The sequence below is a fragment of the Eubacterium sp. AM05-23 genome, from assembly GCF_003477535.1.
GTDB classification, from domain to species: domain Bacteria; phylum Bacillota; class Clostridia; order Eubacteriales; family Eubacteriaceae; genus Eubacterium; species Eubacterium maltosivorans.
The window spans coordinates 115,344-230,686 of record NZ_QUDF01000003.1; the positions used below are offsets into that span (position 1 = coordinate 115,344).

101 protein-coding genes and 1 riboswitch (2 of these 102 cut by a window edge) are annotated in these 115,343 nt (G+C 46.3%); of the genes, 77 read left to right on the forward strand and 24 right to left on the reverse strand.

The window, feature by feature from the left end; genetic code table 11:
• On the forward strand, positions 1–1,043 hold the 3' portion of the coding sequence (locus DW091_RS04525; RefSeq protein WP_147365273.1) for a DASS family sodium-coupled anion symporter. The gene continues 340 nt to the left of window position 1, outside the view; the window shows 1,043 of its 1,383 coding nt (coding positions 341–1,383); the start codon falls outside the window, past its left edge; the stop codon is at positions 1,041–1,043.
• Positions 1,044–1,135: 92 nt separating this feature from the next.
• Here the strand turns inward: DW091_RS04525 and DW091_RS04530 are convergent, their stop codons facing one another.
• Genes DW091_RS04530 through thrC form a run of 4 tightly spaced genes read right to left on the reverse strand, consistent with a single transcriptional unit; the run spans position 1,136 to position 4,363 of the window.
• Complete coding sequence (locus tag DW091_RS04530; protein WP_058693795.1) at positions 1,136–1,504, reverse strand: DUF1622 domain-containing protein; 369 nt, start codon at positions 1,502–1,504, stop codon at positions 1,136–1,138.
• Between the two features lie 2 nt (positions 1,505–1,506).
• On the reverse strand, positions 1,507–1,941 hold the full coding sequence (locus DW091_RS04535) for an ACT domain-containing protein (RefSeq protein ID WP_013381444.1): 435 nt from the start codon (positions 1,939–1,941) through the stop codon (positions 1,507–1,509).
• A gap of 10 nt (positions 1,942–1,951) precedes the next feature.
• Positions 1,952–2,845 (reverse strand): homoserine kinase, encoded by an 894-nt coding sequence (gene thrB / locus DW091_RS04540; RefSeq protein WP_118517517.1) that lies wholly within the window; start codon positions 2,843–2,845, stop codon positions 1,952–1,954.
• A 15-nt stretch (positions 2,846–2,860) separates the two neighbouring features.
• Positions 2,861–4,363, reverse strand: coding sequence for a threonine synthase (thrC, locus tag DW091_RS04545; RefSeq protein WP_118517518.1), 1,503 nt, complete (start codon positions 4,361–4,363; stop codon positions 2,861–2,863).
• Positions 4,364–4,470: 107 nt separating this feature from the next.
• On the opposite strand from thrC, the gene DW091_RS04550 reads away from it, so the two are divergent.
• The 9 genes from DW091_RS04550 to DW091_RS04590 all read left to right on the forward strand — a co-directional run bounded on the left by DW091_RS04550 (position 4,471) and on the right by DW091_RS04590 (position 13,564).
• The gene (locus DW091_RS04550; protein ID WP_058693799.1) at positions 4,471–5,715 is read left to right on the forward strand and encodes a homoserine dehydrogenase; all 1,245 of its coding nucleotides are present in this window, start codon (positions 4,471–4,473) and stop codon (positions 5,713–5,715) included.
• A 36-nt stretch (positions 5,716–5,751) separates the two neighbouring features.
• On the forward strand, positions 5,752–6,960 hold the full coding sequence (locus DW091_RS04555; protein WP_118517519.1) for an aspartate kinase: 1,209 nt from the start codon (positions 5,752–5,754) through the stop codon (positions 6,958–6,960).
• A 116-nt stretch (positions 6,961–7,076) separates the two neighbouring features.
• Complete coding sequence (locus DW091_RS04560; protein WP_118517520.1) at positions 7,077–7,490, forward strand: hypothetical protein; 414 nt, start codon at positions 7,077–7,079, stop codon at positions 7,488–7,490.
• Between the two features lie 109 nt (positions 7,491–7,599).
• Complete coding sequence (locus tag DW091_RS04565; RefSeq protein WP_118517521.1) at positions 7,600–9,024, forward strand: hypothetical protein; 1,425 nt, start codon at positions 7,600–7,602, stop codon at positions 9,022–9,024.
• Positions 9,025–9,185: 161 nt separating this feature from the next.
• On the forward strand, positions 9,186–10,094 hold the full coding sequence (gene nadA / locus DW091_RS04570; RefSeq protein ID WP_118517522.1) for a quinolinate synthase NadA: 909 nt from the start codon (positions 9,186–9,188) through the stop codon (positions 10,092–10,094).
• Between the two features lie 14 nt (positions 10,095–10,108).
• Entirely contained in the window at positions 10,109–11,407 is a 1,299-nt protein-coding gene (locus DW091_RS04575; protein ID WP_118517523.1) for an L-aspartate oxidase, read from the forward strand.
• A complete protein-coding gene (nadC, locus tag DW091_RS04580) occupies positions 11,385–12,245 on the forward strand; it encodes a carboxylating nicotinate-nucleotide diphosphorylase (protein WP_096920429.1) in 861 nt (286 codons plus the stop codon). Before DW091_RS04575 ends, nadC begins: the two co-directional genes overlap by 23 nt.
• A gap of 29 nt (positions 12,246–12,274) precedes the next feature.
• Entirely contained in the window at positions 12,275–12,787 is a 513-nt protein-coding gene (locus DW091_RS04585; protein WP_096920430.1) for a transcription repressor NadR, read from the forward strand.
• A gap of 141 nt (positions 12,788–12,928) precedes the next feature.
• Entirely contained in the window at positions 12,929–13,564 is a 636-nt protein-coding gene (locus DW091_RS04590) for a chitobiase/beta-hexosaminidase C-terminal domain-containing protein (RefSeq protein ID WP_058693806.1), read from the forward strand.
• Between the two features lie 84 nt (positions 13,565–13,648).
• Here the strand turns inward: DW091_RS04590 and DW091_RS04595 are convergent, their stop codons facing one another.
• From DW091_RS04595 to glpK, 5 genes are all read right to left on the reverse strand, one after another.
• Positions 13,649–14,008, reverse strand: a complete 360-nt coding sequence (locus DW091_RS04595) for a DUF1667 domain-containing protein (RefSeq protein ID WP_013381377.1) — start codon at positions 14,006–14,008, stop codon at positions 13,649–13,651.
• Positions 14,005–15,279: an FAD-dependent oxidoreductase gene (locus DW091_RS04600; protein ID WP_118517524.1), complete on the reverse strand. Its 1,275-nt coding sequence runs from the start codon at positions 15,277–15,279 to the stop codon at positions 14,005–14,007. The genes DW091_RS04595 and DW091_RS04600 overlap by 4 nt, the downstream gene beginning before the upstream one ends.
• 3 nt (positions 15,280–15,282) lie before the next feature.
• Entirely contained in the window at positions 15,283–16,770 is a 1,488-nt protein-coding gene (locus DW091_RS04605; RefSeq protein ID WP_118517525.1) for an NAD(P)/FAD-dependent oxidoreductase, read from the reverse strand.
• A gap of 140 nt (positions 16,771–16,910) precedes the next feature.
• A complete protein-coding gene (locus DW091_RS04610) occupies positions 16,911–17,543 on the reverse strand; it encodes a glycerol-3-phosphate responsive antiterminator (protein WP_058693809.1) in 633 nt (210 codons plus the stop codon).
• A 162-nt stretch (positions 17,544–17,705) separates the two neighbouring features.
• Positions 17,706–19,202, reverse strand: coding sequence for a glycerol kinase GlpK (gene glpK, locus DW091_RS04615; RefSeq protein WP_013381373.1), 1,497 nt, complete (start codon positions 19,200–19,202; stop codon positions 17,706–17,708).
• 554 nt (positions 19,203–19,756) lie between these two features.
• On the opposite strand from glpK, the gene dhaK reads away from it, so the two are divergent.
• From dhaK to DW091_RS04660, 9 genes are all read left to right on the forward strand, one after another.
• Entirely contained in the window at positions 19,757–20,749 is a 993-nt protein-coding gene (gene dhaK, locus DW091_RS04620) for a dihydroxyacetone kinase subunit DhaK (RefSeq protein WP_074617615.1), read from the forward strand.
• 167 nt (positions 20,750–20,916) lie between these two features.
• A complete protein-coding gene (gene dhaL / locus DW091_RS04625; RefSeq protein WP_058693810.1) occupies positions 20,917–21,558 on the forward strand; it encodes a dihydroxyacetone kinase subunit DhaL in 642 nt (213 codons plus the stop codon).
• A gap of 3 nt (positions 21,559–21,561) precedes the next feature.
• A complete protein-coding gene (gene dhaM, locus DW091_RS04630; protein ID WP_013381369.1) occupies positions 21,562–21,945 on the forward strand; it encodes a dihydroxyacetone kinase phosphoryl donor subunit DhaM in 384 nt (127 codons plus the stop codon).
• A 169-nt stretch (positions 21,946–22,114) separates the two neighbouring features.
• Entirely contained in the window at positions 22,115–23,506 is a 1,392-nt protein-coding gene (locus DW091_RS04635) for a VanZ family protein (RefSeq protein ID WP_158577825.1), read from the forward strand.
• Positions 23,507–23,690: 184 nt separating this feature from the next.
• Positions 23,691–25,565: a nucleoside-diphosphate sugar epimerase/dehydratase gene (locus DW091_RS04640; RefSeq protein WP_224168742.1), complete on the forward strand. Its 1,875-nt coding sequence runs from the start codon at positions 23,691–23,693 to the stop codon at positions 25,563–25,565.
• 120 nt (positions 25,566–25,685) lie between these two features.
• Positions 25,686–26,396: a Wzz/FepE/Etk N-terminal domain-containing protein gene (locus DW091_RS04645; protein ID WP_058693812.1), complete on the forward strand. Its 711-nt coding sequence runs from the start codon at positions 25,686–25,688 to the stop codon at positions 26,394–26,396.
• On the forward strand, positions 26,396–27,130 hold the full coding sequence (locus DW091_RS04650) for a CpsD/CapB family tyrosine-protein kinase (RefSeq protein WP_074617614.1): 735 nt from the start codon (positions 26,396–26,398) through the stop codon (positions 27,128–27,130). Before DW091_RS04645 ends, DW091_RS04650 begins: the two co-directional genes overlap by 1 nt.
• A gap of 12 nt (positions 27,131–27,142) precedes the next feature.
• Entirely contained in the window at positions 27,143–27,964 is an 822-nt protein-coding gene (locus DW091_RS04655; protein WP_096920433.1) for a CpsB/CapC family capsule biosynthesis tyrosine phosphatase, read from the forward strand.
• Positions 27,965–28,684, forward strand: coding sequence for a hypothetical protein (locus DW091_RS04660; protein WP_096920434.1), 720 nt, complete (start codon positions 27,965–27,967; stop codon positions 28,682–28,684).
• Positions 28,685–28,743: 59 nt separating this feature from the next.
• Here DW091_RS04660 and DW091_RS04665 read toward each other — a convergent pair whose 3' ends face one another.
• The gene (locus DW091_RS04665) at positions 28,744–29,685 is read right to left on the reverse strand and encodes an LCP family protein (RefSeq protein ID WP_118517527.1); all 942 of its coding nucleotides are present in this window, start codon (positions 29,683–29,685) and stop codon (positions 28,744–28,746) included.
• 220 nt (positions 29,686–29,905) lie between these two features.
• Here DW091_RS04665 and DW091_RS04670 point away from each other — a divergent pair, with 220 nt between their 5' ends.
• Genes DW091_RS04670 through pyk form a run of 3 tightly spaced genes read left to right on the forward strand, consistent with a single transcriptional unit; the run spans position 29,906 to position 36,171 of the window.
• On the forward strand, positions 29,906–33,424 hold the full coding sequence (locus tag DW091_RS04670) for a DNA polymerase III subunit alpha (RefSeq protein WP_118517528.1): 3,519 nt from the start codon (positions 29,906–29,908) through the stop codon (positions 33,422–33,424).
• On the forward strand, positions 33,421–34,377 hold the full coding sequence (gene pfkA, locus DW091_RS04675; protein ID WP_058693818.1) for a 6-phosphofructokinase: 957 nt from the start codon (positions 33,421–33,423) through the stop codon (positions 34,375–34,377). The genes DW091_RS04670 and pfkA overlap by 4 nt, the downstream gene beginning before the upstream one ends.
• A 51-nt stretch (positions 34,378–34,428) precedes the next feature.
• Positions 34,429–36,171, forward strand: coding sequence for a pyruvate kinase (gene pyk / locus DW091_RS04680; RefSeq protein ID WP_058693819.1), 1,743 nt, complete (start codon positions 34,429–34,431; stop codon positions 36,169–36,171).
• A 54-nt stretch (positions 36,172–36,225) separates the two neighbouring features.
• On the opposite strand, the gene DW091_RS04685 is transcribed toward pyk, so the two are convergent.
• The 5 genes from DW091_RS04685 to DW091_RS04705 all read right to left on the reverse strand — a co-directional run bounded on the left by DW091_RS04685 (position 36,226) and on the right by DW091_RS04705 (position 42,010).
• Complete coding sequence (locus tag DW091_RS04685; protein ID WP_118517529.1) at positions 36,226–37,488, reverse strand: hemolysin family protein; 1,263 nt, start codon at positions 37,486–37,488, stop codon at positions 36,226–36,228.
• A gap of 135 nt (positions 37,489–37,623) precedes the next feature.
• Complete coding sequence (locus DW091_RS04690) at positions 37,624–38,772, reverse strand: hypothetical protein (RefSeq protein WP_118517530.1); 1,149 nt, start codon at positions 38,770–38,772, stop codon at positions 37,624–37,626.
• On the reverse strand, positions 38,759–40,561 hold the full coding sequence (locus tag DW091_RS04695) for an ATP-binding protein (RefSeq protein ID WP_118517531.1): 1,803 nt from the start codon (positions 40,559–40,561) through the stop codon (positions 38,759–38,761). Before DW091_RS04695 ends, DW091_RS04690 begins: the two co-directional genes overlap by 14 nt.
• Positions 40,561–41,247, reverse strand: a complete 687-nt coding sequence (locus DW091_RS04700; RefSeq protein ID WP_058693823.1) for a response regulator transcription factor — start codon at positions 41,245–41,247, stop codon at positions 40,561–40,563. Before DW091_RS04700 ends, DW091_RS04695 begins: the two co-directional genes overlap by 1 nt.
• A gap of 52 nt (positions 41,248–41,299) precedes the next feature.
• The gene (locus tag DW091_RS04705) at positions 41,300–42,010 is read right to left on the reverse strand and encodes a tRNA 2-thiocytidine biosynthesis TtcA family protein (protein ID WP_074617609.1); all 711 of its coding nucleotides are present in this window, start codon (positions 42,008–42,010) and stop codon (positions 41,300–41,302) included.
• Between the two features lie 223 nt (positions 42,011–42,233).
• Here DW091_RS04705 and DW091_RS04710 point away from each other — a divergent pair, with 223 nt between their 5' ends.
• From DW091_RS04710 to DW091_RS20020, 16 genes are all read left to right on the forward strand, one after another.
• On the forward strand, positions 42,234–42,725 hold the full coding sequence (locus tag DW091_RS04710; protein ID WP_058693825.1) for a small multi-drug export protein: 492 nt from the start codon (positions 42,234–42,236) through the stop codon (positions 42,723–42,725).
• 4 nt (positions 42,726–42,729) lie between these two features.
• Positions 42,730–43,530, forward strand: a complete 801-nt coding sequence (locus DW091_RS04715; RefSeq protein WP_058693826.1) for an HAD family hydrolase — start codon at positions 42,730–42,732, stop codon at positions 43,528–43,530.
• A 121-nt stretch (positions 43,531–43,651) separates the two neighbouring features.
• Positions 43,652–44,884: an aminopeptidase P N-terminal domain-containing protein gene (locus DW091_RS04720; RefSeq protein ID WP_074617607.1), complete on the forward strand. Its 1,233-nt coding sequence runs from the start codon at positions 43,652–43,654 to the stop codon at positions 44,882–44,884.
• 77 nt (positions 44,885–44,961) lie between these two features.
• A riboswitch (SAM riboswitch) is annotated at positions 44,962–45,057 on the forward strand.
• A gap of 118 nt (positions 45,058–45,175) precedes the next feature.
• Positions 45,176–46,357, forward strand: a complete 1,182-nt coding sequence (gene metK, locus DW091_RS04725; RefSeq protein ID WP_058693828.1) for a methionine adenosyltransferase — start codon at positions 45,176–45,178, stop codon at positions 46,355–46,357.
• A 250-nt stretch (positions 46,358–46,607) separates the two neighbouring features.
• Positions 46,608–47,297: a cell division ATP-binding protein FtsE gene (gene ftsE, locus DW091_RS04730; RefSeq protein ID WP_013381348.1), complete on the forward strand. Its 690-nt coding sequence runs from the start codon at positions 46,608–46,610 to the stop codon at positions 47,295–47,297.
• On the forward strand, positions 47,287–48,204 hold the full coding sequence (ftsX, locus tag DW091_RS04735; RefSeq protein WP_074617606.1) for a permease-like cell division protein FtsX: 918 nt from the start codon (positions 47,287–47,289) through the stop codon (positions 48,202–48,204). Before ftsE ends, ftsX begins: the two co-directional genes overlap by 11 nt.
• 23 nt (positions 48,205–48,227) lie before the next feature.
• Positions 48,228–49,493, forward strand: a complete 1,266-nt coding sequence (locus DW091_RS04740) for a M23 family metallopeptidase (RefSeq protein WP_058693830.1) — start codon at positions 48,228–48,230, stop codon at positions 49,491–49,493.
• Between the two features lie 89 nt (positions 49,494–49,582).
• Positions 49,583–50,812 carry a S41 family peptidase gene (locus DW091_RS04745; protein WP_224168743.1) on the forward strand — a complete coding sequence of 410 codons (1,230 nt, stop codon included), beginning with the start codon at positions 49,583–49,585 and terminating at the stop codon, positions 50,810–50,812.
• A gap of 140 nt (positions 50,813–50,952) precedes the next feature.
• Positions 50,953–52,914, forward strand: a complete 1,962-nt coding sequence (uvrB, locus tag DW091_RS04750; RefSeq protein ID WP_118517533.1) for an excinuclease ABC subunit UvrB — start codon at positions 50,953–50,955, stop codon at positions 52,912–52,914.
• A complete protein-coding gene (gene uvrA / locus DW091_RS04755; RefSeq protein WP_058693833.1) occupies positions 52,911–55,736 on the forward strand; it encodes an excinuclease ABC subunit UvrA in 2,826 nt (941 codons plus the stop codon). The genes uvrB and uvrA overlap by 4 nt, the downstream gene beginning before the upstream one ends.
• Before the next feature lie 120 nt (positions 55,737–55,856).
• Positions 55,857–56,723, forward strand: coding sequence for a LytTR family transcriptional regulator (locus tag DW091_RS04760; RefSeq protein ID WP_074617603.1), 867 nt, complete (start codon positions 55,857–55,859; stop codon positions 56,721–56,723).
• A 147-nt stretch (positions 56,724–56,870) separates the two neighbouring features.
• The gene (locus DW091_RS04765) at positions 56,871–59,252 is read left to right on the forward strand and encodes a hypothetical protein (protein WP_118517534.1); all 2,382 of its coding nucleotides are present in this window, start codon (positions 56,871–56,873) and stop codon (positions 59,250–59,252) included.
• Positions 59,253–59,391: 139 nt separating this feature from the next.
• On the forward strand, positions 59,392–59,616 hold the full coding sequence (locus tag DW091_RS04770; RefSeq protein WP_013381339.1) for a FeoA family protein: 225 nt from the start codon (positions 59,392–59,394) through the stop codon (positions 59,614–59,616).
• Between the two features lie 116 nt (positions 59,617–59,732).
• The gene (feoB, locus tag DW091_RS04775; protein ID WP_118517535.1) at positions 59,733–61,763 is read left to right on the forward strand and encodes a ferrous iron transport protein B; all 2,031 of its coding nucleotides are present in this window, start codon (positions 59,733–59,735) and stop codon (positions 61,761–61,763) included.
• A gap of 93 nt (positions 61,764–61,856) precedes the next feature.
• Positions 61,857–62,537 (forward strand): putative ABC transporter permease, encoded by a 681-nt coding sequence (locus tag DW091_RS04780; protein WP_224168744.1) that lies wholly within the window; start codon positions 61,857–61,859, stop codon positions 62,535–62,537.
• 4 nt (positions 62,538–62,541) lie between these two features.
• Positions 62,542–62,748 (forward strand): hypothetical protein, encoded by a 207-nt coding sequence (locus tag DW091_RS20020; RefSeq protein ID WP_118517536.1) that lies wholly within the window; start codon positions 62,542–62,544, stop codon positions 62,746–62,748.
• A gap of 4 nt (positions 62,749–62,752) precedes the next feature.
• Here DW091_RS20020 and DW091_RS04790 read toward each other — a convergent pair whose 3' ends face one another.
• Both DW091_RS04790 and DW091_RS04795 read right to left on the reverse strand, forming a co-directional pair.
• A complete protein-coding gene (locus tag DW091_RS04790) occupies positions 62,753–63,679 on the reverse strand; it encodes a DMT family transporter (protein WP_118517537.1) in 927 nt (308 codons plus the stop codon).
• Between the two features lie 297 nt (positions 63,680–63,976).
• On the reverse strand, positions 63,977–65,038 hold the full coding sequence (locus DW091_RS04795; protein WP_118517538.1) for an alanine/ornithine racemase family PLP-dependent enzyme: 1,062 nt from the start codon (positions 65,036–65,038) through the stop codon (positions 63,977–63,979).
• Positions 65,039–65,214: 176 nt separating this feature from the next.
• Here DW091_RS04795 and leuS point away from each other — a divergent pair, with 176 nt between their 5' ends.
• From leuS to DW091_RS04915, 24 genes are all read left to right on the forward strand, one after another.
• Positions 65,215–67,626 (forward strand): leucine--tRNA ligase, encoded by a 2,412-nt coding sequence (leuS, locus tag DW091_RS04800; protein ID WP_096920449.1) that lies wholly within the window; start codon positions 65,215–65,217, stop codon positions 67,624–67,626.
• 2 nt (positions 67,627–67,628) lie between these two features.
• Positions 67,629–68,087, forward strand: a complete 459-nt coding sequence (locus tag DW091_RS04805; protein ID WP_058693842.1) for a ribonuclease H — start codon at positions 67,629–67,631, stop codon at positions 68,085–68,087.
• 530 nt (positions 68,088–68,617) lie between these two features.
• Positions 68,618–69,982: a hypothetical protein gene (locus DW091_RS04810; RefSeq protein ID WP_118517539.1), complete on the forward strand. Its 1,365-nt coding sequence runs from the start codon at positions 68,618–68,620 to the stop codon at positions 69,980–69,982.
• Positions 69,983–70,241: 259 nt separating this feature from the next.
• On the forward strand, positions 70,242–71,471 hold the full coding sequence (locus DW091_RS04815) for a DegT/DnrJ/EryC1/StrS family aminotransferase (protein ID WP_118517540.1): 1,230 nt from the start codon (positions 70,242–70,244) through the stop codon (positions 71,469–71,471).
• The gene (locus tag DW091_RS04820) at positions 71,446–72,195 is read left to right on the forward strand and encodes a sugar transferase (RefSeq protein WP_199678132.1); all 750 of its coding nucleotides are present in this window, start codon (positions 71,446–71,448) and stop codon (positions 72,193–72,195) included. The genes DW091_RS04815 and DW091_RS04820 overlap by 26 nt, the downstream gene beginning before the upstream one ends.
• Positions 72,188–72,952, forward strand: a complete 765-nt coding sequence (locus tag DW091_RS04825) for a glycosyltransferase family 2 protein (RefSeq protein ID WP_096920452.1) — start codon at positions 72,188–72,190, stop codon at positions 72,950–72,952. Before DW091_RS04820 ends, DW091_RS04825 begins: the two co-directional genes overlap by 8 nt.
• Positions 72,953–73,035: 83 nt before the next feature.
• Positions 73,036–73,944, forward strand: a complete 909-nt coding sequence (locus tag DW091_RS04830) for an ATP-grasp fold amidoligase family protein (RefSeq protein WP_096920453.1) — start codon at positions 73,036–73,038, stop codon at positions 73,942–73,944.
• On the forward strand, positions 73,931–75,046 hold the full coding sequence (locus tag DW091_RS04835) for a glycosyltransferase (RefSeq protein ID WP_096920454.1): 1,116 nt from the start codon (positions 73,931–73,933) through the stop codon (positions 75,044–75,046). Before DW091_RS04830 ends, DW091_RS04835 begins: the two co-directional genes overlap by 14 nt.
• A 4-nt stretch (positions 75,047–75,050) precedes the next feature.
• Positions 75,051–76,127 (forward strand): EpsG family protein, encoded by a 1,077-nt coding sequence (locus DW091_RS04840; protein WP_096920455.1) that lies wholly within the window; start codon positions 75,051–75,053, stop codon positions 76,125–76,127.
• A 17-nt stretch (positions 76,128–76,144) separates the two neighbouring features.
• The gene (locus DW091_RS20665) at positions 76,145–76,579 is read left to right on the forward strand and encodes a serine O-acetyltransferase (protein WP_096920456.1); all 435 of its coding nucleotides are present in this window, start codon (positions 76,145–76,147) and stop codon (positions 76,577–76,579) included.
• Positions 76,576–77,562: a polysaccharide pyruvyl transferase family protein gene (locus DW091_RS04850; RefSeq protein ID WP_096920457.1), complete on the forward strand. Its 987-nt coding sequence runs from the start codon at positions 76,576–76,578 to the stop codon at positions 77,560–77,562. Before DW091_RS20665 ends, DW091_RS04850 begins: the two co-directional genes overlap by 4 nt.
• A complete protein-coding gene (locus DW091_RS04855; protein WP_096920458.1) occupies positions 77,552–78,958 on the forward strand; it encodes a polysaccharide biosynthesis C-terminal domain-containing protein in 1,407 nt (468 codons plus the stop codon). Before DW091_RS04850 ends, DW091_RS04855 begins: the two co-directional genes overlap by 11 nt.
• Before the next feature lie 97 nt (positions 78,959–79,055).
• Complete coding sequence (locus DW091_RS04860) at positions 79,056–80,312, forward strand: nucleotide sugar dehydrogenase (RefSeq protein ID WP_096920459.1); 1,257 nt, start codon at positions 79,056–79,058, stop codon at positions 80,310–80,312.
• A 156-nt stretch (positions 80,313–80,468) separates the two neighbouring features.
• Positions 80,469–81,119: a hypothetical protein gene (locus DW091_RS04865; RefSeq protein ID WP_096920460.1), complete on the forward strand. Its 651-nt coding sequence runs from the start codon at positions 80,469–80,471 to the stop codon at positions 81,117–81,119.
• A 230-nt stretch (positions 81,120–81,349) separates the two neighbouring features.
• Positions 81,350–81,925, forward strand: coding sequence for a hypothetical protein (locus DW091_RS04870; RefSeq protein WP_096920461.1), 576 nt, complete (start codon positions 81,350–81,352; stop codon positions 81,923–81,925).
• Positions 81,918–82,490, forward strand: coding sequence for a BRO family protein (locus DW091_RS04875; protein ID WP_096920462.1), 573 nt, complete (start codon positions 81,918–81,920; stop codon positions 82,488–82,490). Before DW091_RS04870 ends, DW091_RS04875 begins: the two co-directional genes overlap by 8 nt.
• Positions 82,474–83,097, forward strand: coding sequence for a restriction endonuclease subunit S (locus tag DW091_RS04880; RefSeq protein ID WP_096920463.1), 624 nt, complete (start codon positions 82,474–82,476; stop codon positions 83,095–83,097). The genes DW091_RS04875 and DW091_RS04880 overlap by 17 nt, the downstream gene beginning before the upstream one ends.
• A 4-nt stretch (positions 83,098–83,101) precedes the next feature.
• Positions 83,102–83,302 (forward strand): hypothetical protein, encoded by a 201-nt coding sequence (locus tag DW091_RS04885; RefSeq protein WP_074617577.1) that lies wholly within the window; start codon positions 83,102–83,104, stop codon positions 83,300–83,302.
• A gap of 9 nt (positions 83,303–83,311) precedes the next feature.
• On the forward strand, positions 83,312–83,944 hold the full coding sequence (locus DW091_RS04890; protein ID WP_096920464.1) for a sigma-70 family RNA polymerase sigma factor: 633 nt from the start codon (positions 83,312–83,314) through the stop codon (positions 83,942–83,944).
• 87 nt (positions 83,945–84,031) lie between these two features.
• A complete protein-coding gene (locus DW091_RS04895; protein WP_058693857.1) occupies positions 84,032–84,256 on the forward strand; it encodes a hypothetical protein in 225 nt (74 codons plus the stop codon).
• Positions 84,257–84,468: 212 nt separating this feature from the next.
• Positions 84,469–84,696, forward strand: a complete 228-nt coding sequence (locus DW091_RS04900) for a DUF2922 domain-containing protein (RefSeq protein WP_096920634.1) — start codon at positions 84,469–84,471, stop codon at positions 84,694–84,696.
• Positions 84,697–84,945: 249 nt separating this feature from the next.
• Positions 84,946–85,482 (forward strand): D-Ala-D-Ala carboxypeptidase family metallohydrolase, encoded by a 537-nt coding sequence (locus DW091_RS04905; RefSeq protein WP_096920635.1) that lies wholly within the window; start codon positions 84,946–84,948, stop codon positions 85,480–85,482.
• A gap of 272 nt (positions 85,483–85,754) precedes the next feature.
• Positions 85,755–88,241 carry a ferrous iron transporter B gene (locus DW091_RS04910; RefSeq protein WP_118517541.1) on the forward strand — a complete coding sequence of 829 codons (2,487 nt, stop codon included), beginning with the start codon at positions 85,755–85,757 and terminating at the stop codon, positions 88,239–88,241.
• Positions 88,238–88,609, forward strand: coding sequence for a heavy metal-associated domain-containing protein (locus DW091_RS04915; RefSeq protein ID WP_074617175.1), 372 nt, complete (start codon positions 88,238–88,240; stop codon positions 88,607–88,609). Before DW091_RS04910 ends, DW091_RS04915 begins: the two co-directional genes overlap by 4 nt.
• 47 nt (positions 88,610–88,656) lie before the next feature.
• Here the strand turns inward: DW091_RS04915 and DW091_RS04920 are convergent, their stop codons facing one another.
• The 3 genes from DW091_RS04920 to DW091_RS04930 form a co-directional block, all read right to left on the reverse strand.
• Positions 88,657–89,208 carry a flavodoxin family protein gene (locus DW091_RS04920; RefSeq protein ID WP_158501304.1) on the reverse strand — a complete coding sequence of 184 codons (552 nt, stop codon included), beginning with the start codon at positions 89,206–89,208 and terminating at the stop codon, positions 88,657–88,659.
• 61 nt (positions 89,209–89,269) lie between these two features.
• Positions 89,270–89,773 (reverse strand): GNAT family N-acetyltransferase, encoded by a 504-nt coding sequence (locus DW091_RS04925; RefSeq protein WP_118517542.1) that lies wholly within the window; start codon positions 89,771–89,773, stop codon positions 89,270–89,272.
• An 11-nt stretch (positions 89,774–89,784) separates the two neighbouring features.
• Positions 89,785–90,750, reverse strand: coding sequence for a sugar-binding domain-containing protein (locus tag DW091_RS04930; protein WP_058693863.1), 966 nt, complete (start codon positions 90,748–90,750; stop codon positions 89,785–89,787).
• 270 nt (positions 90,751–91,020) lie between these two features.
• Here DW091_RS04930 and DW091_RS04935 point away from each other — a divergent pair, with 270 nt between their 5' ends.
• From DW091_RS04935 to DW091_RS04945, 3 genes are all read left to right on the forward strand, one after another.
• Positions 91,021–92,061 (forward strand): NAD(P)-binding domain-containing protein, encoded by a 1,041-nt coding sequence (locus DW091_RS04935; protein WP_058693864.1) that lies wholly within the window; start codon positions 91,021–91,023, stop codon positions 92,059–92,061.
• Positions 92,062–92,231: 170 nt separating this feature from the next.
• Positions 92,232–93,737: a xylulokinase gene (gene xylB, locus DW091_RS04940; protein WP_118517543.1), complete on the forward strand. Its 1,506-nt coding sequence runs from the start codon at positions 92,232–92,234 to the stop codon at positions 93,735–93,737.
• 151 nt (positions 93,738–93,888) lie between these two features.
• The gene (locus tag DW091_RS04945) at positions 93,889–95,253 is read left to right on the forward strand and encodes a radical SAM protein (RefSeq protein WP_096920638.1); all 1,365 of its coding nucleotides are present in this window, start codon (positions 93,889–93,891) and stop codon (positions 95,251–95,253) included.
• A gap of 46 nt (positions 95,254–95,299) precedes the next feature.
• On the opposite strand, the gene DW091_RS04950 is transcribed toward DW091_RS04945, so the two are convergent.
• On the reverse strand, positions 95,300–95,716 hold the full coding sequence (locus tag DW091_RS04950; RefSeq protein ID WP_118517544.1) for a YjdF family protein: 417 nt from the start codon (positions 95,714–95,716) through the stop codon (positions 95,300–95,302).
• 409 nt (positions 95,717–96,125) lie between these two features.
• On the opposite strand from DW091_RS04950, the gene DW091_RS20280 reads away from it, so the two are divergent.
• From DW091_RS20280 to DW091_RS04965, 3 genes are all read left to right on the forward strand, one after another.
• Positions 96,126–96,308, forward strand: coding sequence for a hypothetical protein (locus DW091_RS20280; RefSeq protein ID WP_187368454.1), 183 nt, complete (start codon positions 96,126–96,128; stop codon positions 96,306–96,308).
• A gap of 62 nt (positions 96,309–96,370) precedes the next feature.
• Complete coding sequence (locus DW091_RS04960; RefSeq protein WP_158577826.1) at positions 96,371–96,979, forward strand: DUF3786 domain-containing protein; 609 nt, start codon at positions 96,371–96,373, stop codon at positions 96,977–96,979.
• 35 nt (positions 96,980–97,014) lie between these two features.
• A complete protein-coding gene (locus DW091_RS04965; RefSeq protein ID WP_118517546.1) occupies positions 97,015–97,386 on the forward strand; it encodes an MmcQ/YjbR family DNA-binding protein in 372 nt (123 codons plus the stop codon).
• 250 nt (positions 97,387–97,636) lie between these two features.
• Here DW091_RS04965 and DW091_RS04970 read toward each other — a convergent pair whose 3' ends face one another.
• Together DW091_RS04970 and DW091_RS04975 are read right to left on the reverse strand one after the other, a co-directional pair.
• On the reverse strand, positions 97,637–98,014 hold the full coding sequence (locus DW091_RS04970; protein WP_074617182.1) for a type II toxin-antitoxin system death-on-curing family toxin: 378 nt from the start codon (positions 98,012–98,014) through the stop codon (positions 97,637–97,639).
• A complete protein-coding gene (locus tag DW091_RS04975; RefSeq protein WP_118517547.1) occupies positions 98,011–98,253 on the reverse strand; it encodes a type II toxin-antitoxin system Phd/YefM family antitoxin in 243 nt (80 codons plus the stop codon). Before DW091_RS04975 ends, DW091_RS04970 begins: the two co-directional genes overlap by 4 nt.
• Before the next feature lie 225 nt (positions 98,254–98,478).
• Between DW091_RS04975 and DW091_RS04980 the strand changes: the two genes are divergently transcribed.
• From DW091_RS04980 to DW091_RS04995, 4 genes are all read left to right on the forward strand, one after another.
• Positions 98,479–98,760, forward strand: coding sequence for a hypothetical protein (locus tag DW091_RS04980; RefSeq protein ID WP_224168745.1), 282 nt, complete (start codon positions 98,479–98,481; stop codon positions 98,758–98,760).
• Positions 98,761–99,125: 365 nt separating this feature from the next.
• The gene (locus DW091_RS04985; protein ID WP_118517548.1) at positions 99,126–99,629 is read left to right on the forward strand and encodes a hypothetical protein; all 504 of its coding nucleotides are present in this window, start codon (positions 99,126–99,128) and stop codon (positions 99,627–99,629) included.
• 251 nt (positions 99,630–99,880) lie between these two features.
• Positions 99,881–102,019 (forward strand): ATP-binding protein, encoded by a 2,139-nt coding sequence (locus DW091_RS04990; protein ID WP_118517549.1) that lies wholly within the window; start codon positions 99,881–99,883, stop codon positions 102,017–102,019.
• Positions 102,020–102,041: 22 nt separating this feature from the next.
• A complete protein-coding gene (locus DW091_RS04995) occupies positions 102,042–104,039 on the forward strand; it encodes an extracellular solute-binding protein (RefSeq protein ID WP_118517550.1) in 1,998 nt (665 codons plus the stop codon).
• Positions 104,040–104,184: 145 nt separating this feature from the next.
• Here DW091_RS04995 and DW091_RS05000 read toward each other — a convergent pair whose 3' ends face one another.
• Complete coding sequence (locus tag DW091_RS05000) at positions 104,185–105,600, reverse strand: GntR family transcriptional regulator (protein ID WP_118517551.1); 1,416 nt, start codon at positions 105,598–105,600, stop codon at positions 104,185–104,187.
• Between the two features lie 283 nt (positions 105,601–105,883).
• On the opposite strand from DW091_RS05000, the gene DW091_RS05005 reads away from it, so the two are divergent.
• The 5 genes from DW091_RS05005 to DW091_RS05025 form a co-directional block, all read left to right on the forward strand.
• Positions 105,884–108,112, forward strand: a complete 2,229-nt coding sequence (locus DW091_RS05005; RefSeq protein ID WP_118517552.1) for a response regulator — start codon at positions 105,884–105,886, stop codon at positions 108,110–108,112.
• 62 nt (positions 108,113–108,174) lie between these two features.
• On the forward strand, positions 108,175–110,763 hold the full coding sequence (locus tag DW091_RS05010; RefSeq protein WP_118517553.1) for an EAL domain-containing protein: 2,589 nt from the start codon (positions 108,175–108,177) through the stop codon (positions 110,761–110,763).
• A gap of 56 nt (positions 110,764–110,819) precedes the next feature.
• The gene (locus DW091_RS05015) at positions 110,820–111,182 is read left to right on the forward strand and encodes an Hpt domain-containing protein (RefSeq protein ID WP_118517554.1); all 363 of its coding nucleotides are present in this window, start codon (positions 110,820–110,822) and stop codon (positions 111,180–111,182) included.
• A gap of 109 nt (positions 111,183–111,291) precedes the next feature.
• Positions 111,292–114,132, forward strand: coding sequence for an ATP-binding protein (locus tag DW091_RS05020; protein WP_118517555.1), 2,841 nt, complete (start codon positions 111,292–111,294; stop codon positions 114,130–114,132).
• Positions 114,129–115,343, forward strand: the 5' end (the start) of a protein-coding gene (locus tag DW091_RS05025; RefSeq protein WP_224168746.1) for an ATP-binding protein. The gene runs 1,626 nt beyond the window's last position; the window shows 1,215 of its 2,841 coding nt (coding positions 1–1,215); its start codon is at positions 114,129–114,131; its stop codon lies beyond the right edge, outside the window. The genes DW091_RS05020 and DW091_RS05025 overlap by 4 nt, the downstream gene beginning before the upstream one ends.

The following is a 115,343-nucleotide window of genomic DNA, read 5'->3' on the forward strand; positions in this document are numbered from 1 at the left end:
GCAGTAAGGTTCACCTGTTTATTCTGGCCATGATGCTGGCTACAGCGCTCATTTCCTCCATCATGTCCAACATACCGGCAACGGTGATGTTCATGGGCTTGGCCATCAGCTTTCTGGAGCTTTACGATTCGGAGGAGGAGCGCAGGTGCACCGGCAGAGCCATCATGATCGCCCTGCCCATCGCGGGCATGATCGGCGGGACCATCACGCCAGCTGGCAGCTCCAACAATATTTTAGCCCTTGGCCTGCTGGAAGAGTACGCAGGGGTGACGGTGCGATTTGTGGACTGGATGGCGATCTGCATTCCAGTAGTCCTCATCATGCTGCCCCTGGCATGGCTGCTGATCATTAAAATTTTCAGACCGGTGCCGGTTCATCCAGATAAAATCAGGCAGTTCATTCTGGAGCTCAAGACCTTAGACAAGCCAGGCAGGGAAGAAAAAATGGTGGTGGCCATTCTGGTGGTAATGATCCTTCTCTGGGTTCTGAGCTCATGGATTCCGGCGCTCAATGTCACCCTGGTTTCCATCTGTGGGCTGGCGCTTATGTTTTTGCCGGGAATTGATATTTTGCACTGGAGGGATTTCAAGGATGAGGTGAGCTGGGATGTTATTCTGATGATCGGCTCTGTCCTCTGTATCGGAAATCTGATTCTGGAAAACGGTGTGGCGTTCTGGCTGGCGGACACCTTTTTCAGGGTGGGCGACGGCACGAGCGTTATATTGCTCATTCTCCAGCTGGCTGCTTTTATGTATGTTATGCAGCTGGTGCTGCCCAATGCCCCGGCGGTCATCACCTCCACCACACTGCCAGTCACCATCGTAGCGGAGGCACTGGGGATAAATGCAGCGGTTCTGGTCATTCCACTCTGCATTTTTTCAAGCTGGACCATGATTCTGCCTTTGTCAGCAGTCCCGATGATGACCTATTCCAAGGGCTATTACAGTATGACGGATATCGGCAGGGCAGGCATTCCCATTCTGGTGATTCTCGCCATTGTGCTGGCGCTTTGGATTCCTTTTATCTGCGGTGTGCTCCTTTAATTTTATGAAAGGAAGTACAATTTTTGAGAAGCCAAAAACATCAGGGCATGAGAAAAGCCTTTCAGGATCAATCAGACCTGAAAGGCTTTTGTTTATTGGGGAGTGTCTCTGTTTTCTTTGCTTTCCTGAATGAGATTGTCCTTACGGACCTCCGATTCCTCGTTTTTAATTTCCCAGTGGATCAGAGCGGTCAGGGCAGCGCGCAGCAGGATGATCCCGCCGACAATGATAAGCTCGCTGGGCTGGCGGACAATGACAGTCCGCAGAATTTCACTGCCAAGCTTGAACTCAAGCGCCATGGCCATACCCTTAGCCAGATCCAGACGGGTGGAGGGCCTGCGGCGGACATAACCCCAGATACCCTTGATGCCGGACCAGATTAATACGCCCACGCCAACGTACTCAAAGAACAGGATCGCGTACTGGACAATGGTGTTCAGTACTTCTTCCAGAATTTCCATGGCTATTCCATTGCCACCAGATTAACGTTATGGACACCGCGCAGCACCACCAGGTCACCGACAAGATCCTCAATGCTTCCCAGAAGGTCCTTTCCATCCAGGGTCAGGATGACAACGGCAGCGTGGTTGATGGGAATGTCCTGGTGGATGGTGATGATGCTGGTCTTGTGCTCCCGCAGAATGTTGAGCACATTGGACAGGATACCGGGTTCGTCGTCAAGGATCATGGAAATCGTGAATTTTCGTCCAAAATCCTCAGAAGGCTTAAAAATATAATCCTTGTATTTGTAGTAGGTGCTCCGGCTGATGCCGACGCGCTTCACCGCGTCACTGACCGACTTGCATTGGGAAGATTCCAGCAGAATGCGGGCTTCCACCACCTTGCTGTAATACTCCGGCAGTATTTTCTTGCTGACAATCAGATAATCACGTATCATAAGCTCCTCCTTACGAGTGCTGATCGGTACAAACGCCTGTGTTGTCCGGCTCCAGCTTGAGCAGGGTCCATCCCGGCAGCTTTTCTTTTAAATACTTACCCATTTTCATATAAAACTGATCATTGTCTCTGGTGGTAATGGCCAGAATAGTAGGACCGGCGCCGCTGATACAGGTGTTAAGCGCGCCCAGCTCCCTGGCTTTTTTGCTAACCTCACCGTAGTGGGCGATGAGGCCTTCGCGGTAGGGCTGGTGCAGCTTGTCCTCAACGCTGACCTTAAGGATATCCGGCCGCCCTTCAGTCAGGGCGAGGTAGGTCATAGTTGCGCGGGACACATTAAACACTGCATCCTTGTGGAATACTTTTTTCGGCAGCGCTTTGCGGGCCTCCATGGTGGACAGGGTAAAGTCCGGGATAAGGCCGTAAAATTCAAAACACTGTGAAACCTCTTTCTTGATATAATGGTTGTCTTCCTTGAGTCCAAGGGAAACCACCAGGCCGCCGAACATGGCCGGTGCTACATTGTCGGGGTGGCCCTCCATTTCAACGGCCATGTCAAAGAGCTCCTTACCCGTCAGGGGAGCGTTGCAGAGAGTATTGGCCCCCACCAGGCCGCCGACAATACAGGCGGCAGAGCTGCCCAGACCGCGGCTTACAGGAATGTTGACGTCGGTGTAAATGTAAATGCCCTTTGGCCGGTAGTGGACACGGTTAAAGACCTTGAGCATGGCCTTGTAGACCAGGTTGGATTTACCCTGGTAGCGCCGTTCGACGCCTCGGATGGTAAGCTTGCCGTTGTCCCTTTCCTCAAAGCTGAAGATGTTATATAACTGAAAAGCCATACCGAAGGCATCAAAGCCAGGTCCGATATTGGCTGTTGTTGCGGGTACGCGTACTTTTATCATGAATGGTTCACTCTCCTATTTGTCTAAAAATGCTGTGATGCAGCCGGCCATTTCCTCCGGCGTGCAGACTTTGTCGTGACGGTTTTCTTTCTGATCCAGATCTCTCAGCGGAACGGGGATTTCCGTTTCGGTCCGGGCGGCCAGCTCCTTGAGGACTGCGTAATCGTCCATGCCCTCAGGTACTTCGCCGAAAATGCTCTCATAGACACTGCGGCCAAATTTGTAAGGGCTGGCAGTGGACAGGATAATGGTTGGGGTCTCAACATCGCCAGTATCCGCGCGGTAGTCGCTGTAGACCTTGCTGGCAACAGCGGTGTGCGGGTCCATGAGGTAGTGGTTGTACTCAAACATGTGCTTAATGGCTCCGGCGGTTTCTTCCTCGTTGGCGCAGCCAGCGTAGAAAAGGTGGTCATCGCCAAGGAAGAGCAGCTCGCGGTCCAGTGCGTAGGTGCCGTCTGCGTTCAGCTGGCTCATCAGGCCTGCGATCATCTCGCTGTTGCCGCCTGTAATGTCATAGAGCAGACGTTCCAGGTTACTGGAAATCAGAATATCCATGGACGGGGACATGGTCTTATAAAAATCGCGGTTGCGGTCATATTTGCCAGTGTTAAAAAAGTCGGTCAGGATGTTGTTTTTATTGGACGCGCAGATGAGCCGGCTGACGGGCAGGCCAATGGCGCGGGCATAGTAGCCAGCCAGAATGTTTCCGAAGTTACCAGTCGGTACCACAAAGTTGACGGCTTCGCCAAGGTCGATGACCGCTTTTTTGTAAAGCTGTATATAGCTGTAAAAATAGTACACGATCTGAGGCAGCAGGCGGCCAATGTTGATGGAGTTGGCTGAGGAAAAAACGTAGCCCTGCCCGCGCAGCTCTTCGATCAGGCCGCTGTTATTCAGAATTTCCTTGACGCCGTTCTGGGTATCGTCAAAATTGCCGGCCACACCGATGACACAGGTGTTGTCGCCGTCCTGGGTCAGCATCTGTTTTTCCTGGATGGTGCTGACGCCGTCCTTTGGATAGTAGACTACAATGTTGATGTGGGGCACCTTGGCAAAGCCCTCGAGAGCCGCCTTTCCAGTATCGCCGGAGGTTGCGGTCAGTATAACGATATCCTTGCTGATATCGGCGTTTTTCATGGCTGTTGTCATCAGGTAAGGGAGAATGGTCAGGGCCATATCCTTGAACGCACAGGTAGGGCCGTGATAAAGCTCAAGAAAATAACGATCATCTACTTTTTTAAGGGAAACGGGTTCCTCATTCTCAAATTTTCCGGTATAATAGGCATTGTGGACACAGTCTTTGATCTGTTCTTCACTGAAGTCGTCCAAAAAGTATTTGAAAATCTCAAAAGCCAACTCTCCGTAGGTTGCATTCTTCAAGGCTGTCAGGTCAATTTTTATGTCATGGATGAATGAAGGGACGAATAAGCCGCCATCCTTGGCGATTCCTTTGATAATTCCTTCTGACGCGGACACGTTTGCTTCGCCTCCGCGTGTGCTGACATATTTTTCTTTCATAGTTCCTCCAAAATTTTTATTGAATATCCTTAATATATATGATAAAATGTTTTCGAAATAAAAACAAGTGTTTTTTTCATGAATACATTTACAGAGGTGAAAATCATTTGAATATTGGATTATTGGGGTTTGGAACTATCGGAACCGGTGTGTACGAGCTCATCAATTTAAACAAGGGACGGTTCGCCAAGAACCTGGACGAAAAAGTTGTGATCACCAAAATTCTGGATAAAGATCCCAACAAGAAGGTAGCTGAGGAAGACAAGGTGGCGCGTGTGGTTACCAACCCGGATGACATTATGGACGATCCGGATATTGAGATTGTCATTGCGCTTCTCGGCGGTATGGATTTTGAGTATGGCCTGATCAAGCGGGCGCTTCAGAGCGGCAAGCATGTGGTAACCGCCAACAAGGCCGTTATATCAGAGTATTTTGAAGAGCTGCTGACCATCGCGGCGGAAAACAATGTTATTCTGCGCTATGAGGCCAGCGTCGGCGGCGGGATTCCTATTATCGGCTCTTTAAAGGAAGAATTAAAGATTAACCGCGTCAATGAAATCAAGGGAATTCTCAACGGGACCACCAATTTCATTCTGTCTAAGATGACCGAGGAGGGCGCTGATTTTGCAGATACCCTGAAGCTGGCCCAGAGCATTGGCTTTGCAGAGGCAGACCCGACAGCCGATATTGAGGGCTATGATGTTTCCAGAAAACTGGCGATTTTATCCTCGCTGGCCTACGGCGGTATCATCAAGGATGAGGATGTGCGCAAGCGCGGCCTGTCTGATGTACGCGCAGTGGATATCGAGATGGCCGGCGATTACGGCTATATCATCAAGTATCTGGGCCATTCCGTACTAAAAGAAGGTAACCAGGTTTACACAACAGTGGAACCGGTTATGTTCAAGGAAGCCTCCATCATGAGTAATGTCAATTCCGAATTTAACATTATCTCCATTGTGGGCGATATTATCGGTGAGCTTCAGTTTTACGGCAAGGGCGCAGGCAAGGACGCTACCGCCAATGCTGTGGTGGGGGATGCCCTTTACATCATCAATTGCATAAAAGACAACAATTTCCCGAAACCGCTGGTCTTCAGGAAACAGCTGGATAAAAAAGGTGTGGGCGCCTTTAAGGGCAAGTATTACCTGCGTGTGGACATTGACAGCCACGAGACCTTCGAGCACGCCTTAAACGCTGTGGATGAGGTCTGCGCGCGCAAAAATATTATCGTCAGCGACAACCGGGTCTTCTTTATGACAGAGCCGGTGGAGGCAGATGTCTTTGACGCCATGGTTGCCAAAATCAAGGAAAAACAAAGCGAGTGCTTCTACGCGCGCATTTATGAATAAATAATATAAAGAGAACATTGTAAAAGAGGAGTATGTATGGAAGATTTAATTGTGCAGAAGTACGGCGGCACCAGCGTCGGCACGGTTGAAAAAATTAAGCGAGTCGCGAGGCGGATCGTGGAGACCAAAAATGCCGGCAACAAGGTTGTCGTGGTTGTTTCCGCCATGGGAAAGACCACCGACGAGCTGGTGGATCTGGCCCTGGCCATCAATCCGAATCCGCCGAGCCGCGAGATGGATGTGTTGCTGGCCACAGGTGAGCAGGTATCCATTTCCCTTTTAGCTATGGCCATTCAGACCATCGGCCATGATGTGGTGTCCCTGACAGGCGCTCAGTGCGGCATCCAGACATCGGACGTGCACAAGCGCGCCCGTATCAGCGGTATTGATACGGGCCGTATCGAGAGAGAACTCGCCGATGAAAAAATTGTCATTGTGGCTGGTTTTCAGGGAGTGGACGAAAACCGCGATATCACGACCTTGGGCCGGGGCGGCTCTGATACCAGTGCAGTAGCTATTGCAGCGGCTTTAGAGGCAAAATGCTGCGAAATTTACACGGATGTGGACGGAGTCTACAATGCCGACCCGCGCGTTGTGCCTACAGCCACCAAAATGGACGAGGTTTCCTATCAGGAGGTCCTTGAAATGGCCAGCCTTGGCGCCGGTGTTCTGCACCCGCGTTCTGTGGAGCTTGCCGAAAAATTTAAAATGCCGCTCATCGTGAGATCGAGCTATAATAATAACGAAGGAACGATTATCAAGGAGGATGTTAAAATGGAAAAAGTGTTAGTTAGAGGAATTGCGTTAGACGAAAATATCGCTAAAATATCGATTTTTGAAGTACCGGACCAGCCGGGGATTGCCTTCAAGCTTTTCAGTATGCTGGCCTCTGCCAATATTCATGTCGACATGATCGTACAGAATGTCAACCGCACCGCGGTCAACGATATCTCATTCACTGTCGACGCCGATGAGCTTCAGGAAGCCGTAGAAGTATCCCAGAAGTTCGCCTTTGAGGTCGAAGCCCAGAAGGTTGCTTTTGACAAGGGCGTTGCCAAACTGTCCGTTGTGGGAACTGGCATTGTCGCCAATGCGGAGATTGCCTCCAAATTCTTTGAATCCCTCTTTGAGCTTGGCATCAATATCCAGACCATCAGCACCTCTGAAATCAAAATTTCCTGCCTCATTGATAAGGAACGGGCCAAGGAAGCCATGATCCATATTCATAAAAAATTCGATATGTAATATAGAATATCCCCCCGGATTGCGTAAGGCAGTCCGGATTTTTTTATCCCCGGCTTTTCATCAGGGAAAATCTGCGCTATAATATAAAGTAAGAAATCGATCTGAGGAGGGAAAGTATGAAAACAATTCAGGATTTTGCGGCACTGTTAGACGGCAGAGAATATAAAAAGGAAATGACAGAGGATGAAATCATACAGGCCAGAGAACTTGGCTTTGTCATTGTCTTTGGCTGCTCCGACGACCGGACGGTTTTTCATGGCGCCATCGAGGAGGAACGCCAGACCGTAGACGGCGGCACCCTTTATATCACGGAAAAGGGACTGTTCGAGGACTGTCCCTGTAACTGTATCTACTCACAGGAGGCAAAGGCAAAGGCCAGCCCCATCGAGGTAAGATGGTGTAAGGGCCCCTATGTCTGGTCCTACAAAACTCAGATCCCCCACGAAAGCTTTGAGATCATCGACAATCAGCCCGCAGAAAACCTTAAATTCTGCCAGGGGATGGTGTTCAAACTGAAAGAAATAGAATAAAAATAAGCCTTTGCGCAGCGTGCATAGAAGACACGCTGCCTTTTTATTTGTTTCATTTCAGACTCCTTTGGGTAATCAAAGAATATGATGAAAAAAGGAGAAATTTGAAATGGAAAAAACCATTGGTGACAATCGAAGGCTCAGAAATGGCTTTATTACTTATTTTATTGTTTTGATCGTCCTGGGAGCGGTTTTAATTCCTGTGCTGCCGGGCGGGCCGCTGCCTCTTGAAATTGCATTCTTAATTTTATTTCCAGGTATTCCCGGTACGGTGGTGTGGTACATTACCAATAACGGCCCCCAAAAGACACCGAAGGAGTGGCTGCAATACAACTGGTACGGTGTTGTGCTTTCCGTTATCATTATCCTAACCGCTTTGCTGCTGCTTTTGCCGCAGTTCCGTTACCCGACAGATTACCTGTTCTTTACCCAGACATTTGATGAGAATATTCCCCGGGCAATCGAGAATGGACGGGCCTTTGAGGGAATTCTTCAAAATCTTTTTTCAGGCCTGACACCAGAAAGTGCCTGGATGCTCAGAGCCTTTAACGTGGCCTTTCTTGTACTTTTTGGACTGCTGCTGGACCAGTGGCGCCGGAGCAAATCACACAATGACCTGGTGGCCTTTCTGGTAACCACAGTTCTTATGGCCTTTTCAGTGATCACAGATTTTACCGCCTATGCGAGTCTGGTTTCCTTTATTCCAGCCGTCTGCTGTGCCGGCGTCTGTGTTATTCTGTATGACCGGTTTGATAGCGCCCTGGCAGACCGTGACCTTAAAACCGCTTATATTGCTCTGCTGCTGTCACTGGTCTTTTTGCTTGTAACCTTTCTGCTGGCTCAAGTACCTACCATGGTGACCTTTGTTCTGCTGACTGGCTACGTTTATTTTAACCGGGCAGAGCATTCCTCAGTGAAATATGTAGGCTTTTTCGCCTTGCTCTTTGTGTGGGGAACTGCCATTTATTTTGGCATCGCCCAGGCCCTTGCAGGCTCGGCCCAGCGGGTACTTAACCTTGGGCTGGACCCGGCAGGCTCACTCGGAGCTTTTGGCGGCCGCCTGCTGTGGTTCTTCGGTACCGTAGTGCCAGGCTGTCTGAATAAGATCGTTGAGGCCTTTTTCGGCTCAGCCGTCTACTACAAAGACCCCATCAATCTGGCGGTGACGCCCTATAACCAAATAGTGGCCGGTATTTTTGTACTCTGCGTCCTGTTTTTCTTTATCCTGTCGCTGGTTACTTATTATAAAACCAGACATAAGGTGGCGGATGTTATTCTGCTGTTGATCTTTGTGCCACTGGCTTTTATGTATTATCTGGTGCTTTTGCCAACGACATTTGCTTCCTATGATACCCTTGGCGTCAATGCTGTTATTGTGTTTATCATGATTTTTGGCATCCGGGATCTGGTGCTTATGGGGCGGGAGACGCCCGGCAAGCTTCAGAAACGGGTTTATGTTTCCATCATCAGCGTTCTTATTTTTCTGCTGATCTTAAACAGCAATCTCTTTACTGCGCAGTTTATTACAGGCTGAGAATAAATCAGTCCAAGGCCTCTTTGTCAGGGATTTTTAGTGGCAAAGGGGTTTTTTTATGGGCTTTTCAGCAAAAACTTTGATAAATTTACATCGATACTTGTTATGTGACAAGACAGATGCTATAATAATTGGAAAGACTGTATACACGGAGGAGAATTATGAACGAAATGGTTGAGCGGATTTTAGAGCTCAAAAAAGAAAAGGATGTTGTGATTCTGGCCCATTACTACGTGACCGGAGACATCCAGGATATAGCTGATTATGTGGGAGACTCCTACCTGCTCAGCAAAAAAGCAGCAGAGGCCAGTGAAAAGGTCATCCTGTTCTGCGGCGTTGAATTTATGGGAGAGAGTGCGAAGATCCTGAGTCCGGACAAAACCGTGCTCCTGCCGGATCTGGAGGCCGACTGCCCAATGGCCCACATGGTAACGCCTGAGGATATCCGAAAGCTCAAAAAAGAGTGCCCTGACGCGGCTGTGGTCTGCTATATCAACTCAACCGCCGAAACCAAAGCCTGGGCCGATGTCTGCGTCACTTCGTCCAACGCTGAGCGCGTCGTGGCCGCCATGCCCCAGAGGGAAATCTACTTCGTACCGGATTCCAATCTTGGCCGCCACATCGCTGAAAAGCTGCCGGAAAAAACCTTCTATTTCCACAATGGCTTCTGTCCAACACATGCTCGTATCAGCGAAGCCCTTGTCAGAAAAGCAAAGGAAGACCATCCCGGAGCCAAGGTGCTCATGCACCCCGAATGCATCCCAGATGCACTGGCGCTGGCCGATTATATCGGAAGCACCTCAGGTATCATCGACTTCCCCGGAAAGGATGACGGCGACAGCTACATCATCGCTACCGAGGAGGGCGTCATGCACCAGATGAAAAAGCAGTACCCGGACAAGGCCTTTTATATGGTCGATGACCTCTGTATCTGCGAGAATATGAAAAAAAATACCCTGGAAAAAATTCTGTATACCCTGGAAACCTTTGACAATACAATGGAGATGGATGAGGAACTGCGTGTGCAGGCGTCCCGTTCCCTTAAAAAAATGCACGAGTTAGCACAGTAAGGAAGTGTGTGAAAATGAAGAATCATGCCGATGTTATTATCGTCGGAACCGGAGCGGCAGGCCTGTTTTGCGCCCTTAAGCTGCCCCAGCATTTGAGAATTATCATGATTACCAAGGATGAGGCTGAAAACAGCGATTCCTTTTTGGCTCAGGGCGGTATCTGTATGCTAAAGAGCCCTGAAGACTATAAAAGTTATTATGAGGATACCATGAAAGCCGGCCATTACCAGAATGACCCACAGGCTGTATCAGTGATGATCAACAGCTCACCTCACATCATTGACGAGCTGGTTCACTACGGTGTGGATTTTAGGCGGGAGGGCAGCGCATTTGCCTTTACCCGTGAGGGAGCCCACTCTACCCCCAGAATCCTGTTTCACGATGATGTGACCGGCAGGGAAATCACCAGCAAGCTGTTGGAACAGGTAAAAACTCGGAAAAACATTGAATTTCATGAGTTTACCACCATGATCGATCTGATCTGCGAAAACAACCGATGCTCTGGTATTATAGCCAGGAGCAAAACAGGTGACACCTTTCCGCTTTATGCGGAAAACATTGTACTGGCCACAGGGGGCCTTGGCGGTCTGTTCCGCTATTCCACCAACTATCCCCACATTACCGGGGACGCTCTGGGCATTGCCATCCGTCATGGCATTGCGGTAAAAAACATCAATTATATCCAGATTCACCCTACTACTCTGTATTCCCAGAAGCCGGGTCGTTCCTTCCTGATTTCCGAATCCGTCAGGGGAGAGGGCGGTATCCTGTTAAACGCCAAGGGCGAGCGCTTTGTCAATGAGCTGCTTCCCAGAGATCTGTTGACTGAGGCTATCGAGAAGCAAAAAGCCATCGATCACAAGGAGTATGTGCGTTTATCCGTGGTCCATCTTGGGGCAGAGACCATTAAGGGACGCTTCCCCAATATTTACAGGCATTGTCTGGAGGAGGGCTACGATATGACAAGGGAACCTATCCCGGTCACACCGGCACAGCATTACTTTATGGGCGGTATTGAGGTCGACCTGGACAGCCGCACCTCCTTTAAAAATCTGTACGCAGTGGGGGAAACCAGCTGCAACGGCGTTCACGGGGCCAATCGGCTCGCCAGCAATTCTCTGCTGGAGAGCCTGGTTTTTGCAGAAAGGGCAGCCCGGCATATTGCGGCAGAGCCGCGGCGCAGCATGGCCTTTGGGCTGCGGGCGCCCTCGACCCTGCCAGCGCCTGAAGTGGTTTTCGACTACAAATCATTGATATTAGAAGAAATTAAGAGAGAGGACACACATTTTTATGAACAATGGTGCAACAATTAAAATAAATGTTGACGAGGCAATAATGAGTGCCCTGCGGGAGGATGTGACCAGTGAGGACATTACCACAAACGCGGTCATGCGTGAGCCCCGGCAGGGCAGGGCAGAGCTCATCTGTAAGCAGGATGGTGTGCTGGCCGGAATCGGTGTTTTCAGGCGGGTGTTTGAGCTTTTAGACGATACCGCTGCCTTTGAGCTTTACTATGAGGATGGCGATAAGGTATCAGAGGGCGCCGTTATCGGCATTGTCACCGGTGATATCCGCTGTCTGCTCACCGGCGAACGGACTGCTCTGAATTTTCTCCAGCGTATGAGCGGCATCGCTTCCTATACCAGAGGTCTGGCCGACGTGCTGGAGGGCAGCCAGACAAAGCTGTTGGATACGCGTAAAACTACGCCAAATATGCGTGTTTTTGAAAAGTACGCTGTCAAGGTTGGCGGCGGCCATAACCACCGCTATAACCTGTCAGATGGTATTCTGTTGAAGGATAACCATATCGGTGCTGCGGGAAGTGTGAAAAAGGCAGTGGCTATGGCAAAGGAGTATGCCTCTTTTGTACGCAAAATTGAGGTAGAGGTTGAAAATCTTGAAATGCTGGAGGAAGCCCTCGAGGCCGGAGCGGATATTATTATGCTGGATAACATGGACAGTGAGACCATGAGAAAAGCAGTGGCGATGGTTGACGGCCGTGCCGAGACGGAGTGTTCAGGTAATGTTACCCTTGAACGTCTGAGTGAGATTGCTGAGATTGGCGTCGATTATGTCTCCTGCGGTGCGCTGACGCATTCTGCACCCATTCTGGACTTTTCACTCAAGAATCTCAGGCCTATTGAAGCGTAGAATACAGAAAAAGAAAGGTTGGTGATTATTTGGACGGAGAACAGCGGCGCAAAGAGATTATAGATGTGCTCAAAGCGACTAAAATCCCTGTATCCGGCACCTTTCTGGGGAAAAAATTTCATGTCAGCCGGCAGGTTATCGTTCAGGATATCGCCTTGATCCGGGCCAGCTGCCCGGGCATTATCTCCACACACCGCGGTTATATTATGACCCAGCCTGCTTATGTCAGCCGGGTTTTTAAAGTCAGCCACGGGCCTGAACAGATCGAGGATGAGCTTAACCGTATCGTGGATGCAGGCGCAAGGGCTGTGGATGTTTTTGTCAGACATGCCATTTACGGCAAAATTGAAGCAGAGCTCAATGTGTTTTCCAGACGGGATGTGCGCCTTTTTGTGGACAAGGTCAAAAACCATGGTGTAAAGCCCTTGACCGATATTACAGGAGGCGAGCATTATCACACCGTGGAAGCAGATTCCGAGAACATTCTGGATGAGGTGGAAGAGGCTCTTTGGAGTGCAGGTATTCTGATAGGCGTTGAATAAGCATAAAGCAGAAGCAGTTAAATGCTTCTGCTTTTTTCATTGTTCGCAAAAGGACTGAATGGGTATAAATGACAATAAATAAGGGTTTCTTTTTTGATGAAACCGTTATATAATAGATTTATCAAGGAAAAGAGGTAAGAAATGAAAAAGAGACATTTAATCGCACTTTTTATGATTCTTTTGCTCCTGATCCCGTCGCTCAGTGGCTGCGGAAAGGATCTGACCACAAAAATATCTCTGGAATCAGGAGAATACTATGGCGAACAGGAAATCACCCTTTCAAATGCCGGAACCGGGACGATTTATTATACCCTTGACGGCTCCGACCCCAGGGACGGCGGCAATGAATATAATCCTGAAATGCCACTGAAGATCAATTATGACTCAACCCTGAAGGCTTACACAAAAGAGGGTAGCAGCAAGGGTAAGGTGGTCGAGGCTACCTACACCATTAAAAATATGGAACAGACCGATCAAAGCTCAGGCGCGCTGATGTTTACAGCCTATATCCGCGGCACCTATCAGAGCGGCGATTCCAGGATCATCTTTAACCAGGATCGTTCTCTTGAATGGCAGAACGGCTCAGATACAGGCAGCTCACCTTATACCATTACCATGTCCAGCGATGAGGACCCATTAAAGGCGACCCTTACTTACATCAATAATGATGGCAAGGAGGCTAAATACGAAATTGACGCCAATGCCATCTGGCAAGACGGCTCGCTGGTTATCAACGGAACCACTTATCAGCCTGTGGATGATGAAGAAGAGGAATAAAAGACTGATACAGCCAATAAAAAGAACCGCCCAACTGAGCGGTTCTTTTTATGTATAAGAGATTAGTAGGTAAAGAACGAGGATTTATACGCGTGGCATGGTTTTAGTCGCAACAACATCCACGCCGGTGCCTAAAACGTCTTTGATGATGACATCGCCCATTTTGACAGGAGCGTCGACAACGATTTTATCAATTTCTTTCATGACATCAAAGATTTTTCCTTTTGGCACAGCGTCGGCTGTTTTGACAGGCAGACGGGCCATTAAAGCGCCGTTGATCACAACAGTGGTCGGAATTACGCGTTTAGGGTTGGTGACTTCTTCAATCCCATATTTTTCACCATTTTTACAGGTGTTGCCCGTTACAGTGTATTTGCCGTCTTTTTCTTCAACGACCATTTGGCATCCTAAAGGGCATGAAATACATGTTACATTAGTTTTCATTTTTTTGTCTCCTTCGGTTCGACAATAAATTCTATTTTACCATTTGGGTATTTTTCCAGTACTTCTTTTTTAATATTGAAGTTTACCATTTCAGCAGGCAGGAATTTTCTGGCTTTTTTGGTAGCGATCTTTTCGCCGTTTATATAAGCATTGACAACACTGTCGGCATAAACATTGCGGACGCGCATGTAGAAGGTAAGAGCATCGTCCATGTTCGCTAAAGAAACGTGCTGTGGTACAACATAGGAGATACCTTCGCCGTTGACGGTGTCAAAGTTTGTTTCGGTGGATAATTCACCTTTGATATATTTGGCAGCGCCTTTACCAGCCAGTACAGATTCTTCAGATACAAAGTCAACCAGGTCATGCACATGAACAACATTACCGCAGGCAAATACGCCAGGCATGCTGGTTTCACGAAGCTCACCCACAACCGGACCACTGGTGCGGCCATCAATATCAACGCCTGCATTGCGTGAGATTTCATTTTCAGGGATCAAACCAACGGATAAGAGCAGGGTATCACATGGAATGAATTCCTCTGTTCCGGGAATTGGTTTGCGGTCATCACCGACCTGCATCACAGTAACGCCTTCAATGCGGTCCTTGCCGTGGATAAAGGTGATGGTGTGGGATAATTTAAGCGGAATATCATAGTCATCCAGACACTGTACAATGTTACGAACCAAACCGTTGGAGTAAGGCATTAATTCACAGACAGCCTGTACGTGAGCGCCTTCCAGTGTCATACGGCGAGCCATGATAAGTCCGATATCGCCGGAGCCCAAGATTACAACTTCCTTACCAGCCATGTAGCCTTCCATGTTGATAAAGCGCTGTGCGGTACCGGCGGTGAAAACGCCAGCGGGACGGTAGCCCGGGATACCAATGGCGCCCGCAGTACGTTCGCGGCAGCCCATGGTCAGGATAACGGATTTTGTTTCAATGGCAGTATAACCGTCTTCTTCGTTGATGGCATGGACGATTTTTGTATCGCCTTTGTCTTCCATGTCGAGGACCATGGTGTTTAGCTCATAGGGAATTCCCAGCTCAACAACCTGGTCAATATAACGTTCTGCGTATTCAGGACCTGTCAATTGTTCTTTAAATGTATGTAAGCCGAATCCATTATGGATACACTGGTTCAGGATACCGCCGAGTTCACGGTCACGTTCCAGAATCAGCACATTTTCAGCACCGTCTTTTTTTGCTTCTACAGCCGCAGCAAGGCCAGCAGGGCCGCCGCCTAAAATAACTACATCATAAATCATTGCTTATGCTTCCTCCCCGTTAGATTTTGTTTTTCCGCACAGGATGTATGCCTTGTCTTTGGAGTCGTACATAACATCATCCATTTCACAGCCCAGTTCTCTCGCTAAGATTTCAACAACTCTTGGAGAACAGAAACCACCCTGGCAGCGTCCCATACCGGCACGGCAGCGTTTTTTAACACTTTTAACAGTGGTTGCACCAGCGCTACGGTGAATAACGTCAAGGATTTCGCCTTCTGTGATGGTTTCGCAACGGCAGATGACCTTACCGTATTTAGGATCTTTAGCGATCAGTTCACGTTTTTCTTCTTCAGACAGTTCGTTGAAGTAGACGTGTTTTCTGTTTTTAGGATTAAAGTTTTCATTTTCCTTTACGTCGATGCCCTGGCGCTCGAGCATTGGGATAATGATTTCTTCAACAACATACCAGCCGGCAGCCGGAATAGAGGTCAGGCCCGGAGATTCGTAACCAGCAAAGTTGACGAAATTCTTAACCGGAGATTCTTCGATGATGAAGTCGCCGTCAGTGGTAGTGTAGGTATCCGCAACAGGCGTGTTTCTTGTTCCTGCGTAAGAGCGGATAATTTTGTTGAAGCTGTTCTTTAAGGTCGGGCAGTTTTTCAATGCGTTTTCCTTAATGTAGTCGAGCCTATCCTGTGTGGTGGAGATATCACCCTTTTCAACAGGGGAGGCGTCTGGTCCGATTAACAGGTTGCCGTGTACGGTTGGGGCAACGAGGATACCTTTACCGTTTTTGGTTGGGCAGGGGAAGATAACGTTGTTAACCAGCCCGCCAACTTCTTTGTCAAAGATGAAGTAGTTACCCTTACGCGCTAAAAGCTTGAAGTAAGGCTCTCCAACCATCTTATAGATGTCATCAGCATAAACGCCGGCAGCGTTGACAACAATTTTGGCTTCGATGTCTTCGCCGGTGGTCTTGATTAAGAAGGAACCGTTTTTATTCTGGATATTGGTTACCAGATGGTTCAATTTAAGTGTAACACCATTGTCAACTGCATTTTCAGCAACCTTGGCGCATAATTCGAAAGGTGAAACCAGGCCGGCAGTACCAGCGTATAAAGCACCGCAAATATCAGGATTCAAGTTTGGTTCCATTTCATGGACTTCGTCCTTGAACAGGATACGCATATTCGGAACGCCATTAACCAAACCATTCTGATAGAGTTCGTGGAGTTTCATCATTTCGTGTTCAGTATGGGCAACGACCAGGGAACCAGTGCGTTTGTACGGCACATCCAGATCAGCACATACTTTTTCATACATGATGTTTCCAGGTGCATTAAATTTACCCTTTAATTTATAGGAAGGTGCGTCGAAACCAGCATGAACGATAGCTGAATTTGCCATGGTGATCTGATTTCCCACATCATTTTCTCCATCCAACAGAACCACATCCAACTGAAAGCGGGATAACTCCCGGGCTATGTAGGAACCGGCAATACCAGCGCCTATAATAGCGATATCATACATAATAAATCCTCCTTGATTTGTTATAATATATTTAAAATATAGACAAAGTTAGTTGTTCAATAAAAAAACCACACAATTTTCTCAGAAATTTTAAATACTAAGAAAATTAGTGCGGCTCTCCATTGCCATTGATTTAGTTTTTATTCTCCCTCAGGTTTAAGGGGGTCATCTTCTCTATTTTTTTGCTCACTTTTTATGCTTGAAAAGGCGTCCCATAAAGGCTTGTATGAGGTACTGGCAGAGATCGCACCAGCGTCGATGCAAGAACGAACCTCTTCTTCTGTCTCGATAAATCCGCCAGTGATAATCGGAACCGTCAGTTCCTTTTTTACACTGTGGATAATCTTGGGAACGAGTCCGGGCAAAATCTCAACGGCATCAGGCCGGATCTTTTTTGCCGAGTTGATCGAAACGTCCATGGCGGACGAGTCCAATAAAAACAAACGCTGTATAGTCATCAGACCTTCCTGCTTGGCGCGGGCGACGAGAGAATTCTTCGTCGAGATAATGCCAGTTGGGGTAATCTCTTCCTTTAGATATTTGATGAAATAATTATCCTGCGCATATCCTTTGATAAGATCAAGATGAACAAAGGCATATTTACCGGCATGGTTCACATACTCAACCATTTTTTTGAGGTTGTAGATATTCCCGCCAAGTAAAAAAATAATCTGTGTGTCCGACGCGATGGCGTCGTGGATATCCTTAGGATTTCTGACAGCGGCGATGATCGGATTCGCTTGAAACATAAGAAAACATTTTCTTGTCGACATTAGGTCCTCCTTAAACTCATCTATGCCTGTATTCTAGCATAAAGGCATTCGGAGGTAAATAGTTTTTTTAGACTTTTTATACTTTTGTTAAAGTTTTTGTCGGGAAAGTCCAAAAACTCCCCGACAAAAACCATTCATTTTTACTTTTGACAATAAAGAGACTTATTCAGCTTCTTCCCATCCTTTTGCACATTCTACGGCTTTTACCCAGCCTTTGTACAGTTTAGCGCGAACTTCGGAATCCATCATTGGTTCGAAGGTTCTGTCGATCTTCCATGCGTCGGTAACTTCTTCTTTACCATGCCAGAAGTCTACAGCTAAACCAGCTAAGTAGGAAGCACCCATAGCGGTGGTTTCAACGATAGACGGTCTGTCTACTGGAACACCGAGGATGTCAGCCTGGAACTGCATTAAGAAATCATTGTTACATGCGCCGCCGTCAACTTTGAGAGATTTCAGAGATACGCCGGAGTCTTTTTCCATAGCATCCAGAATGTCTTTTGTCTGATAAGCTAAAGATTCAAGAGTTGCACGGATTAAGTGGCATTTGTTTGCGCCACGGGTTAAACCAACAATCGCGCCACGAGCGTAAGCATCCCAATGCGGAGCACCCAAGCCAGTGAAAGCAGGTACCATGTATACGCCATTTGTATCTGGAACTTTCTTAGCGAAATGTTCGGAGTCTGGGGAGGTATCGATGATCTTTAATTCATCTCTCAGCCACTGGATAGCAGCGCCAGCTACGAAGATAGAACCTTCAAGAGCATAGTCAACCTGTCCGTCAAGGCCCCATGCGATGGTTGTTAATAAGCCGTTTGTAGATTTAACGAATTTTTCGCCTGTGTTCATTAACAGGAAGCAGCCTGTACCGTAGGTGTTTTTAGCCATACCAGGTTCGAAGCAAGCCTGTCCAAACAGAGCAGCCTGCTGGTCACCAGCGATACCAGCAATTGGAATTTCGCCGCCGAATAAGGTAGTGGTTCCGAAAACACCGGAGGAAGGTTTAACTTCTGGTAATAAGGACATTGGGCATTTGAATTCAGAACATAATTTTTCATCCCATTTGAGTGATTTGATATTGAAAAGCATGGTTCTGGAAGCGTTAGAGTAATCTGTTGCGTGAACTCTACCTTCAGTTAATTTCCAGAGCAGCCATGTGTCGATGGTACCAAATGCTAATTCGCCTTTTTCAGCTCTTTCACGAACGCCTTCAACGTGGTCTAAGATCCATAATAATTTAGTAGAAGAGAAGTATGGGTCAAGAATAAGACCAGTATTGTCCTGAACATAATCAGCGAAGCCAGGAATGGCATTAAAGTCATCAGCATAGCTGGCGGTACGGCGGCACTGCCAAACAATTGCGTTATAGACAGGTTCGCCTGTTTTTCTATCCCAAACAACGGTGGTTTCACGCTGGTTTGTAATACCGATCGCAGCGATATCATCAGCGGTTGCGCCAACTTTTGCCATTGCTTCACTTACAACACCACTCTGAGTAGCCCAAATTTCCATCGGATCATGTTCAACCCAACCTGGCTTTGGATAAATCTGAGTAAATTCTTTCTGTGCAACGCTTACAATTTCGCTTTCGTGATTGAATAAAATCGCTCTTGAACTTGTGGTTCCGGCATCCAGTGCTAATACATACTTTTTAGACATAAGTATAACCCCCTAAAATAAATTAAAATATATTTATTTAATTATGCTTCTGAAGATACTATCAGCATAAATAAATCAAGTGTTGATAAATGGTACAGTTCTCATTAAAAAAAGGCACAGACTAACAACATTAACATATTCTTTTTATGCAATGCGAAAGTATGGCCCTCCTAGACTCCTGCCCAATATTTAGATAACAACAATTCTACTGACATGTCTGCGATTACATCACCTTTACATAAGGTATGTCGCACTCAGTTCGATTTAATGATATTATAGCACAATCTGGATATTGTGTAAAGGATTTACAACCTAAAAAAAAAGTTAATTTTTTAACAAATCCGAAAGCCGCCTGTTTAAGCGGCTTCAGACAGATTCTGAAATTTTTTTCAGAAATAATGCTAAATCCCCCAAAAATCATTTTACAGACGAAAAGAGTGTTTTTTTGTTCAACAAACATAAAATTTTGCCAATTGAAAAATTAACTTATCAATTGGGTAAAACTGTGATATAGTATAAAACAAATAAGCAAAGTTCATTAGGAGGGAATTCTTATGAAAAAATTTATCAATGATGTTGAAAACGTTGAAAACGAGATGCTTGAAGGGATCGTCGATGCCCACCCGGATTATGTTAAACGCCTTGAAGGCCTAGACGTACTGGTAAGAGCAGATAAAAAAGAAGGGAAAGTAGCGCTTGTCAGCGGCGGCGGCAGCGGTCATGAACCAGCTCACGGCGGTTTTGTCGGCAGAGGGATGCTGGATGCTGCGGTAGCCGGCGCTGTATACACCTCTCCAACACCAGACCAGGTTTACGAAGCCATTAAAGCAGTTGACGCTGGAAACGGAGTATTATTAGTCATCAAGAATTATACCGGTGATGTTATGAATTTTGAAATGGCTGCCGAAATGGCAGAAGGTGACGGCATTGAAGTGGCTTCTGTTGTTACGAACGATGACGTTGCAGTACAGGACAGCCTTTATACAACCGGACGCCGTGGTGTTGCCGGAACAATTTTTGTTCATAAAATTGCCGGAGCCAAGGCAGAAGCAGGCGCTCCTTTAGCAGATGTTAAAGCTGTTGCTGAAAAAGTTATTGCCAATGTACGTACCATGGGCGTTGCCATTAAACCATCAACCGTTCCTGCGGCAGGAAAACCAGGCTTTGAACTGGCAGAGGATGAAATGGAAATCGGTATTGGTATCCATGGCGAACCGGGAACCCACCGCGAAGCTTTAAGACCAGCGAACGAAATCGTAGACCATCTGCTTGAAAAGATTTTAGCAGATATTGACTACTCAGGCTCCGATGTTGCTGTTATGGTTAACGGCGGCGGTGCAACACCTGCGATGGAACTTTACATTCTCAACAAACGCGTTCACGACGTATTAACCGAAAAGGGCATTAAGATCGCTAAAACCTTTGTTGGCAACTATATGACCTCCATTGATATGGCTGGAGCTTCCATCAGTCTGTTAAAACTGGATGATGAAATGAAGGAACTGCTGAACGCACCGGCAGATACTATTGCATTAACTCAGTTTTAAGTAATTCTTTAAATTAGATATGATATCATAATGACAGGCCGATTCGGCCTGTCATTTTAGAGCATATTAAAAATAACACAGAGACATGGAGAAGGTATGGAGAAGACAGCACGGAACCTCCGGCTCTGTGTCTTTGTGTTTCTTTTAATAGTAGAAAGGAATTAATTATGGCAGCAACAAAAGAAAATGTATTAACTTTTATTCACCTGTTTAATGATAAAATGCAGGAACACCGTCAGGCTTTGACCGATATGGATCAGGCCATCGGTGATGGCGACCACGGTATTAACATGAGCCGCGGCATGAAAGCCGTTGAAGAAAAATTACCGACTTTTGAAGAAAAAAATATTGACGATATCTTAAAGGGTGTTGGCATGACATTGGTTTCCACTGTCGGCGGAGCTTCTGGCCCGTTATACGGCACTGCTTTCATGAAAGCTGGAATGACTTCCAAGGGAAAAGATGAACTGACCGCCGAGGATATCAGCGCAGCTCTGGAAGCCGCCATTGAGGGAATTAAGCAGCGCGGTAAGTCCACCACTGGTGAAAAAACCATGCTCGACGCCATTGTGCCGGCTAAAGAAGCCTATGACAAAGCGGTTGGGGAAGGAAAAAGCATCGCCGCCGCACTGGCGGACGCTGAAGCCGCTGCGTGGGACGGCGTTGAATACACCAAGACAATTATTGCGACTAAAGGCCGCGCAAGCTATCTGGGTGAACGCAGCATCGGACATCAGGACCCTGGAGCAACCTCCATTACCTATTTAATTCAGGCAGCGAAAGAAGCCGGAGAACAGGCCGGAGCGTAAACCATGGTAGGAATCGTTGTTGTTTCACACTCACAGAAAGTAGCGGAAGGTGCAAAGGAACTGGCGCTGCAGATGGCAGCCGATGCGAAAATTGCGGCGGCAGGCGGCCTTCAGGATGGCAGCATTGGTACAGATATGGAAAAAATTACCAATGCGATCAACGAAGTTATGTCCGACGATGGCGTTATTATGCTGGTCGATATGGGATCAGCCATCATGACTTCTGAAATGGCCATTGAAATGTCTGACAATCCTGAAAAGATTAAAATCGTCGATACACCTGTTGTTGAGGGAACGATTTTTGGAGCTGTCGAAGCTTCAATCGGATCTTCAATGGAACAGATTATGGATGTTTTGGCACAGGCTAAGACACAGCCAAAATTCTAGCTGATTTATTGTAGGAATGTTAAGGACTGTACAGTTAAGTACGGTCCTTTTTCTTTTTATGAACTGGAATCAAAAAGTCGTTGTTCTTGAAACGCCCTTAAAAATATGATACTATTGTAAAAATATGAGACAAAAATATATTGTTGAAAAGGATGAGGATGAGCATCATATGAATGAAAAGCAAAAAAAAGTAGTTCTCTGGATAAGCGTGGTTGTGTGGATGGGCGTTATCTTCATGTTTTCTGCACAGAATTCCACAGAATCATCCTCCTTAAGCGGAAGTGTGGTCGGGGCCATTCTCCATGCCATTAAGACCGTTTTTCCAGATATACGACAGGTACAGCTGAATCATCTGCAATTGTGGATCAGTTTTTTTATCAGAAAGGCAGCGCACGCGTCTATTTATTTTATTCTAGGCATATTAGTATACACTGCAATTGGAAAAAAAGTCAGCCGAAAAAAGCGTTTTTTGATGGCTGTCGCGGTTTGTTTCCTTTATGCGTGCACCGATGAGTTCCATCAGCGTTTTGTTCCAGGCAGAAGCTGTGAATTCAGAGATGTATGTATTGATACCACTGGAGCCCTTTTAGGGATCAGTTTTGTCATTTTTATCAACTGGGTAAGGCGCATCAAAGATGGAAGGCCATGGAAAGAAGCCATCCGCGATATCCGTATCCACGGAATTCTCTGGGGGATTGCCGGCGTCATCTTTGTGATTATTTTATGCTGCCTTTACCTGTATCTCGGTAAGAATTTTCTGGTGACAACAAAGTATACCATGAAATCATCGGATGTGCCAGAAGCCTTTGATGGTTATAAAATACTACAGATATCGGATTTTCACTCGAAAAAATTTTCGGATAATAACGAGGGGCTGGCAAGGACGATTAATGAATTGGAGCCAGATATTATTGTGGCGACCGGTGATATGCTCAATGCCGCTCAGGATGATGACGGAGAGGTGTTTCTGGAACTGATCCCCAAGATAGATCCGGATATTCCGATTTATTACACAGCAGGCAATCATGAGACCGTTGATGAAATAACAGATCCTAAAAGTGCCGGCGTATATTTTGAAAATATTGCAGAGCTGGGCGTTACTCGTCTGGAAAATGAGAAGATCGTTTTGAGTAAAGATGGTGAGAGCATTGACCTGTATGGTTTGGAAATAGAAATGACCTATTACAGAGACCGAAGAAACCCGGATTTCGATAAGCTCAAGCTGACATCAGAGCATATTGGCGAATTGATTGGTTCTGCGGAGGATTCACGGTTTGTGGCTCTGATGGCCCATAACCCACTTTACTTTGAAGCTTATGCCGACTGGGGAGCAGACCTGACATTAGCAGGCCATGTTCATGGCGGGATGATTTATGTGCCTTTTAAAGGGGGAATGTTTTCTCCAGAGTATAGTCTTTGGCCGCAGTACTATGCAGGGGACTATCACATAAATAATAAGGTTATGTTTGTGAACCGAGGGATTGGCAGCAGCGGAACCATACCGGTCCGCATCCTCGACAACCCGGAGGTATGCTTAATTACCCTGGAAAAGATTCAATAAAATGTGTTCTCAATATTCGACAATGCTGTTAAAATTAACAGCACAAAAAATAGATGATTTATAAAATAAAAAATTGATTTATTGGTTGTTTAATAGTATAATCACTTATAAATAAATTAATTAGAAGGCATTATTGATTAAAACAATAATGCTTTTAATATGTCTGAGAACATGGGAGAAGTTAATGAAAAAAGATTCCAAGGATATGGCAGTACGCGTCGCATTCCTGATTTTCTTAGATGCTGTGGTACTTTTTTTATCCTATTTATTTGCGTTTTTGCTGACCTACAATTTCAAAATCCCTTTTAATTTTGTCAGTGGTGCGCGTTGGTTTTTAGCCATGGGGATCGGCATCAAGGTGGTCGTTTTTTTCATCACTGGCATGTACAATACCCTTTGGCGCTATGCAAGCATTGAGGAGCTCTGGCAGATAACTTTTTCTGTTATTCTTGCAAATATTCTGACTTTTGTATTGTATTTTGCCATTGGCGCCGGAATTCCGACGACCGTTCAGATTCTGTCATTTGTATTTGATTTGATCATGGTCGGTGCGATCCGTATTTTCTACCGAACGGGGAGACGTATAAAACAGGGTGTCGGAGGTAAAGGCAACTGCAGGAATGTCCTGATTGTGGGGGCAGGCGAAGCAGGTATCAAGATTCTGAGAGAGTTGGCGGCAGGCGAGATGAAAAGCTATGTCGTTGGTTTTGTAGATGACAATGTTTATAAACAGAAAAAGAAAATCAATGGTCTGACAGTTTTAGGCGGAAGAGATGATATTCCTGAAATTGTTGAGGATGAACAGGTTAACGAAATTATTATCGCACTGCCGTCTGTTCCTAAAAAGGAAATGAATGAGATTGCGGAGATATGCCATAAAACAGGACGTCCTGTCCGTGTTTTGCCGAGCTTCGATGATATCCTGAATTATGACGTCAGCCTCAGTAAGCTGAGAGACCTACAGATAGAGGATTTATTAGACCGGGATGAAATCCATCTGGATAAAAGCGTTATTTCTGAGTTTATCAGGGGCAAGGTGGTCTTGGTGACCGGTGGAGCAGGCTCGATTGGCTCCGAGCTCTGTCGCCAGATCATCAAGTATCAGCCGAAACAGCTTGTTATACTTGATATTTATGAGAACACGCTGTATTATTTGGAACTCGAGCTGCGCCGCTATATCCATGAGCTGGAAATTGAAAGTGGCTACGGTATACGCCTGGACCTGGAGATTACCAGTATTCGCGATAAGGTCAGTGTTGACAGCTTGTTTGAACGTTACCGTCCGCAGGTGGTCTTTCATGCGGCGGCGCATAAACATGTCCCACTGATGGAAAAAACGCCGAAAGAAGCCGTGAAAAACAACATTTTTGGTACAAGAAATGTTTTGGACGCCTGTGTTGAATATCAAGTCGAAAAATTTGTACAGATATCCACAGACAAGGCTGTCAAGCCCACCAATGTGATGGGAACGACCAAACGGGTCTGTGAAATGCTGATTCAGCTTTACGATCAGCATCATCAAACGGAATTTGTCGCTGTGCGTTTTGGAAATGTTCTCGGAAGCAATGGCAGCGTTATTCCTATATTTAAAGAACAAATTGCAAACGGGGGGCCGCTGACAGTGACTCATCCTGACATAGAGCGGTTTTTTATGACCATTCCCGAGGCCACGCAGCTGGTGCTCCAGGCTGGCAGCATTGCACACGGTGGAGAAATCTTTGTGCTGGATATGGGGGAACCGGTGAAAATCAAGGATTTGGCTGAGCGTATGGTCCGTCTCTCGGGTTACGAACCTTATACAGAGATGCCGATTGTCTTTTCGGGTCTGAGACCAGGGGAAAAACTGTATGAAGAGCTTTCTTATGATATGGCAGAATTTGATAAAACACGGTATAAGGATATTTTTGTTGAAAAACCAGAAGTTTTTGATGAAATCATAATATGTGATGAGCTTGAAAAATTGAAACAAATTGTTGATGGCGGGACGATGGACGAGGTGATTGACCAGTTGAAAATAATCGTTCCAGACTATCATCCTAACCGTGAAACTAATATTTAAAAAGAGATACAAGGAATATAAAAATTCCTTGTATCTCTTTCTCTTTTAAGTTATAATTGTTTTTGTTATAATAAAATAGTTATAATTTAAAGTATATAAAATAATGAAGGGAAAATTTTGATGGAAGAGATTAGTTTACATGACATACTGGATATGTTAAAGGAAAACTGGAAATTTATTGTCATTTTAACCTTGTGTTTTATGATTGTGGTTTCAGTGTTTACCATCTTTTTTATGAACAAAGAGTACAGCAGTTACACAACGTTAATGATCGGTAAATCAGAGGGTTACTCCGATACAAATGCAAATGCGAACTACAATGAAGTCTTGACGAACCAGAAATTGGTCGGCACTTATAGTGAAATTGCAAAAAGTAAGAGTGTTGTCTCAGAGGTTGAAAATAATCTGAACCTTGATTTAAGCGATGGACAGCTCTCTAAAATGATTGATGTCACCACTGTTAATGATACGGAGCTGATTAAGATTACCGTCACAGATGAGGATCCTGTTGAGGCAGCCAACATTGCTAATGAAACAGCGAAAGTGTTCATGTCCAATATTGGTGAATTGATGAAAATCAGCAACTTGCAGGTAGTCGACGCGGCAGAGGTCAATTCAACTCCCGTTTCTCCGAATTTAAAGCTGAATGTTGCGATTGCCTTTTTACTCGGTATTGTTGTGAGTGTTTTTATTATCTTTATCCGAGAAATGCTCAATACCAGCGTTAAGTCTGTTGATGAACTAAAAGAACTTATTGATGGGGTACCGGTTGTTGCGGTTATACCACATTCTGAAGAGCTTATGACCCATTCTGAAGGAGGTAAAAGATAATGAAGGATTCCATAATTACCTATAAATCTCCTAAGGATCCAATTTCTGAAGCCTTCAGGAATATGCGTACCAACATAACCTTTGCTGATATTGATGAGGAGCTGAGGGTCCTTACGATAACAAGTACGGGTAAAGGTGAAGGAAAGTCGACGATTATTGCAAACTATGCGGTTGCCCTTGCCCAGTCAAAAAAGAAAGTGCTTTTGATTGACTGTGACCTGCGCCGCCCCAGAATCCACCGTTTATTCGAGCAACCTAATAAACGAGGGCTGACAAATGTACTTTTAAGAGAATGTGAGCCAACAGAAGCGATTCAGACAACTGATGTTGAGAATCTTTTCATTATTTCTTCAGGTCCTATCCCGCCGAATCCTTCGGAAATTCTGGCCAGCAAGCGGCTCATTGAGTTAATTAACCAGTTTAAACTGGCCTTTGACTATATTTTGATTGACGCACCGCCTGTTGGTGTTGTAACAGACGCCGCGGTTCTTTCGCATGTAACAGATGGTTACATCGTAGTTGCGGCGATCAGCGTCACCAATAAGGAAGGGGTGCGTTTGGCCCTTGAAACACTGCGCAACGTCAATGGAAATATTGTCGGTGTTGTGGCGAATAATGCGCCGGTAAGCAAGCGGAGCGGATATTATTATTACTACAGTGCTTACGAAGAAGACCAACATCAAAGCAAGAAAGAGAAGAAGCAGCGGAAAATTAAAGAAAAAAGAGGAAAGTAAGGGGCAGACAGTATGATTGATATACACACGCATGTGCTATACGGTATCGATGATGGTTCCCCAACAATTGAGAACAGCCTTGAGATGCTTAGAGTTGCGGAGCGGATAGGTTTCCGCGGCGTTGTTTTAACACCACATTACATGAGCTATACGAATTTTGTTTCCAGAGTTGCTGAGAACAAAAAAAGATTGAAGGCTTTGATAAAAGCAGTTGCGGAAGAAAATATCAATATACAGCTGTTTTTGGGAAATGAGCTCTATTATGAACCAGATATGATACAGATGGTTGAGACAGGTGAGTTTACCACCCTGAACAAAAGCAACTATTTTTTAGTGGAAACCATGCGGCATGATTCGAGTGTCGAACATTTGCAGGAGTTTCTTTACCGATTACAGGCAAAGGGATACTCAACGATTTTAGCGCATCCTGAAAGATATGATTTTGTCAGAGAAAATCCTAATATATTATTGGACTTTATGGATAAAGGAACTTATATACAGACAAACGCATTAAGCTTGACAGGCTTTTATGGCAGTGCTTCTAAAGAGACGGCTGAGATCATGCTGGAGCACAATATGGTTCAGTTTCTGGCCAGCGACGCACACCGTGTCAAGAGCTATGAGCTGATGGAAAGAGCATTGGATCGTGCAGAAGAAATTGTCGGACGTAAAGAATTTGAACAAATTATGAATTTGAATCCAGCAATTGTTCTTGGTAATAGAGGGACGATTCAGTGCAGTCCGATCGAATACAGCCCTAAGAAAAAACATCATTTTTTCCCTTCATTTAAGAAGTCTGGTAAAAAACGTTTAGGAGGGGTGGGAATTCAGTAAATGAAACATGTAAAAAATACAGTGATTGTTATTCTGTTTGTGGTGTTTTGCGTCATTATTGTATATGGTTTAAAAACCTGGAATAATGATGGCAAAAAGAAAGTCGCAGCGAATGCGAACCAGCCGTCTACCAGCGTACAAAGCACGGATAAAACCACGGCTCCAACGATTACGATCACCTCAAATAATCTTTTTAATGAAAACAATGTGACAAACAGCGATGTATCTGTCGCGTTTAAGACTTCCGGTTTAAAGGATGCTTTCGTCAACGGAATATCTTTGAACGATCCACAGTCACAGGAAAAGGTAACAGAGGCTCTGCTGTCAAACCCGGGTAATTATGAGATCATTGTCGAAGACAATAATGGCAGCAAAGCCGTTCTAAGGTTTTCAATTGATCCGAATGTGGTTATCGCTGAAGAAGGCGGAAAAAAGGCTTCTGATATTAAATCTGAGCCCTACACGGGTGAAGTAGCGCAGATACAGGGCCCTGTAATCACTGCACAGACACCGGCGGGGCTTACAAATGGAGGAACCGTCAGTTCTGAGTTTGTAACGCTGGCTTACAGCAGCCCGGAACAGATTACTTCTGTTACGCTTGACGGCGAGGCAATGGAGATCATTGGCACAGTGACTAGCTATATGTCTGGAAAACATACAGTGGTGGTTACAGACAGTAAGGGAGCAAGCTCGACCTTTACCTTTACAAATAATTATTAAAGATATAAAAAAAGAACACCCAACACGGTGTTCTTTTTTTATTTTTATATCAGCCTCTATTAAACGCTTTGATCCTGAAAGATATAGGCGTCCATTTTTTCACGAACAGTTGGGATATCAAATACCAGATAATACACACCGTCGATCATCTGACCATTGGCGTCATCATCCTGTGGGAAGCGGTTCTGCTTAATGCCCTGTTTCGCCAGCGCGCCATATTTGGTAGTCATATCAAGCATTTCCTGATTAGAGAGGCTGGTGGTAATATAAGGTGCAAGATCACTGATCAAACCCGGGTAGCTGGTTACAGGCTGCTGGATCATTTTTACGACAAGGGCGTTTAAGACGGTCCGTTGGCGTTCAGTTCGCTTAAAATCATTGCCGCTGGCATAGCGGATTCTGGAATAAGCCAAGGCCTGCTCGCCCGTTAAGAGCTGGGTGCCCGACTGGTACAGCCCGGGAATCTGTCCGGTCGCGATTTCTTCATCTGTGATGTCAATGCTAACGCCGCCAAGCATATCGATGATTTCAGGCATTGAGGTAAAATTGACAGACATAAAGTCTGTAATATTCAGCCCGAAATTTTCGTTGAGCGTGCGGATTGCAAGCTCAGGGCCGCCAAAAGCATAGGCATGGTTGATTTTGTCCATGCCGTGTCCTGCAATGTCGACATAAGAGTCACGCATGACAGAGGTCAGCTTGATGCGGTTGTGGACATTGTCTAAAGTCAGGATCATGATCGAGTCAGAACGGCCGGTTTCGCCTTCGGCGGCATCGATGCCGTAAAGGGCAATATTGACAATCTCACCATTTTTGTTTTCAGTAATGCCCAAATCCTGAGCGTTATCTGAAATATCAACCTTGTCCATTTTGTTCATCGTATTCTGGATGTATGAGTAGGCGTATAAGCCCCCGCCCAAAATAAGAGCGAAAATGATGGCTACGATAATCAAAGCTACTTTTTTTCCGGTGCCCATGCCGCCGGTTTTGTTTTTTCCCATATAAAAAGACACTCCTTATTTATTTTATAATTGATAATTATACCATATCTCTACTGCGCTTGCTATTATAATTCAAATTATTTAACAGGAACTTTAAAAAATGCAATTGTAACCGGGAACAATATTATCCATCTGGGACAATAGGGGGTGTATTTTGTTTTCGTAATGTGATATAATATGAGAAATTATTGGAAAATAACAGAGAAAGGAGGGAATCCAGATCGAATCTGAATTTACACATTTACATGTCCACAGTGAGTTTAGCCTTTTAGATGGTTTTGGAAGAATTAAGCAGCTCGTGAAAGAAGCAAAGGATTTGAAAATGAAAAGTCTCGCGCTTACGGACCATGGGGTGCTTTTTGGCGCGGTCGATTTTTACAAAGCCTGCCTGGAGGAAGGCATCAAGCCGCTTATTGGTTGCGAGGTCTATGTTTCGCCCCGCCGTCTTGACCAGAAGGAAGGTAACATTGATACCAATCCCTATCATCTGGTACTGCTTGCCGAAAATAACGATGGTTATAAAAACCTGATGAAAGTCGTATCGGAAGGCTTTATTGATGGATTTTACTATAAACCCAGGGTTGATCATGACTATTTAAGAAGGCATCATGAAGGCATCATCTGCCTGTCAGCCTGTATTGGCGGGGAAATTCCAAGGCTGATCATTGAAGGGCAGTTGCAGAAAGCAAACGAAATCTGCCAGATGTATCAGGATATTTTCGGTAAGGGAAATTTCTTCCTTGAAATACAAGATCACCGCATGCAGAAGGAAGCGCAGGTCAATGAGGTGCTCATCGATTTTTCTAAAAAATATGATATTCCTCTGGTAGCGACCAATGATGTTCATTATGTCCGTAAAGAGGATGCCGAAGCCCATGATGTGCTTTTGTGTATCCAGACAGCTGCTTCTGTGGATGATAAGGAGCGGATGCGGTTTCCAAATGATGAATTTTATCTGAAATCCTCGGATGAAATGTCCCGGTTATTTATTGATGTGCCGGAAGCCATTGAGAATACCAACAAAATTGCAGAGCGCTGCAATGTGAGCTTTGACCTTGAAAGCGCTCATTTGCCAGAGTTTGAGCTCCCAGAGGGGGAAAGCTCTGCGGGCGACTATCTGAGAAAGCTTTGTGAAACAGGCCTTAAGGAGCGGTATCAGGAGCTCACGCCGGAAATAAAGGAACGCATGGATTATGAGCTCGACGTTATCCACTCTATGGGCTTTGACAATTATTTTCTGGTGGTCTGGGATTTTATTAAGTACGCCAAGGATCATGACATCATGGTTGGGCCTGGCCGGGGGTCTGCAGCAGGAAGCCTCGTGGCCTACGGGCTGGACATTACGACCCTGGACCCCCTGAAATACAATCTTCTGTTTGAACGTTTTTTAAATCCTGAACGAATCACGATGCCGGATATCGACTGCGATTTCTGTTATGAACGAAGACAGGAAGTCATTGATTATGTTATCAGGAAATATGGCGCAGATCATGTGGCCCAGATTATTACCTTTGGTACCATGGCCGCCAGAGGTGCGGTGCGCGATGTGGGAAGAGCCTTGAATATGCCCTACAATGCAGTAGATAAGGTGGCCAAGGAAATTCCAATGCACCCCGGACAGAATATTACGATTGAAAAGGCTTTGGAAGAAAACAGCGAGCTGCGAAAGATGAAGGAAAACGATCCAGAGGTTTCCAAGCTTCTGGATATGGCCGAATCCATGGAGGGGCTGGCCCGCCATGCCTCCACCCATGCGGCAGGTGTAGTTATTTCAGATAAGCCGCTGATGGAATATGTGCCGCTCTACAGAAACGGAGACATGATTACCACTCAGTTTCCCATGGGACTCCTGGAGGACCTTGGGCTTATAAAGATGGACTTCCTGGGCCTGAGAACCCTTACGGTTATCCGGGACGCTCTCGAAAATATAAAACACAGCCAGGGGAAAGAGATCAATTTAGACAATATTGATCTCGAGGATTCCAAGGTTTACAAGATGCTATCCAAGGGTGATACTCTGGGGGTATTTCAGCTTGAAAGTAAAGGGATGATCGCGTTTATGCGTGATCTGCAGCCAGAGCATTTCGAAGACATCATTGCCGGTATTTCCCTTTACCGCCCTGGCCCCATGGATCAGATACCAAGATATATTGAAAATAAAAAAAGTCCGGAGGCAATCACCTATCTGCACCCGATTTTGGAACCGATTCTGAACGTTACCTACGGATGTATGGTTTATCAGGAACAGGTTATGCAGATATTCAGAGATGTGGCAGGCTTTACCATGGGCAGAAGTGATCTGGTCCGCCGTGCCATGTCGAAAAAGAAAATTGATGTCATGGACCAGGAAGGTGAGGTTTTCATCCACGGCGAGGTGGATGAAAACGGCGTGTCTATCATCGACGGCGCAGTACACCGGGGCGTGCCGGAAAACGTGGCAAAGCAGATATATGCGGAGATGAAGGATTTTGCCAAGTACGCCTTTAATAAATCACATGCCGCGGCCTATGCGGTTATTGCCTACCAGACAGCCTGGCTGAAATGCTATTACCCCACAGAATTTATGGCGGCCTTAATGTCTTCTGTGATGGATGATGAAAAAAAGGTATCCAAATATATCGAGGACTGTCGTAAAAATGACATCAAGGTGCTGCCGCCGGATGTGAATGTCAGCTATGATAAGTTTTCTGTAAAGAACAACAAGATATGCTTTGGCTTAGGCGCCATTAAGGGACTTGGGAAAAATGCCATCGTGTCGATTGTAAATGCCAGAGAGAGTGGCGGCCCGTTCAAGGGCTTTCGGGATTTCTGTGAGAAAGTCGATTTAAAAGCCTTGAATAAACGCATGGTGGAAGGCCTGATTAAAAGTGGCGCCTTTGACTATACCGGAAGCACCCGCGCTCAGCTTTTGCTTGGCGCAGAGCGGATGGTGGACCAGGTGCAGCGCGAAAAACGCGACCGCCTTGCCGGCCAGATATCCTTGTTGGATTTTGGCGGGAACAGCAGCCTGAAGGAAGACTTTCTGCCTGATGTGGCGCCCTTTACCAAGGAGCAGCGGCTGGCGTTGGAGAAAGAGGTGCTCGGCCTGTATGTTACGGGGCACCCCCTCGAAAAGTATGAGAATACCTTAAAAGAAAAGACAAACCTTAACAGCAGTATGCTTGACAGCTATGAAGACCTGAGAGATTCTGGAATCAGAGACGGCGGGGCAGTGATTATTGGCGGACTCATCGATGACATCAAAAATCAGATTACCCGCAATGGCAAGCTGATGGCTTTTATGACACTGGAAGATTTATACGGCCGCCTGGAGGTGGTTGTATTCCCCAATACATTGGAGAAATACCGTCCTCTCCTGACTGTGGACCATGCGGTGATTGTGAGAGGTAAAATAAATTATAATGAAGAAATGAATGTTTCTGTTATCTGCGAACAGGTCTATCCTCTCAGCCTGAAAGCGGATATTCCGCAGGTGAAAGAGGAAAGAACAGTGTATGCACCGTCTGAACAGAAGGAGAAGCTGGTCATTCATTTTACAGATTTTACACAAAAGCCCTTGCTAAAAGAGATCAAATCCGTTTTAATGAAAACACCGGGTCAAGTGCCAGTGGAGCTGCATTTTGAAAAAGAACATAAAAAATTTGGCGCAGATAAAAACCTTTGGGTGAGCGTCTGTGATGAATTAATAAATAACCTGGAAGCAATTCTAGGGCAGAATAAAGTGGAGGTACTCAAATGAAAATTGGTATTTTAACGAGTGGTGGTGACGCACCAGGAATGAACGCGGCGATCCGGGCAGTTGTCCGGACAGCCATTTATCATAAAATTGATGTTTACGGCATCAATCGCGGCTATGCAGGCCTGCTGGATAAAGATATCAGCCCATTAAATGTCTATTCAGTCGCAGATATTCTGCAAAAGGGTGGTACCATTTTAAGAACCTCCAGAAGTGAGTTTTTTCCGACCGAGGCAGGACAGAAGCGCGCAGCCGAGGTTTTGAGGGAGTATGGCATTGAACATCTGATTATCATCGGCGGAGACGGGAGCCTGAGCGGGGCACTGGCATTGAAAAAGCTGGGTGTGAGCGTTGTGGGGATTCCCGGGACCATTGATAATGACTTTGGCGCCAGTGATTTTACCATCGGCTTTGACACCGCTGTGACTACAGCCATTGAAGCCATTGGAAAAATCCGTGATACCACCTTTTCCCACAACCGGATCAACGTGGTGCAGGTCATGGGACGTACCTGCGGGGATATCGCTCTGTATGCAGGCTTCTCGGTTGGTGCAGAGGCATTGATCATCCCTGAAATTGAAACCAACCTTGAGGGAATCTGTGACCGGCTGCTGGCTGGCAAGGATCGTGGGAAGCTTCACAGCATCGTCATGCTGGCTGAAGGCTGCGGCAGCTACCGTGATTACTGCAAAAAAATTGAGGAATTGACACAGGTTACAACTAAAGGCACCAATTTAGGGTATATCCAAAGAGGTGGATCACCGTCTCATTTTGACCGCAATCTTGCAAGCTTTATGGGATATAAAGCGGTAGAAGCGATCGTTAATGACAATACCGGAAATGTTGTGGTACAGCGCAAGGGCGAGTACATCATGGTTCCCCTTGAGGAGGCGCTGGAAACACCAAAAGTTTTCCGTAAAGACATGTACAAAATTGCAAAGATCCTGTCGATTTAACGATTTAAGAAATTTGACATAAATATTAATATAAAGTGAGGTTATAACAGTATGAAAAAAACAAAAATGGTGTGTACCCTTGGGCCGGCATCCGATTCAAAAGAGATTTTAACCAAAATGATCCAGGGCGGGCTGAATGTAGCGCGTTTAAACTTTTCACACGGCAGCCATGAAGAGCATGCGGGAAGAATTCAGAGAATTAAAGAAGTGCGTAAAGAGCTGAACATTCCAGTCGCGCTGATGCTGGATACAAAAGGTCCGGAAATCCGTACCGGAGACTTAAAAGAAGGAAAAGTAACCCTTGAAACCGGTAAAAAAATTGTGCTGACCTCGGAACAGATCGAAGGGGATGCAGACCGTGTCAGTGTCAGCTATGAAGGGCTGCCGGATGACTTGTCAGTAGGAAATAAAATTCTGATTGACGACGGACTGATCGAACTGAATGTCGACCGCATTGATGGAACGGAAATCTATTGCAGTATCGACAACGGAGGTGTATTGGGCTCTAAAAAAAGCGTCAATATTCCAAATGTCGAAATTAATCTGCCGGGTTTGACACCTAAGGATGAAAGTGACTTAATCTTTGGGATCAAGCAGAAAGTCGACTTTGTCGCAGCGTCCTTTGTGCGCAAGCCGCAGGATGTTATTGCGATCCGTAAGGTACTCGAAAATAACGGCGGCGGAAATATCCAGATTATTTCCAAGATTGAAAACCGTGAAGGTGTTGAAAAAATCGACCGTATTTTAGCGGTTTCTGATGGTATTATGGTTGCCAGGGGGGACCTTGGTGTAGAAATCCCGGCTGAGGAAGTGCCATTGGTGCAGAAGAGCATCATTAAAAAATGTAATCTTCTGGGTAAACCGGTTATCACGGCCACACAGATGCTGGATTCCATGATCCGTAATCCAAGACCGACAAGAGCCGAAGTTGGTGATGTTGCCAACGCGGTATTTGACGGTACGGATGCGGTAATGCTTTCTGGCGAAACCGCAGCGGGTGCTTATCCGGTACAGGCGGTTGAAACCATGGCAAATATCGTGGAAAAAACAGAGCGTTCTGAAGAATACATTAACCGTCAAAAACCAGAGCACGGCGAACTGACCATCACCAATGCGGTTAGTGAAGCCGCTGTACAGATTGCGGCTAACCTGGATGCGACAGCTATTATTGCGGCGACCTCCTCTGGACATACACCGCGTATGCTGTCTAAATACCGCCCGGAATGTACAATTTTAGCTGTCAGTGATAAAGTATCCACTGTCCGCCGTTTAACCCTTTCCTGGGGTGTTTACTGCATGTATATGACAGAGCTCAGAGATACTGACTCCATGGTGCATGACTCGGTACAGGCGGCTGTAGAGCTGGGCGTTGTCAAAATTGGCGATCTGGCCGTTGTGGCGGCTGGCGTACCCCTTGGCGTACAGGGCAATACGAATATGATCAAAGTCCATACCGTGGGCAATGCGATTATGAGTGGTACCGGTATTGGTGATAAGCCGGTAACAGGCTATGCAAAACTGATCAATGAAGATAACGCTTCTGAATTCAAGGAAGGGGATATCCTGGTTGTCAAATCCTTATCGCCGGATATTTCGTGGATATTGGACAAGGCAGCGGCCATCATTACAGAAGAAGGCGGCCTGAGCTCCGAAGGCGCCATTGCCGGATTACACTATAATATTCCGGTAATCGTCGGCGTTGAAAAGGCCCTCGAAATCATCGGACATGGTAAGCTGATCTCCGTCGATCCGAAGCGCGGGATGGTTTATCAGGGTAAGGTTCGCATGGTTTAAGCAAAAAAATAAAAAAGCCTGCCGTTTTTGCAGGCTTTTTTTAATGGATTAAATTCAAGCATCTGTTTCAGGCTCTTCTGTCCGGACGATCTTGATTTCAAGAACACACTTGAGGCTGGCTTTTGTGATGGTAATGGCAAGATTTTCATAGGTGAAGGTGTCGCCGACCTTTGGTATATGGCCAAGCAGGTCAACCACCCAGCCGTTGACGGTATTGGAGTCCAGGTCCTTATTTTGAAATTGGATATTGAAGTATTCAAACATATCGATGAGGTTAGCATGGCAGGAAACCAGGGTTGTATGATCGTCCAGGGGCTTGAAAACTTCCACGATCTGGTCATGTTCGTCCCATATATCGCCCACAAGCTCTTCCAGGATATCTTCAAGGGTGACCAGCCCAAAGGTGCCGCCGAATTCGTCCGCAACAATGGCCATATGGGTCTTAGACTTTTGAAGCAGCCGCAGCAGCGTAGAGATTTTCATGTTTTCACTGGCGTACACCACATCGGCCACAATTCCCTGAATAGAGGTAATATCGTGATTGATCAGTGAATGAAAATCCTTCTCATGGATCATGCCAATGATATTATCAATGCTTTTGATGTATACCGGAAGTCTGGAGTAACCGGTTTTTGAAAAGAGCTGTTCTATTTTATCCAGCGGCGTTTCGAGATCGATGGCAGTGATATCGACTCTGGGAATGGCAATATCCCCGGCACTGAGGTCGTCAAATTCAATGGCGGAACGGATCAGCTCGCTCTCATGTTCGTCGAATACCCCTTCGCTCTGGGCTTCATCCACAATGGTTTTCAGTTCTTCATCAGTGAAGCTGGGACCGTCCGCGGATTTGAAAAATTTTGACAGCAGTCTTTTCCACTGTGAAAAGACAAAGGTCAGGGGTGTCAGAAGATAAATAAAAAAATTTAAAATCGGCGCTGAAAAAACAGAAAACTTCTCAGGGCTCTCTTTGGCCATACTTTTGGGAGAAATTTCCCCGAAAATCAAAACAAGGACGGTCATGACCACAGTGGAGATGGTGACGCCCAGATCGCCAAAATACCGGGTAAACAGGACGGTTGCCAGCGAGGCTGAGGTAATGTTCACAATATTGTTGCCGATGAGAATGGTCGAGAGCATTTTGTCGTAGTCTTTGCTGATGTTCAGTACCAGAGCTGCTTTCTTATTGCCTTCGGCCGCCATGTTTTTCATGCGGATTTTGTTAAAGGTTGAAAAGGCTGTTTCGGTGGCCGAAAAATAGGCCGACATTAAAATAAGCAGTGCGAGAACAAACATCATTATTAGACTGCTACTGTCCATAAAATAAATTTTCCTCCTGAAATGTATTCGTCATTATGTTCTATTATATCATAATCAGCCATTGTTTTGTTAAAAAGTGCGCATATATTTATAAAGACAACGCCCGGGTACCAGCATGGTACCCGGGCGTTGCGGCTAATTAATGTTATAATCGATTTTGTAGATTTGTGAAATGGGCTGCCCCTTGGTGTCGGCAGTGGTTGCCTCCCTTTTTTTCTCGATGGAGAAATAGATCGTGGACTTGTAGGGATGGGCGATAATTGCCGAGGTCAGGGTCAGGGGGGCGGATATCTGCAGCTTGTTTTTTCCGTTTGCATCCATGATCCAGATGGACTGAGAGGTCTTGGTATTGATGCTGGAAAACTGCGTGTACAGGATTTTCTCTCCGCTTGGCGTATACACCGCCGAAGTAAAATTCCCCTCGCTGATAACGGAGGCCTGAGTCCCTTTGCTGATACTGTAACTCATGATCCGGTTGGAATCTCCATAATTTTGCGTGTAGATAATGCTGCCGTTTTGGCGGTTAATATCAAAGTTTATAACATTTTCATCGATTAGGGTAGAGCTGAGCTCGTCAGTTCCGTCCTTTATCTCGGAAAGGTACAGGTTTGTTTTCTGATCATCGGTCGGGTCTGTACCTGTGAAGATAACCGCGTTGTTTTTGGGGTAATATTGGATATCTTGAACGGGAATGCCGCGGACCGTATGGTAAATACGGCGGTCGCCGTCTGAGTTTGCCATGACAATCTGATTGCTGGTGTTGCTGTAGATGACGCTGCTATCGTCCACAATACAGATATTTGAGTTGACATTTTCCTCAGGAGAGGAAATGGTCTTTGTAACGCTCTTGTCGATGGAGGTCCAGATAAGCTGGTTTGAGGATTTTTCGTTTCCAGTGTCCAGCCCCTTTTCAACATAAAAGACACCTCTGGCGTATTCGTCGAATTTGGCGGAAAGCTGGTGCTTTTCGGAATTGACAAAGCTGGTCAGCTGGTTTTCATTTTCACCCACCTTGAGCAAATTGATGTTATAGGTGATGGGCGGCGCTTCAGTGGTGTTAAGTAACAGAAGTGTGCTGCCGTCGTAAGATATGTCCTGAACCATCCCGGTTCCGATGTTTTCAAAGGAAAGGATTTCCATTTTGCTCTGTGCGTTTTTCTGCTGAAGCAGTGCGTTGTTAAGAGCCAGCGGTTTATCCTGGGGCACCAGAAAGCTTCTACAGCCGCCGAGGAAAAATGGGAGCGCACAAAGCAGAAGCAGCGTGATCCATTTATTTTTTTTCATTTTCTTCACCTCCGGCAAGTGCTTTTTCAATGACGGGCAGGGTTACGATAACGTTGGTGCCTTCACCGACCTGGCTGTCGACGCGGATGGTGCCATTGTGCTTTTCAACGATCTGTTTTACCAGGTAGAGGCCAAGTCCAGCGCCACCTTCGCCCTCGCTCCGGGCGCGGTCTTCATCGACACGGTAGAAAGCATTGAAGATGCGGTCCTTTTCCACGTCGGAGATACCAACACCATAATCGCGGATTGAAACAACAATACTGCCGTCTTCGCGCGTGGAAACCACGTCGATAATATCCCCTTTGTCAGAATATTTGATCGCGTTGTGTAAAACATTGATGAAAAGCTGTTGGAGCCGGTCGTAATCGCCGAGTATCTCCGGCAGGTTCTCGTCCGATTTATAGTTGATCTCAATGTCGTTTTGGCTGGATTTAATCTGCATTTGGTCGACGACATCGATGAGCAGGGCATGCAGGTCGAGGTTAGCCTTTTTAACGTCAAATTCGATTTTATCAAACTGGTTCACATTCAGTAAATCATCCACAAGGCGCAGCAGACGGTGCCCCTCACGATTGATGGTCGACAGCGAACGGTTCAGAATTTCGGGGTCCACCACCTGTCTCCGGGTGAGCATATCTGTGTAGCCGATAATGGTCGTCAGCGGCGTCCGCAGCTCATGTGAAACTGAACTGATGAATTTTTTCTGTTCATTCTGGAACTGCTTGGTGGCAGTGACGTTACGGATGATGATCATGTAATTTTCTTCATAGCCGGCTTCCCGGATGGGGCTGCCGATGATAAGGAGATTACGGCCGTTACAGTCGATTTCCTCTGATATATGGTCCTTGCCGTTTTTAAGATCGTCAAACATATCCCGGAGGAAGGACTGGTACTGGAAATCATAGATTGTTTTGGGGTTGGATATATTAAAGTAGGTTTTGATATAGGAATTGGACGTGATGATATTCCCCTTTTTGTCTATGGCCAGCAACCCGTCGTCAAGGGAGGCCAGAACACTGGCGAGGCGTTTTCGTTCGGATTCCAGCTGTAGGATTACATTGTTGACATTCTGAGACATCTTGTTAAAAACCTGGGTGAGATCCCCGATCTCATCGTCCCGGCTGTAATGAACCATGACATTGTAATTGCCCTTGTTGATTTCGCTTGAAATGCGGGTCAAATCCTTGATGGGCTGGACAAAATGCTTGGAGAAGGACAGGGTGACCACCACCAGAATGGTCAGGCCCAGAATCCCGCCGATGACAAACAAAAGCGTGCACAGGCTGAGGAAGGAGTCCATATTATCCAGTGAATAGATAAAGCCAACATAGCCAAGAAAATTATTGTCGATCTCGATTGGCGATACATAATAAAGAACACTGGTGTTGTCGATGCTTTTCAGAGTCATGACCGGACTGTCCTTTTGGCGGGAAAGGGCAATCTCATTGCTCAGAAATTGATTGTCCGGAATCGAGACGGAGTCCGCAATGGCGTTGCCGGCGGCGTCGAAAAGAATAACCCGGCTGTTTTCGAGCTGGGCAATGCTTTTGCTGAAGGACAGGCTGTTGTCGATGTAGCGGGTTTCATTGGCCGCTTCGGAGGAGCTGGCCTTGAGCTCCTGGCCAATATAAAGCACTGCGTCCTGGCTCATGACCCCGAGCTTATCCTTTGCCTGGTTGATATAGTAGTAGGTAACGCCCTGGACCACACAGAAAATAACAATGATAAAGGTAGCGATAAAAAGGGCGATATTGTAAACAATCATTCGCCCCCGGTAGGTCATTTGCATCAGATTTTCCTCATTTTATATCCGATCCCAAAAACGGTTTGGATGAATTTATTGGGCTGGGTATCGATCTTGCGGCGGATTCGCTGAACGTGCATGTCGACCGTTCGGGTGTCGCCGTAATAATCGTAGCCCCAGATTTTTTCAAGCAGCGTATCCCGTGGAAAGACCTGCTCGAGATTGGAGGCCAACAGGTATAAAAGGTCAAATTCCTTTGGCGTCAGGTGCACTTCCTTGCCATCAAGCAGAACCGTCCGCTCATCCGGCATGATGCTGAGAGGTCCGTTTTTGATAACGGCATCGGTTTTCTTGGCGGCCGGAGCCTTGGTAGCGCGGCGCAGATGGGCCTTGATACGGGCCAGCAGCTCACGGTTGTCAAAAGGCTTGGTCAGGTAATCGTCGGCGCCCAGCTCAAGGCCGAGAACCTTGTCGATAATATCGGTTTTAGCGGTTAAGAGGATGATGGGAACGTCCATTATTGGCGTCAGGGTTTTGCAGACATCATAGCCATTGACCTTGGGCAGCATGATGTCCAGGACAATGAGGTCTGGTTCAAAGCTCTGTGCCTTTTCTATGGCTTCCTGACCATCGTAGGCGGTCTCTACCTGATAACCCTCAAAGTCTAGCTCCATTTTGATTAAATCTACGATAGCGGCTTCGTCATCGACAACTAAAATTTTTTCGTTCATGCTGTTCTCCTTTTATATATAAATATCATGTAATGTAATCTGTCAAAAGTGATCAGAACCACAGGTGGAACTGTTCTTTATTTTGGATGGCCTTCAGGATGCGGTCATCCAGCTCGGGAATGGTCTTTCTGAGCTCTTTCATCATGTCTTTCATGTCCTCACGCTTGGTATGGCCGTCGGCGGGACAGGTGCTTTTAATGACGGGCAGTGCTTTGACCTCAGGATTGTAGACAATATCCTTTTCCTTAACAAAGATTAAGGGACGAATCAGGGTGATATCCTTCCGGTCAAGGTAGGTTACCGGTGAAAAGGTGTTGACGCGGCCCTCATAAAAAAGGCTCAGGAAAAAGGTCTCGATGGCGTCATCGGCGTGGTGGCCGAGGGCGATTTTACGGCAGCCCCGCTCAATGGACAGGTCGTGCAGTGCGCCGCGTTTCATTCTGGCGCAGAGGGCGCAGGGGTTTTTTTCCTGTCTGGCCTCAAAAACAATGGGACCGATCTGTGTTTTTTTGATGGTGTAGGGGATGTCCAGCTCAGCGCAGAGCTGAACCAGCGGTTCAAAGTCCATTCCGCCAAAGCCCATATCTAAGGTAATACCCTCCAGTTCAAAAGGAACTGGCGAGAAATATTGAAAGCGCTTCATGGCAACCAGCAGTGCAGTACTGTCCTTACCGCCGGACAGACCAACTGCGATGCGGTCGCCGGGGTGTATCATTTCATATTTTTCAACTGCTCTTCTTAAAGGTCCGAGGATCTTTTTCATGATGTCTCCTTTATATAACAAACTACTGGTATTTTACCATTATACAAAGGAAAAAACAAATTTTGCACCGGTTTTTTAACTGAAAATAAAACTTTTGGAAAGCTTGTCAAGCACCTTTATAGTTGTTTCGGATAGAAATTAATGTTATAATTTTTAATTGCATATTCCAATATTGAAAATGCTTAAGTTTTAATAAAGATGATTAAAAACAAAGGAGAAACGAATGTCCCAGGCGATTATTAATTTTTTTGCTTTTTTACCGGACTGGCTGGAGGTTTTCATTATCTCAGCGATTCCGATTGTTGAACTCAGAGGCGCAATTCCGTGGGGAACCCTGGTGCTGCACATGCCCTACCTTCAGGTTTTTTTGCTGTCCTGGCTCGGAAGCATTATACCGGCTCCCTTTATTCTGCTGTTTTTACCGGCGGTCTTAAAATGGATGCGGGGTACAAAGGTTTTTGGCCCCTTTGCCAACTGGCTGCACACAAGAGGGATGAAAAAATCAGAGAAAATCACACAGTACAAATTCTGGGGGTTGATGATTTTTGTGGCGATTCCGCTGCCGGGCACTGGCGTCTGGACCGGCTGTCTTGCCGCATCGCTCATTGAGATGGACTTTAAGCGCGGCATGCTGTCGGTTATTCTGGGCTCAGCCATCGCAGGCGTTATTGTGACAACATTATGCGCCCTCGGCCTTATGGCAGTTGGGGGATGATGAGATGGTTCGTCTGATTGCCCTTGATCTTGACGACACCCTTTTGACAACAGACAAGCAGATTTCCCATAAAAACCGGGAAGTGCTGGAGGCGTGCATCGACAGAGGAATCCGGGTGGTTACAGCAAGCGGACGGTTTAATGAATCTCAGCTGGTGTTCATCAAGAAGATTGGGCTGGGGCTTGAAAAAGAATACCACGTTGGCGACGGCGGCGGGACTATTTTTAACGAGGATAAAATTTTAAAGGTGATGGGTGCCATCGACAGAGCCCGGTATCTCAGTGTTTTAAGCCAGACGCGGGAGCTGGGGGTGCCCTGCTTTGTGGCCACGAGCCACAATATGTTTTATGATATAGCAGACCAGCCTCTGTGCCATGTTTATGGGAAGGTACCTGGTGTGCGCCGGCCTTATATTGAGCGGCTGGAGGATCTTTCGGCAGTAGAAGATGCCCTTAAGTTTGTGTTTTCCTATCAGTCTGAGGAAGAGCTTGAGCGTATCCAGTCGATCCGCTGCGATGGAACCATTACCTTTCACGCGGGGCGCAATCTTATGGAAATCACCATGGAGGGCCTGAACAAATTCGCGGCCCTTACGGAGCTGGCCAAGTTTTACGGCATTGCGGCCGATGAGATGGCCTGTATCGGGGACAGCGAAAATGATATTCCGATGATCGAAGGCGCCGGGTTGGGGATGGCGGTCAAAAACGCCATGGACAGCGTTAAGGTGCACGCCGATGCCGTTGGTGAGAAAACCAATGATGAAGACGGCGTGGCCTGGCTTTTGGAAAGGTATGTATTGCAATAAAAAAGGGGATTGGTGAAATGCGCTGACTCTTTTGGCTAAAGATCAAATTCAGTATTGAATTTGGTCTTTTTTATGTTTACAATAGTCCTTAGTGACAAAATAATTAAAAGGAAGTGTGAAAATGCCATTATCACAGAATTTTTATAGACAAACCCGCAGAGAATTAGGCGAAAAGCTGGAGATGGAGAGCCTGGCGATCATCTATTCCGGACGGGCGGTCCAGCAGTCGCTGGACGCGGACTATCCCTTTTACACAGATAACAACTTTTATTATCTGACGGGGATTGAGGAGCCTAATGTGACCCTTCTGATGGAAAAGGACGCCAATGGCGAGGTTACAGAGCGTTTATTCATTGATGAGCCAGACCCTTTTAAGGAAAAATGGGTGGGCGCTAAGATCAGTATTGAGGAAGCGCAGGCGTTATCTGGTATCGAGGAGGTGCGTTACAACTCTGATCTGGAGCCCTGCGTTTTACAGGAAACCCGTTTTGACAACCTGTATTTTGATTTTACCATGCCCAGGCATCAGAGCTTTGCGACCAGCGATCCGCAGGTCAAGCTGCTGTTCGCAGATATGGAGATTCAAAACCTTCAGCCTTATTTGACCGCCATGCGGTTAATTAAAAAACCCGAGGAAATCCAGGCGCTGCGTGACGCCATCGAAATAACCGCGAAGGGGATCGACGCTATTCTTGAAAATTTGAAGCCAGATATGAAGGAATATCAGATTCAGGCGGTCTTTGAATACACCATCAATATGCTGGGCGCTCAGGGGGTATCCTTCCAGACCATTGCGGCCTCTGGCAAAAGTGCTACGGTGCTGCATTACATAAAAAACCAGGCAACCATGAAGGGAAGCGATATGGTGCTTCTGGACCTGGGGGCCCGCTATAAGGGCTATTGCGGCGATATCAGCCGTACCTTTCCGGTTTCTGGAAAATACACTGACGAACAGGCCATGGTCTACAGCATGGTTCTGGAAGCTCAGCGAGAGCTGATCCAGATGTACCAGCCCGGTGCAAAAATGCTGGATATCCAACAGGCAACCAAGGATATTTTTCTTGAGAAATGTTTAAAAAACAACATTGTGCCCAAAGATAAAGACATCAATGAATTCTATTATCACGGCATCGGCCATTCACTGGGGCTGGATACCCACGACACCAATGATAAGCGGGAATATATTCTGGAGCCTGGCATGGTCATCACCTGCGAGCCGGGGCTTTATATTGCGGAAATGGGGATGGGCGTGAGAATTGAGGATGATATCCTCATCACAGAAAACGGACCGGAAAACCTGTCGCCGCAGATTCCAAAGGATATTGACGTTATTGAAAGGCGGATGAATCAGTAAGCCGTTTGTTTTTTTCCATAAAAGGGGCTTGACAAAACAGCCCTGTAGGTTTATCCTATTACAAGTAATTGAATATTTACCTATCCAGAGAGGTGGAGGGACAGGCCCGATGAAACCCGGCAACCAGCATAAGCATGGTGCCAATACCTGCAGTTAAACTGTAATGATGGGGTTTTTGAACGAATCTAACCCCATGCGCGCATGGGGTTAATTTTATTTAAGGATTTAAAAAATCTGTGATCTTTATCAAAGGTAAATAGAATTACGACAATACAAATTTTTAAGGAGCGAATAATGAAACAATTATTTACCTCAGAATCCGTTACTGAAGGCCATCCGGATAAAATCTGTGACCAGATTTCCGATGCGGTGCTGGACGCGATCATCGAACAGGACCCGATGGCCCGTGTTGCCTGTGAAACATCTGTATCAACCGGCTTGGTTTTAGTAGCGGGTGAAATCACCACCAACTGCTATGTAGACATTCCTAAAATTGTCCGTGAGACCATCCGCGGCATTGGCTATGACCGTGCGAAATACGGCTTTGACTGTGAAACCTGCGCGGTTTTAACCTCCATTGACGAACAGTCTTCGGACATTGCCATGGGTGTGGACAAGGCCCTTGAAGCAAAAGAAGGAAAGCTGGAAGAGGAAGATCTGGCTACCGGCGCCGGAGACCAGGGGATGATGTTTGGCTTTGCCTGCAACGAAACGCCAGAGCTCATGCCAATGCCGATCTCGCTGGCCCACAAGCTGACCAAAAAGCTCTCTGACGTGCGCAAACAGGGTGTTGTAGATTATCTGAGACCGGATGGAAAATCTCAGGTGACCGTTGAATACAACGACGGTGTGCCCACCAGAGTGGACACTGTGGTCATTTCGACCCAGCACAGCGCTGATGTGGACGCTGCCACCATCCGTAAGGATATGATCGAAAAGGTCATTAAGCCTGTGATCGACCCAGCTCTTCTGGATGAAAATACCAAATATTTTATCAACCCGACCGGCCGTTTTGTTATCGGCGGCCCACAGGGCGACGCCGGCTTAACCGGACGTAAGATTATCGTAGACACCTACGGCGGATATGGACGCCACGGCGGCGGTGCTTTCTCAGGAAAGGATCCGACAAAGGTCGACCGTTCTGCCGCTTACGCAGCCCGTTATGTTGCCAAAAACATTGTGGCGGCAGGCCTGGCTGATAAATGTGAGGTACAGCTTGCCTATGCCATCGGTGTGGCTGAACCGGTATCTGTTTTTGTCGATACCTTTGGAACAGGCAAGGTTGCCGACGATAAAATCGCAGAGCTGGTAAGAAAGCATTTTGACTTGAGACCAGCCGCGATTATCAAGAATCTTGACCTGAGAAAACCGATTTACAAGCAGGTTGCCGCTTATGGCCATTTTGGCAGAAACGACCTGGATTTACCGTGGGAAAAAACCGACGTTGCTGAAAAATTAAAAGCAGAAGCTTAAAAACAGAGGATCACAGCTGAAAAGTTGTGATCCTTTATCTTTTTGTTTCTTAAAAAGGATATAAAGTATCAAAAAATTAAGGCAAGGCGTGACCATTTTGTGTATAATTAATGCATTCGAGTAATAATTTGAATACTTTTAGATAAAACTTGGATAGAAAATCTTGTTTTTGTGCGTTAAAAAGTATAAAATAAACTGTACAGCATCATTGGCAACTGCCAAAAGACCAAGCTGCTAGGAAGATGATTGAATGATTGAATTTATAAATGTTACAAAAACGTATGATAAAAATGAAAAAGACGCCTTGAAAAACGTAAACCTGTTTATTGACAAGGGCGAGTTTGTATTTCTGGTTGGCCGCAGCGGCGCCGGAAAGTCGACCTTTATCAAGCTTTTGCTCCGCGAAATTGACGCGAGCACCGGGACGGTTAAGATCAAGGGACATGATATTTCCAAGCTTTCCAAAAAGGAGATTCCATATCTGAGAAGAAAGCTGGGCGTGGTTTTCCAGGATTTTCGGCTGCTAGAAAATAAAAGCGTGTATGAGAATGTGGCCTACGCCATGGAGATCATCGGCCGTCCCGAGCGCAAGATCCGCAAAAAGGTGCCGCTGGCGCTGGAAATGGTCGGGCTTTCACACCGGGCGAACCATTACCCCAATGAGCTTTCCGGCGGGGAACAGCAGCGTGTTGTTATCGCCAGAGCCATTATCAATAACCCGAGCATCCTGATCTGCGATGAACCGACAGGGAATCTTGACCCTGTGACATCGCGCGATATCATGCGTATTCTGGAAGAAATTAACAAGCATGGCACCACTGTGGTGGTTGTAACCCATGACAGTGAAATGGTTAATATTATGAAAAAAAGGGTATTAACCCTTGAAAATGGTTATCTCACCAGCGATGACGTCAAAGGACGGTACCGCAATGCGAAGTAATCACTGGAAAACAATGCCCCGGACGATCCTTCGCGACACAGCACAGAGCATGCAGCGAAACAGTCTTATGAGTATTGCGGCTGTTTTTTCCATCATTGCGGCGCTGATCATTTTGGGAATCTTTCTGGTGCTTACCATCAATATCCGCCAGGCGACGGCGAATGTGGAGTCCCAGCTGGAAATGAAAATTTTCCTGAAGGTAGACTACACCGAAGAACAGCGCGCCGGTCTGGAACGGGATCTCAAGGCCAATCCGCTCATATCTGAGGTTCGTTTTGAAACAAAGGATGAGGCCCTGGAGAATTTTTCAAGCTCACTGGAGGACTATACAGGCCTTCTCAGTGATTTCAGTTCCGAAAACAATCCCATGCCCGCTTCTTTTATCGTTCAGGTAAAGGATTCGGAAAGCATGGACGATGTGAAGGCTTTCGCTCTGACCTATCAGGATAAAGGGGTCGAATATGTAAAATACGGCGAGGAATATATCAACGCCCTGTTGAATTTTAACCACTTCGCCAATACGATGAGCATCGTCGTATTGATTGTCCTGTCGGTCATCTCATTATTTTTGATTTATAATACCATCAAGCTTACGGTGTTTGCGCGCCGGAAGGAGATTGGTATCATGAAATACGTCGGCGCGACCGACGCTTATATCCGAACGCCATTTGTCCTGGAGGGGACTTTTCTGGGGCTGATTGCGGCTGTTGTGGCTGTCATGATTGTGCGTTTGGCTTATTACTATATATTGGGCATGCTCGGCGGCAGTGTACTGCTTCCCATGACCTCAGCACTGGCGACACCGGATCAGGTCATGGGTCAGCTGATCTTTTTCTTTACCGTTTATGGTGTGGTCATCGGTGCGGTGGGCAGTGTGTTCGCTATTCGAAAATTTTTAGACGTATAAAAAACAGGAGGGGACTTCAGAAAATGAAGAAGAAAATTTCTTTAATTGTAACGGCATTATTTTGTTTATCCATATTTATTTCTCCGGTTTATGCAGCCACAAAAGACGAATTGCAGCAGCAAAAAGACGACGCGGCTGCAAAAAAAGAGGCGGCCCAGTACCAGGTGGATATGACCCAGAACACCATTGAGGGGATTCAGACCGAGATCAGCAAGGCCAACGCGGAGATCGACAGGATCAACGGCCAGATTAATACCTTGGATGGCCAGATCAGCGATTTGACCGCTAACCTGGAGAGAACCACAGCAGAACTGGAAGCGGCCGAAGAAAAACAGGCCAAACAGGAAGAGGAATTAAAAGAACGTGTCCGTGTCATGTATATGTACGGGAACGAAGGCTATATGCAGGTTCTTTTCTCAGCCACAGACTTCGCAGATTTTATCGCGAAGGCTGATATGATGAAATCTATCGTACAGGCCGATAAGGACTGCGCAACCGCACTGGAAAAAACCCGTGCGGAGGTACAGGAGAAAAAAGAAACCATTGAGACAAACAAAACGCAGGTAGAACAGGCGAAAGCAGATCAGGAAACTGCTCTGAAAAGCCAGCAGAGTGTCAAGTCTCAGAAGGATGAGCTGTTGGCCAAGAATCAACAGGTAGTCCAGCAATATCAGGCAGAGGTTGATAAACAGGATGAGATTCTGAAACAGGCCGATGCGGAACTGGCAGTCATCGCTCAGCAGGAAGCCGAGGCACTGGCGGCAAAACGGGCACAGGAAGAAGCTGAAAGACAGCAGCGTGAAGCAGAAGAAGCGGCTAACAGCGGCTCCTCTGACAGTAGCTCCTCCGACAGCGGCTCCTCCGGCGGCGGTAACGTCGTGGTTTCCAGCGGCTTTATGTGGCCGTTGCCAGGCAACTACACCATTACCAGCTGGTTTGGCTATCGTCCGGCTTCTGATACCAACGGTATTGGCTCCACCAACCACGGCGGTATGGACATCGCGGCCTCTACAGGGACACCGATTCATGCACCGGCTGGCGGTTATGTAACCAAGGCATCCTGGTATGGAGGCTATGGCAACTGTATCATGGTGGCCATGGACAACGGAGATACCCTGTTATTCGGGCATCTAAGCGGCTATAACGTGTCCTACGGACAACGTGTTAACCAGGGTGATGTCATCGGCTATGTGGGCAGCACAGGCAATTCTACCGGACCCCATCTGCATCTGAGCTACTTTGCGAACAATGTCACACCAGTAGATCCTTGGGATTACATCTATTATTAAAATAAAGACAGAATTTGGAAAGAATCGTCTGATTCTTTCCTTTTTTATTGTTTATTTAAGGCTTTTAGTGTATTCTTTTCAGGTGAGTATTGAATATAATTGATTTGAAAGGATTGACAATGGACAGAGGGCAGAGAAAAAAGCTCATCGTTATTGCGGTAATAGCGCTTATTGTCACAAATATTTTAACCTTTTGCCTGACAACGGGCGCCAACGTGGCACTGGGCAATAAGGTGATTTTAAATGTTGACAGCACAGAAATGGCCGATGGACTTAAAAAACTGGTAAGCTTAAAGGGGCATATCGATAAGGAGTATTATAAGGATATTGATGATACGACCCTGATGGAAGGGGCCATGAAGGGCATGTTTGAGTCCACAGGCGACCCCTACAGCGGCTACTATACGGAAGAAGAATTTCAGAAGCTGATGGAAAGCTCAACAGGCACCTACAGTGGTATTGGCGTGGTGGTGACAGAGGATGAAAGCGGGACAACCACAGTGGTTACCCCTTACAAAAACACTCCGGCGGGCGATGCGGGCATGCAGATCGGCGACAAGATTGTCAAGGTAAATGGCGAGGATGTCAGCGGAAAAGGCTCCGAATACACCGTAAGCCTGATGCGCGGCGATCCGGGCACAGCGGTGGAGGTAACCGTGTCACGGGACGGACAGGAACAGACCTTTAACCTGACCAGAAAGAGCATCGACACCCCAACGGTTGAGTCCCGGGTCATCGACGGTATTGGTTATCTCTCTATTTCTGAATTTACCAATAAGACCTCAGAGGATTTTAACGCAGAGCTTGAAAACCTGCTGAGCCAGAATATCACCGGGCTGATCATCGATCTTCGCTATAATGGGGGCGGTGTTGTCACCTCTGCGGTGGCAGTGGCGGACCGCCTGCTGGGGGACACAACAGTGGTCTACACCGTTGACAAAAACGGCAACCGGAAGGACTATACCTCGACCGGCGAAGTAAAGCTGGACCTGCCAATAACCGTGTTGGTCAACGAGGGGACCGCCAGTTCCTCCGAGATTCTGTCTGGAGCCATTCAAGATACCGGAGCCGGACAGCTCATAGGAACACAAACATTCGGTAAGGGCATTGTTCAGGAGGTGGTACCCCTCAAGGATAAGAGTGGCTACAAGCTCACCAATGCGGAATATTTTACGCCGAACGGCCGCAACATCAACGAAAAGGGCCTGACGCCCGACGTGGAGGTTTCCCAGAACGAGGCCTATAAGAACACGCTGAATGTCCCGGAAGATCAGGATTTACAGCTTCAGAAGGCCATTGAGATTTTAAAGGGTAAGTAAACCGGAGGGGAGGATCGGAGTTTTAAAACTTCGATCCTTTTTTCTGCTATATTAAACTGATTCCCATTGACAAAACTGACAGAAGTGGTACAATAAGAGAACACATGTTTCTTGGATTGAAGGGTTACAAAGGTGATTGAATGAAACCATTTAAAGTAGTATCCGACTATGAACCAAAGGGCGACCAGGAAAAGGCCATTCAGGAGCTGGCCGACGGCATCAATAAAGGGATGAAATATCAGACCCTCCTGGGCGTTACCGGCTCAGGCAAAACCTATACCATGGCTAAGGTGATCGAAGCCGTCCAGAAGCCGACGCTGATCATCGCCCATAATAAAACGCTGGCAGCTCAGCTTGCCAACGAGTTCCGGAGCTTTTTTCCGGAAAATGCAGTAGAGTATTTTGTGTCCTATTACGATTATTACCAGCCAGAGGCCTATGTGCCGCATTCCGACCTTTACATTGAGAAAGATTCCTCCATCAATGATGAGATTGATAAAATGCGCCACTCGGCCACAGCAGCGCTCTTTGAACGCAGAGATGTGATTGTGGTGGCCAGTGTTTCCTGTATCTACGGACTTGGGAGTCCCATCGATTACGAAAATCTGGTGCTTTCTCTGCGTCCGGGCATGGAAAAGGACCGCGACGCGGTTATCCGGAAACTGGTGGATATCCAGTATACCCGAAATGATATCGCCTTTGAACGTAATAACTTCAGGGTGAGGGGCGATATCCTGGAAATCTATCCGGCGGCATCCTCTGGAAAAGCTGTACGGCTGGAGTTTTTTGGCGATGAAATCGACCGGATTACAGAGATTGACACCATCACCGGCGAGATTACCGGTGAACTCAGCCATGTTTCTGTTTTTCCAGCTTCCCACTATACCACCACGCCCGAAAAGCTGGATGTGGCCATCAAGGGTATCCGCGACGAGCTGGCGGACCGCTACGATTATTTTACCGAGCATAACCAGCTGGTGGAGGCGCAGCGCATTCTGCAGCGGACCAACTATGACCTGGAAATGCTCAAGGAGATGGGTTACTGCAACGGTATTGAGAACTATACGCGCTACATTAACGGCTCGCCGCCGGGAGCGCCGCCCTATACCCTGATCGACTATTTCCCAAAGGATTTTTTAATCTTCGCGGATGAGTCCCACGTGTCCATTCCTCAGATTGGCGGTATGTCCTCTGGCGACAGGGCCAGAAAACAGAACTTGGTGGACTACGGCTTCAGGCTCCCGTCTGCCTATGATAACCGTCCGCTCAACTTTGAGGAGTTTGAAGGGAAGATTAATCAGATTGTCTTTACCTCGGCCACGCCGAGTAAATATGAAAAAGCGCACAGCGAACAAACCGTCGAACAGATTATAAGACCGACCGGCCTGATTGATCCTGAAATCTTTGTGCGGCCCATTAAGGGACAGATCGACGATTTGATGGGTGAAATCAATGAGACGGTGTCTAAGGGCAACCGGGTACTGGTGACCACCTTAACCAAAAAAATGGCAGAGGACCTGACCCAGTATTTCAAGGAAAACGGCATTCGGGTCAATTATCTGCACTCCGATATTGACACCATCGAGCGGACAAAAATACTCAAGGAGCTGCGTATGGGCGAGTTTGACGTTCTGGTCGGAATCAACCTTTTAAGAGAAGGGCTGGACCTGCCAGAGGTTGGACTGGTTGCGATTCTGGATGCGGACAAGGAAGGCTACCTGCGTTCTGAAACCTCACTGATCCAGACCATTGGCCGCGCGGCCAGAAACGTGGAGGGCAAGGTGCTCATGTACGCGGACAGGATTACCAGGTCCATGGATTACGCCATCACGGAAACCAACCGGCGCCGTAAGATTCAAAGTGAATTTAACGAGGCTCACGGTATTATTCCGAGGTCTGTCCATAAGGAGATCCACGATTCCCTCGAGGTGACAAAGGTCGCTGAGGACCAGGCCTCCTATGTGGTGGAAGACGAAGTGATGGATGTGGAAGCTGAAATCATGAACCTTGAAGCAGAAATGCTGGTTGCCGCGGAAAATCTCGAGTTTGAAAAGGCCGCTGCGCTGCGTGACCGGATTAAAGAATTGAAAGGAAATAAATGAAATATATAGACGTCAAGGGTGCCAAGGAGCACAACCTTAAAAATATTAATGTCAAGATACCGAGAGACCAGCTGGTGGTACTGACTGGCCTCAGCGGGTCGGGTAAATCCTCGCTGGCTTTTGATACCATCTACGCAGAAGGGCAGAGACGCTACGTCGAGTCCCTTTCTGCCTACGCGAGGCAGTTTTTGGGCCAGACACAGAAGCCAAATGTGGAAAGCATTGACGGCCTCTCACCGGCTATTTCAATTGACCAGAAAACCACCAACCGGAACCCCCGTTCGACGGTTGGGACAGTGACAGAGATCTATGATTATTTCCGTCTGCTTTACGCCCGTATTGGCATTCCCCATTGCCCAAAATGCGGAAAAGTCATCGAGTCACAGAGTGTGGATCAGATTGTGGATACGGTTCAGGCTCTTGAGCCCGGAACAAAATTCCAGATTCTGGCTCCGGTGGTGCGGGGTGAAAAGGGACAGCACAAAAAGCTGCTGGATCATCTTAAAAAAGAAGGCTATGTCCGCTTGATCGTGGACGGCGAGGCCAGGGAAACCAGTGAGGACATCGAGCTGGAAAAAAATAAAAAGCACAGCATCGAAGTTGTGGTTGACCGCCTCAAGAGCAAGGAAAACATGACCAAACGCCTGACCGACTCCATCGAGACGGCCCTGCATCTGGCGAACGGTCTGGTGATCTGTGATGTGATCGGCGGTGAACAGCAGCTTTTCAGTGAAAAGCTGTCCTGTCCAGACTGCGGTATTGCCATGGATACGCTGGAACCCCGGACCTTTTCCTTTAACAACCCCTTCGGGATGTGTCCGGAGTGCCATGGTCTCGGATTTCATAAGGAGATTGATCCGGATCTGCTGATTCCGGACAAAAGCCTGTCCATTGAACAGGGGGCCATCAAGTTTTTTGGGCTGAAGAATGACTCGAAAATTATGGTCAACCTCATACGTGCCATTGCGAAAAAATACAATTTTACTCTGGACCAGCCCCTGACAGAAGCGCCGGACGCTTTTCTTCAGGAGCTTTTATACGGCTCAGATGAAATTCTGGAAATCGAGTATGAGGGCAAGTTCTCGGGCACCTATACCACCACCTTCGAGGGCCTTGTCAACAATATGGAGCGCCGTTATCAGGAAACCCACTCCGAGGGTATGCGCAGCCTTATCGATAAATATATGTCTGAGATCCCCTGTCCAAAGTGTAAAGGGAAGCGCCTGAACCCCACAAGCCTTGCGGTAACCGTGCAGGATAAGAATATCATTGACCTTACGGATATGTCAGTCAAGGAGCTTTTGAGCTTCTTTTCAAATATGAAGCTCACGGAGACAGAACAGATGATTGGCGAGCAAATTTTTATTGAGATCAACGCGCGTCTGAAATTCCTCCAGGACGTTGGCCTGGAATACCTGACGCTTTCCCGTGCTGCAGGTACCCTTTCCGGCGGCGAATCCCAGCGTATCCGTCTGGCCACTCAGATCGGTTCCGGACTTGTGGGGGTGCTTTATGTACTGGATGAACCCAGCATTGGGCTGCACCAGCGGGATAACCAGAAGCTGCTGAAAACGCTGCGCCGTCTCACCGATCTCGGCAATACCCTGGTGGTGGTGGAGCATGATGATGAGACCATGGAGGAAGCCGACTGGATTGTAGATATTGGCCCCGGAGCGGGCGTCCACGGCGGCGAGATCATTGCCGAGGGAACCGTTGAAGATATCAAGAAGGTGCCCGAGTCCATTACCGGCCAGTATCTGAGCGGCAAAAAGCAGATTGAGGTGCCAAAGGAGCGCCGGGCCGGTAAAGGCACGGCCATCACCATTAAGGGCGCGTCTCAGAACAATCTGAAGAATATTGACGTATCCTTTCCTCTTGGCAAATTTATCTGTGTCACCGGTGTTTCCGGCTCAGGAAAGAGCACACTGGTCAATGAAATTTTGTATAAGGGCGCTTCCCAGAAGCTGTACCGCAGCTTTAAGAAGCCCGGAAAATACAAAAGCATCGAGGGATTGGATGAGATTGATAAGGTTATCGCCATTGACCAGTCCCCCATCGGGCGGACCCCGAGGTCCAATCCGGCGACCTATACGGGTGTGTTCGATATGATTCGTGACCTTTTTGCCAAGACACCAGAGGCCAAGGCGCGCGGCTACAAGAAGGGCCGTTTCAGCTTTAACGTAAAGGGCGGCCGCTGTGAAAAATGCAGCGGTGACGGGATACTTAAAATCGAGATGCATTTCCTGCCCGACGTCTATGTGCCTTGTGAGGTCTGCCACGGACAACGGTATAACCGTGAAACGCTGGAGGTTAAGTACAAAGGTAAAAACATTGCAGATGTGCTGGATATGACGGTTGAGGAATCGCTGAAGTTTTTCGAGCATCTGCCCAATATCCGCAATAAAATGCAGACCCTTTATGACGTGGGGCTTGGTTATGTGAAGCTGGGACAGCCGTCCACACAGCTTTCCGGCGGTGAAGCGCAGCGGATCAAACTCGCCACAGAGCTTTCAAAGCGCAATACGGGCCGCACCCTCTATATTCTGGACGAACCGACCACGGGGCTGCATATGGCCGATGTCGCCAGGCTGATCGACGTACTGCAGCGCCTGGCCGATACGGGCAGTACCGTGGTGGTCATTGAGCATCAGCTGGACATGGTAAAGGTTGCCGACCATATCATTGACCTGGGGCCAGAAGGCGGCGATGGCGGCGGAACCATCGTATGCACAGGGACCCCAGAGGAAGTCGCCAAGGTGAAGGAATCCTACACCGGGCAGTATCTGGCTAAGATTTTGAATAAAACCTATGACAGGTCGTGACAGCAGCATCAAGATGCTCCGCGCCTGAAATGGACAATAAAATAAGCGTATGTGGTCTGAGCAGCGGCTCAGAGGCCTCTGCGCTTTTTTGATATTATAAGCCAAAAGGAGGCGATGTGGATGGGAGAAAGCAGGAGCGCCAGACAGGATGATAGGCAGGGCCGCCAGCCGGAAGACCTGACTGCGCTGACAGAGCGGATTATGGAGGCGCATGGTGAACGGGATCTGGAATTTGTGATGCGGTATATGGATGAGCATGTACTGTGGATCGGGGCGCTGCAGAACCAATATATTCATGGGAAAAAAGCAATGCGCGAAGTCCTTGAGCTTGAACAGGATGTGCCTGTCTGCACAGAGGGGGCAGACTGTGAGATTGCCTACAGAACCGCAGATACTGTTATTGTGACCGGCCGCCTGAATGCTTATACAGACCCAAAGACCGGCTATGTTCTTAAGCAGAACCAGCGGCTTACCTTTGTCTATCAAAAGCAGCCCGAGGGCTGGCGGGTGGTACACCTGCATGTTTCCAACGAGTGGGATGTGCTTCAGGAAGGGGAGGTGTTTCCTTATGCCTGCGGCCGTGAGACTTACCGCTACATGCAGAAACAAATTGATGAAAAACAGCAGGCTTCCCAAAAGGTTGAGGTGCATATCCGTAAACGGCTGTATATTTTGGAAACCCACAGCATTCTTTTTATCGAGGCCTTTAAGCACCACAGCATGATCTGCCGGGTGGGGGACCGGGTTCAGGTTGACGAATCGATCACCGCGCTGGCAAAACGGCTGCCGGACACGTTTTTAAGAGTCCATCGCAGCTTTATCATTAACCTGAATTATGTGGACCATCTGGAATACAGCTCTGTTTTTCTGCGCGATGGAATTGATGTCCCGATTCCCAAGCAGCACTATCGAGAGACCAGGTCACACATTATGGAAAGGCTTTCCCGGATGGGTATTACGCTGAAGGAGAAATCGGCATCTCCATAAGCCCTGGCCGAGGAGCCTGAATCCTTTTAATGGCCTGTGCTACCATTGATGGCGTTTAACCGCTTATTGGTGCACAGGTCATTGATTTTTTTGGCATATTTTATATAATAATAATTAATTAAACGTTTCTAAAGAGGAGGTCATATCATGAAAAGAACACTTCGACTTAAAAGATGTATGGCTTTTCTGCTCATTTTAACCCTGATGATGGGATACAGCCCAGCCGCTCTTGCCGATGAGGCGGTTGACCTTACAAAGCCATCAGCGGCTGAAAGCCAGCAAATACAGCTGCAGGCAGCAGACACGATTGATGGCGTTGCGGACCTTGTCGTCACCGATTTAAAGGAGGCCGTAACACAGGACGGACTGGAAAACGCCAAAACCGGAAAAAGTGTCCATGCCGATGCCCGTTATATCAGTGGAACGCTGACAATTATTGGCGTGAAGGATACAGACTGGTACTACCAGACTCTGGCGGGAAGCAAAAACCAGCTCAACAATCTGGAGCTGGGCGGAGCCTTTGACACGGCGGCTGTGGTGTCGTTGAGCGTTGACCCTAAAACACCGGCGCAGGTGGATTTTGTGTTAAAGCTTCCAGAGAATGCGGTGATGTCTGAGTCGACCGGGAACCTTATTCTGGCGTCTGCCTGTAATGTGACAGCGTCTGACCTGACAGTGAGCGTGCCGGTAGAGACCGTGAGCCTTGCCCTCGCAGGCAACGGCATTACCGTTGATGATCCCCAGGCCGACAAGCCCTCCTACACAGCTGCCGTCAGTATTGACGGTGGAAAGCTTAACAGACGGCTGGCTGCGGGAGATGTGAGCTTTGACGGCGCCTTTGCAGGTGCTTCTGTTACCTCGGTAACCACCGGCGCCGACAAGACTGGATTTACAGTCAAATTCACAAAGGATGCCAACCCAGACGCGTCCAGGGCCCGGACCGGGCGTCTGATTCTCCCGGCGGACACCCTGACCTACACAGACGGGACAGCGCTGAACAGCGACATCACGCTGACAATGCCGGACGATTATGTCCCCAAAACCGTTGACCTCACAGGCGGTGCGAGCGGCGGCCCTGTCATCAACGGGGCAGATATAGGGAAACAGATCGCAAACCAGAGCGTGAATGTGGCCACACAGGTTCTCAATAAGATCAAAAATACAGGAGGCTTTGCGGGGCTTGGCTTTCTCAATATTATCACAGATCTTATCTGTAAGATCGACGCCGGCGCGCAGGACAGTGAGCTTACCAAAATACAGGACCAGATCAGCCAGGTGAGCCGCCAGCTGAATAACAGCACCGATGAAATCATCAACGGGCAGCGCCGGAGCGATATTCTCGCAAGGCTCAATGCTTTAAACAGTGTGGCGGGCGATTTGAAAAATGATTTTGACGCGTGCAACACCTCGGCTAAAACCGCGCTCCAGTACATGTCAGACCAAACAACCGATGGTCACTTAGACGAGATCCGCACAGCCATGAGCCATGTGTATTCCAGCCAGAATAATGATAACCGTTATTATGATCATATGATGAATCTGGGACGCGGCATTACCGGTGAAGGGGCGCTTTTAAAAGATACTGATATTTTTACGGCCTTTAAGAGCCTGTCCTCCTACAATTATGACTGGAGCAGCCAGACCCTTGAGGGACGTGAGTCCTTTAATGAAGCCATCAAAAATTACTATGCCCAGGGATACGGTATTCTTCTCACCGCCATGCAGTATGATTATGACAGCAATGAAGCCGAAGCAAAAGCGAAAATAAAGGCCATTGCCGATATGCAGGCCCTTTTGGACGCGGGCGGACTGAATCCTGCGGATGTCGAGAGCCTTAACAGGCTCATTGCCCAGTATGGGGGCAATGTGGCGGACGCGGACGGTACGCCCAACGGCGGCGACATTGGTATGTGCAACATGCGTATGCAGCGTACAAAGCAGAATATGGACAGTCTTACCGCCATGCAGGCAAAGATTAACAGCCTTTACGCCAGTGCGGTCCAGGGATGTAAGGACGACCGACAGATGGATACAGACGGCAAGGTTTTCAACTATCGTGTGAATAAGACCTACTATAAGACCCTTCAGGGCTTGAAGGGCAGCAGCTGTTACTACCGCAATAAAAACCACGACACCGCCAGCGACTGCACACAGACCCAGAAAAATGACCATGCCAGCCGTGGCGACTACGAAACCATGATGCAGGCAGCCCGTATCAGAAAGTACAGTTCCTTTAAAGAAGAGCTGACAGCCGCCGGGCTGACGCAGGTCAATATGACCGCAGAAAAGACCACAAAGGCGCTGAGCGGTCTGGATGCTGCGGGCTTCTATATCGGTAACGGTTCTGTTAAACAGAGCGGTACCTTGCTCTTTTCACGGCTTACTTTTAAATATTGCTTGGCTATTATCGATATGAATGGCAGCTATGACGGCGCACATGAATGCTACCGTTACGGCAACCTGTGGGGAAAACTCAGCTGGCAGTCCAAGGAAGACCGTCCGCTGCTGTTTTTGCTGGAAGCTAAATAGGCGCAGCCCATCGAAAGATAAGGCTTTACATAAAAAATACTAAATATTACCAATCTTTTCACAAAATGCGTTGACAGGTACTGTCTAATTAAGTATAATAAAGCTAACAAAAGAGTTTAATAGACAGTGGGTGATAAAGATGAAAACAACATTGAAGGATTTAAGACCTGGGGAATCAGGTGTGGTTGATACAATTTCAGTGGAAGGCCTCATGCGCCGCAAGCTCATGGATATGGGCGTAACCCCTGGTGTGGAGGTAATGGTCGATAAGGTAGCGCCCTTTGGAGATCCAATCGAAATTCACCTTAGAGGCTATGCGTTAAGCCTGCGTAAAAACGATGCTGAAAATATATTAATCGCCTAATTGTTTTAAGATGCAAAATAAATATTAAATCACAAAAACCGCCTTTTTCAAGGTGGTTTTTCTCTTGTAAGAGTAAGTTAGTTTCATGTGACATCCTAAAAACCGAGGAGTATTTTATGAATTATCGCGTTGCACTGGTGGGAAATCCGAATTCCGGAAAGACCACCCTATTTAACAGCCTGACTGGAAGCAATCTGTACGTGGGGAACTGGCCGGGGGTCACCATTGAAAAAAAGGAAGGGGATCTGCGGGATACCGTGAGCAAAATTACGCTGGTGGACCTTCCCGGCATTTATTCGCTGGCTCCCTATTCCATGGACGAGATCGTATCAAGGGATTTTCTGCTGAGTGAGCCGCCGGATCTGATCATCAATATTTTAGATGCCTCAAACATTGAGCGGAACCTGTACCTGACCACTCAGCTGATGGAATTGAAGATTCCCATCATCGGTGTGCTGAATATGATGGACATTGTTGAGAAAAAAGGACTGAAGCTTGATCTTCACTCCTTAAAAAAAGGGTTCGGCTTTCCATTTATGGAGATATCCGCCCAAAAGGGGATCGGTATTGAGGCGCTGATTAAGGCAGTCGAGGAAAAGCTGGAGAGTGACCGGAAAGCCGGAAAAACACCGGAATTCAATCCGATTTTTCCAGATAATATCGAAAAGGTCATCATTGATTTCGACAATCTGGTACAGCGGTCCTACCCGGATATTCTGCCCGGTTATCCAATGATTTTCAGAAGCATCAAGCTCATTGAAAAGGATGATGAGATTCTGAAAAAGGTGGCGAACTGCTTTGGGCTGGATCAGGACATCTATGACGCCCGGGAAAAGATCAGGGAAATCAGCGGACAGGATGTGGACAGCACCATCGCGGATTACCGCTACCGCTTTATCACTGATCAGGTGGCAAGGGCTACGAAAAAGATTGGCAAGAGTCATCTGGCCTTTGAGGACAGGCTGGATAAGGTGCTCATGAACCGCTACGCGGCTCTGCCCATTTTCTTTATTTTTATGTTTATCATTTATTTTGTGTCCATCAACGTGGTGGGGGATGGCACAACAGGCCTGATCGAGGGTTTTATCAGCGAGGTGCTGATCCCCGGCGTGACGGGCTTCATGGAGGGGCTGAACGTGGCTCCGTGGCTCATCGCTCTGGTCACCGAGGGGGCCATCACCGGCGTGGGGGCGGTTCTGACCTTTATCCCCCAGATTACCGTGCTGTTTATCTTCATCTCTGTGCTGGAGGACAGTGGCTATATGGCGCGGGTGGCCTTCATGATGGACCGTGTGTTTCGGAAGTTCGGCCTTTCGGGAAAATCCTTTATCCCAATGGTCGTGGGGCTTGGGTGCTCGGTGCCTGGGATTATGGCGACACGGACTCTGGAGAATGAGCGGGAGCGGAAGCTCACCATTATCCTGACCCCGTTTATCTCCTGTGGGGCCAAGATGCCGATCTATGTGCTCATGGCGTCGGCCTTTTTCTCAAAAGCCCAGTCTGTCATGGTTTTTTCCTTGTATATCGTGAGTCTGCTGGTGGTCTTTGTGTCAGGCGTAATCCTGTCCAAAACGGTATTTAAGGGGCAGGATTCCGGTTATCTGCTGGAGCTGCCGCCCTACCGCCTGCCGGTGCTTAAAAACACGGTTAGCCAGGTATGGCAGCGCGTGAAGGAATTTATTGTGCGCGCCGGCACCATTATTTTTGCGGCATCGGTTTTGCTGTGGTTTCTCCAGAACTTTGGCACCAATTTCCAGATGACCGCCAATGCCGATGAAAGCATTCTGGCGGCCTTCGGAAAATTGATCGCCCCGATTTTTGCCCCATTGGGCTTCGGCAACTGGGTGGCCAGCGTTTCGGTATTATCGGGCATTGCGGCCAAGGAAATGATCATCAGCACCATGAGTGTTCTGACCAGTACCTTTGACGGCGGCTTTACCATGGCGCTCGGACAGATATTCACCCCGCTCTCGGCTTACAGCTTTATCCTGTTTGTGCTTTTGGCATCGCCCTGCATGGCGGCTCTGGCGACCATGAAAAAGGAGCTGGGAAACTGGAAAACCTTTGGTTTTGCCATTTTGTACCAGACGGGTACCGCCTATCTGATCTCCATGCTGGTCTATCAGATTGGAAGCCTGTTTATTTGATTTATCTGCGGCCCTGGGCCGCTTTTTTGTTACCACTTTAGCATCTTTGGGTAGATATAATCATATCAATATAAAAGCAAAATGGAGGAAACCATGAAAAAGACACAGGCATCTGCCCAAAACGACTCAGGCAGCCGCTCCTTCGCGGCGGGCTTGAATTTTTATAAGCTATTCTGGATTTTTATGATCGGGTGTTTTTTAGGGACGATTCTTGAAATGATTTTTTGTTTTGTAACCCAGCACGGTCTTATTGAGAGCCGGTCTGGCCTGATTTACGGCCCCTTTAACCCGGTCTACGGCTTTGGCGCGGTGGTTCTGACCATTGTGCTGAGGCCCCTCGCCCACAAGCGGGATCTGATTATTTTTTTATTCAGTCTGGTTATCGGCTCGGGCTTTGAGTATCTCTGTTCAGCCTTTCAACAGTATTTTATGGGGACCGTATCCTGGGATTACAGCAACCTTCCCCTCAACATCGGCGGGCGCACCTGTCTGCTGTATGGGCTGTTCTGGGGCATTCTGGGGCTTTTGTGGGTAAAGGATATTTACCCGTATTTCTCCAAATGGATCGAAAAAATTCCCAACAAGGTGGGGGTAGTGCTGACCTGGGTGCTGGTGGTGTTTATGGTCTTTAACATGGCGATTTCCGCCCTGGCGGTCCAGCGCTGGGACCAGCGTGACCACGGCGTGAAGGCGGACAATTCCTTTGAGGAATTTCTGGATAAGACCTATCCCGATGATTTTATGCGCAAGATATATCCGAATATGATTCTTTAGGAAATTGAAGATTGAAAATGGAAAATTCCAGAACCCTTTTGCCGTTGGCAAAAGCGGTTTAAACAGCGACCTGTGGCCGCAGACAATAAAATGCATAGGTGAACTGGCAAATGATAGAAAAACAGCCTCTGGCAATTTGATTAAGATGCGGCGCAAGCCGCCTCTCAATCAAAAAGCCAGGGGCTTTTTGTACATGAATTTTCCATTTTAAATTTTCAATTTTCCATTTCCTCACTGGCAGCAAACTCTAAATTTAGATCAGGCGTCTCAGCCGGCTCCTTCCCTTTAAACACGGTGAGGACGGTGACACCGGTCAGAATCAGCACACAGCCCAGCACACTTTTCAGCGTAATGGGCTCGCCCAGAAAGGCGATGCCGCAGACCACGCTGGTGATGGGCTCAAACATGCTGAGGATGGCGGCTGTGGTGCCCCCGGACAGCTTGACGCCCAGCTGGAACAGGGTAATGCCCAGAAAGCCGCAGAGCATGGCCACCAGAAAGGAGAGCAGCCAGCCCATAGGGGTGATGGCAAGGGTCAGGGTGCCGGTGAACAGGCCGTAGATAAAAACAAAGCCGGCCACAAACAAATTGATGTAAAAAGACAGCTTGAGCGGGTGCAGCGTAAGAAGGCTGCTTTTATCCAGATACAGGATGTAGAAAGCGTAGGTCAGGCCGGAAACCAGCGCTAAAAGAATGCCAAGCAGTCCGCCCTCAATTTTGCCGCCCATAAAAAAGCTGATGCCGGCAGTGGCGATGACCAGGGCCAGGATCTTGGGCTTGGTGAGGTGTTCCTTAAAGATTAGAATGGCTCCCAGAGCCACGAACACCGGATAGACAAAGTGCAGGGTGGTGGCAGTGCCCACGGGAATATAATTGTAGGACTGGTACAGCATCAGCGTGGTGACGGCAGAGCCGATAAAGCTGATGATCAGAAGCTGTTTAAGCTGTGGTTTTGAAAGCTTAAAGGACACCTTCTGCTGTTTTAAAATAATCCATAAAACCGGTACACAGAAAAAGGTTCTCAGAAAGGTCAGCATAATGGAATTGCTGCCGTTAAGATAGGTGATTTTTCCCATGATCGGTGTAAAACCAAAGATACAGGCCGAGAGTATGATAAACAAATTTCCTTTTAAGCTTTTCATTTTTCCTCCAACGATATAAATGCTTCCCAACAGCACAAGCATACACCATAATCAGGGGAAAAACAAGGGGTCAAAAAAGTAAAAATGGCCCAGACGGGCAAGGAAAATTTTAACATTAGAGGAAAAGCCTGAAAAGAGGATTCACTAGTTGAAAGTTGAAAGTGGATAGTTGAAAGTTCAGGTGCAAATCTGCCACAGGCAGATTTGATTGGATGCGGCCTGCGGCCGCAATTAAAATCGCTTGAGCCTTGGCTAAAGCGTCCCAAAACCTTCCACTTTCCACCTTCAACCTTCCACTTAAAAAGCAGATTTATAGATGTATTCCGAGGTGGAGGCGTGAAGGGCGCTGACGTAATTGCAGCGGAAGGACACAATATCCCCGACCTGGTAAGCATGGCCGCACTCGGTGATATCCACAATCAGGTGGTCTGAGCTCGAGGCGATGATCTCAAGGTCTTTATCCAGCGGGGTCAGATCCTCCATGGTGGTATCCTGCTTGCCCAGGGCGCAGATGGCCCGCCTGCGGATACCGCGGTCTTCAAATACCGGGGTGCAGCCATAGGCGTCACAGCCGATTTTGCCAATGGGCATGGAGGGTTTATCCTTGATTTCGATAATCTCCACATCCAGAATAAAATTGTCGTCGTGAAGATTTTCATAGCGCATGTTGTTGGAGGTATCGTTTCCGATGAGGATCAGCTCGCCGATGCGCAGGTTATTGATACAGGAGGGAATGGTGCCATCCTCCACCATAAAATAGGTGCTGGAGGCGCCGCCGGAGGTAATGGCGCAGTCCAGATCAAAACGTTTTTTAAGAAGGGTCTGGAAATCGTTAAAGCGCTCGTAGGTTTCCACAGTGGGTACGATGGCGCCAGTGCAGGACAGGTTAGCGCCGATACCCCGGATGTCAATGTTTTTAAGCTTCAGCATCTCCGCCATATCCGCGCAGAGGGATTCCTCTGTGAAATAGCCCTCACGCAGATCGCCCAGATCCACCATGATCAGCACCTCGTGCTTTTTATGGTGCCTGGCCGCCGCCGCGTCCAGAGCCTGGACTGTTTTAAGCTCGGAGTTTAGGGAAAGGGTGGCGTACAGAACGGTTTCTTCAACCTCGGAGAGCATGGGCATGCGGATCAGCCATTTGGGGCAATGAAGGTCTGCGAGGGTGACGAGATTTTGGACGCGGGAATCGCCAAGGGCTGTAACGCCGCCCGCCAGCAGGGTTTCGGCAATCTCATAATTGCCGCCGGTGCATTTGGTAATGCCGGTAACGCTGATGTTTTTTTCGGCAGCGGCCTTTACAACGGTCTGTGTATTTTCAAGAATTTGCTGTTTGTTAAATCGCAATAATGGATACATGGTTCACCTCAAAAATTTTATACGTCTTAGTATACCATGTTTTTATGAAGAGTGTATGAAGATTTTTAAAATAATTACGCCCTTTCCGGCGGCTTTAGGTTGACAGTATTTTCTGCCTTGTTTATAATTAAGGGTGCACTTATAAAAGTATTTTGATTATTAATTTGGAGGAACCCATGAAGATATACGACCATCATAAAATTGAGAAAAAATGGCAGAAATACTGGGAAGACCACGATACCTTTAAAATCGAGCAGAACTCGGATAAAGAAAAGTTTTATGGTCTGGTAGAATTCCCGTATCCCTCAGGAGCCGGGCTGCACGTTGGACACGTAAGAGCCTACACATCCCTTGAAATCATTTCAAGAAAGCGCCGGATGGAGGGCTTTAACGTCTTATTCCCCATTGGCTGGGATGCCTTTGGCCTGCCGACCGAGAACTACGCCATCAAGACCGGCCGCCATCCGAGAGAAGTTACGGATGAAAACATCAAGGTATTTACCCAGCAGCTGAAATCTATTGGGTACTCCTTTGACTGGGACTGCGAGATTGACACCACCGATCCAAACTATTTTAAGTGGACCCAGTGGATATTCTTACAGCTTTTTAAACACGGTCTGGTTTACAGAGACCGCACCTATGTCAATTTCTGCAGCGGCTGCAAGGTCGTACTGGCCAATGAAGATTTCCGCGAGGGCAAATGCTCCATCTGCGGCAGCGAGGTCGTGCAGCTTGAAAAAGACGTTTGGTTCCTGAAAATCCGTGAGTATGCCGAAAAGCTTCTGGCAGGCCTGGACGATGTGGATTACCTGCCGCGTATCCGCCTGGAACAGGAAAACTGGATCGGTAAATCCATTGGCGCCGAGGTCGATTTTGACATCGCAGGCGCAGATCAGAAGCTCCGTGTTTTCACCACCCGTCCCGACACCCTGTTCGGCGTGACCTTTATGGTCATCGCGCCTGAGCATCCGCTGATCGAGGAAATGCAGGACCGCATCACCAACATGGACGCCATTGTGGATTACCAGGAAGCCGCCAAGCGCAAGACTGAATTCGAACGTGTCCAGCTGGCCAAGGAAAAAACCGGGGTTATGATCGAGGGTATCCGCGGCATCAACCCCTTAAGCGGGGAAGAAGTCCCCATTTTTATCGCAGACTATGTTATGATGGGCTACGGCACCGGCGCCATTATGGCGGTTCCGGGCCATGATACCCGTGACTGGGAATTCGCGAAGAAATTCGGGCTGCCCATCATCGAGGTCATCAAGGGCGGCGACGTGAGCGTGGAAGCCTATACCGATACGGCCAGTGGCGAGATGGTGAACTCCGGCTTCTTAAACGGAATGGAAGTCAGGGAAGCCATTGCCAAAACCATCGAATATCTGGAAGAAAAGGGCCTTGGCAAAAAGACCATCAACTATAAAATGAAGGACTGGGCCTTTAACCGCCAGCGCTACTGGGGTGAGCCGATTCCGATTGTCCACTGCCCGAAATGCGGCATGGTCCCTGTACCGGAAGACCAGCTGCCCTTAGAGCTGCCAAAGGTCAAGAGCTATGAACCCACCGACACCGGCGAGTCTCCGCTGGCCGGCATCCCTGAATGGGTTAACACCACCTGTCCGCACTGCGGCGGCCCGGCCAAGCGCGAAACCGACACCATGCCGCAGTGGGCCGGCTCCAGCTGGTATTTCCTGCGCTATTTTGACAACAAAAACGACCAGGCGCTGGCCGACTATGACAAAATGAAATACTGGATGCCTGTCGACTGGTATAACGGCGGTATGGAACACGTCACGCGCCATCTGCTCTACTCCCGTTTCTGGCATAAATTCCTGTATGATATCGGCGTGGTACCCACAGCTGAGCCTTACAAAAAACGAACCATGCAGGGCCTGATCCTTGGCTCAGACGGTGAAAAAATGTCCAAGTCCAAGGGCAACGTCGTCAACCCCAACGATATCATCGACGAATACGGCGCCGATACCCTGAGAACCTATGTCATGTTTATCGGGGACTATGAAAAACCCGCGCCATGGTCCGAAAATGGCACCAAGGGCGCCAAGCGTTACCTGGACCGTGTCTGGAAGCTTCAGGAAATTGTGACAGACGAAACAGGCTATAGCCCAGAGCTGGAAGGCATGATGCACAAAACCATCAAAAAAGTCAGCAGCGACTACGAAGAAATGAAATTCAACACGGCCATCGCGGCTCTGATGACCCTGCTCAACGAGTTTAACAGCGTGGGCAAGGTGACAAAGGATGAGTTTAAAACCTATCTTCAGCTGCTGTACCCGGTAGCGCCGCATATCACCGAGGAGCTCTGGGAAATCGCCGGACTGGAAGGCTGCCTGCACGACAGCCCGTGGCCTGCTTATGACGAAGCCAAAACAGTGGACGACGTCATCGAGATGGCCGTCCAGATTAACGGCAAGGTGCGCGGTAAGATCAGCCTGCCCGCCGACGCGGACAAGGAAGCCGCCAAGGCCATCGCCCTTGAGCATGAAAATATCCGCAGCTACGTAGAAGGCAAAAATATCGTGAAAGAAATCTTTGTGCCAGGCAAAATCTTTAACCTGGTTGTGAAATAAACATGAAGTATGTCGAGCTGTACACAGATGGGGGATGCCGCGGCAATGGACAGGCCGGTGACAATATCGGCGCCATTGGCGGTATCCTCATCTACCCGGAAAAAAATATCCGCAAGGAATACAAAAAAGCTTACCCCAATACGACCAACAACCAGATGGAGCTGCTGGCAGTCATTACTGGCCTCAAAATGCTCAAAGAGCCCTGTGAGGTCGTGATCCACAGCGATTCCGCCTATGTGGTCAACGCCTACAACCAGAACTGGGTTACGGGCTGGAAGGCCAAAAACTGGAGCCGCGGTAAGGCAGGCCCCCTGAAAAACAAGGAGCTCTGGATGGAGCTGGACGAGCTGGTCAACTACCATGACGCCCGCTTCGCCAAGGTCAAGGGCCACGCCAATAACGCGCTCAACAACCGCGCCGACGCTTTGGTGAATGAGGCGATGGACGCGTATGGGAAGTAAGGAAATTAATTAGTAACAAATAAAAGCACGTTAAAACCTTTATAAAAAGGAACTTTGGCGTGCTTTTTTGATGTCATTGAAGGATATTCAGAGAGTGGCGGTGAAGTAGAAAAAGTTCGCAGACTATTGGTAGTCTGCGAACTTTTTTTGATTTTTCATTTAAGAAAATGATTTGTTTTTCAACTGCGTGATTTATTATAACATTCCCTCATTAAAATTGCACCCCTTTTTTGAAAATTTTAAATAATTTTATTTAAAATCACTTTTATGTCTAAAATTTAACAATAATCAATTTCTATACCCAAATAATCTTACTTTTTAACTTTTTGGCAACCTGGTCAAAATCTGGTCAGGGCTCTTCCTTATATATTAAGGCTTTATGCGGCTTTTCCAAAAATTGTTTTTTCCATTTTGTTTTTCTAATCTGGTCAGAGCTCTGGTCAGATTCTGGATCAGCATCACTATTCACGGTATTTCAGGCGGCCTGCTCGCAGACTACCAATAGTCTGCGAATAAAAGTGAGGTCAGTTATGAGTGCCGGGTACGCCATCACGACGTATAAATTACAGCTGTGCTATAAGCATCTCGACTGGTTTAAGCAAACCCAGTCTCTTTTTGACGCAGTGCTGGCCTTCTATTATGAACAGCTCGACCAGAACCCACGGGCATTAAGTCTCACGAATCAGAATTTACTGCGCCATCTGGAGCTAAAAACCATCCCGCAGCGGAACGGCACCCAGCCGGAAAATCCACTGCCCTATAAAAAAGTGCCCCTGTATTTTCGACGCGCCGCCATCAACGCGGCCATCAGTCTGTACAGAAGCTACGACAGCCGACTGAAAGCATGGGAAGAAAATCATAAGGGTCAAACAGAAAAAGGGAAACCCAAACCGCCAGGCAAGCTGCATGCATCTATGCTCTATTACAAAGGCATGTATAAGGATTTTGACGACAAAAGCATTATGCTTAAACTCTATACCGGCAAAGCTTGGGCCTGGGTTAAACAACGTTACACCGGAAGGCCCTTCCCGGAAAATGCCGAGACCATGAGCCCAACCATTGTCATCAAAGGAAAAAAGGTTATGCTCCACATTCCTGTAAAGGAAAAAGTAGAGGACACAAGAACTGCCAAAGAACGCGTCAAGCAAAGAGAAAGCTTTGTAGTCGTTGCGTTTAGCAGCTCCGATACCCTGGCCGTTTGTACCGCCATCCAAGCTGACGGTAGTGCCGACTATCCATATTTTATAAAAGGTGGAAAAGCACTGGCACACCGTAGGAAGCAGCTTCTAGGGTATACCAAACGCGGCACTGCCGGGAAAAAGGCTCCCAGGCTTATAACGCAACCTGTAGGGAACGACGCCCTCGGGGTCTACCCCCGAGGCTTGTCGTCTTATGGACAAGCCGAAGCGGGTATCGTTCCGCAAGACCACCAACCAGGTCGCCCCAATGCAAAATATTATGACAAAATAACCCGTGTCACCAATCACTACGCCCATGAAGTTTCCAGAAAAATCGTGGACTACGCCAAAAGCCATAACGCCAAAATCATCGTCATGCCCGACTATGGCAATACCTTTGCCAAAGGCACACAGCATTATTTAAAAACCAGCGTCTATGACTTCATCGGCCGCCGGATCATCAACGATGTCAAGTACAAAGCCTGGCAGTGCGGTATCGTGGTACAGCAGAGCAACCTTCGCGATAGCGCAAAACACTGCGCCAAATGCGGAGAAACCATTGCCAAGTACAATACTGAGTATCAAAACTCCAGCCAGAAGTTTTACGGCGGACGAAACTTTGTCTGCAAAAACGGCCATCAGGGCAGTACCGTATTAAACACCGCCAGAAATCTGGGGAAAAGTTTTTATCAGACCTTTTATGAAAAAGCGTCTTAATTTTTTAACTACTATATTTAGATGAGTAATAAATAAAACATAAAATTAAATCCTTTGGTGAAAGCCGGAGGTGTGCTTTTCGCCTATAAGGCCAAAAGTACAGGCTTAGCACCGCCTGTTTTTATTTCGCGTCGCATTGTGTTTGTGTTCTTTATATATAAATGAAAGCAAACACAATGCGATGAAAGTAAAGATTAAAGGATCCGATGATGATCATGAGTGCTACGAGTTTTAAATTTAATCATAAGGAAATCTTGAAATGAACATACCATTTTCACCACCCGATATCCGCCAGGAAGATATTGACGAAGTCATCGCAGTCCTTAAATCCGGCTGGATCACCACCGGCCCCCGAACAAAGGCCTTTGAAGAAAAGCTTTCAGAATACTGCCATACCCAAAAGACCGCCTGCCTCAGTGCAGCCACCACCGCCCTGGAGCTGACCCTGAGAATCCTCGGCATCGGCCCAGGCGATGAGGTTATTGTGCCCGCCTACACCTATACCGCCTCCGCCAGCGTGGTGGCGCATGTGGGGGCAAAGCTCGTGCTGGTAGACAGCGCTCCGAACGCTTTTCACGTCAACCCCAAAGCCATCGAAAAAGCCATCACCAGGCGAACCAAAGCCGTTATCCCCGTGGACATCGGCGGCGTCATGTGCGATTACGACGAAATCTTTGAAGCCGTCAAAGCCAAAAGAAGCCTGTTTAAGCCCGGAAAAAACGACCTTCAGAAAGCCATTGGCCGGGTCGCCGTCATCGCCGACGGCGCCCACTCCCTAGGAGCACAGTACAAAGGCAGAATGAGCGGCGAAGTTGCAGACTTTACCACCTTCTCCTTCCATGCCGTGAAAAACCTGACCACCGCCGAAGGCGGAGCCGTGACCTGGAACCCCATCGAAGGCATCGCCGACAAAAATATTTATCACCAGTTCATGCTCTGGTCCCTCCATGGGCAGTCCAAAGACGCCCTGGCAAAAACACAAAAAGGCGCCTGGGAATACGACATCATCTATCCCGGCTATAAATGCAATATGACCGACCTGCAGGCCGCTCTAGGCCTGAAACAGCTCGAACGCTACAACGCAATTATCAAACGCCGAAAAGAAATCATTCAAAAATATAACGACGCCTTTGCAGACCTGCCCGTCGAAGCAATGCCCCATGACACCAAAGATAAACACTCCAGCGCCCATCTCTATCTCCTGCGGTTAAAAGATAAAAACAGCGAATACCGTAACGCCCTGATCACCGAGCTGGCAGAGCGAGGCATAGCCACAAATGTCCACTATAAGCCACTGCCCATGCACACCGCCTATAAAAACCTGGGGTTTGACATGAAGCAGTATCCTTGGGCCTATACCATGTATAAAAATGAAATCACCTTACCGCTGCATACCTGTCTGAGCGATGAGGAAGTAGACTATGTGACAAAACAAATTCAAGAAATATTAGGAAAAATTGAGCATGATGGTCTTAAAAAAGTGGGATGATTTGCCAGAAAATATGAAAACCGATGCTGTTCGTCCTTATTATGACAATTTAAAAAAGAAGATATTTAGCTTATTTCTGAAAAGAGGATTTGACTTGATTATTTCATTTTTATTGTTAATCATCCTTTCACCGGTTTTCATCATTTTATCCTTTGCAATCGCTAGAGATTCAAAAGGGGGTGTTTTTTTTCGACAGAAGCGTGTAACACAGTATGGTCGAATATTTTATATTCATAAATTTCGGACAATGGTTTCAAACGCTGAAAACAAAGGCTCCCAGGTAACGATAAAAAACGATATACGCGTGACTAAAGTCGGAATAAAACTACGAAAATATCGGTTAGATGAGATACCACAGCTTATTGACATTTTGTTTGGTGATATGAGCTTTGTTGGAACAAGACCAGAGGTTGTAAAGTATGTAAAAGACTATACTCCAGAAATGATGGCCACATTGCTATTACCTGCCGGAATCACATCAGAAGCAAGTATTCAGTTTAAAGATGAAGATAGAATATTAGAAACCGCGGATAATGTAGACAATGTATATGTGACTAAAGTGCTTCCTATGAAGATGAAGTATAACTTGGAAAGTTTAGACAGATTTAGTCTTTTGGACGAGCTGTGTACGATGTTTAAGACAATATTGGCAGTACTTAAAAAAGATGATATTGAGAACATAGCTCACGAAGATAAAGGCGAGGAAATTAGCAAGAATGAATAATACAGAAAAGCAAGAATTAGTATCAATCATAACACCTACATATAATTGTGGAAAATTTATAACCGAGACAATTGAATCTGTATTGGCTCAGACATACCAAAACTGGGAAATGATTATTGTAGATGACTGTTCTACAGATAACACGGAAGAAATTGTTGCAACTTACTTAAAAAAAGATGATAGAATACAATACCATAAGTTAAAACAAAACGCTGGTGCAGCAGTAGCCAGAACAGTTTCTATGAAACTTGCAAAAGGGGAGTACATGGCGTTTCTGGACAGCGATGATTTATGGTATTCTCAAAAACTTGAAAAGCAGATTGCATATATGAAAAGGAATGGATATGCATTTACCTGTACAAAATATGAGCAAATTGATGAAAAAAGCGAATTGATAGGGAAAGTCATCAAGGTTATTCCCAAGACAAGCTATAATCGACTGCTTCTGGATTGTCCGGTGGGGAACTCTACGGTTATGTATGATATTAGAATTATGGGAAAATTTGAAGTTCCTGATATAAAGAAAAGAAATGATGATGCGTTGTGGCTTCAAATGCTAAAGAAAGAAAAGTACATCTATGGCATTGATGAAATTTTGATGAAATATCGAGTGCGACAAAATTCGATTTCAAGCAATAAATTCAACTTAATTAAATACCATTGGTGCCTTTATCGCAATGTAGAACATTTAGGAATTTTTAGGTCAATATTTCATGTTATTTATTGGTGTGTAATTAAAATGTTGAAGATAAAGTAAAAGATATTTGATTTTAATCTAAAAATAAAGTTAAATTTATCATTTGATATTTCGAATGAAAGTATAGAAAGTGTGGTGGTACTATGGATAGAGATTGTTTTTTATATAAGGCAAGAAGAAAAATTCAACAGTTAGCTTATATTCTTTTACCAAATGAGATGCTTTCAAAGTTATATTGTAGAATTGTCATACATCAAAATATAGATATAAAATCTCCAAAAACATTAAACGAAAAATTACAATGGCTTAAATTATATTACTATCCAAATAATCCGTTAGTCATTCAGTGTACAGATAAATATCAAGTGCGGAGTTATATTGAAAGTAAGGGATACGGAGCGTCGTTGACAAATTTAATTGGTGTCTGGGAGCGAGTGGAAGATATTGATTGGGATAAACTCCCTCAAAGATTTGTGCTTAAATGTACACATGGGTGTGCCTACAACATTCTTTGCAAAGATAAGAGTACATTTAATAGAAAAGATGCGGAAAACAAACTGAGTAAATGGCTAAAAGAAGATTTTGCGGCATTTAATGTAGAACTACACTATGGCAAGATTAAACCTAGACGTATTATTTGCGAGGAGTATTTAGGTGATATAATCTTTGATTACAAATTCTTTTGTTTTAATGGAGAACCGCAATTTTTTTATGTGTCTTCAGATTTGATTCATGACCGCCAGGCAGAGATGGGATTCTTTACGTTAGATGGCAAAAAAATACCTCTAATCAGGGATGATTATAAAGATATTGGAAATATTGAAATGCCAACCTGTTTGCCGGAAATGGTTGAAACTTCAAAAGTTCTTTCAAAAGATTTTCCATTTGTACGTGTTGACTTTTTTAAAATGGATAACTCGTACAAATTTGCTGAATTAACTTTTACTCCAGCTGCTGCGATGATGCCTATTGATCCGAAAGAATATGATGTTGAATGGGGAGAGTTATTACATCTTCCTAAAAATATAAAAATACATTATGAGAGAAAATAAAAACATGAAAATATTGCATTTCAACTCAAATATATCTAAAAATAGTGGTGTATTAAGTGTAATAATGAATTATTACAAAACGATCAATAAGGATGCTATTCAATTTGATTTTTTATATTTTAGAGATTCAGATATTTCATACAAAGATGAAATCAAAAAATTAGGTGGAAGGGTTTATGCTATTTGTGACCCTAAAAATGTTGTGCTTTTTAGAAAACAATTAAAAAATTTCTTGAAATTGCATCAAAATGAGTATGATATAGTGCACATTCACGATTCTATATTTGCACGATTTATGTATAATGTTTTAAAAAAAAACGGCGTTAAGTGTGTTATTATCCATAGCCATGCTACAAATTATTCAGACAGAAAGATAAGCACAATAAGGAATTCATTGTTATGTCATAACATTTATAAATATGCAGATGCTTTATTTGCCTGTTCGCAAGCTGCTGGTAAGTTCATGTTTTGTGGAAAAAAGTTTTATGTAATGAATAACGCTATTATTACAACAAATTTTCGGTTTTCAGAAGAAAAAAGAGCAGAGATTAGAAAAAAAATGAACATAAAAGATAAATTTGTTGTTGGACATGTAGGTGCATTTGTGAACCAAAAAAATCATACATTTTTATTAGAAATTTTTAAAGAGATCCTTAAAAAAAATAAAAATAGTGTTTTGCTACTTATTGGTGATGGCCCATTATTTCAAGATATAGTAGAAAAGGTAAAATTGTTGAAAATTGAGGATAAAGTTGTTTTTTTAGGAAAACGTTCGGATGTAAATGATCTTTATCAAGCAATGGATATATTTATTTTACCATCATTATTCGAAGGGTTGCCTATGGTGGGCGTTGAAGCACAATGTTCAAGTCTGCCGATTATAATGTCTACTGAGATTACTGAAGAAGCTGGAATAAGGCAATTTAAGTTTTTAAAACTGACAGACGATGCAAATATATGGGCAGAAAAAACAATTAAAATGTATAAGAATAACCAAAGAAATAAAGAAAAAGCGTTAGAAGCAATTACTTCACACGGTTTTAACATTGAAGTTGAATCTGAAAAACTTGAATCAAAATATTTTGAATTAATACTAAGGTGATGTCATGTGGCTGCATTATTGTATATTTGGTGTTTTAATTTTACTTAGTCTATTGTATAACCCTAATAATAAAATAAGCAAAAAATTCTACATAGCGTTTGTTTTTATTATTTTTTTTATTCTAGCAACTTTTAGAGCAATAGATATTGGAAATGATACACAAGAGTATTATCGAGTTTTTGAATTGATCAGATTAAAGAGTTCTTTAACGCAAGCGATAAACTTTACGAGATATGAAATAGGATATGTGGTTTTAAACTATTTAGTAGGAAAAGTAACATCGAATTTCTCTGTTGTTTTGGCTATTGTTGCGTCTTTTTATCTTATTTCTGTGTTGAGATTTATTAGGAAATATGCGGTTTCTGTTAGTAACGTTATTATACTGAGTTTTACTTTTTCAATGTTTTATGATGTGATGAATATTACACGACAGTGTATTTCGGTAGCTATTTTTCTGTTTGCTGTCGATTACTTAATAGAAAGGAAAGCGATAAAATACTTTAGTCTAGTAGTTGTAGCATCATTATTTCAAACAATGTCTATTGTATTACTATTACTATATTTTTCACCCAAAACAGATTTCCAAAAAGCAAGCGATGTTGTCAAGTGGATTGGGATTATTGGAATTGCATTGATTGCGCTTGGCTATATCACCCAAATCGTTCAGTATTTGTTTCCATACTATGCGCACTATTTTAATACAAGTTATGCAGAAGGTGGGGCACGTAGCGCTAGTTTTCTGTTTTTTATAATTAGAATAGGAATTGTAGTGTTTATATGGCTTTTAGATGGTTTCAAAGATTTCAAAAATTTTAACAATGAGAAAAATGTTTTTTTCCAGCTAATGTTGCTGGACTGTATTGTAGCAGCAATGTCTATTTCATTTAACATGTTAGATAGATTTGAAAATTTCTTTTGCTTAGGATTCATAATAACAATTTCTAATACTATAGGATCCTTTAAAAAGAATAAGCGAATATTTGCGAATTTTATGGTAATTTTTTTATCATTTATATATATTACGATTTTTTTAATATTTAGAAGTAACTGGTATGGTTTATTTCCATATCATTTCAGATGAAAAGCAAGGAGGTAAAGATGGACCCTGTTTATGCGTTTTATAAAATCGCTAGATTTATGTGGAAACATCATATTTCTTTTATGGCATTTTTTTTTAGAGGACTCATGCGAGTTATTTTTGCATGTGATATTCCTTATAAAACTCAGATTGGTACGGGAACAGTATTTCCGCACCATGCCTTAGGTATTGTAATACATCAAGATGCTGTGATTGGTAAGAATTGTATAATTGAGCAAAATGTGACAATAGGTGGAAGAAGTGGATTCGCAACTCTACCTAAAATTGGTAACAATATAATGGTAGGTGCTGGTGCGTCTATTATTGGACCAGTTATTATTGGTGATAATGTTCAAATAGGTGCTGGTGCGGTAGTGGTTCATGATATACCAGATAATTGTGTAGTCATTGGCGTACCGGCCAAAATCATAAAAAAGGATGGGGTTAAAATATGAAAAATATTATTTTATTAGACACATCTATTGGTTCGTTAAATCAAGGCGATGAAATAATCAACACATCGATTAAAAGTAATTGGAAGGAATTGTTTGATGAAAATTATATCATTAGATTAGCGTCACATACACCTATGTATACAAAAATTCAGTCTGTTATTTATAAAAAAAAATTAAGTGTTATTCAGAATGGTGATTTTAAATTTTTATGTGGAACAAATGCCTTGTACACTAATATGTTAAGACCACTTCCTACTTGGAATATTAATTTAGTAAATTATAAATTAGCAAAAGGTACTATATGTTTAGGAGTTGGGGTTGGAGTTAACAGCAAAAGTATAAATTTGTATACAAAAAAACTTTATAATAGAGTGCTTTCTCATGACTATGTGCACAGCACGCGTGATGATAAAACTGCAAATTTTTTGAAACAGCTTGGTTTTAAAGCTGTTAATACTGGTTGTCCCACTTTGTGGGGGCTTAATGAAGAACACTGTCGAAATATTCCGAAATCTAAAGCAAAAAATGTTGTGTTTACATTAACATATTATTTAAAAGATAGAGAAAATGATAAAAAAATGATTGAAATTCTTTGTGATAATTATGAAACATGTTATTTTTGGCCTCAATGTATAAAAGATATAGAATATTTTTACTCTTTAAACATAAACAAAATAGTTAAAATAATATCTCCTAATTTAGAAAGCTACAAAAATATTTTGATAGAAGAAGATATTGATTATGTGGGCAATCGACTTCACGGTGGGATTTTTGCATTGCAACATCAAAAAAGATCTATTATTATTGCGATTGATTACAGAGCTATCGAAATGAATAGGAGCTACTCTTTTGAATGTATTGAAAGAAAACTAATTCCAGAGTTATTGGAAAATAAAATAAAGGCAGATTGGACAACTAAAATTTTGGGAATAGATTTCGATTTAATTAGAGAATGGAAAAGGCAATTTATCAATGGGGAATAGTAATAAATATGTAACGTTACTATCGAATACGGTAGTATTTGCTATAGGGAATGTCCTTGTAAAGGTAATATCTTTTTTCTTGATGCCTTTATATACAGCTGTACTAACTACAGAACAATATGGTGTTTCAGAACTGCTAAATAGCGCAATAGAAATTATACTTCCGATAGGTACATTATGTGTCATTGAAGCCTTGTATAGATTTTCTATAGAAAAAAATGCTAATTATAAAGCTATCTTTGCAAATTCCATTCGCATTGTATTATATGGTGATATAGTAGTACTTTTAGTCTGTGTACTATTAAAACATATCTTTAATTATGGATATGCATTCTCTTTCTTTTTTTTATATCTGGCCACGACCTTTTATAAACTAGTAACGCAATTTTCAAGAGGACTTGGACATGTAAAAAGATATGCGTTGTATGGAGTAATTAATTCGTTGGTATTAGTTCTTTCTAATATTCTCCTTCTAGTATGGATGAACGGTGGTGTTAGAGCCTATTTAGCATCATTCACTATTGGATATGGAGTTTCTGGAATTGTTGCATTTTTTGCTTCAAAAGAATATCGGTATATATCATTGACGTATAAGGATAAGAAACTACGTAATGAGATGATTAGATATAGTGCGCCTAATATACCAAATATGTTATCGTGGTGGATAAACAATATCTCGGACAGGTATATTATTATGTTTTTTTGGGGGGCAGGGCTAACAGGTTTATACACGGCTGCTAGTAAATTGCCTGCTATGATTAACCTTTTTTCAGCTATTTTTCAACAAGCATGGCAGTACTCTACTGCAAAAGAGATAGAGAATATTGATAGGCAAGTTTTTTTCAATAAAGTGTTCAAGATATATTCATTTGGATGTTTAATGGCGTGTTCTGCATTATTATTTCTAAATAGAGTTGTTTGTAAAATCCTTTTAAAAGACAATTTTTATAATGCGTGGAGATTTGTTCCAATTTTGATATTGGCAGCTACGTTAGGATGCTATTCAACTTTTTTTGGCACCTTTTACAATGCATTAAAAAAAAATTTTGTTTTAATGCTTTCAACTTTGATTGGTGCAGGAATTAACATAATTCTTAATTTTGTACTGATTCCTGTGTATGGAGGAATTGGAGCCGCCGTTGCTACCGTAATCAGTTATGTGATAATAACGACATTAAGAATAGTTGACGTTACAAAAAGAATTGGGCCAATTGCAGACTATAAAAGATTACTTGTTCAGTTTTCGTTATTGTTTGTAATTACATATATAACTACAGCGACAGAATCGATTATATCTTATTTACTTGGAGTTTTATGCTTGTTTATTATCATTGCTTTGGATTATGACACATTAAAGTATAGTGTAAAGATAATGCGTCAGAAATTTAAGAGATAATAAAAAATATTATTAAAAATAAGTAAGATTAATAATAGAGATGATATTTTCGTTAAAAATATCGTTATATCAATATATTTGAGGAGTATGAAATGTTATGAAAGTTTTTCAGGATGTTAAAATTACAGTAGCTGGCATGGGCTATGTTGGCTTATCAATCTCTATCTTATTATCACAAAACCACAAGGTAACAGCAGTGGATATTATCAAAGAAAAAGTAGATTTAATCAATAGCCGAAAGTCTCCGATTCAAGATAGAGAAATTCAGGAGTATTTAGCAACAGAAAAATTAAATTTAACAGCTACATTAGATGCTAAAGGGGCATATAAGGAAGCTAACTTTGTAATAATCGCAGTACCCACAAACTATGATTCAGAAAAAAACTTTTTTGACACATCAGCTGTTGAAGCAGTGATTGAGCAGATAATAGCAGTAAATTCAAATGCAATTATAGTTATTAAATCAACTGTTCCTGTTGGATATACGTCAAGAATTCGTGAAAAGATGAATTGTAAAAACATTTTGTTTAGTCCAGAATTTTTGCGTGAATCAAAAGCCTTATACGATAACTTATTTCCTTCACGCATCATTGTTGGTACGGATTTAAGTGATAAACGTCTGGTTAAGGCGGCGAAGGATTTTGCAATATTGCTTAAGGAAGGGGCAATTAAAGAAAAGATCAATACATTATTTACGGACTTTACTGAGGCAGAAGCAGTAAAGCTTTTTGCTAATACTTATCTAGCTTTACGTGTTTCTTACTTTAATGAATTAGATACTTATGCGGATATAAAAGGTTTAGATACAAAGGCAATCATTAATGGTGTGTGCCTTGATCCGAGAATAGGCAATCATTATAATAACCCATCTTTTGGTTATGGTGGTTACTGTTTACCAAAAGATACAAAACAATTGTTGGCGAATTATCAAGATATCCCACAAAATATGATGACAGCGATTGTGGAGAGCAATCGAACAAGAAAAGACTTTATTGCAGAACAGGTATTAAGAATGGCTGGATATTATGGACATAGTTCGAAAAATGAATGGAGACAAGGTATGGAAATCCCAATTGTCATTGGCGTCTACCGTCTCACCATGAAATCCAACTCTGACAATTTCCGTCAAAGCTCGATTCAGGGTGTTATGAAGCGTATAAAGGCAAAAGGTGCCACAGTAATTATCTACGAACCAACATTAGATGATGGTGTGCGTTTTTTTGGTTCAGATGTAATAAATGATTTAGCAGCATTTAAAAAGAAGTCAAACGCAATTATTGCCAATCGCTATGACTGTGAGTTGGATGATGTAAAAGAAAAAGTATATACACGAGATATTTTTTCTAGAGATTAATAAAGATGGTTTTTAAATAAAACTTACTGATATGCAATAGCTGGGTGTATTGCATATCAGTCCACCACCACCCGCTTAAAATATGGGACCACCCATCCCATCATTTTAAAATAAATGTAAAACGATTACCATCGTAATCGCGGAAAGGAACTGCAAATGAAAGCAGACGAACAGTACCATTTCATCAACTACGATAACGCCGTCAGGGCCTATGAGGGTGAATACCCGCGGCTGACGCGGGCCAAGGTGGCGGAGTTTTTTTCGGATTTAGAGCGCGGCGCGCCCGTGGCGTTTATGAACCGGGGAACGCCGGCCCAGCCCATGACGGCCATTGTATTCGCAGATGAGACGGTGCTTTTGTGGCCGCGGTCGCCGCATTTTGTGGTGGACGCTGTGGGCCGGTATTTTGACAAGGACATGAAGCAGTGTCGTAAAAACAATCAAAAACGATTTGGTTACAGGCGGCACTTTCCAATCATTTTGGGTGAAGCGCTTCAGCTTTTACCCGTTGTGACAAAGCTTCCTGATGGCGGCAGAGGAATCAGTTTTCTCTGCCGTCATTTTTTTATCCATTTGAGCGAGGAAAAAATGTTGGTGTCACTAAGTGGACTGGCGGTTGGCTACTGCTGTCCTTCAAGCTTGATCCGGGATAAAATTCTGGAGCTGATGCGGCTTTGCCGGGCACTTTTTGTAAAAGAGCTGCTTAAAAACGGACGCAGCTTCAGTCTGGCCAACAACGCTGCCTGCTGCAGCTGCGCTTTGTTTGGACAGTGTCATGATCAGTTTTACAGGGCCTTTGGTTTTTAAGGTTTAGAAGTTTTTTCAAAAACCCTTTGGCGTAAGTTTTTAGCCTGTGACAAAGAGGATTTAGCTATTTTATCTCATTCGGGTACAAAAAAGTCTCAATTTCTGGGGCTTTTTTGTTTTTTTGAGGGGATTTTCAAGCTGGAGCGCTTTTGATTTGTACCGTCCAAATGCTTTAGAATAACCTTAACACCCCGTTAAACGGCGGTGAATCACAAATCAGGAGGACTGAAATGGATCAGACCAAAAACCTTAAGAAGCCTGCGGACATAAAGGGAATGGAGCGTGTAAGAGCGCGGAAGGATTTGAGCTATTATCCGGTGCCGGATTATTTTAAGGCGCTGGGCGTCTCGAGTATGGCGGATTTAACCGATGAGATGCCCCTGGTTTACCACTGCGACAATCCCTTTTTTCCCATGGAGGGCGGTTATCAGCCCTGCGAGACACCGGAAAATTTAAGGGCCAAAGCCCTGGCGGCAGAGCTCGGGCAGATCTGCAGGGTAAAGCTGGGCAACAGCGCCCATCCGATGCACATTTTTGACGCGATCTGTGAAGGGCGGCCGGTAAAGGAATGCATCTTTCCGGATGGCAGCACCCATCTGTGCGCCCAGGGCGAGATTGAGTCTGAGGGCGAGACGCCGCTTTCCAGACTGGATATTGAGGCCTTTAAAAATCCGGGGCTGAGGGCGGTCACCGATCAGGCCTTCCTCACCGATTCCATGGACATGAAGCGCTGGGTGTACTGCCTTCGCGGCCCCTGGTCGGACACGTATTTTGTATTGATTGAAAAAGGAGAAAGCCATGAATAAGTACACTACCGTAGAGATGAACTGTTTTGAAGATTCTCTGTTTGGCAGTATTCGCGCCCTGGTGGAAACCGTGGATGTGAAGGCGCACAACAAAGCCATTGAGCTGGAGATTCGTGAGATTCAGAAATGTATCATGTATGATGCGGACTGGGAGCTTGTGGGCAAAGCCATGGACCGGCTCATCACACTCAAAAAGCAGATGCTGAGAACCGGGGACGGACGGCAAGAGTGGTTTGTGGTAAAGGATGTCTGCAGAGCCTTGGGCTATAAGGGGCACTGCGGGGCGCTCCAAACCCACGTGCGCAGTGAGGATGTGGCAAAGCGGGAAATCCGCGACGCTAACAATCACCGTCAGAAAATGCTGGTGGTGAATGAAAGAGGACTGGATGCGCTTATCCTCGGTGGAAAACTGCACGCCGCTGTGTTTTTTAAGGGATATATCACCGGGGTGATCCTGCCCGCGCTCCGGGGGATAAAGCCGCGGTATCCCTGGCCATGTGGGCTGACAATGTGCGCGGTCTGCGCCTCAAAGGCCTTCGGAGGCGGCAATGAATTATCTGACTGAGCTTCTGGCCTTTTATAAATGGCTGGAGACCGCGCTCATCAGCCCGGTCCAGCAGGCCTACTGGCATCTGCTCATGTGGGCCAACAACAGGGCCGCTGTCCGGGACGAGCTGGGGGATTGGTACTGGCCTGTGGCCTTTAACCTGCCCAACACAGTGGTCATGCGGTTTCTGGGGCTCAAAAAGCACTATCAGGTGGTGCACCTCAGAGAACAGCTGATCCGCACCGGGCGGGTGCAGTATGAAAAGCACCCTGCCCAGAAGGCGGGGGTTTACCGCCTAAACCCTTTTAACAAGGGGCTTGAAACCATCTGGATTGTTTCGGAAAAGGGGTGCGCGCGCACCCAGGTTTGGAACTGTGCGGACACCTCGCCCGCACCTGGAGCGGGAACGTACATAAATTCTTTAAACAATAAACAAGCTTTTCTATCTGGTAGTATTCCTGAGGACGCGCCGTCACCCAACGGCTTCAATCTGCTTCCTGAGATTTCCGAGGAAGAGAAGGCAGCGATCCGTGCCAGATACCCGGATAATGACGTAGCGGCTTTTTACGCGATCTGGGAGTCACGGGAGAAGAAACAGCTGGAGATTAAAAATTTACGGAGGTGACAACATGAATCGATATGGCACAGGCCCTGGCCTTTTGCACAAGCGCCGGGCCTATCTGGTAGAAGCGGAATGCCGCGTGCAGGTGGGCTTTTATGCCCGGACTGTGGAAGAAGCGGAAGATTTATTTGGCGAGTACTGCCAGGCTGTGGAGGACAGGCACCCGGAGATTGTACTGAGCATGACGGACCTTTATGAGGATGAATAGGAGGCGTATATGAATCAATACAAAGAGATCGACGATTTGGTCGAAGCCTATAAAAAGGGGCAGGAATATCCGAAAAACAGCCCAGAACGGGAAAATGCAAAGGTGGCGGGAGAAATGCTTATCATAACCTTTAAGCCCCTGGTGTTGTCTGTGATGAGCAAGTTTCAGGTGCCGGATGAGCAGTTCGAGGATGGATTTCAGGACGGTCTTCTGGCCTTCATGAAGGGATTGGAGCGCTTTGATCCTGAGCGTGGTGCTGCTTTTAATGCTTTTATACGCACCCATCTGTGTCAGTATTACAGAAAATGGAAAAGTGGACGCTTTAATCTGTCGGTGACGGCCAAGAAGCGGCTTGACGACAAAGCACCAGGAACGCAAGGGTTTACTTTTGCGGACACGCTGGCAGATGAAGCCCCCGGCCCCGAGAACTGTTTTATCTGGAAGAAGGAAAACGAAAGCAATCAAAGGAAACTGGCAAAGGGCCTTTCACGGCTGACCATCAAGCAAAGGGAGGTGATCAACGACCATTACACATCGGGATTGAGCCTTCGGGAGATCGCGGATAAACAGGGAAAAGCACATCAGTCGGTATGTGAAACACATACGGCCGCCCTGAAAAAATTAAAAAAGTTTTTTGAATAATACCCTGCCGTTTTTCAAAAATCCGGTATGTATAGAGTGTAAGGCAAAATGCCACACAAAAATAGAAACCAAAAAGGAGAAATGAACATGGCAGTTGAAAAAACAACGGAATCGGTAGGAATGAAAATCACCGTCAACCATGGAGAGCGGGAGGGGAAAATCGTCAAGACTTCAAAAACCTACGGCGACATCAAGGAAAACGTGACCGACGATGCCTTTGTGGCCACCGCCAAAGCCATTACCGGCATGCAGGAGCCCATCCGGGAAAAGCAGGTGAAGGTGACGGCGGAGGAATTAATGGAAGTAGCATAGCGATTTCAACAATGGAGAATGAAGAATTGAGAATTGAGAATTAAAGGACCAAACCGGCCTAGCCGGTTTGATTATTATCAAAATCGCATAGCGATTTTGTTCCAAAATTCTCCATTCTGCATTCTCAATTTTCCATTAAAAAACGTAGGGCACGACGCCCTCGTCGTGCCGCAGACAGGCATCAAAATTAAAAATAAGAAGGAGACAAAAAAATGCCAACAACCAACAAAGATTTAACCATCACATTCCAGCGTACAGACGGAAAGGACCACAAAATCACCATACCAGATTACAAAGAGGGCATCACCGACGCCGAGATCAAGGCCGGGGCCCAGGCCATTGTGGATCAGGGAGCCTTTGAGCCCGACGGCTTCGCCCTGGCCAAGGTCGTGGGCGCTGTAAAAATCGACACCACCAAAACCGACGTGGCAGTGGAGTAAAAAAGGGGCGAAAGCCCCTTTTTAAAGTATCGATAAAGGAGATCAGTAAGAGATAAAGTGTTAAAAAGAGGACTGTTTAGTTGAAGGTTGAAAGTGGATAGTGGAAAGTTCCGGTGCAAATCAGCCTTTGGCTGATTTGATTGGGTGCGGCCTGCGGCCGTTTTTTTAATGGCTTTGGCGTTAGCCAAAGGGGACATAAACCTTCCACTTTCCACTTTCAACTTTACACAAGGAGAGGAGCGGGATTATATGAAAAAATTTTATAAACGTATTTTTATCACACTGGTCGCTGTGCTGGTCGTTGTGACAAGCGGTGTGTTTCTGGCAAGCTTCCCGAAAATGCCGGAGATGGGCCCAGAGCCGTCTCCGACTGGTGAGCCGGCAGCAGCGGAGCCGGAGGAGCCGCCCATGGAGGAGGCCGACCCTGAGCCGGAGGAGCCGCCCATGGCCTCAGAGCACTTTGGGCTTTGGGAATATGCCTGCGACTGCGCGGGCTACTGTGACGGCTGGCCCACAGAAATGAACCCCGAGCTTCTCGAACGCATTGAGGCCCTGCGCATGGCCTGCGGGCGGCCAGTCATCATTACCTCTGGCGTGCGGTGTGAGGCGCGCAACGAGGAGGTAGGCGGTGTAAGCTGGTCCTTCCACAAAAAGGGGCTGGCCGCGGATCTGTACTGCCCGGGTATGGGTGTGGGCGATCTGGCGGCAAGGGCACAGGAAACCGGGTTAAACATTTTACCTTATTACAGCTCAGGCTATATTCATGTAGAATTGCCCCTGAGCTGATGAATGAAATGGGTTTAAATTAGAATGAGTATAAATTAAAAAGCGGTAAAGATTATCTCATGGGTATTTTTAAAAAAACTATTGACAATAAAGTTAGGGAATGCTAATCTATTATTGTGATTAGCTTAACCTAACTTTTTTAGGTTGTGTGAAATAAGTTACCCGAAACTTGTTGTGAAACAGAACCAAGGAATTACCGGCTTAACAGCCTTTGTGGTGTTGACGGTTAAAGTAAGGCTTAGCTAAGAATATAAAATTAAGGAGGAGATATCATGTCAACAAAGATAGCGCTTGCAGGAAATCCCAATTGCGGCAAGACGACACTTTTTAACGCGCTCACAGGCTCTAACCAGTATGTCGGCAACTGGCCTGGTGTTACGGTTGAGAAAAAAGAAGGTAAGCTGAAAGGAAACAAAGACGTCATTATCATGGACTTGCCGGGTATTTACTCGCTTTCACCTTACACGCTTGAAGAGGTGGTTGCCAGAAATTACCTGATTAATGAACGGCCCGACGCCATCATTAATATTATCGACGGAACCAATATCGAGCGTAACCTTTACCTGACCACACAGATCACAGAGCTGGGCATTCCGGTAGTCATCGCTGTCAATATGATGGACCTCGTGGAAAAGAACGGGGATAAGATTGATGTCAGGCGCCTGTCAAAGGATCTTGGCTGTGAGGTTGTGGAAATTTCAGCGCTTAAGGGCAAGGGCCTGAAGGAAGCCGTTGAAAAAGCAGTTAAAATTGCAGGCAAAAATACCATCAGCGCGCCGGTACACCGGTTTGACCCGGAGGTAGAGGAAGCGCTTGACAAGATAGAAGCCAGGCTGGGAGACGATATCCCAAAAGAACAGAAGCGGTTCTTTGCCATTAAGCTCTTTGAACGGGATGATAAGATTTCCGGACTGATGAAGAGCGTGCCGGATGTGGAAGCCCTTATCACAGCGGTTGAGGATTCCATGGACGACGATTCTGAAAGCATTATCACCAATGAACGCTATAATTATATTTCTAATATTATCGGTGACTGCTATAAGAAGAAAAACAAGGGGCAGCTTTCCATCTCAGATAAAATTGATAAAGTTGTCACCAACCGTTTCCTGGCGCTTCCGATATTTGCGCTGGTCATGATCCTGGTTTACTATGTTTCCGTCACCACCGTGGGCTCCTGGGCCACAGACTGGGCCAATGACGGCGTCTTTGGCGACGGCTGGCATCTGTTCGGCATCGGCACTTCCCAGTATGAAGAAGCCGCTGGCGAGTATGACGTGCAGGCGCAGAAGATAGACGCCTTTTTAGAAGCCGCCCAGGCCGAGGGAATCAGCACTGACGCGGTGACAGAAGCCTTGGAAGCAGAGGAAGGCGAAGCGGATGAAAGCGCCGTTACCGCCTTTGAACAGGCCGCGGCTGGTGTGACCGCCGACGCTGAAATCACCGATGAGGAAGGCGGAGTGGTAGAAACCGTTCCTGTAACGGTCAATGACTTTAAGGAAGCAGCAGCTGCAGAAGAGCCGGACCCGGCAGACTACGGCGTCTGGGTACCGGGTATACCGGTGCTTATCGGAGACGGTCTGGAAGCGGTAGGCTGTGCCGGCTGGCTCCAGAGCCTGATCTTAGACGGGATTGTCGCTGGTGTTGGCGCGGTTCTTGGCTTTGTGCCTCAGATTTTAGTGTTGTTTATCTTCCTGGCGATTTTGGAAGGCTGCGGTTATATGGCGCGTGTTGCCTTTATTATGGACCGTATCTTCCGCCGCTTTGGTTTATCCGGTAAATCCTTTATCCCGATGCTTATCGGCAGCGGCTGCGGCGTGCCGGGGATCATGGCATCGCGTACCATTGAAAATGAGCGCGACCGCCGTATGACGATTATGACCACGACCTTTGTGCCCTGCAGCGCCAAGATGCCAATCATCGCCATGTTTGCCGGTGCGATTTTCGGCGGCGCGTGGTGGGTAGCGCCAAGTGCCTACTTTATCGGAATCGCGGCCATTGTCATCTCAGGCATTATGCTTAAAAAGACCAGGATGTTTGCCGGCGAGCCCGCGCCCTTTGTCATCGAGCTTCCGGCGTACCATGTGCCTACTGTCGTTAATGTGCTGCGCAGCATGTGGGAACGCGGCTGGTCCTTTATTAAAAAAGCCGGTACCATTATTCTTCTGTCCACAGTCTTTATCTGGTTTACCTCTAGCTTTGGCATGGTAGATGGCAGTTTTGGCATGGTAGACGATATGAGCGACAGTATTCTGGCCGCCATCGGCTCCGCCCTGGCCTGGATTTTTATTCCCAACGGCTTTGGGGACTGGCAGTCAACCGTTGCGACGGTTACCGGCCTTGTGGCCAAGGAAAATGTGGTGGGTACCTTTGGTATTCTGTTTAAGGTGGGCAGCGAGGTTGCAGAAACCGACGCGACTCTGTGGACTGCGGTTGCGGCACATTATACTGCGCTCTCCGCGTTCTCTTTCATGGTATTCAACCTGCTGTGCGCACCATGTTTCGCAGCCATGGGCGCCATCAAGCGTGAAATGAACAATGCGAAATGGTTCTGGTTTGCTGTTGGCTACCAGACAGGCTTTGCCTATGTCATCTCACTGATTATCTACCGTCTGGGCCTGCTCTTTACAGGCGGCGGCTTCTCCGTTTGGACCGTTATTGCCACCTTGCTCCTGGCGGGTATCATTTACCTGATGGTACGTCCCTATAAAGAATCCGATACACTGAACATCAACATGCCGGCTGCCAAGGCAAAACCATGACAGCCACCATCCTGATCTGCATCGCCATTGCCGTTATTGTAATCCTGGGCGTGCGCAGCTATATGAAACGAGTTTCATCTGGCTGCTGCGGCTCAGGCGGCGGCGGAACTGTCAAAAAGATCCGCGTGCCGGACAAGGACAAGAGCCATTACCCCTATCGTAAGGTTTTATGGATCGATGGAATGGTCTGCGGCAACTGCGCAGCCAATGTAGAGAATGCCCTGAACAGCCTGGATGGCGTCTGGGCAAAGGTAAATCTGACAGAAAAGAAGGCAGAGGTTTTGATGAAAAAGCCCTTTGACGATGAGATACTCAAGCTCAGCGTAAAGGACAGCGGATATACAGTGTTCCGGATTGATGAATCCTGACAAAAAAGCTTATCCACCATACGGTGAATAAGCTTTTTTTACGTGAGTTATTCAGCGAGCTTTTTACCGGCCTCCCGTGCATCGGCGATGAGCTCGTCGGTGTAGGCGTTGGCGCAGACAATGCGGCTTTCCACCTTGCCCTGAAGCATCATGCCAAAGGAAGCGTCGGACATGTCAAAATAGGGGACATAGTGGCCGGCCATTGGCGCACCCTGTGAGTAAACCGTCACCACACGTTTGGGCCCGATCTTAAAATGGGATTTTCCATCCTGGGTGGTATACATAAAAGCGTAGAGGCGGTTTAAGAACAGCATGGTCTGGGCGCTCATCTGTGCCATGTAGATGGGCGAGCCGATGACCACCGCGTCGGCGTCGGCAATGGCTTCATAGATGGGATGCATGTCATCCTTTTGAACACAGAAGATATCCTTATTTTTGTGGCAGGCCCCGCAGGCCTGACAGCCTTTGATATTCAGCGCGTTCAGGTTAAAGGCTTTAACCTCTGCGCCCTTTTCCCTTGCGCCTTCAAGCACCGCGTCCACCAGTACGGTGCTGTTGCCCTGCGGGCGGGGGCTTCCGTGGATTCCTACAATTTTCACAATCATCACTCCTTTGATTTTATACCTCTATTATACGCCTGTTAAAAGGCCTATGGCAAGATCAGTGTGTGAAAGCGTAGAGGCAGCTGTCAAAAATTTCAGCATTTTTAAAGACGCGGTTTTTAAGGGTTCCCTCCAGGGTGTAGCCAGCTTTTTCCAGTGCCCGGCGGGACCCCAGGTTGTGGGCAAAGGGCTCGGCGTGAACGCGGGCCAGGTCATAGTGCTTAAAGGCAGCCTCTGTGAGCTGGCGGATGGCGGCAGACATGATGCCGCGGCCCCAGAAAGGCTCTGCCAGCCAGTAGCCGATTTCGGCGTTTTTACAGTAGACGTCCTCTTCCAGAAAAATGCCGATGCTGCCCACGGCCTCGCCGCCTACGTCGATGGCCCGGGTACACTGGCGCGCTTCACCAGCCTCGATGCAGCTCATCACATAGCAGCGGGCGTCCTCATAGGTGTAGGGCCAGGGGAAGGCATTGCGCAGATTATCCGCGATTTTTTTATTGTTGGCGTATTTTGCCACACTGTCAATGTCACTTTCCCGCCAGGGGCGTAAAATAAAATCCATCGGAACCTCCTTCAGTCAATTTCAGTCGTCTCATAGCTTCTTTTCAAAACCTCGGCCGCGGTGGGGGCGTCGATATACAGCACGTCGGCCAGGCCGCCCTTCAGGGTGGCGCAGATAATGTCGGCTTTTTCGATGCCGCTGGCCACCAGCAGCTTGTTCCGGATCGCCTTGATCACTGGCAGCGAGGCGGCGATAACCCGGCGGTCTAAGGCTTCGTCGAAGATTTCACCTTTCGCGTTTATAAAATGAGAGCACATGTCGCCAATACAGCCCTTGGATTCCATTTCCCAGTACTGGGCGTCGGACAGCAGGCCCATCTCATAGATGATGGACGGCCGCGCCAGATTGCCCACAGAAAAGACCGCGGTCTGGCACCGCTCCGCCATGGAGAGGATCTGGGCTACCTGAGAATCCTGCTTGATGGCGTCGGCGATAAAGGGCGCGTCCACCACGGCGGGCGCCGGAATCTGGTAGCCCGCGCCGTCCACACAGGTCACAAAATTCTTGAGGATATTCAGGGCACTGGATTCATAGACCGCGCGGGAGTAGCCGCCGTTAAGCTGGATTACCGACACGCCGCGCCGTTTGATGGGCTGCAGCAGGTTTGACAAAACCTCCAGGGTGCTGCCCCAGGCAATGCCCAGGATGGAGTCGTCGTCTACATAGCGCGGGAGCTCCTGGGCCAGCGCCAGACAGACATCGTGAACCAGAATCCGTTTGTCGCCCACCAAATCGGGTACAATGACCGCCCTTTTCAGCGGAAAATGGGCCATGAGCTGTGTTTCCAGCTCGCCGAAGGAAAGCACCGGCTCTTTGATGCGCACCTCAATCAGACCCATTTCCTTGCCGCTTTTTAGCAGCCGGCTGACGCTGGATTTGCTGATGCCCTCCTTTTCAGCGATTTCAATTTGCCCCATATCCATTTCGTAATACATTTTTGATATACGAAGAATCTGATTTATTTTTTTGAGATCCATGATTCCTCCAATGATGTGAAATTTTTCCCATAAAAATGAAAAGTTAAAGGATTCTTATGGTTTCATTATAAAAAGAATGAAAAGGAATGTCAAGGGAAAAAGTGGGAATTATTCAAAAGTATGAAAATATAATGTAAAAAATGTTGAAATTTTTCCCAAAGAAGAAAAAATTATTTTCTTAAATTTGGAATTATACCTATTTTTCTATTGACAAATTTGCACCACAGGGTATAGAATACACCTATAAAACATTTACAAGGAGTGAAATCAATGAGCATTGTAACTTTGATTGGCTCTGGCCAGATGGCTTCAGCCCTAACCTTTCCCCTTTACGAAAACGGCCACGAGGTCCGTTTAGTCGGTTCTCCCCTCGATAACGAAATTATCGACCGTCTGAGAGAAGACAACTACCATTTTAATTTATTGCGCACTCTGCATGACGGTATTCATTATTATAAAGTAGACCAGGTCAAGGAAGCCTTAGAAGGCGCGGATGTTGTTGTCTGCGGCGTGTCCAGCTTTGGTGTGGACTGGTTCCTGGATGAAATTATTCCAGTGATTCCCGAAGGCGTGCCGATGCTCTCAGTCACCAAGGGGATGTTAAATTTTGAGGACGGCCGTCTTCAGGTTTATCCCGAATACTGGGAAGAACATCTGCCGGAAGGCTCCAAGCTTAAAATTTATGCCATCGGCGGCCCATGTACCGCCCGGGATCTGGCCGACCACGACCATTCCTTTGTAGGCTTCTGCGGACGCGACATCGAAACCCAGGAAAAGCTGCGGGATATTTTCGCAACCAGCTACTATCATATCAGCCTTACTACCGATGTGGTGGGTCTGGAAGCAGCCGTCGCCCTGAAAAACGGCTATGCACTCGGCACAGCGCTGGCCATCGGTCTTAAAAACATCTGCGGGGATGACGGCATTGCCCATGTCAACTCCAAGGCCGCCCTGTTCCAGCAGAGTGTAAAGGAAATGGATGATTTGTTGGAAATCGTCGGCGGCAGCCACCGAATGATCATGTTTGCGGCCGGAGACCTGGACGTTACCGTAGCCGGCGGCAGAAGCCGTAGTGTAGGCCAGTACCTGGGTGAAGGCCTGTCGATGGAAGAAATCAATGAAAAGCTGGCAGGTCAGACCCTGGAAGCCGTTGTCATTGCCACACGTACGGCCAAGGCAGTCAAGGCCCTGGCAAAAGCCGGTAAGGTTGATATCGCTCAGTTCCCACTGCTGATGCATGTGGACAAGCTGCTCAATGAAGGGGAAAAAGTCAATATTCCCTGGAAAGAATTTGAGACAATCGAAGCATAGCAGCATGGATTAAAAAGCGGTTCAGGACATCTGGGGGACAGACAAAATAAGCGTTTGAATAATGGAGAATTTAGGATTCTCCATTTATTATAGAGGCCTTGTAATCGTTAATCTTTTGACGATCGTATTCAAAATACCATGTATATCATTACACTGAGGGAGGTAATATTATGGAATATTTAATTGGATTGGATTTGGGGACCGGCAGTGTCAAAACCGTATTGTTTGATCAGAACGGGAAGGAAATCGCGCAGATGGCGCAGGAATACCCGGTTTACCAGCCGAATAACGGCTGGTCTGAACAGGACCCGGAAGACTGGTACACAGCGGCTATCGCCACCATGCGTTATGTCATTGATGAATCCGGTGTTCCGAGAGACGCCATCAAGGGGATCGGGATGTCTGGCCAGATGATGGGCGCGGTTATGCTGGACGCGGCAGGAAAGCCGCTGCGCCGTGCGATCCTGTGGAACGACGCCCGTACCACAGAATCCTGCGAGTCTGTCCGCAGAATTGTTACCGATGAAAAGATGATGGAAATCAACTGCAACCCTGTTCGTCCAGGCCTTACAGCCGCCAAGATCCAATGGGTCAAGGAAAACGAGCCGGAAATTTACAAAAAAACCGCCCATATCCTTTTGCCAAAGGACTACCTGCGCTACCGCCTGACCGGTGAGTACGCCACCGAGGTTTCAGACGCTTCCGCCATGCAGCTGCTGGATGTGCGCAACCGCTGCTGGTCACAGTATATTCTGGATGCCCTCGAAATTAAGGAATCTGTTCTGGGCAAGGTTTACGAATCACCGGATGTTACCGGCACCCTGACCAAAGAAGTCGCCGGCCTTCTGGGGCTTTCTGAAAAGACGGTTGTTGTCGGCGGCGCAGGAGATAACGCAGCCGGCGCTGTAGGGACAGGCGTTGTGGCCACTGGCCGCGCCATGACCACCATCGGGACCTCGGGAACGGTTTTTGCCTACGCCGATGAGCCCATGATGGATAAAAAAGCCCGTGTTTACACCTTCTGTATGGCAGTTCCGGACGCCTGGCATTTCATGGGCTCGGTCAACTCAGCTGGCAACTCCTTAAAATGGTACCGAAACCTGTTCTATTCTGACGATCTGGAATACGATAAGATCAACCGCGACGCCATGTCCTCTAAGCCAGGGGCCAACAATCTCATCTACATGCCTTACCTCACAGGCGAGCAGTCACCGCATTTTGACCTGCAGTGCCGTGCCGGCTTTGTGGGCCTGTCAGCAACCCATACCAAAGCGGACATTACCCGCGCGGTCATGGAAGGCATCACCTATGCCCTGCGTGACGTCCTTACCGCCATCCGTGAATCCGGCATCGAGCCAGACATTATGCGTATGTGCGGCGGCGGCTCCAAGAGCCCGTTCTGGCGTCAGCTCATGGCCGATATTTATGGCATGCCTGTCTGTCTGCCGGATATGAACTCCGAAAATGCGGCAGCTCTCGGCGCCGCCATTCTGGCCGCTGTGGGAACGGGTATGTACCCGACTGTCCAGGATGCCTGTGACAAAATCATCGCCATGCGCGCAGAAAACTACGCGCCAAATTCAGCTCTGCGTGATAAATACGACACCGTCTACACAGCCTTTGATAAGCTTTATCCGCAGCTGAAAGATAATTTCGCAGAGATTCTGAATTTCTAAAAGTAAAAATTTATATTTTAAAGGTGAAGGTGACGGAAAATTTCCGCCACCTTTTTTCGGTTGTCTTCAGGCAGTTTTAATGTGTATGCAGGCTGTTAATGGGTACAAAGAAAAAGAACGTTGCTATCCATACAACAGGAGGTAAAACAAAATGAACATTGTCAGTAAAATTAAGAACAAGACCTTTACCACAGCCGCCGGGGCGGCGCTTGATTATCTGGAAAAGGACCCGGAGACAAACATTCCAAAAATGATGGAGCTGGTGGACCGGTTTACGCCGGAAGGCTGGTATGAAGGCCAGCGTTCAGCCTTTCGGACCGCCATTGATGAAAAGAACAACTGGTATCAGCTGATTATGCGGTTTTACGAGCTGGACCCCGGTGTCAGAAAAGCCTTTTTCAACAATTTTGTTATAAACGCCAGCCTGAAGGGGAGCGCCCTGCAGGATGAGGCGAAGGAAAGGGAAAACTGCAATGTCCCCTGGGCCATTCTCCTTGACCCCACCTCCGCCTGCAATCTTCACTGCACAGGCTGCTGGGCTGCGGAGTACGGGCACAAACAGAGCCTGGACTTTGAAACCATCGACCGCATTGTCCGAGAGGGGAAGGCACTTGGAACCTACATGTATATTTATACCGGCGGTGAGCCCCTGGTACGTAAAAAAGACCTGATCGCCCTGTGCGAGCGCCATCCGGACTGTGAATTTTTATCCTTTACCAACGGTACGCTCATCGATGAGGATTTCTGTCAGGATATGCTGCGAGTCAGAAACTTTGTCCCGGCCATCAGCCTTGAGGGTTTTGAGAAGGCCAATGACAGCCGCAGGGGCCAAGGGGTTTATGAAAAAGTGAGGACAGCCATGAAGCTGTTAAAGGAGCATCATCTGCCCTTTGGTGTTTCCACCTGTTATACCAGCGCCAATTTTGAAGATATCAGCAGTGAGGCGTTTTACGATATGATCATTGAGGCTGGCGCGCTCTTTATCTGGTTTTTCCACTATATGCCCGTGGGCAACGACGCCGTGCCGGAGCTGCTGCCAAAGCCCGGACAACGGGAGGAAATGTACCGCCGTATCCGCCATTTCAGAGAAACAAAGCCCATCTTCGGCATGGATTTTCAAAATGACGGCGAGTTTGTCGGTGGGTGTATCGCAGGGGGAAGAAACTACCTGCACATCAACGCAGCGGGCGATGTGGAGCCCTGTGTGTTTATTCACTATTCCAATGCCAATATCCACGACACATCTCTGCTCGACGCGCTTAAGAGTCCTATTTTTATGGCCTATCATGAAGAGCAGCCCTTTAATGAAAACATGCTGAGGCCCTGTCCCATGCTCGAAAATCCTCAAATACTGCGCGCTATGGTCAAACAGACCGGCGCTAAATCAACAGATTTGCAGTCGCCTGAAACCGCAGACCATTTGTGCGATAAATGTGTCCCCTATGCCGATAGCTGGAAAGAAACTGCCCAGAATCTTTGGGAACAAAGCCAGAGAAAAAAACAAGAAAGCGTATAAAAAACCCGGCGCGGAAAACCTCCCGGCCGGGGCCAAACACCGGAGACTAATGTCCACGGTGTTTTTCTTTTTTCTTCAGCTGTTTTTGCTCAAAACGCTCAAGCCTCTGACGTTCTTTTTCTTCGCGGCTTCGGCTTTTGTGCAGCACCTTTTGCTGTTCATGCTGGGCTTTCAGGGCCTGCTGGGCCTTGGTGCCCACCCCCTGGCTCTGAAGCTGCCTTTTAATGGCCCGCTGCATTCGCTTAGGGTTCAGCTTCCGGGTTTCAGCCGTTTGCGCCACTGAAGGGCTGAACCGGAGCCGGTGGTCGTTCCTGAGTAAAAAGTCATAAATCTCATAGTCCTTTGGCTCTGCACCAAAGGTGATCTTACAGACCTCCAGCCGGTTTCCGGACTGGCGCTCATAAACCCCCACCCAAAAAGGTTCCTCAAAAAATACCGTTAAGCTGCTTGAAATAGTGACCATACAGATGTCCTCCTTTAAGTAGAATCACCAAAGAACGGACAACCAAGGAGGCAGGTTACTGACGGCGTCGCCGCGCCCGGACTACCAACCGGGCAGTGTTTTTATCTTTGTAGTTTAATGATAACGGATACCTGGAGAATGGTCAAATTGTTTTTTATTGATTTTTAAATCAGTAAAAGTTATAGGTTATTATTATGTTTGTTTGCAGAATGGTGTCAATGGATTAGCCACTCAGTGTAATATTCTAAAACAAGACGTTTTTAACCTTGACTACGCCCGAGCAATCGGTCTTGAACTGGATTATCGACCAAAGCATGTTTTAGTCAATGGAATTGATAGCCTTGAATTGACCCTTGACGGCAGAGCCCGATCAGATTGAAGCATTAAAAGCACACCGGAACAGGATTATGTGACACTGCTGACCTGTACCCCGTACCAGATCAACAGCCACCGGCTGCTGGTAAGAGGTAAACGAGTGTTTGATGCACCGATAACGCCACAGACAGAAGAAGCGGAACAAGGGATTGATTCTTTCTTTTATAACCTTGGAAGCAGTAGCTGTGTTGATCTGGTATATAAAAATACGGTATAATTCAGGTATAACAAAAAACGAAAGTTATAGATGAGGGCGAAATGGTATCGAATTATGAAAAAATGAAACGACAAATGCAGAAAGAATTTTTAAAATACAATCAAGATGATATGATAAAGCGCTTTAACATAGACGCCAATGAAAGGTATTTGACAGTCGACTTTATGGGTGGAATTTGTCGAATAGGCCGAAAAAACGGTTTTGTAGAATGTAACGATATAGATATTGAGGGGTTCAGAGAAGCAGATTATAATGAAGCGATGACGATCTATGATCTTCTGTGCTGGTCAAAGCCAGATGCCGTGCCAGCTGGACAGTTTGTGAATATGCAAAGTATTTCGAAAATACACAGCACAGCACCCAGTGCTAATTCAGGTTTTTTCAATCAGGAAATGAAACTGTTTGACCATCAGGATACTTTGCTGCGTGAAGTGCTGGAGAAACTGGGAGGAGTGATTATTGATGGTGGTGATCTTGCGGCACAAATTCCCGTGTTTTGTGGATTAGACCTTCTGTTTCGTTTCTGGAACTCAGATGATGAATTTGCTCCAGAGATCCAATTTTTCTGGGATGCAAATGTACTGTCTTTTATGCACTATGAAACCGTATGGTTTGCGAATCATGTTCTCATTCGCCGCATTCGTGAAATGATGGAAAAACAGATGTCTTAACAGTAGGTAAATAGAATTTGAAAAGGAGAACTGCAATGGATAGAGTGGCGTTAATACAGTTTATAGCAGAACAATACAGCGCACATGAAGAAAATCCCTGGAAGAGGTATCCTAATTATGCCGTGTTCAGACATAGGAGCAATCAAAAATGGTTTGCCCTTATGATGAATATTTCTAAAAGCAAGTTAGGCTTGCCCAGTGATGAGATGATCGATGTGTTGAACGTCAAGTGTGATCCGATGCTGATCAGTACACTCAGAAATGAAAAAGGAGTCTATCCCGCTTATCATATGAACAAAGAAAACTGGTTAACATTGGCTTTGGATGGCAGTATCAAAGACGATCAATTAAAATGGCTACTCGATCAGAGCTTTGAGTTAACGGCGTCAAAGAAAAAACAGAAGTAAAATTATGGCACATACATTATCAAGGGATAACTAATAAAAAGAATGTTTGCTTTACGGCGTGGTATACTGATAGCATGAAAAACTGCATAGAGAATTTTCAAGCCTTGGAGGTGTCAATCCTTTGGGGCTTTCCTTATGCCTGGAAGGAGAATACTGTATGCCAAGAAAACTAAAACGTCAATGTTCCTTCTCTAGCTGTCCAAATCTGACGGATGGAAGGTAATGGTCATCCATATGGGGAGCCATTTGACTAAAGATGGTGTCCTATAATCCATTGCAACAACCCTTCAAAAGGCAGTTCGCTGGCAGCTATTTTTAGTATAATGACGGACAGATCTTCTTGCGTGTATTTTAATCCAATTCTGTTTAAGGCAAGGAATACAAGCATGGCATGAGCGCCAATGCGTTTGTTCCCATCAATGAAAGCGTAGTTTTTTACAAGACCAAAGCTAAGGCGTGCTGCCTTTTGTTGAATGGATGGGAAACTGTCAGTACCGGCATAACTTTGAAACGGTACATGTAGAGCAGATTCCAGCAATCCTTCGTCATGGATTCCATCACTTCCGCCAGTTTCCTGAATGAGTTGGGTATGGAGTAAAATAATTTGTTCTTTGGTTAGTTTTATCATTTGGCAAGTACCTCGTATGCTTGCCTGTTTTTGTCAATCAGTTGTTTGGAGACGGAAAAAATATCTTCATTGCTTGCAAGCTGTTCTTCCTCTATTGCATTAAATTCAATGATAAGGTAGCGGGGGGTGTTGTTCTTAAGAATGATAACAGAACCATTTTCATCGACTATTCTTGCAACACGGGAAAAGTTCTGGTTGGCTTCAGTAATGGAGACAAGATTTTTTGTATTTACATTCATGTGCGTGACCTCCTTTCTTAAACTCTTTTATTATTATACCTAAATAATATGAATATATGATGCTAAAAAAGATCAATAAAAAATGAGGAGTGAACAATGCTTAAGTAAAATTGTCAATGGACAGCAGCGAAAAAGAATATTTGCGAATTAAGGCGAAGGCATGAAAAATATACAGCTATTTGAGCATCGTACAATACGCACCGCATGAGATGAAGAAAAAGAAGAATGATATTTTCGATTATTGATGTTGTCGGGGCTTTAATCGAAAGTAAAAATGCTGGAGCTTATTGGCAAAAGCTTAAACAGCGGTTAAAAGTCGAGGGAAACCAAACCGTGACAAAATATCACAGTTTGAAAATGGTAGCGGCTGGTGGCGAAAAAAGGATGATCGATGTTGTGGATGCCAAACAGCCATTGCGTATTATCCAGTCCATTTCATCACCCAAAACAAAACCTTTTAAAGCCTGGCTGGCGTGTGTGGGCAGCGAACGAATTGAAGAAACTTAACCATTGACTAAGTATTCGGGACTTAACTAGATATATCTGGAAATGGATCAATCAGACGTTATAGACCATATAAGCCACAGCTTATGAGGACATAAAGAAGTATAAGGGAAGGGGTGATAGAACAATCCCGATTTCATTTATGTCACCAACGAAACAACAGAATTTCCAGATTATGCGGATTATTTAATCATTGATTTTACAGCGATTGCCCACAGCATGTATGATCGGGCAATTCGATGGTGTAACCAGAAGTATTGTGCGAATAGATTTTAATCAAGGCGGAACGATTGTGCATTGCAAAAAAGATTCAAAAGTGGACCATCTTCCAGAGACTGATACGGTGAGCCTTAAGGATAAAGCAGCTATTGAATGAAGCAGCGCGCCAGCCATATGACAATCTCAGCCCAGAGGATCAGGCCAAAATAGATAACGTAGATCAATTGGAAGCAGACAAAGTCAGACTTGAAAAACTGATGGAGGTTCCGTTTGCGTTCTCATTAAGCGGCAATGCGCTGAACATGGTTAATACTGGTATAGAAACAGGCTACCGGGGCTATGTTTATAAAGTAGAAGTTCCAGAGGGTACTGAAACCATTCAGCTCGAACGTTATAAAGATATTTGGGTGTTGAATAAAAATTATGAAAAGTTAATTCCTTATGGACAAATCACTGTGAAAATTGCGACAGCAGGCCATTTTGGAAAAGATAATATCTTTAGGGTCAATTTTGATATGTACTATGATAACCATACTTTACAAGTTTTCTTAAAAGTTCAGATTATTTTCTTTTGTCCAAAAGCCCATATTTCTCGCTTTATTCTTGTTTTTTATTATTTTCACCATTGCCGTATATATGGGTGTGTACGGTGATGACCGCGTCACCGACAGACCTGAAAAAGCCAGATAACCTTAACGAGTATCAAATAATTCATTTTATTTTTAAAAATATCACTATAATCCAATCAGTGACATAAACCTTGATTATCAAGGAATATTCATGTATAATTTTACTTATAATATTTCGATAATTAATTGCTACTTTTTATAAATTCGATTTAACCATCTGGGTATAATGCTCTTTGAGCGCCCGCACTGGTCAGCGATAAAAAAGAGAGGAAGCCATGATCCATAAAGAGAGCCCAATAAAAAAATCCATCACGCCGGCGATCGTGTTCGCGATCCTCTCGGTCATGATTTTATCGTCCATCATTTTATTTATAGCTGCCTACCGGCAGCTCAACCAGAACATTCAGAAGGAACGCGCGGATTATGTCGGCGAAATCAGCCAGCAGCTGCATTCGAACATCACTTCGGTGCGCTCGACCTATCTGCAGCTCACGGCGCTTTTGGCCGATAACCTTTCTTATATTCAGCCCGACAGCTTTGAAAAATGCGGACAGCTGTTTCAAAACTACCTGAAGGACGGCGGCAGCAGTATCTTTTTCGTGACGGCTGACGGCACGCTGCTCACCGCCGAGGGGGCGGTGAAGGGGATTGACAACCGCGACTATATCCACCAGGTCTTGAGACGGGATACCTATTCGGCTTTTGAGCGGGTGGGGATCGATCATGAGTACTGGCTCTTTTCCTCCCTGCTCAGCAAGCCCTGTGTCGTTGACCAGCGTGAGATCAGAGCTGTGGTGCTGGGCCGCGAAAAGGAGGCTTATTCCTCCGAAATGACGCTCTCGGTCTTTAACGGGCTGGGTTACTCCTTTCTGGTGTCGCCCAACGGCGCCATCACGGTTGCGCCGCAGGCGGTGGATCAGAGCCGCGTTGGCTACAATATTTTGAGCACCCTGGAAGATGAAGGCCTCGACGCCAATGTCTACACCCAGATTGAAAACGATCTAAAAAACGGGACGGACCGTTCCCTGGTCTGCACGCTTGGCGATATCCAGTGGCTATTACAGTATAACCGGCTTTCGGAGGGGAGCTTTACCTTTATCATGGTGCCCCTTTCCCTGACCGCCGCCGGAACCTACGACGGCATGACCGCCACCATGCTGACCGGCCTGTCCGTGATTTTCTCGCTGGCCCTGCTGGTGATCTTCATGATCCTGACCAGCACACGAAAGGAAAGGCAGCGCCAGCGGGAAATGTATGAGATCAATCTCGCGAAAAAGGCCGTGGAGGCAAAGAATGATTTTCTCGCCAAGATGTCCCACGATATCCGCACCCCGCTCAACGGCATCATTGGCATGAATTACATCGCCTCTACCCAGATCGGCCCCGATAACAAGGAGGCGCAGGCCAGCCTTAATAAAATCGAAACCTCCTCAAAATATCTGCTGAGCATCATCAACGATATTCTGGACATGAGCAAAATCGAGAGCGGCAAGATGCAGCTTTCCAACAAGGCTTTTTCGCTGGAGGACCTTTTAGAAAACATCCGCAACATGCTTGAGATCACAGCGGCTCAAAAGCAGCTGCCCTTCCAGACCGTTTTCGACCTGCCCTCTGGCGGCAGCTATCTGGGCGATTCGCTGCGCATCAACCAGATTTTGATGAACCTGCTCTCCAACGCCTTTAAATTTACCGAGCGCGGCAGCGTCAGCCTCTCGGTGTCTGCCAAAAGACTGGACGACGCCCGGGATGCGGTTACCATGGTGGTGGCCGATACGGGCATTGGCATGTCGCAGGAATACCTTAAAAATGCTTTCATGCCCTTTCTTCAGGAAAACGCAGAGACGGCTGGAAATTACGGCGGCAGCGGCCTTGGCCTTGCCATTGTGCGGAGTCTGGTCGATTTAATGGGCGGTGAGCTGTCCGTAAAGAGCCAAGAGGGCGCCGGTACCACCTTTACCATCGTGCTGCCCCTTGAGCGCGCCCAAAAGGCCGAGGCGCCCGCGCCGCAGCCCGAGCCCCCGGAAACCCGGGATTTTAAGGGAAAACGGGTTCTGGTAACCGAGGATAACGCCCTGAATGCCGAAATCACCATCGAAATCCTGAAAATGCAGGGGCTTGAAGCGGACTGGGCACAGAACGGAAAAGAGGCGCTGGAAATGCTCGAGGCTTCGGAGCCCGGGCATTATTCCCTGATTCTGATGGATATCCACATGCCGATCATGGACGGCCTGGCCGCCGCCAGAGCCATCCGCGCCTCACACCACCCTGACGCCGGTATTCCCATCTGCGCCATGTCGGCCAACGCCTTTGACGAGGACGCTGCCGCCTCCCGCGAGGCGGGCATGAACGAGCACCTGAAAAAGCCCGTGGAGATCGATAAACTGGGTGAAGCACTCATGAAATATATTCAATAAATGGAAGAAACGGAGGAAACAAATGAAAAAGAAGGAACAAAAGAAAAAGGGCGCGCTGCTGACAAGTGTCCTGCTGTGCGTCGCGATGCTGACCGGCTGCGCCGGCGCGGCAAACACCAGCAAGCTGCCTGTCGGCGCGGCGGAAAATGAAATCATCGCCTACCAGCCCGTGGACGAAAATAAAACCATGATCACTATGCGCACCGAGTATAACGGCGCGCCCGACGATCTGGAAAGCATTATTGAAAAGCAGTTTCCCGAGGTGGACATCGTGCCGCGGCTGCATGCCACCGCCGGCAACCACGAGTTTGAAAGCTGCCTGGAGAACGACGATCTCGAGGATCTGCTGGTCACCTGGGGCGTCGATTCGCTGGACAACGCCCTGATTTCTGAAAAGCTGGTGGATCTTTCCTCAAAGGATTTTACCAGCAATTATTACACCACCAGCCTCAACGCCTGCCAGCGCGACGGACGCATATACTACCTGCCCGGCCCCAGCAAGATTAACGGCATTGTCTATGACAAAACCCTCTTTGCTGAGCACCAGTGGCAGGTGCCCACCAGCCTGGACAGCTTTATCCAGCTCTGCCAGACCATCAAGGCCGAAACCGGCCTGACCCCCGTTGATTTTACCTTCAAACATCCCAGCGGGCTTTCAACAGCCATGAACGCCTGGTCCTACAGCAGTGTCCTGGCTGGAAACGAGAATTACCAGTGGCTGCAGGACTACGCCGAAGGCAACGCCAGCATGACCGGGCACATGGAGCCCATGTTTGATTTGTTCAAGCAGCTGCTGGATGCCGGCGTCATCACCGAAGCCAGCTTTACCAGAGAGCCGGGCGACCGCAGCACTGCCCTTTACAAGGAATATACCGCCGCCATGACCAACGAGACCCAGATGGCGCCCGAGTACGCCAAGCAGGCCGGCTCCGACCACGAATACGGCATGATGCCCTATTGGGGCAGCAACGACCCAAATTCTGACTATGTGGCCATTGAAAGCACCTACAACTTCGCTGTCAATAAAAAGCTGGAAGCAGCGGAACACAAAGAAAAATACAATAAGGTCATGGAGATTGTGAAATGGCTGAGCTCGGTGGAAGGCCAGCAGGCCCTCATCGGGGAACAGGGACTGGCCATCAGCAACGTGAAAGATGTTCCCGTGGTCAACAATGACTTTACCCAGAACGTGGCCGCCACCATCGAAAAAGGGCATCTGGCCCCGAGAACCTACTACAGCCGCGTCAAGGACTCCAAGGCCTTTTATAAAACCATGCACCAGGGCTTCTGGAACATCGCCAAAGGCACCCAGACCGCCGAGGACGTGATGAAAGACTGCGACGCCAAGATTCAGGAGCTGCTCCACGCGCCGGAGGAAGCGCCGGAAGCGGCCTATGGCACAGCGGAAAAATCCTTCTCACGGCTGGAAACCGGCCTCTATATTGCCGATGCTTTCCGGCGCACCGCAAACACCGACATCGGCCTCGTACTGGTGGGTGAGGCCAGCTTCGGCACAATGGGCCGCATTTACGCCGGCGATGTGACCGAGCCCGTCCTCGAGGAGATCGGCCTGGACACCATTGAAAGCAAAAACCCCGACTTTAACAAGCTGGCCGTCACCACCCTGACCGGGGACCAGATCCTGCAGATTTTAAAAACCTCCTTCAACGATGACCATCAAGATCAGGATAAGTTCACCTGCTACCTTACCTCTGGCCTGAAGGTGGAATACGCCCCCTGGGCCAGCCCGGGCGAGCATCTGGTGAGCGTGAAAAATGAGGACGGCAGCGACATTGACCCGGACAAAACCTACACCGTGGCCTACTGGAATGGTTCCCTCTCCAAAGAAAAGAGCTGGAACGCCATGGACACGCCCCTCATCCTGCCCGATGTCGTCCCCGAAAAGCTTTATGAGGAATCCTTCGTGGAACTGTTAAAACCGGTTGTCCAGGAAGATGGCAAAATCACACCTTTTACCGACGGCCGGCTCACCCTTAACTGGGAGCGCGTGGCTGAGTAAAAAATCCCGGGAGGTAACTTTTGGTTACCCCCCTTTTTGAGATACAAAAAAGACGTCCTTTTCTGGTCGTCTCGCCGCTATTGACTAATGATGTGCAGCGTATGCCTTAGGATTATAAAGATAAAAAACGAAAAAATGATCCTCACTAAGGTGCTTTTTGCAGGGAATGATAAGGGGTCATTATTTCTAAGCGTTTAACTATTTTATCCTGTACAGCGTTCAATAGCTCTAAGAAGCCCTGCGTAAATTGATTCATGTTTTTGTCTCTGAGCCCCTGATCCATCTTTTTTATGAAACGAACTGATTCCTGATTATCTGCATTTTCGGGGTTTGACAAAAGAGGATAGACAAAAAACAAAAATTCCAGTAGTTTATTATAAACTTCATAGATTAGTGGAGAAGAAAATGCCTCCATGAAATATTGAACCATAAAAAGGACAATGTCCATCGAGGATGGGGTCTTTTTTTTATTGAGCATATTCCTCAGGGACGTGATTTGGTCATCTTCCAGATTTGGAAATACACGATGGATAACAGCCCCAGTCGTCAGAAAAAGAATTTCGATACTTTCGCCCGCCATTCTGATGTTTTTTTGTATGGCCGGCCGTTGCAGCTTTTCCAGATTAGGCGCGCTGTATTGTATCTGATTGCCAACGCCGTTGATCGTATGGATGATTCCCATATCCCGTAAAAGTTCAATGGTTCGCCTTACTGTGCTGATAGAGACCGAAAATTCTGATGCTGTTTTTTCATAGGATGGCAGCATGTTTTTCTCTGAATACGCACCGCTGAGGATGTTTTTAATAATCGATGCGGCTAAAGTGTGACAGTGCTGGGGCCTGTCGCGATAAGTTTGCCAGCGAAAGGAAATTTGTTCTGTGGCAGTGGTTTTGTCCCACGCCTGGTCAATAAAATTCTGCAATGTTTTTTGCGTCAGTGTTTGAAAGTAGGAAAACGCACAAAAAACATTTTCGCGGTCCAGTTTTTCGCAGCCTGCTGTCAGTAAACGGTGATATTTTTTGTATTCTTCATTGTTATCTTCATTAAACGATGGAACATAAGGAAACTGAAAAAAAGAAACCATATCAAGAAAAAGCCCCTTTGCCAGCCAGTTATTGAGGGCGTCGATCATTATATTACAGCAAAACATCGATATTGAAACAATATTCGAGTTTTCCTGTCTTGCGACTGATAGAATTTGCTGAAGATCGGCATCGCTTAATCTGCGGCAGCCCTCATGAAATAACGGCATTAAAAGAAAATGAGACAAAGAGTAGACTTCCTCGATGGCATTTTTTCGGGCAAGATAATAGTTTTCTGCAAATTGATGCTTGACTTCATCGGTTGCTTTATAGACGACCGTGGTAGGTCTTCCAGACAAGATACGGACAAGGCCGTCCATCTGCAGCTTCATTAAAGCGTTGTGTACGGTTTGTGGTGCGACATGAAAGCTGTTGCCAATTTGTTCGATGGTTGGCAGGCAGCTTCCGTATTCGAAGTGTCCAAATAAAATGTGACACGCATAGTACTCATAGATCAAATTATATTTTTCGCGTTCCAAAATTTCACCGCCTTTGATTGTTAGGGATTATCAGGAGTAAAGTCTCACAAAAATATAATCATTATACATTTTTTTATTCGAAAATACCATAATAAATAAGAAATGATATTGAACTGTTATAAATAAGTTGTTATAATTATTAAATACATACATGAACATGGAGTGAGTATTTTTTGATTTTGAAATATCAGGTATTATATTTATTTTTAAATATAGTAATATTCGATTATATTATTTAAATATGCAAAGAAAGGAATAAGATGATGGAGATAAGGAGTTTTAAATGATTCAAAAGAATAGACCGGCAACGAAACTGTCAAAAGGGGCCATAGTGATTTGTATAATCGCCTTTTTATTCGCCGCATCCAGTATTTTTATAACCTATAGTATGAATCAGAAGGCCCAAAGCATGTACGATCACCCCTATACGGTGTCGAACAGCGCCCGCGCCATGCGTTCGCGTCTGCTGGATATGAAACGTTTTTCAAATATATTAATCACCCATACGTTTAGCACAGATGAAAATGTAGAGACTTTTTTTCAGGAACGTTACACCATGCAGAACGAAGACATTGCCGTTATTTATGACCGCTATCTGGGCCCGGTAGAGGATGTGGATGTTTTGAGGGCCGCGATGGATAATCTGATTCAACAGCAGGCGACAGCAATCAGTTTTTCGGAAAATCACTCGCCAAACGAGGTTCAGGCATATATGGAAACCAATATCTATCCCTGTTATGATTCGGTCAGCGACGCGTTGACAACCATCATTGATTTCGCGGATTCTAAGATATACAGCCTTAACGAGCAGGTTCAGGAATCAGGATACGTGTCGACAGTATTGTCTTTGGTGCTGGCCTTTTCAATTATTGGTCTGACCATCCTTTCCAACAGAAAAGAACAGCGCAGCATCGCCGCCTTGACCAGCCGGGAACTGGATTTACAGGATGCCCTTTTACTCGCGCAGCAGGCCAGCAATGCCAAAAAAGATTTTCTTTCGCGAATGTCACATGAAATCCGAACGCCTATGAATGTGATTGTGGGGATGTCCACGATTGCGGGAGCGCATTTGGATAACAAAAACAGGGTAGAGGACTGTTTGTCAAAGATTGCGCTTTCTTCTCAACATTTACTGGCTCTGATTAACGATGTTCTTGACATGTCAAAAATTGAAGAAGGAAAATTATCAGTTAATTACGAGCAGTTTCACTTGCCTCAGATGTTTGAAGCCATTGTCCCCGCTATTTACGCCCAGGCTACAGCCAAAGGAATTGCCTTTCACTGTGAAACGCAGGAAGTGGCCTATGAGACGCTGATTGGCGACGCGCTTCGTGTAAACCAAATTCTGCTCAACTTACTTTCAAATGCCGTCAAATTCACACCAAAGGGTGGAAGTGTCCGCCTGAGTGCCCGACAAATACCTTTAAAAAATGGACACATAAAGTTGATTTTCAGTGTAGAGGATACAGGCATCGGAATGAGTGAAACCTTTCTCGAGCGGCTGTTCACACCGTTTGAACAGGAGGATGGCACTGTCTCACGAAAATATGGCGGAACAGGTTTAGGAATGGCTATCACAAAAAATCTGGTCACCCTGCTTGGCGGATCTATCCATGTCAAGAGCAGGCTGGGCGAAGGCTCTGTTTTTACAGTAGAGCTGCCCTTTGAAGTTTTCGATCAGGAAGAAAAGTCAAAAGAGTGTAAATTGGAAAACCTCAGGGTGTTGGTGGTAGATGACGATGAAAATACCTGCGCTCACGCAAGCCTTTTGCTGAAAAAAATGGGAATTGATGCTCAGTGGATCCAGCGTGGCTGCGATGCCGTGCAAATGGTTCTGAAAGCGCATGAGGCTTATAATGATTACGACGTCTGTCTGATCGATTGGAAAATGCCGGATATGGATGGTATCGAGGTTACGCGCAGCATTCGTGAAAAGCTTGGACCGGACACGCTGATTATTATTATTTCGGCATATGACTGGAGCGAGATTGAACATGAAGCCAGGCAAGCAGGGGCAAACGCTTTTGTCGCAAAGCCACTCTTTGAGTCTTCTCTCTATCACGCGTTGTCCACAGCGATGCAGTCCGAATCAAGGCCAGAGGAAAAGCCAGGGCTTCAAACACCGTCCTTTAAGGGAAGGCGTTTTCTTCTGGTTGAAGACAATGAACTGAATCGCGAAATCGCAATTGAGCTGTTAAAAACAACAGACGCTGAAATTGACGCTGCAGAAAATGGACAGGAAGCCATTGAGCAGTTTTCCGCTTCACCAATCGGCTACTATGATCTGATTTTAATGGACATACAGATGCCCATCATGGGTGGATATGAAGCGTCAAAACGGATACGGGCCAGCGCGCGCGAGGATGCGCAGACTGTGCCGATTTTGGCCATGACTGCCAATGCTTTTCGTGAAGATGTAGAGGAAGCTCTGTTGTCTGGAATGAACGGCCATATTGCAAAACCCATTGACATCAATCAGCTCTATACAATGATTTCCGAAGCGTTAAAATAGCTTAAAGGGTCATAATGTGTTGATTATATTACTTTTATCACAAAATAAAAAAGGGGTTTTAGATGATTACACAAAAATGTATATTAGTTGTAGAGGATAACGAAATCAATCGTATGACCCTGTATGGGCTGTTATCTCCGAAATATCAAATTTTAGAGGCAGAAAACGGGCAGAAAGCTTTAGACATTCTAAAAGAGAAAAAAGAAGATATCGCGCTGATTCTTTTGGATATCACCATGCCAGTTATGGATGGCTATACCTTTCTCACCATCATGAAAAAAGATCCCGCCTACGCTGCGATTCCAGTGATCGTGACCACTCAGAGCGACAGCGACGCCGACGAGGTAGCTGCGCTGAAACACGGCGCGGAAGATTTTGTCGCCAAGCCCTATAAAGCTGAAATTCTCCTGAATCGAGTGGCAAGCACAATCCGGTTTCGTGAAACAGCCGCGATGATCAACCAGTTTCAATACGACCATCTGACAGGACTGTACAGCAAAGCTTTTTTTTGCCGACAGGCCAGAGAGCTTTTGACGCGTCACCCGCAGTGGGATTATGATATCGTATGCTCGGACGTGGTAAACTTTAAATTCGTCAACGATGTCCTAGGCAATAAGGCTGGCGATGACCTTCTCTGTGAGATCGCCGATTATTGCCGTGACTTCGCGGGCGCGGACGGTGTGTGCGGACGGCTGAACTCGGACCGGTTCGCCTGTCTTATAAAACGCGGAAGAACTTACAATAACGAGCTGTTCATGGAGCTGGCAAATAAGATTAATGTTCTCTATAACAATAAGAGTGTTGATATCAAATGGGGGATTTATCCTATTAAGGAAAGAAATCTTCCGGTGGAGCAGATGTGTGACCGTGCGATGCTGGCAGTGCAGAGCATTAAGGGAAAATACGGCTGGTATTTCGCGTATTATGACAAGAGCCTTCGTGACAGGCTTCTTCGCCAGCAGGCGATTATTGACAGTATGGAAACAGCGCTGCGCGACAGGCAGTTTCAAGTCTATTTTCAGCCAAAGTATCGAATTCGGGACGATCATCTGGTCGGTGCAGAAGCGCTTATCCGGTGGAAACACCCTGAGTGGGGGATGCTGTCCCCAGCGGAATTTATTCCACTGTTTGAAAAAAACGGTTTTATCACCAAACTGGATCAATTTGTCTGGGAAGAGGTATGTCGAATGCTCAAAGCCTGGGAAGAAAAGGGATATTCAGGCTTCACCGTTTCAGTCAATGTATCTAGGGCAGATATCTACAGTCTGAATATTGCCGATTTTTTAAGCGGTATGATCCGTAAATATGAGCTGGCGCCAGAACAACTTCATCTGGAAATTACAGAAAGCGCTTACACTGAGGATCCCTATCAGCTGATCGAGGTGGTCAATCAGCTGCGTGAGCAAGGGTTTATTATCGAAATGGATGACTTTGGCAGCGGCTATTCCTCCTTGAATATGCTCAATCAAATGCCTATCGATATTTTAAAGCTGGATATGAAATTCATTCAAAGTGAGACTGCTAAGCCCCTTGAGCAGGGAATCCTGCAGTTTATCATGAGCATGGCCCGCTGGATGGGCGTGAGTGTGGTCGCCGAAGGTGTTGAAACCTATGGACAACTGAACCGACTGATGGAAGTGGACTGCGACTATGTGCAGGGGTATTATTTTTCTCGGCCTATGCCGGCAGAGATGTTTGAACAGTTTTTAAAAAAAGAGAAGCGGAGTGGCAAGCTGTACGGACCGATCGCTCTGGAGGAAAGAGATGGTTTTGAACAGCATAAACGCGTACTGCTTATAGCCGATGAGGATGAAGCATACATAGAAAAGATACAGGAAAATTTTTCAAGTCAATTTAAAATTATGGCTGCTAAAACGGCGTTTAGCGCCTCGGAGATTATCGTCAATTACTGTGAAAAAATAGCAATTGTACTTCTTAGCCAAACCCTTTCTCCAGATGGTACCCTTCCGGTATTGACGAGGATCCGGGAGAACAGAGAACTGTGGAAAATTCCGGTGATCGTCACAGGGCCAGCCGATGAAGTGATTGAAAAGAAAGCCTTTATATCGGGGGCCGCAGATTACGCGGTCAAACCACATCAGCCAGAGAGCCTTGCCATGCGGATTTCCCGTGTTATCCGTTTGAACACCTCCCAGATACGGGAAGAAACGCTGCAAGAGGACGCATTTCGAGATTACATGACTGGCGCCCTGAACCGCCGTGGCTGGCAGGCTGCAATAAAGAAACTTCGCAAGGGAGACGCGCCGATGGCGGTATGTTTTTTCGATTTGGACAATCTCAAGAAAATAAACGATGCCTACGGTCATTTGCAGGGAGACCAGCTGATTGTTGAGTTCAGCAATATAATCCGTAAAAATATCCGTGAAACCGACATTTTTTCACGGTTAGGCGGTGATGAATTTATCGTGGTCATGAAACGAATGAAATCCCCGAAGCAGGCGCTGAAAAAATGTCAGGAAATTTGTCGTGTTTTCCATGATAATTCAGTTATTGAGGAAATACCGGTCACGGCCTCGGCGGGGATCGTAATATGGAATGCAGAGGGATCGGCGGAGAAAATTATTGAGCGGGTGGATACAGCGCTTTATCGCGCAAAGACCACCCATGACGGCCAATGTGTTATGCTGTGAAAATGACATTTTGTCCAACAAGCCAGATAAGGCAGTGCCTGGAAAAGGAGTGAAAGATGAAAACCTTCAAAAAAGTTTTTGAGGATTACGGCGCGGATTATGAGACAACCATGAGCCGCTTTGCAGGGAATGAGAAGTTTTATTTGCGTGTGTTGGGAATGCTGCCAAATGACAAGAGTACGGAAAATCTTGGACGCACGATTAAAAATGGCGATATGGCGGGAGCTTTTGAGGCTGCCCACACATTGAAAGGCGTGGCCGGCAATCTGGGATTGACACCGCTTTTTGAGGCGGTTTGCGCCATTGTAGAGCCACTGCGAAAAAAAACGGCGCGTGATGACTACATGCAGCTTTATACGGTGATTCAAGGGGAGTATGAAAGGGCTGGAGCCTTCTTGGAATCGCTTAAAGACGTATGATCTGTTTCGATGCGGAAAAGCCGCTGCGATTTGACCCGCCAAATGCGATGAATGCGACGCGTTAAATCGCCTGAAAATAGGCTGCGTTCAATGAAGAAAGGAAATTGACATGAAACAGACAGGTATTCTCTCTACTGAGCGACAAACCATTCCTGAAGAAAAGGAGTGGGAATGGGAGGCTGACAATAGGGAAACCCAGAATATCATCGACAGGATACCGGGCGGTGTGGCTGTAGTGCGGTGCAAAAAAGACGGAACCTATATATCAGAGTTTTTGTCCGTTGGTTTTGCGGACATGATCGGTGTGACACCGAAAAAAGCGTGGGAACTTTATGGAAAGGAAGCGTTAGCAGGTGTTCATCCAGAAGATTTGTCCCAATTGATCCGGCAGTTTGAGCAATTAGTGACACAACACAGTTTACGGGGTAAGCTTTACTATCGGATGAAAAACGGAGAAAATAATTATATCCAGGTCGAAAATACACTTTCTATATTGACCTGTAAAAATGGTGACTTACGGCTATATATGTTATTGCGGGATATTTCAGAAGAAGAAGAGAGACAATGTCAGATACGTAAGCAGTATAAAGAAATGCTGCTGCAGCATTACCGAACCCCCGGACCCAACGCTCTGGTGGTAGGGCACTGTAATATCAGCCGAAATTTAATCCTGGAAATCAACGATTATACGCCTTGCCAATGCGTTAAATCCTTCAGTGAAAAACGTGAGAATTTTTTCCACGCACTGTCCGGGCTGATCGTCGACCCGAAAGAACGACAGGCATTTTTTGAAACCTGTTGCAACAGGGCATTGCTTGACGCCTTCAATCACCAGGAATTTGAACGTGTGATTCCTTGCTTTATTCAGCTTCCAGGTGAGGCAACGGGTCGATATGTACAATGTAAAGTCAGTTTGGTGAAAGAGCCGGTCACAGGCGATATCACCGGCGTTTTAACGGTTACAGATATTACGGAAAAAACAATTTCCGATCGGGTTTTGCGCAGGCTTTCAAATAACGGATACGATCACATTGTGATTTTAAACCTGCTTTGTGATAAATATGAAATTTTTACCAGCGATTCCAGCGCTTGCTGTGTGCCATCCCCTGGAAGTGGCTCGCACTCCGCCTGGATGGACTATATGCTGGAATGCTGGATTGTTCCCAAAGACCGGGAGAGCTATAAAAAATATCTGGATGCTGCCTATATCGCTGACCGACTGGAAAAACGGGGTACCTATACCTTTGACTATTCGGTCACAAACACAGACGGGAGCATCCGGGTAAAGCGAATGACCGTCTTTTCCATTGATTCACGCCTGGGCCGGGTTTGTCTTGCCCGGACAGATGTAACGGAATCCGTCAGGGAACAGCAGAGTCTGCTCAATATGCTGGCTTATACCTTTGATTTGGCCAGTTTCGTCGATATAAGCACAGGGCGTCTGATTATGTATACGCGTCAGACTGTGCTCGAAGATCTTGCGCCGTACATTATGGAGAATTACGATGCGAAAATTGCGGCTGCAATGGAGCTCTATGGAAATACACCTCAGGAACGCCAGTATCTTCATCACAAATTTAAGTTAACGACCATCTTGGAGCAATTGACAAAAGAGCCCTTGGGGTATGATCTTGTGAGCACCTACCATGGGAAGGAAGGACTACGCTACAAAAAGCTGAATGTTTTATGGGGCGACCGCAACCATCAGACCGTGTGTATCGTGCGTGCGGATGTTACCGATATGCTGGCAGCCGAAAGGGAAACCAAAAAGGAGTTGGAGAGAGCGCTCGCCTTGGCAAAACAGGCTAATCAGGCGAAAACATCGTTTTTGTCCTCCATGAGCCACGATATCCGCACGCCCATGAACGCTATTATGGGAATGACAACGCTTGCCAGCGCTCATCTGGACGACAGGGGATATGTGGAGGATTGTCTGAAAAAAATTTCCAATTCCTCCCGGCACCTGCTGAATCTGATTAACGATATTCTGGAGATGAGTAAAATTGAGCGAGACAAAGTGGAGCTGAACCGAGAGCGGATTTCACTTCGGGATTTGGTGGGTCAGGTCTCCAATATGATTCAACCTCAGGCGATAGAAAAGTGCCTTGGGTTTCGGAGCGAAATCCGTTCTGTTGTTCACACCTGGTTTTATGGTGACACACTGCGAATCAATCAGATTCTCATCAATATTTTGGGGAATGCAGTTAAGTTTACACCGGAAGGCGGCAGCGTGGAATTTTTTGTGGAAGAATGCCAGAGCACGGCAGAGGGCTATGTGCGATACCGCTTTTCCATAAAGGACACGGGGGTTGGAATGTCTGAGGAAATGCTGTCCCATGTCTTTGAACCTTTTACCCGAGGGGCGAGAGTAAACCGTATCGAGGGAACCGGTTTGGGTCTGAGCATCACCAAGGGACTGGTCGATCAGATGGAAGGGATTATTTGGGTGGACAGCAAGGAAGGCAAGGGGTCTGTATTCCAGGTAGAGCTAGAGTTTGAAATTAGTGGCGAACCGGAGCGTGGGCCAGACGTACGGCACTCTGATGATAAAGTAAATGAAAATTTTTTGAATGGATGTTGTTTTCTGATCGCCGAGGATAATGAGATTAACGCGGAGATTCTTCTCAGTCTGTTGGAAATGTTTGGCGCCCACGGTGTAGTAAAAACCGATGGAAGTCAGGTAGTGCGGGCGTTTACGACTTCCAAGAAAGGAACCTATGACGCGATTTTGATGGATATTCAAATGCCGGTGATGAATGGGTACGAGGCCACGCAGGCCATTCGGGCACTAAAACGACTGGATGCCGACACTATTCCGATCATCGCCATGACGGCAAACGCCTTTGCCGAAGATGTGCAAATGGCTTTACAGGCAGGGATGAATGCCCATGTGGCCAAGCCCATTGATTTGGACATACTGAAATCAGTCCTTCGGGAGGTTCTTCAATGAAAATCACGGCGCATAAAACGACTAAAAAAAGAAAAAATACTATAACCGAAAAGAGGCCAGGATGGTTCAGACGTCAGCTGTCGACGGTTTTATTGCTGATGATTTTTTTGACATTTTTGATTCCTACGGCATCTGCGGCGGATCAGACGGAACAGAAGGTCATCAAGGTGGCGTTTCCAATCGTGGAGGGTTATACCATGTATGCTGAGGATGGTGAGCCCTGCGGGCTGGTGGTCGATTACCTCAATGAAATCACCAAATATACAGGCTGGAAATATGAATATATTCCGACGGATGACATTCTGGGCGACTTTCAAGCGGGAAAGTTCGATTTGATGGGCGGAACCTTTTATATTGAAGGCGAGGAACTGCCGTTTGTTTATCCAAACTACAATTGTGGATATGCTAAAGCGATGCTGATGGCCAGGAAAGACGATGCGTCCATCAACAGCTATGATTTGGACACCCTGAACGGAAAGACCATCGGTGTGTATGAAAGCTCTAAAGAGAATATCGAGCATTTGATGCAGTGGTTAGAGGCAAAAGGGCTGAAGTGTCAGATTCGATCATACAGCTATGATGACATTCGTGTGAATGGAGATTTGCATACAAAGCTGGAGAATGGCGAGGTGGATTTGCTGCTAAGCTACAGCGTAAAAATCCCAGAGGACTTTTATGCGGTTGCCTCCTTTGACTCACAGGCACATTATATTGTCACCACTTCGGGAAACCAGGAAATCCTGGATGGCCTGAACATGGCTTTGGAAAAAATTTATGCTGCCGATACAAATTTTGCCCAGAAAGCCTATGAAAATAACTTTGAGAGTAATCTCATCGGATATGCCTCCATGTCTTCAGAGGAGCGGGCGTATGTGGCCGAGAAAGGTACGGTGACTGTGGCGGTTCCAAGCTACTGGCACCCTTTGTTCTGTGTGGATGTGGATGATTTCCACGAAGGATTTGTTCCAGATGTGCTTAAAAAAGTAGAAGAATTTTCTGGTCTGAAATTCACTTATATTACCTGCGAATCCTATATTGAAGCGCTGACCATGGTACAGGAAGGCGGCGCAGATATGCTGGGCTTTTTTATGGGATCTGATAGTGCAGCTTCTAAAAATGGTCTGGCCAATACAGGAGCCTACGTCAGCGCATCGCCCATACTGGTTCGGAACAAAAACATTACCTATCCTTCCGAAGGGCGCATATGCGGC

Bases quoted from the DNA above. Each gene is read 5' to 3' on its own strand.
- ftsE (WP_013381348.1), top strand. From the start codon at position 46,608: ATGATTGAATTTATAAATGTTACAAAAACGTATGATAAAAATGAAAAA.
- DW091_RS04935 (WP_058693864.1), top strand. From the start codon at position 91,021: ATGAGCATTGTAACTTTGATTGGCTCTGGCCAGATGGCTTCAGCCCTA.
- DW091_RS04855 (WP_096920458.1), top strand. From the start codon at position 77,552: ATGGGGAATAGTAATAAATATGTAACGTTACTATCGAATACGGTAGTA.
- DW091_RS04780 (WP_224168744.1), top strand. From the start codon at position 61,857: ATGAAAAAGACACAGGCATCTGCCCAAAACGACTCAGGCAGCCGCTCC.
- glpK (WP_013381373.1), bottom strand. From the start codon at position 19,202: ATGTCTAAAAAGTATGTATTAGCACTGGATGCCGGAACCACAAGTTCA.
- DW091_RS05005 (WP_118517552.1), top strand. From the start codon at position 105,884: ATGATTCAAAAGAATAGACCGGCAACGAAACTGTCAAAAGGGGCCATA.
- uvrA (WP_058693833.1), top strand. From the start codon at position 52,911: ATGAAATATATAGACGTCAAGGGTGCCAAGGAGCACAACCTTAAAAAT.
- DW091_RS04595 (WP_013381377.1), bottom strand. From the start codon at position 14,008: ATGAAAACTAATGTAACATGTATTTCATGCCCTTTAGGATGCCAAATG.
- DW091_RS04765 (WP_118517534.1), top strand. From the start codon at position 56,871: ATGAAAAGAACACTTCGACTTAAAAGATGTATGGCTTTTCTGCTCATT.
- DW091_RS04820 (WP_199678132.1), top strand. From the start codon at position 71,446: ATGATGGTCTTAAAAAAGTGGGATGATTTGCCAGAAAATATGAAAACC.
- DW091_RS04650 (WP_074617614.1), top strand. From the start codon at position 26,396: ATGAAGGATTCCATAATTACCTATAAATCTCCTAAGGATCCAATTTCT.
- ftsX (WP_074617606.1), top strand. From the start codon at position 47,287: ATGCGAAGTAATCACTGGAAAACAATGCCCCGGACGATCCTTCGCGAC.
- DW091_RS04860 (WP_096920459.1), top strand. From the start codon at position 79,056: ATGAAAGTTTTTCAGGATGTTAAAATTACAGTAGCTGGCATGGGCTAT.
- DW091_RS04970 (WP_074617182.1), bottom strand. From the start codon at position 98,014: ATGATAAAACTAACCAAAGAACAAATTATTTTACTCCATACCCAACTC.
- DW091_RS04590 (WP_058693806.1), top strand. From the start codon at position 12,929: ATGAAAAAGAGACATTTAATCGCACTTTTTATGATTCTTTTGCTCCTG.
- DW091_RS04875 (WP_096920462.1), top strand. From the start codon at position 81,918: ATGAATAAGTACACTACCGTAGAGATGAACTGTTTTGAAGATTCTCTG.
- DW091_RS04825 (WP_096920452.1), top strand. From the start codon at position 72,188: ATGAATAATACAGAAAAGCAAGAATTAGTATCAATCATAACACCTACA.
- DW091_RS04645 (WP_058693812.1), top strand. From the start codon at position 25,686: ATGGAAGAGATTAGTTTACATGACATACTGGATATGTTAAAGGAAAAC.
- DW091_RS04700 (WP_058693823.1), bottom strand. From the start codon at position 41,247: ATGAACGAAAAAATTTTAGTTGTCGATGACGAAGCCGCTATCGTAGAT.
- DW091_RS04830 (WP_096920453.1), top strand. From the start codon at position 73,036: ATGGATAGAGATTGTTTTTTATATAAGGCAAGAAGAAAAATTCAACAG.
- DW091_RS04555 (WP_118517519.1), top strand. From the start codon at position 5,752: ATGGAAGATTTAATTGTGCAGAAGTACGGCGGCACCAGCGTCGGCACG.
- uvrB (WP_118517533.1), top strand. From the start codon at position 50,953: ATGAAACCATTTAAAGTAGTATCCGACTATGAACCAAAGGGCGACCAG.
- DW091_RS04705 (WP_074617609.1), bottom strand. From the start codon at position 42,010: ATGAAAAAGATCCTCGGACCTTTAAGAAGAGCAGTTGAAAAATATGAA.
- DW091_RS04795 (WP_118517538.1), bottom strand. From the start codon at position 65,038: ATGTATCCATTATTGCGATTTAACAAACAGCAAATTCTTGAAAATACA.
- DW091_RS04600 (WP_118517524.1), bottom strand. From the start codon at position 15,279: ATGATTTATGATGTAGTTATTTTAGGCGGCGGCCCTGCTGGCCTTGCT.
- DW091_RS05020 (WP_118517555.1), top strand. From the start codon at position 111,292: ATGAAACAGACAGGTATTCTCTCTACTGAGCGACAAACCATTCCTGAA.
- DW091_RS04740 (WP_058693830.1), top strand. From the start codon at position 48,228: ATGAAGAAGAAAATTTCTTTAATTGTAACGGCATTATTTTGTTTATCC.
- dhaK (WP_074617615.1), top strand. From the start codon at position 19,757: ATGAAAAAATTTATCAATGATGTTGAAAACGTTGAAAACGAGATGCTT.
- DW091_RS04865 (WP_096920460.1), top strand. From the start codon at position 80,469: ATGAAAGCAGACGAACAGTACCATTTCATCAACTACGATAACGCCGTC.
- DW091_RS04565 (WP_118517521.1), top strand. From the start codon at position 7,600: ATGGAAAAAACCATTGGTGACAATCGAAGGCTCAGAAATGGCTTTATT.
- DW091_RS04960 (WP_158577826.1), top strand. From the start codon at position 96,371: ATGAAACGACAAATGCAGAAAGAATTTTTAAAATACAATCAAGATGAT.
- DW091_RS04900 (WP_096920634.1), top strand. From the start codon at position 84,469: ATGCCAACAACCAACAAAGATTTAACCATCACATTCCAGCGTACAGAC.
- DW091_RS04710 (WP_058693825.1), top strand. From the start codon at position 42,234: ATGTCCCAGGCGATTATTAATTTTTTTGCTTTTTTACCGGACTGGCTG.
- DW091_RS04835 (WP_096920454.1), top strand. From the start codon at position 73,931: ATGAGAGAAAATAAAAACATGAAAATATTGCATTTCAACTCAAATATA.
- DW091_RS04660 (WP_096920434.1), top strand. From the start codon at position 27,965: ATGAAACATGTAAAAAATACAGTGATTGTTATTCTGTTTGTGGTGTTT.
- DW091_RS04930 (WP_058693863.1), bottom strand. From the start codon at position 90,750: ATGGATCTCAAAAAAATAAATCAGATTCTTCGTATATCAAAAATGTAT.
- thrB (WP_118517517.1), bottom strand. From the start codon at position 2,845: ATGATAAAAGTACGCGTACCCGCAACAACAGCCAATATCGGACCTGGC.
- DW091_RS04720 (WP_074617607.1), top strand. From the start codon at position 43,652: ATGCCATTATCACAGAATTTTTATAGACAAACCCGCAGAGAATTAGGC.
- DW091_RS05010 (WP_118517553.1), top strand. From the start codon at position 108,175: ATGATTACACAAAAATGTATATTAGTTGTAGAGGATAACGAAATCAAT.
- DW091_RS04695 (WP_118517531.1), bottom strand. From the start codon at position 40,561: ATGCAAATGACCTACCGGGGGCGAATGATTGTTTACAATATCGCCCTT.
- DW091_RS04640 (WP_224168742.1), top strand. From the start codon at position 23,691: ATGAAAAAAGATTCCAAGGATATGGCAGTACGCGTCGCATTCCTGATT.
- DW091_RS04690 (WP_118517530.1), bottom strand. From the start codon at position 38,772: ATGAAAAAAAATAAATGGATCACGCTGCTTCTGCTTTGTGCGCTCCCA.
- DW091_RS04810 (WP_118517539.1), top strand. From the start codon at position 68,618: ATGAGTGCCGGGTACGCCATCACGACGTATAAATTACAGCTGTGCTAT.
- dhaM (WP_013381369.1), top strand. From the start codon at position 21,562: ATGGTAGGAATCGTTGTTGTTTCACACTCACAGAAAGTAGCGGAAGGT.
- DW091_RS04880 (WP_096920463.1), top strand. From the start codon at position 82,474: ATGAATTATCTGACTGAGCTTCTGGCCTTTTATAAATGGCTGGAGACC.
- DW091_RS04815 (WP_118517540.1), top strand. From the start codon at position 70,242: ATGAACATACCATTTTCACCACCCGATATCCGCCAGGAAGATATTGAC.
- nadA (WP_118517522.1), top strand. From the start codon at position 9,186: ATGAACGAAATGGTTGAGCGGATTTTAGAGCTCAAAAAAGAAAAGGAT.
- DW091_RS04945 (WP_096920638.1), top strand. From the start codon at position 93,889: ATGAACATTGTCAGTAAAATTAAGAACAAGACCTTTACCACAGCCGCC.
- DW091_RS04925 (WP_118517542.1), bottom strand. From the start codon at position 89,773: ATGGATTTTATTTTACGCCCCTGGCGGGAAAGTGACATTGACAGTGTG.
- pfkA (WP_058693818.1), top strand. From the start codon at position 33,421: ATGAAAATTGGTATTTTAACGAGTGGTGGTGACGCACCAGGAATGAAC.
- DW091_RS04980 (WP_224168745.1), top strand. From the start codon at position 98,479: ATGATATTTTCGATTATTGATGTTGTCGGGGCTTTAATCGAAAGTAAA.
- DW091_RS04995 (WP_118517550.1), top strand. From the start codon at position 102,042: ATGAAAAAGAAGGAACAAAAGAAAAAGGGCGCGCTGCTGACAAGTGTC.
- DW091_RS04635 (WP_158577825.1), top strand. From the start codon at position 22,115: ATGAATGAAAAGCAAAAAAAAGTAGTTCTCTGGATAAGCGTGGTTGTG.
- xylB (WP_118517543.1), top strand. From the start codon at position 92,232: ATGGAATATTTAATTGGATTGGATTTGGGGACCGGCAGTGTCAAAACC.
- DW091_RS04665 (WP_118517527.1), bottom strand. From the start codon at position 29,685: ATGGGAAAAAACAAAACCGGCGGCATGGGCACCGGAAAAAAAGTAGCT.
- DW091_RS04790 (WP_118517537.1), bottom strand. From the start codon at position 63,679: ATGAAAAGCTTAAAAGGAAATTTGTTTATCATACTCTCGGCCTGTATC.
- DW091_RS05015 (WP_118517554.1), top strand. From the start codon at position 110,820: ATGAAAACCTTCAAAAAAGTTTTTGAGGATTACGGCGCGGATTATGAG.
- DW091_RS04870 (WP_096920461.1), top strand. From the start codon at position 81,350: ATGGATCAGACCAAAAACCTTAAGAAGCCTGCGGACATAAAGGGAATG.
- DW091_RS04895 (WP_058693857.1), top strand. From the start codon at position 84,032: ATGGCAGTTGAAAAAACAACGGAATCGGTAGGAATGAAAATCACCGTC.
- DW091_RS04770 (WP_013381339.1), top strand. From the start codon at position 59,392: ATGAAAACAACATTGAAGGATTTAAGACCTGGGGAATCAGGTGTGGTT.
- DW091_RS04685 (WP_118517529.1), bottom strand. From the start codon at position 37,488: ATGGACAGTAGCAGTCTAATAATGATGTTTGTTCTCGCACTGCTTATT.
- DW091_RS04850 (WP_096920457.1), top strand. From the start codon at position 76,576: ATGAAAAATATTATTTTATTAGACACATCTATTGGTTCGTTAAATCAA.
- nadC (WP_096920429.1), top strand. From the start codon at position 11,385: ATGAACAATGGTGCAACAATTAAAATAAATGTTGACGAGGCAATAATG.
- DW091_RS04760 (WP_074617603.1), top strand. From the start codon at position 55,857: ATGGGAGAAAGCAGGAGCGCCAGACAGGATGATAGGCAGGGCCGCCAG.
- DW091_RS04965 (WP_118517546.1), top strand. From the start codon at position 97,015: ATGGATAGAGTGGCGTTAATACAGTTTATAGCAGAACAATACAGCGCA.
- DW091_RS04805 (WP_058693842.1), top strand. From the start codon at position 67,629: ATGAAGTATGTCGAGCTGTACACAGATGGGGGATGCCGCGGCAATGGA.
- DW091_RS04605 (WP_118517525.1), bottom strand. From the start codon at position 16,770: ATGTATGATATCGCTATTATAGGCGCTGGTATTGCCGGTTCCTACATA.
- DW091_RS04840 (WP_096920455.1), top strand. From the start codon at position 75,051: ATGTGGCTGCATTATTGTATATTTGGTGTTTTAATTTTACTTAGTCTA.
- DW091_RS20665 (WP_096920456.1), top strand. From the start codon at position 76,145: ATGGACCCTGTTTATGCGTTTTATAAAATCGCTAGATTTATGTGGAAA.
- DW091_RS04950 (WP_118517544.1), bottom strand. From the start codon at position 95,716: ATGGTCACTATTTCAAGCAGCTTAACGGTATTTTTTGAGGAACCTTTT.
- DW091_RS04575 (WP_118517523.1), top strand. From the start codon at position 10,109: ATGAAGAATCATGCCGATGTTATTATCGTCGGAACCGGAGCGGCAGGC.
- DW091_RS04560 (WP_118517520.1), top strand. From the start codon at position 7,077: ATGAAAACAATTCAGGATTTTGCGGCACTGTTAGACGGCAGAGAATAT.
- DW091_RS04990 (WP_118517549.1), top strand. From the start codon at position 99,881: ATGATCCATAAAGAGAGCCCAATAAAAAAATCCATCACGCCGGCGATC.
- DW091_RS04910 (WP_118517541.1), top strand. From the start codon at position 85,755: ATGTCAACAAAGATAGCGCTTGCAGGAAATCCCAATTGCGGCAAGACG.
- DW091_RS04530 (WP_058693795.1), bottom strand. From the start codon at position 1,504: ATGGAAATTCTGGAAGAAGTACTGAACACCATTGTCCAGTACGCGATC.
- leuS (WP_096920449.1), top strand. From the start codon at position 65,215: ATGAAGATATACGACCATCATAAAATTGAGAAAAAATGGCAGAAATAC.
- DW091_RS04905 (WP_096920635.1), top strand. From the start codon at position 84,946: ATGAAAAAATTTTATAAACGTATTTTTATCACACTGGTCGCTGTGCTG.
- DW091_RS04715 (WP_058693826.1), top strand. From the start codon at position 42,730: ATGGTTCGTCTGATTGCCCTTGATCTTGACGACACCCTTTTGACAACA.
- DW091_RS04915 (WP_074617175.1), top strand. From the start codon at position 88,238: ATGACAGCCACCATCCTGATCTGCATCGCCATTGCCGTTATTGTAATC.
- DW091_RS04535 (WP_013381444.1), bottom strand. From the start codon at position 1,941: ATGATACGTGATTATCTGATTGTCAGCAAGAAAATACTGCCGGAGTAT.
- DW091_RS04655 (WP_096920433.1), top strand. From the start codon at position 27,143: ATGATTGATATACACACGCATGTGCTATACGGTATCGATGATGGTTCC.
- DW091_RS04885 (WP_074617577.1), top strand. From the start codon at position 83,102: ATGAATCGATATGGCACAGGCCCTGGCCTTTTGCACAAGCGCCGGGCC.
- dhaL (WP_058693810.1), top strand. From the start codon at position 20,917: ATGGCAGCAACAAAAGAAAATGTATTAACTTTTATTCACCTGTTTAAT.
- thrC (WP_118517518.1), bottom strand. From the start codon at position 4,363: ATGAAAGAAAAATATGTCAGCACACGCGGAGGCGAAGCAAACGTGTCC.
- DW091_RS04610 (WP_058693809.1), bottom strand. From the start codon at position 17,543: ATGTCGACAAGAAAATGTTTTCTTATGTTTCAAGCGAATCCGATCATC.
- feoB (WP_118517535.1), top strand. From the start codon at position 59,733: ATGAATTATCGCGTTGCACTGGTGGGAAATCCGAATTCCGGAAAGACC.
- pyk (WP_058693819.1), top strand. From the start codon at position 34,429: ATGAAAAAAACAAAAATGGTGTGTACCCTTGGGCCGGCATCCGATTCA.
- DW091_RS04890 (WP_096920464.1), top strand. From the start codon at position 83,312: ATGAATCAATACAAAGAGATCGACGATTTGGTCGAAGCCTATAAAAAG.
- DW091_RS04975 (WP_118517547.1), bottom strand. From the start codon at position 98,253: ATGAATGTAAATACAAAAAATCTTGTCTCCATTACTGAAGCCAACCAG.